General features: G+C 49.5%; 95 protein-coding genes (2 of these 95 running past the window's edge). 70 read left to right on the top strand and 25 right to left on the bottom strand.

Features of this window, described 5'->3' with window-relative positions; all coding sequences use genetic code 11:
* Window positions 1–54 carry the final stretch of a cysteine desulfurase family protein gene (locus ACTJJS_RS21360; protein ID WP_168871961.1) on the top strand. Its footprint begins 1074 nt before the window's first position, so 54 of the gene's 1128 nt are visible here — the last part of the coding sequence; its start codon lies off the left edge, out of view; its stop codon occupies window positions 52–54.
* Between the two features lie 80 nt (window positions 55–134).
* Here the strand turns inward: ACTJJS_RS21360 and glmM are convergent, their stop codons facing one another.
* The gene (gene glmM, locus ACTJJS_RS21355) at window positions 135–1514 is read right to left on the bottom strand and encodes a phosphoglucosamine mutase (RefSeq protein ID WP_168871962.1); all 1380 of its coding nucleotides are present in this window, start codon (window positions 1512–1514) and stop codon (window positions 135–137) included.
* Window positions 1515–1671: 157 nt separating this feature from the next.
* Here glmM and ACTJJS_RS21350 point away from each other — a divergent pair, with 157 nt between their 5' ends.
* The 30 genes from ACTJJS_RS21350 to ACTJJS_RS21205 all read left to right on the top strand — a co-directional run bounded on the left by ACTJJS_RS21350 (window position 1672) and on the right by ACTJJS_RS21205 (window position 33092).
* On the top strand, window positions 1672–3690 hold the full coding sequence (locus tag ACTJJS_RS21350) for an LTA synthase family protein (RefSeq protein WP_440665173.1): 2019 nt from the start codon (window positions 1672–1674) through the stop codon (window positions 3688–3690).
* 30 nt (window positions 3691–3720) lie between these two features.
* The gene (locus ACTJJS_RS21345; protein ID WP_247654962.1) at window positions 3721–4470 is read left to right on the top strand and encodes a class I SAM-dependent methyltransferase; all 750 of its coding nucleotides are present in this window, start codon (window positions 3721–3723) and stop codon (window positions 4468–4470) included.
* A 2-nt stretch (window positions 4471–4472) separates the two neighbouring features.
* Window positions 4473–5051 carry a phosphatase PAP2 family protein gene (locus ACTJJS_RS21340; RefSeq protein WP_440665171.1) on the top strand — a complete coding sequence of 193 codons (579 nt, stop codon included), beginning with the start codon at window positions 4473–4475 and terminating at the stop codon, window positions 5049–5051.
* Window positions 5048–5779 carry a ZIP family metal transporter gene (locus ACTJJS_RS21335; protein ID WP_168871965.1) on the top strand — a complete coding sequence of 244 codons (732 nt, stop codon included), beginning with the start codon at window positions 5048–5050 and terminating at the stop codon, window positions 5777–5779. Before ACTJJS_RS21340 ends, ACTJJS_RS21335 begins: the two co-directional genes overlap by 4 nt.
* Before the next feature lie 24 nt (window positions 5780–5803).
* Window positions 5804–7096 (top strand): hemolysin family protein, encoded by a 1293-nt coding sequence (locus ACTJJS_RS21330; RefSeq protein ID WP_440665169.1) that lies wholly within the window; start codon window positions 5804–5806, stop codon window positions 7094–7096.
* 146 nt (window positions 7097–7242) lie between these two features.
* Complete coding sequence (locus ACTJJS_RS21325; protein ID WP_440665167.1) at window positions 7243–8781, top strand: HAL/PAL/TAL family ammonia-lyase; 1539 nt, start codon at window positions 7243–7245, stop codon at window positions 8779–8781.
* A 67-nt stretch (window positions 8782–8848) separates the two neighbouring features.
* On the top strand, window positions 8849–9580 hold the full coding sequence (gene fabG / locus ACTJJS_RS21320) for a 3-oxoacyl-ACP reductase FabG (RefSeq protein ID WP_440665166.1): 732 nt from the start codon (window positions 8849–8851) through the stop codon (window positions 9578–9580).
* A gap of 13 nt (window positions 9581–9593) precedes the next feature.
* Window positions 9594–10820 carry a beta-ketoacyl-[acyl-carrier-protein] synthase family protein gene (locus tag ACTJJS_RS21315; RefSeq protein WP_440665165.1) on the top strand — a complete coding sequence of 409 codons (1227 nt, stop codon included), beginning with the start codon at window positions 9594–9596 and terminating at the stop codon, window positions 10818–10820.
* A 93-nt stretch (window positions 10821–10913) separates the two neighbouring features.
* Window positions 10914–11171: an acyl carrier protein gene (locus tag ACTJJS_RS21310; RefSeq protein WP_078667209.1), complete on the top strand. Its 258-nt coding sequence runs from the start codon at window positions 10914–10916 to the stop codon at window positions 11169–11171.
* Between the two features lie 98 nt (window positions 11172–11269).
* The gene (locus tag ACTJJS_RS21305) at window positions 11270–12046 is read left to right on the top strand and encodes an LpxL/LpxP family acyltransferase (protein WP_247654963.1); all 777 of its coding nucleotides are present in this window, start codon (window positions 11270–11272) and stop codon (window positions 12044–12046) included.
* A 76-nt stretch (window positions 12047–12122) separates the two neighbouring features.
* On the top strand, window positions 12123–12551 hold the full coding sequence (locus tag ACTJJS_RS21300) for a 3-hydroxyacyl-ACP dehydratase (RefSeq protein WP_343743667.1): 429 nt from the start codon (window positions 12123–12125) through the stop codon (window positions 12549–12551).
* Between the two features lie 3 nt (window positions 12552–12554).
* Window positions 12555–13280: a hypothetical protein gene (locus tag ACTJJS_RS21295; protein WP_440665164.1), complete on the top strand. Its 726-nt coding sequence runs from the start codon at window positions 12555–12557 to the stop codon at window positions 13278–13280.
* Between the two features lie 135 nt (window positions 13281–13415).
* Complete coding sequence (locus ACTJJS_RS21290; RefSeq protein WP_440665163.1) at window positions 13416–13844, top strand: acyl-CoA thioesterase; 429 nt, start codon at window positions 13416–13418, stop codon at window positions 13842–13844.
* 7 nt (window positions 13845–13851) lie between these two features.
* Complete coding sequence (locus ACTJJS_RS21285; RefSeq protein ID WP_440665162.1) at window positions 13852–15036, top strand: beta-ketoacyl-[acyl-carrier-protein] synthase family protein; 1185 nt, start codon at window positions 13852–13854, stop codon at window positions 15034–15036.
* A gap of 52 nt (window positions 15037–15088) precedes the next feature.
* The gene (locus ACTJJS_RS21280) at window positions 15089–16150 is read left to right on the top strand and encodes a class I SAM-dependent methyltransferase (protein ID WP_168871975.1); all 1062 of its coding nucleotides are present in this window, start codon (window positions 15089–15091) and stop codon (window positions 16148–16150) included.
* Window positions 16151–16244: 94 nt separating this feature from the next.
* Entirely contained in the window at window positions 16245–17501 is a 1257-nt protein-coding gene (locus ACTJJS_RS21275; RefSeq protein ID WP_440665161.1) for an NAD(P)/FAD-dependent oxidoreductase, read from the top strand.
* Entirely contained in the window at window positions 17494–18120 is a 627-nt protein-coding gene (locus ACTJJS_RS21270; protein WP_168871977.1) for a hypothetical protein, read from the top strand. The genes ACTJJS_RS21275 and ACTJJS_RS21270 overlap by 8 nt, the downstream gene beginning before the upstream one ends.
* An 18-nt stretch (window positions 18121–18138) precedes the next feature.
* Entirely contained in the window at window positions 18139–18402 is a 264-nt protein-coding gene (locus ACTJJS_RS21265) for a phosphopantetheine-binding protein (RefSeq protein ID WP_078667218.1), read from the top strand.
* Window positions 18399–19592 (top strand): beta-ketoacyl-[acyl-carrier-protein] synthase family protein, encoded by a 1194-nt coding sequence (locus ACTJJS_RS21260; protein WP_440665160.1) that lies wholly within the window; start codon window positions 18399–18401, stop codon window positions 19590–19592. The genes ACTJJS_RS21265 and ACTJJS_RS21260 overlap by 4 nt, the downstream gene beginning before the upstream one ends.
* 15 nt (window positions 19593–19607) lie before the next feature.
* Window positions 19608–20678, top strand: coding sequence for a beta-ketoacyl synthase N-terminal-like domain-containing protein (locus ACTJJS_RS21255; protein ID WP_440665159.1), 1071 nt, complete (start codon window positions 19608–19610; stop codon window positions 20676–20678).
* Window positions 20668–21447 (top strand): polysaccharide deacetylase family protein, encoded by a 780-nt coding sequence (locus ACTJJS_RS21250; protein ID WP_168871979.1) that lies wholly within the window; start codon window positions 20668–20670, stop codon window positions 21445–21447. Before ACTJJS_RS21255 ends, ACTJJS_RS21250 begins: the two co-directional genes overlap by 11 nt.
* Window positions 21440–22072: an outer membrane lipoprotein carrier protein LolA gene (locus ACTJJS_RS21245; RefSeq protein ID WP_440665158.1), complete on the top strand. Its 633-nt coding sequence runs from the start codon at window positions 21440–21442 to the stop codon at window positions 22070–22072. Before ACTJJS_RS21250 ends, ACTJJS_RS21245 begins: the two co-directional genes overlap by 8 nt.
* Window positions 22035–22670, top strand: a complete 636-nt coding sequence (locus ACTJJS_RS21240) for a hypothetical protein (RefSeq protein WP_440665157.1) — start codon at window positions 22035–22037, stop codon at window positions 22668–22670. Before ACTJJS_RS21245 ends, ACTJJS_RS21240 begins: the two co-directional genes overlap by 38 nt.
* Window positions 22671–22722: 52 nt before the next feature.
* The gene (locus tag ACTJJS_RS21235; RefSeq protein ID WP_440665155.1) at window positions 22723–23085 is read left to right on the top strand and encodes a 3-hydroxyacyl-ACP dehydratase; all 363 of its coding nucleotides are present in this window, start codon (window positions 22723–22725) and stop codon (window positions 23083–23085) included.
* A complete protein-coding gene (locus ACTJJS_RS21230) occupies window positions 23086–24270 on the top strand; it encodes a DUF2062 domain-containing protein (RefSeq protein ID WP_440665154.1) in 1185 nt (394 codons plus the stop codon).
* A gap of 75 nt (window positions 24271–24345) precedes the next feature.
* Window positions 24346–28221: a 1-acyl-sn-glycerol-3-phosphate acyltransferase gene (locus ACTJJS_RS21225; protein ID WP_440665153.1), complete on the top strand. Its 3876-nt coding sequence runs from the start codon at window positions 24346–24348 to the stop codon at window positions 28219–28221.
* Window positions 28208–29725 (top strand): phytoene desaturase family protein, encoded by a 1518-nt coding sequence (locus tag ACTJJS_RS21220; RefSeq protein WP_440665152.1) that lies wholly within the window; start codon window positions 28208–28210, stop codon window positions 29723–29725. Before ACTJJS_RS21225 ends, ACTJJS_RS21220 begins: the two co-directional genes overlap by 14 nt.
* A gap of 2 nt (window positions 29726–29727) precedes the next feature.
* Entirely contained in the window at window positions 29728–31416 is a 1689-nt protein-coding gene (locus ACTJJS_RS21215) for a C45 family autoproteolytic acyltransferase/hydolase (RefSeq protein WP_440665151.1), read from the top strand.
* Window positions 31413–31787 carry a holo-ACP synthase gene (gene acpS / locus ACTJJS_RS21210; protein ID WP_440665150.1) on the top strand — a complete coding sequence of 125 codons (375 nt, stop codon included), beginning with the start codon at window positions 31413–31415 and terminating at the stop codon, window positions 31785–31787. The genes ACTJJS_RS21215 and acpS overlap by 4 nt, the downstream gene beginning before the upstream one ends.
* Window positions 31788–31799: 12 nt before the next feature.
* Window positions 31800–33092: a phenylacetate--CoA ligase family protein gene (locus ACTJJS_RS21205; protein ID WP_440665149.1), complete on the top strand. Its 1293-nt coding sequence runs from the start codon at window positions 31800–31802 to the stop codon at window positions 33090–33092.
* On the opposite strand, the gene ACTJJS_RS21200 is transcribed toward ACTJJS_RS21205, so the two are convergent.
* The 4 genes from ACTJJS_RS21200 to ACTJJS_RS21185 form a co-directional block, all read right to left on the bottom strand.
* Window positions 33089–33850: an alpha/beta fold hydrolase gene (locus ACTJJS_RS21200; protein ID WP_440665148.1), complete on the bottom strand. Its 762-nt coding sequence runs from the start codon at window positions 33848–33850 to the stop codon at window positions 33089–33091. The two genes, ACTJJS_RS21205 and ACTJJS_RS21200, sit on opposite strands and share 4 nt — an antisense overlap.
* Window positions 33851–33970: 120 nt before the next feature.
* Entirely contained in the window at window positions 33971–34150 is a 180-nt protein-coding gene (locus ACTJJS_RS21195; protein WP_440665147.1) for a hypothetical protein, read from the bottom strand.
* On the bottom strand, window positions 34140–34727 hold the full coding sequence (locus ACTJJS_RS21190; protein ID WP_440665146.1) for a zeta toxin family protein: 588 nt from the start codon (window positions 34725–34727) through the stop codon (window positions 34140–34142). Before ACTJJS_RS21190 ends, ACTJJS_RS21195 begins: the two co-directional genes overlap by 11 nt.
* 10 nt (window positions 34728–34737) lie before the next feature.
* A complete protein-coding gene (locus ACTJJS_RS21185) occupies window positions 34738–35226 on the bottom strand; it encodes a DUF6702 family protein (RefSeq protein WP_440665145.1) in 489 nt (162 codons plus the stop codon).
* Window positions 35227–35294: 68 nt separating this feature from the next.
* On the opposite strand from ACTJJS_RS21185, the gene ACTJJS_RS21180 reads away from it, so the two are divergent.
* From ACTJJS_RS21180 to ACTJJS_RS21170, 3 genes are read left to right on the top strand one after another with little or no spacing between them, the layout of a single operon-like run.
* The gene (locus tag ACTJJS_RS21180) at window positions 35295–35876 is read left to right on the top strand and encodes a HupE/UreJ family protein (protein WP_440665144.1); all 582 of its coding nucleotides are present in this window, start codon (window positions 35295–35297) and stop codon (window positions 35874–35876) included.
* Between the two features lie 33 nt (window positions 35877–35909).
* Window positions 35910–38231 carry a M1 family metallopeptidase gene (locus tag ACTJJS_RS21175; RefSeq protein ID WP_440665143.1) on the top strand — a complete coding sequence of 774 codons (2322 nt, stop codon included), beginning with the start codon at window positions 35910–35912 and terminating at the stop codon, window positions 38229–38231.
* Window positions 38232–38236: 5 nt separating this feature from the next.
* Entirely contained in the window at window positions 38237–39046 is an 810-nt protein-coding gene (locus tag ACTJJS_RS21170) for an alpha/beta hydrolase (protein WP_440665142.1), read from the top strand.
* Between the two features lie 663 nt (window positions 39047–39709).
* On the opposite strand, the gene ACTJJS_RS21165 is transcribed toward ACTJJS_RS21170, so the two are convergent.
* The 7 genes from ACTJJS_RS21165 to ACTJJS_RS21135 all read right to left on the bottom strand — a co-directional run bounded on the left by ACTJJS_RS21165 (window position 39710) and on the right by ACTJJS_RS21135 (window position 52857).
* Window positions 39710–41341 carry a RagB/SusD family nutrient uptake outer membrane protein gene (locus tag ACTJJS_RS21165; protein WP_440665141.1) on the bottom strand — a complete coding sequence of 544 codons (1632 nt, stop codon included), beginning with the start codon at window positions 41339–41341 and terminating at the stop codon, window positions 39710–39712.
* A gap of 26 nt (window positions 41342–41367) precedes the next feature.
* Window positions 41368–44484 (bottom strand): SusC/RagA family TonB-linked outer membrane protein, encoded by a 3117-nt coding sequence (locus ACTJJS_RS21160; protein WP_168871996.1) that lies wholly within the window; start codon window positions 44482–44484, stop codon window positions 41368–41370.
* A gap of 541 nt (window positions 44485–45025) precedes the next feature.
* Window positions 45026–46603 (bottom strand): SusD/RagB family nutrient-binding outer membrane lipoprotein, encoded by a 1578-nt coding sequence (locus ACTJJS_RS21155; protein ID WP_440665140.1) that lies wholly within the window; start codon window positions 46601–46603, stop codon window positions 45026–45028.
* 11 nt (window positions 46604–46614) lie between these two features.
* Entirely contained in the window at window positions 46615–50076 is a 3462-nt protein-coding gene (locus ACTJJS_RS21150; RefSeq protein ID WP_440665139.1) for a SusC/RagA family TonB-linked outer membrane protein, read from the bottom strand.
* A 26-nt stretch (window positions 50077–50102) separates the two neighbouring features.
* Window positions 50103–51122, bottom strand: a complete 1020-nt coding sequence (locus ACTJJS_RS21145; RefSeq protein WP_440665138.1) for a FecR family protein — start codon at window positions 51120–51122, stop codon at window positions 50103–50105.
* Between the two features lie 80 nt (window positions 51123–51202).
* On the bottom strand, window positions 51203–51793 hold the full coding sequence (locus ACTJJS_RS21140; RefSeq protein WP_440665137.1) for an RNA polymerase sigma factor: 591 nt from the start codon (window positions 51791–51793) through the stop codon (window positions 51203–51205).
* A gap of 188 nt (window positions 51794–51981) precedes the next feature.
* Window positions 51982–52857, bottom strand: a complete 876-nt coding sequence (locus tag ACTJJS_RS21135) for an AraC family transcriptional regulator (protein ID WP_168872001.1) — start codon at window positions 52855–52857, stop codon at window positions 51982–51984.
* Between the two features lie 261 nt (window positions 52858–53118).
* Here ACTJJS_RS21135 and ACTJJS_RS21130 point away from each other — a divergent pair, with 261 nt between their 5' ends.
* The 6 genes from ACTJJS_RS21130 (at window position 53119) to ACTJJS_RS21105 (ending at window position 65253) form a co-directional block, all read left to right on the top strand.
* Window positions 53119–54144, top strand: a complete 1026-nt coding sequence (locus tag ACTJJS_RS21130) for a LacI family DNA-binding transcriptional regulator (RefSeq protein ID WP_168872002.1) — start codon at window positions 53119–53121, stop codon at window positions 54142–54144.
* Between the two features lie 178 nt (window positions 54145–54322).
* Window positions 54323–57433, top strand: coding sequence for a SusC/RagA family TonB-linked outer membrane protein (locus ACTJJS_RS21125; protein WP_440665136.1), 3111 nt, complete (start codon window positions 54323–54325; stop codon window positions 57431–57433).
* A 12-nt stretch (window positions 57434–57445) separates the two neighbouring features.
* Entirely contained in the window at window positions 57446–59017 is a 1572-nt protein-coding gene (locus tag ACTJJS_RS21120; protein ID WP_440665135.1) for a SusD/RagB family nutrient-binding outer membrane lipoprotein, read from the top strand.
* 33 nt (window positions 59018–59050) lie between these two features.
* Entirely contained in the window at window positions 59051–59773 is a 723-nt protein-coding gene (locus tag ACTJJS_RS21115) for a hypothetical protein (RefSeq protein WP_440665134.1), read from the top strand.
* Window positions 59774–60277: 504 nt separating this feature from the next.
* Window positions 60278–63529, top strand: coding sequence for a SusC/RagA family TonB-linked outer membrane protein (locus ACTJJS_RS21110; RefSeq protein ID WP_440665133.1), 3252 nt, complete (start codon window positions 60278–60280; stop codon window positions 63527–63529).
* Window positions 63530–63552: 23 nt separating this feature from the next.
* Window positions 63553–65253, top strand: coding sequence for a SusD/RagB family nutrient-binding outer membrane lipoprotein (locus ACTJJS_RS21105; protein WP_168872007.1), 1701 nt, complete (start codon window positions 63553–63555; stop codon window positions 65251–65253).
* Between the two features lie 515 nt (window positions 65254–65768).
* Here ACTJJS_RS21105 and mutS read toward each other — a convergent pair.
* On the bottom strand, window positions 65769–68378 hold the full coding sequence (gene mutS, locus ACTJJS_RS21100; RefSeq protein ID WP_440665132.1) for a DNA mismatch repair protein MutS: 2610 nt from the start codon (window positions 68376–68378) through the stop codon (window positions 65769–65771).
* Window positions 68379–68424: 46 nt separating this feature from the next.
* Between mutS and ACTJJS_RS21095 the strand changes: the two genes are divergently transcribed.
* The 9 genes from ACTJJS_RS21095 (at window position 68425) to ACTJJS_RS21055 (ending at window position 75393) form a co-directional block, all read left to right on the top strand.
* Complete coding sequence (locus ACTJJS_RS21095) at window positions 68425–68967, top strand: RNA methyltransferase (RefSeq protein WP_168872009.1); 543 nt, start codon at window positions 68425–68427, stop codon at window positions 68965–68967.
* 51 nt (window positions 68968–69018) lie between these two features.
* Window positions 69019–69882 (top strand): UbiA-like polyprenyltransferase, encoded by an 864-nt coding sequence (locus ACTJJS_RS21090; RefSeq protein WP_440665131.1) that lies wholly within the window; start codon window positions 69019–69021, stop codon window positions 69880–69882.
* 133 nt (window positions 69883–70015) lie between these two features.
* Window positions 70016–70429: a Holliday junction resolvase RuvX gene (ruvX, locus tag ACTJJS_RS21085; protein WP_078667251.1), complete on the top strand. Its 414-nt coding sequence runs from the start codon at window positions 70016–70018 to the stop codon at window positions 70427–70429.
* Between the two features lie 138 nt (window positions 70430–70567).
* Entirely contained in the window at window positions 70568–71146 is a 579-nt protein-coding gene (gene def / locus ACTJJS_RS21080; RefSeq protein WP_168872011.1) for a peptide deformylase, read from the top strand.
* Window positions 71147–71214: 68 nt separating this feature from the next.
* A complete protein-coding gene (locus ACTJJS_RS21075; protein ID WP_168872012.1) occupies window positions 71215–71766 on the top strand; it encodes an RNA polymerase sigma factor in 552 nt (183 codons plus the stop codon).
* 6 nt (window positions 71767–71772) lie between these two features.
* A complete protein-coding gene (locus tag ACTJJS_RS21070) occupies window positions 71773–72651 on the top strand; it encodes an anti-sigma factor (RefSeq protein WP_440665130.1) in 879 nt (292 codons plus the stop codon).
* A 207-nt stretch (window positions 72652–72858) separates the two neighbouring features.
* A complete protein-coding gene (locus ACTJJS_RS21065; RefSeq protein ID WP_440665129.1) occupies window positions 72859–73407 on the top strand; it encodes an RNA polymerase sigma factor in 549 nt (182 codons plus the stop codon).
* A 9-nt stretch (window positions 73408–73416) separates the two neighbouring features.
* A complete protein-coding gene (locus tag ACTJJS_RS21060; protein ID WP_440665128.1) occupies window positions 73417–74289 on the top strand; it encodes an anti-sigma factor in 873 nt (290 codons plus the stop codon).
* 153 nt (window positions 74290–74442) lie between these two features.
* Window positions 74443–75393, top strand: a complete 951-nt coding sequence (locus tag ACTJJS_RS21055; RefSeq protein WP_440665127.1) for a hypothetical protein — start codon at window positions 74443–74445, stop codon at window positions 75391–75393.
* Here ACTJJS_RS21055 and ACTJJS_RS21050 read toward each other — a convergent pair whose 3' ends face one another.
* A complete protein-coding gene (locus ACTJJS_RS21050) occupies window positions 75394–77058 on the bottom strand; it encodes a gliding motility-associated C-terminal domain-containing protein (RefSeq protein WP_440665126.1) in 1665 nt (554 codons plus the stop codon). It abuts the gene before it with no gap.
* A gap of 114 nt (window positions 77059–77172) precedes the next feature.
* Entirely contained in the window at window positions 77173–78267 is a 1095-nt protein-coding gene (locus tag ACTJJS_RS21045; protein ID WP_168872018.1) for an RluA family pseudouridine synthase, read from the bottom strand.
* 389 nt (window positions 78268–78656) lie between these two features.
* On the opposite strand from ACTJJS_RS21045, the gene lipB reads away from it, so the two are divergent.
* On the top strand, window positions 78657–79355 hold the full coding sequence (gene lipB / locus ACTJJS_RS21040) for a lipoyl(octanoyl) transferase LipB (RefSeq protein ID WP_168872019.1): 699 nt from the start codon (window positions 78657–78659) through the stop codon (window positions 79353–79355).
* Window positions 79356–79464: 109 nt separating this feature from the next.
* Here lipB and ACTJJS_RS21035 read toward each other — a convergent pair whose 3' ends face one another.
* From ACTJJS_RS21035 to ACTJJS_RS21025, 3 genes are all read right to left on the bottom strand, one after another.
* Entirely contained in the window at window positions 79465–80184 is a 720-nt protein-coding gene (locus ACTJJS_RS21035; RefSeq protein ID WP_440665125.1) for a hypothetical protein, read from the bottom strand.
* 67 nt (window positions 80185–80251) lie between these two features.
* Complete coding sequence (locus tag ACTJJS_RS21030; RefSeq protein WP_440665124.1) at window positions 80252–81130, bottom strand: 1-aminocyclopropane-1-carboxylate deaminase/D-cysteine desulfhydrase; 879 nt, start codon at window positions 81128–81130, stop codon at window positions 80252–80254.
* A gap of 310 nt (window positions 81131–81440) precedes the next feature.
* Window positions 81441–82781 (bottom strand): alpha-L-fucosidase, encoded by a 1341-nt coding sequence (locus ACTJJS_RS21025; protein ID WP_440665123.1) that lies wholly within the window; start codon window positions 82779–82781, stop codon window positions 81441–81443.
* Window positions 82782–82912: 131 nt separating this feature from the next.
* On the opposite strand from ACTJJS_RS21025, the gene ACTJJS_RS21020 reads away from it, so the two are divergent.
* From ACTJJS_RS21020 to ilvA, 8 genes are all read left to right on the top strand, one after another.
* Window positions 82913–83815: a nucleotidyltransferase family protein gene (locus tag ACTJJS_RS21020; RefSeq protein WP_168872023.1), complete on the top strand. Its 903-nt coding sequence runs from the start codon at window positions 82913–82915 to the stop codon at window positions 83813–83815.
* Window positions 83806–84897, top strand: coding sequence for a phosphotransferase enzyme family protein (locus tag ACTJJS_RS21015; RefSeq protein ID WP_440665122.1), 1092 nt, complete (start codon window positions 83806–83808; stop codon window positions 84895–84897). Before ACTJJS_RS21020 ends, ACTJJS_RS21015 begins: the two co-directional genes overlap by 10 nt.
* 501 nt (window positions 84898–85398) lie before the next feature.
* Complete coding sequence (locus tag ACTJJS_RS21010) at window positions 85399–86301, top strand: branched-chain amino acid transaminase (protein WP_440665121.1); 903 nt, start codon at window positions 85399–85401, stop codon at window positions 86299–86301.
* 254 nt (window positions 86302–86555) lie between these two features.
* Complete coding sequence (ilvD, locus tag ACTJJS_RS21005; RefSeq protein ID WP_440665120.1) at window positions 86556–88235, top strand: dihydroxy-acid dehydratase; 1680 nt, start codon at window positions 86556–86558, stop codon at window positions 88233–88235.
* Window positions 88201–89949 (top strand): biosynthetic-type acetolactate synthase large subunit, encoded by a 1749-nt coding sequence (ilvB, locus tag ACTJJS_RS21000; protein WP_440665119.1) that lies wholly within the window; start codon window positions 88201–88203, stop codon window positions 89947–89949. Before ilvD ends, ilvB begins: the two co-directional genes overlap by 35 nt.
* Before the next feature lie 107 nt (window positions 89950–90056).
* Window positions 90057–90587 (top strand): acetolactate synthase small subunit, encoded by a 531-nt coding sequence (gene ilvN / locus ACTJJS_RS20995; RefSeq protein ID WP_440665118.1) that lies wholly within the window; start codon window positions 90057–90059, stop codon window positions 90585–90587.
* Window positions 90588–90685: 98 nt separating this feature from the next.
* Complete coding sequence (ilvC, locus tag ACTJJS_RS20990; protein WP_078667268.1) at window positions 90686–91729, top strand: ketol-acid reductoisomerase; 1044 nt, start codon at window positions 90686–90688, stop codon at window positions 91727–91729.
* Window positions 91730–91806: 77 nt separating this feature from the next.
* Complete coding sequence (ilvA, locus tag ACTJJS_RS20985) at window positions 91807–93066, top strand: threonine ammonia-lyase IlvA (protein ID WP_440665117.1); 1260 nt, start codon at window positions 91807–91809, stop codon at window positions 93064–93066.
* A 62-nt stretch (window positions 93067–93128) separates the two neighbouring features.
* Here ilvA and ACTJJS_RS20980 read toward each other — a convergent pair whose 3' ends face one another.
* The 5 genes from ACTJJS_RS20980 to ACTJJS_RS20960 form a co-directional block, all read right to left on the bottom strand.
* Window positions 93129–93731 (bottom strand): hypothetical protein, encoded by a 603-nt coding sequence (locus ACTJJS_RS20980; protein ID WP_440665116.1) that lies wholly within the window; start codon window positions 93729–93731, stop codon window positions 93129–93131.
* A gap of 27 nt (window positions 93732–93758) precedes the next feature.
* Window positions 93759–94013 carry a hypothetical protein gene (locus ACTJJS_RS20975; protein ID WP_440665115.1) on the bottom strand — a complete coding sequence of 85 codons (255 nt, stop codon included), beginning with the start codon at window positions 94011–94013 and terminating at the stop codon, window positions 93759–93761.
* Window positions 94014–94027: 14 nt separating this feature from the next.
* Window positions 94028–94960, bottom strand: coding sequence for a hypothetical protein (locus ACTJJS_RS20970; protein ID WP_168872031.1), 933 nt, complete (start codon window positions 94958–94960; stop codon window positions 94028–94030).
* A gap of 6 nt (window positions 94961–94966) precedes the next feature.
* Window positions 94967–99055 (bottom strand): RHS repeat-associated core domain-containing protein, encoded by a 4089-nt coding sequence (locus ACTJJS_RS20965; RefSeq protein ID WP_440665114.1) that lies wholly within the window; start codon window positions 99053–99055, stop codon window positions 94967–94969.
* A gap of 197 nt (window positions 99056–99252) precedes the next feature.
* Window positions 99253–100302 (bottom strand): NAD(P)-dependent alcohol dehydrogenase, encoded by a 1050-nt coding sequence (locus tag ACTJJS_RS20960; protein WP_343743693.1) that lies wholly within the window; start codon window positions 100300–100302, stop codon window positions 99253–99255.
* 90 nt (window positions 100303–100392) lie between these two features.
* Here ACTJJS_RS20960 and ACTJJS_RS20955 point away from each other — a divergent pair, with 90 nt between their 5' ends.
* From ACTJJS_RS20955 to ACTJJS_RS20930, 6 genes are all read left to right on the top strand, one after another.
* On the top strand, window positions 100393–101535 hold the full coding sequence (locus ACTJJS_RS20955; RefSeq protein WP_440665113.1) for an NAD(P)/FAD-dependent oxidoreductase: 1143 nt from the start codon (window positions 100393–100395) through the stop codon (window positions 101533–101535).
* Between the two features lie 194 nt (window positions 101536–101729).
* Entirely contained in the window at window positions 101730–103406 is a 1677-nt protein-coding gene (locus tag ACTJJS_RS20950; RefSeq protein WP_440665112.1) for a sodium/sugar symporter, read from the top strand.
* Window positions 103407–103424: 18 nt separating this feature from the next.
* Window positions 103425–104915 (top strand): xylulokinase, encoded by a 1491-nt coding sequence (locus tag ACTJJS_RS20945; protein ID WP_440665111.1) that lies wholly within the window; start codon window positions 103425–103427, stop codon window positions 104913–104915.
* Between the two features lie 23 nt (window positions 104916–104938).
* On the top strand, window positions 104939–106267 hold the full coding sequence (gene xylA / locus ACTJJS_RS20940; RefSeq protein WP_440665110.1) for a xylose isomerase: 1329 nt from the start codon (window positions 104939–104941) through the stop codon (window positions 106265–106267).
* Between the two features lie 82 nt (window positions 106268–106349).
* A complete protein-coding gene (locus ACTJJS_RS20935) occupies window positions 106350–107294 on the top strand; it encodes an aldose 1-epimerase (protein ID WP_440665109.1) in 945 nt (314 codons plus the stop codon).
* 176 nt (window positions 107295–107470) lie between these two features.
* On the top strand, window positions 107471–108187 hold the full coding sequence (locus ACTJJS_RS20930; protein WP_440665108.1) for a carboxypeptidase-like regulatory domain-containing protein: 717 nt from the start codon (window positions 107471–107473) through the stop codon (window positions 108185–108187).
* Window positions 108188–108259: 72 nt separating this feature from the next.
* Here ACTJJS_RS20930 and ACTJJS_RS20925 read toward each other — a convergent pair whose 3' ends face one another.
* The gene (locus tag ACTJJS_RS20925; protein WP_168872038.1) at window positions 108260–109342 is read right to left on the bottom strand and encodes a S1C family serine protease; all 1083 of its coding nucleotides are present in this window, start codon (window positions 109340–109342) and stop codon (window positions 108260–108262) included.
* A 24-nt stretch (window positions 109343–109366) separates the two neighbouring features.
* A complete protein-coding gene (locus ACTJJS_RS20920) occupies window positions 109367–109942 on the bottom strand; it encodes an RNA polymerase sigma factor (RefSeq protein ID WP_440665107.1) in 576 nt (191 codons plus the stop codon).
* Between the two features lie 133 nt (window positions 109943–110075).
* On the opposite strand from ACTJJS_RS20920, the gene ACTJJS_RS20915 reads away from it, so the two are divergent.
* The 6 genes from ACTJJS_RS20915 to aroB all read left to right on the top strand — a co-directional run.
* Complete coding sequence (locus tag ACTJJS_RS20915; RefSeq protein WP_168872040.1) at window positions 110076–110315, top strand: hypothetical protein; 240 nt, start codon at window positions 110076–110078, stop codon at window positions 110313–110315.
* A 617-nt stretch (window positions 110316–110932) separates the two neighbouring features.
* A complete protein-coding gene (locus ACTJJS_RS20910; protein WP_168872041.1) occupies window positions 110933–111757 on the top strand; it encodes a prephenate dehydratase in 825 nt (274 codons plus the stop codon).
* A 21-nt stretch (window positions 111758–111778) separates the two neighbouring features.
* Window positions 111779–112942 (top strand): pyridoxal phosphate-dependent aminotransferase, encoded by a 1164-nt coding sequence (locus ACTJJS_RS20905; RefSeq protein ID WP_440665106.1) that lies wholly within the window; start codon window positions 111779–111781, stop codon window positions 112940–112942.
* Entirely contained in the window at window positions 112939–113781 is an 843-nt protein-coding gene (locus tag ACTJJS_RS20900) for a prephenate dehydrogenase (RefSeq protein WP_440665105.1), read from the top strand. Before ACTJJS_RS20905 ends, ACTJJS_RS20900 begins: the two co-directional genes overlap by 4 nt.
* Before the next feature lie 36 nt (window positions 113782–113817).
* On the top strand, window positions 113818–114921 hold the full coding sequence (locus ACTJJS_RS20895) for a chorismate mutase (protein ID WP_240976009.1): 1104 nt from the start codon (window positions 113818–113820) through the stop codon (window positions 114919–114921).
* 32 nt (window positions 114922–114953) lie between these two features.
* Window positions 114954–115343 carry the 5' portion of a 3-dehydroquinate synthase gene (aroB, locus tag ACTJJS_RS20890; RefSeq protein ID WP_168872044.1) on the top strand. Its footprint extends 636 nt past the window's final position, so only the first 390 of its 1026 coding nucleotides appear in the window; its start codon is at window positions 114954–114956; its stop codon lies off the right edge, out of view.

Here is a 115343-nt window from a genome sequence, read left to right as displayed (position 1 = left end):
AATACAAGAACAGAAATAGATAAGGTGATCGCTAAACTGAAAGAGCTGATCTAACCGCTATCTGTAGGAAATAAAAAAAGACCGAAGCCGGACTATCCGCTTCGGTCTTCTTTTTATAATCTATATCAAAAATTCTACATGAATTCTTTGATGTCCTGCATGATCCTTTTGGCGATGTTATCAGCCGTGGTCTCATTCTGGCTCTCCGCATAGATACGGATAATCGGTTCTGTATTGGAGGTGCGCAGGTGTACCCAGTCTTTATCGAACTCGATTTTCAGGCCATCTTCCGTGTTTAACGGTTGATTTTTGTATTTGCCTTTGATTTTTTCGAAGATGGTTTTTACATCTACTCCTTTGTCCAGCTCGATTTTATTTTTGGAGATGAAATAATCAGGGTAGCTGTTGCGCAGCGCTTTGATGCTTTTTTTGTTGTTGGCCAGATGGGTGAGGAAAAGACCGATACCGATGAGCGCATCGCGGCCATAGTGCAGGTCCGGCACAATAATGCCGCCGTTGCCTTCACCACCGATGACAGCGTTGGTTTCTTTCATTTTCCTTACCACGTTCACTTCGCCTACGGCAGAAGGAGTGTACTGTCCGCCGTTTTTCAGCGTCACATCTTTTAACGCCTGTGTGGAGGACATGTTGGAAACGGTATTGCCTGGACGTTTGCTGAGCACATAGTCAGCCACGGCCACCAGTGTATATTCTTCACCGAACATGCTGCCGTCTTCACAAACGAAGCAGAGGCGGTCTACGTCCGGGTCTACGGCGATGCCCAGGTCAGCGTTGGATTTATTCACTTCGTTGGACAGCGCGGTCAGGTTTTCTGCCAGCGGTTCCGGATTGTGGGCGAATTTGCCGGTCACTTCCGGGAACAACACTTCCACTTCGTTTACGCCCAGTGCCTTCAGCAATGGCGGTACGAACAGGGCGCCGGTAGAGTTAACGGCGTCTACCACTATTTTGAAATTACGCTCCCTGATAGCAGCCACATCCACCAGAGGATAGTTTACTACGAGGTCTACATGTTTCTGCAGGTAAGAATCGTCCTGTGTGTAGGAACCCAGTTTGTTCACGTCTACAAAGGTGAAGTCTTCACGTTCCGCAATGTCGAGGAGTGTTGCGCCGTCTTCGCCGGAAATGAACTCGCCTTCCGCGTTCAGCAGTTTCAGGGCGTTCCATTCTTTCGGATTATGGCTGGCGGTAAGGATGATACCACCGGCAGCATTTTCCATTTTTACAGCAATTTCTACTGTTGGCGTAGTAGACAGGCCGAGATCAACTACATCGATTCCCAGGCCGTTGAGCGTGGATACTACCAGGTTTTTCACCATTTCGCCGGAAATACGGCCATCACGGCCTATTACCACTTTGCGGTTGTCGGTCTGGCGGGAAAGCCAGGTACCGTAAGCTGCGGTGAATTTTACCACATCCAGAGGAGAGAGTCCTTCACCGGGCTTGCCGCCTATGGTTCCGCGAATACCGGATATTGATTTGATCAGTGCCACGAGATTCAATTTTTTAAGGAAGGCAAATATAAAAAAAACCGTTCCAGATTTCCTAATTATGAAAAGATGAGCAGCCTTGCCGACAGATCGACCATTTTCCCCGTTCAGTTTTCATTATATTTGCAGCTACGCTTTTAAAAAAACAGCTATACGTTGCATGCAATACTTCTGGAAGAATATACCCCGGTATATTCGTTATGTGCTTGTTCAAACACTCTATCTCTTTCTGTTGATGGTGTTGTTCAGGCTCATCTTTTACCTGTTTTTCTTTAAAACCACCATTACCAGCAGCAGTGCTGTCGCCAAAGCATGGTCCCTGGGCACCAGGTTCGACCTCCGGCTGGCGCTTATCCTGGTAATCCCGGTGGCTTTAACGGCTGTCATCGCCCGTAACGGCTTCTTTACGTCGAAAGGGATACGTAAAGCAGTGTCCATTTACTTCTTCATCGTTATTACCGTCCTTACCTTATTATATATCCTCGATCTGGGACATTACGATTACCTCGGCATGCGGCTGGACCCTTCCATTATGCGCTTCCTCGCCAAAGGAGAGCGGGCCGACAACGCCCGGATGGTATGGCAGAGCTACCCCGTACTGCGTGGCTCCCTGGGGATCTTTGTTTTCCTGTTCCTCGTTTTCCGCCTGCAACGGCGCAGCTGGAACCGTTTTGCGGCGCAACCGCCGGTATACCTGCGCAACTGGCCTTTCACCGGTTATGTAACGGCGCTTACCCTGCTCATAGCCGCCGGCATCTATGGTAATTTCGCCTATTTCCCGCTACGCTGGAGCCAGGCCATGTTCACCCGCGACAACGGCATCACCAGCCTGGGGCTCAATCCCATCCTGTATTTCGCCTCCAATTTCTCTGTGGAGGGAGATACCTACGATATCAACGCCACCAAAAAATATTATCCGTATATCGCCAACTACCTCAAAGTAGACAAGGCCGATGCGGAGAAACTGGAATATGTCCGCACTGTTCCCGGCGACTCCACCAAACCCAGGCTCAATGTAGTGCTGGTGATGCTGGAATCCACCGGCGCCGCGCCTACAAGCATGTACGGCAACCCCATGCAGGCCACGCCCAATATGAAACGGCTGGCCGACAGCGGCATCCTCTTTAAAAATTTCTATGTGCCGGCCATCAGCACGGCTAAAACCGTTTTCGGCGTCACCACCGGCCTGCCGGACATCACCGCCGTGAAAACAGCCAGCCGCCATCCTAAAATGCTGGACCAGCGTATTATCATGGACCAGTTCAAAGGCTACGAAAAACTGTACCTCCTCGGCGGTAATACCAACTGGGCCAATATCCGCGCAGTGTTCACCAACAACGTGGAAGGTATCAGCATCCATGAAGAAGGCATGTACAAGTCCGCCAAAGCCGATGTATGGGGCATCTCCGACTATGACCTGATCACAGAGGCCAGTGAGATCTTCAAAGCCAGCAACGACCAGAAAAAACCGTTCGTGGCTTTCCTGCAGCTGGCAGACAACCACCCGCCATACACCACTACCAGCGGGGCAGGGGATTTTAAAAAACTGACGGAGAAAGATATCGATATGGAGAAATTCAAAAAATCCGGCTTCGTGTCACTCGATCAGTTCAATGCCCTGCGGTATGAAGATTATAATGTAGGCCACCTCATCGATGTAGCCCGGAAAGACGGTTACCTCGACAATACCGTCTTCATGTTCTTTGGTGACCATAACTGCATCCTCAATCCATATTCCTTTATGCCAATGCCGGAATATGAACTGAGCACCGGCGGCGTGCATGTAACAGCGTTCATGTACAGTCCTGCCCATGTGGCGCCCCAGGTAGTCAGTACGCCCGGCAGCCTGCTGGACGTATACCCCACCATGGCCAGCCTGGTGGGCCTGCCGTATAAAAACTATACGCTGGGCACCAACCTGTTCGACAGCACCCGGGCAAACAACAAGTACGCCTTCATCACCTACCTGCGCAATCAGCAGCCCTACTACAGCGTAATAGGGGACCAGTACCTGTACGAAATCAATATGGCCACCCATGCCACGGCTTTGTACGACCTGAAAGGCGATCCGCTGAAGAACATACAGGCCCAACAGCCGGACACAGCAAAAAATCTGGATAATTTAACACGGGGCTTCTACGAAAGCACGCGATATTTGATGTTTAATAACAAAAAGTAATATATGCCCGCTGGCATTGATTGCATGATTATGGATATAGATATAGACAAAAGCTGGTTTAAAGATTGGTTTAATTCCCCCTACTACCACCTGCTCTACAACAACCGTGACGAGCAGGAGGCTGCTGCATTTATCGATAAACTGCTGGCATACCTGCAGCCACCTGCGCACGCGTCAATGCTGGACGTGGCCTGTGGAAAGGGACGCCATGCCAAATACCTGGCAGACAAGGGATATGACGTAACCGGTATCGATCTCTCCATAGAAAGCATCAACATCGCCAAAAAACTGGAAAATGAACACCTGAGTTTTTTCCAGCATGATATGCGCCTGCCATTCCGCATCAACTACTTTGATGTGGTGTTTAATTTCTTTACCAGCTTCGGCTATTTTGAATCACAGCGCGACAACGACAACGCGCTGCGTACACTGGCCAACGCGCTCAGGCCCGGCGGCAAACTGGTGCTCGACTATCTCAACAGCCCCTATGTGGAACAACACCTGGTGTACGATGAAGTGAAGGAAAAAGAGAACGTGGTGTTTGATATCCAACGGGAGGTGAAAAACCATAAATTCCTCAAAAAAATCAATATTCTCGATAAAAACCTCATGAGAAGGGCCACTTTCGCAGAGAGCGTGAACGCTTTCTCCCGTGCGGATTTTGAACGTATGTTCGCCAAACAGGGCCTTGTGATCAGTGAAATATTCGGGGACTATCATTTCAACAGCTATGACGAACAGCGTTCGCCACGTATGGTCCTCATTGCTCAAAAACCTTAGCCATGCTTGAAAGTATCCTGAAACAGGACCTGCGCTTATTTTTACATATTAATGCGCAATGGCATAATGCTGTACTGGATGTGGTCCTGCCTTTTGTGCGGGAGCCATATGTATGGGCGCCGCTGTACCTGTTCCTGGCATTGTTCGTCACCATTAACTACGGCTGGAGGGGCTTTTTCTGGATCGTTTTTTTTCTGCTGGTCTTTGCGCTGGCAGACCAGAGCAGTCTGTACATTAAAGAGGCGTTTGGCCGCCTCAGGCCCTGCCGCGATCCTATTGTGTCGCACTATGTGCGGGTATTGGTCGTGTATTGCCCTATGAGCGGCAGTTTCACCTCCAACCACGCTGCGAACCATTTTGCATTGGCGACGTTTTGTTTCTTAACTTTAAAATCAGCTTTGGGCCGGTATGCCCTGTTGTTTTTCCTGTGGGCGGCTGTTATAGGCTATGCGCAGGTATACGTGGGAGTGCACTATCCGCTGGACGTGCTGGGTGGTGCGGTGCTGGGCGGCCTTATCGGGCTGCTGAGCGGCAGTTTTTTCCAGCGCCGCATAAGACTGGAGCCTGAACAAACATCATGAACTGGACATATCTGATACTTATACTGTTGGCTACGCTCGCCGGTGGGGTTATCCCCATGACGATCAGGCGTATCAATGCTAATTTTACCATTTACCTGCTGGCTTTCACCGGCGCTTTCCTGTTTGGGGTGACGATCATGCACCTGCTGCCGGAAGTGTATCATGAACTGGGCCACAGCGCAGGTATTTACATTGTGCTGGGTTTTTTCCTGCAGGTATTTTTGCAGCAGCTGTCACACGGCATGGAACATGGCCATACCCATTTACCGGGTGAAAACCATCACCACATCGCTGTCACGCCGCTGCTGCTGGGTTTGTCCATTCATGCATTCATGGAAGGTATCCCGCTGGGCTTCAAATATGAAGACCAGTCAGCCTTGCCTTCACTGATGATGGGCGTGGCCGCGCATAAGGTGCCGGAAGCGCTGACACTGATCACGGTGATGATCCACGCCCACAAAACCAAGGCACAGCTCTGGCAGATCCTGATGGCTTTCGCCGTGGTAACGCCGGTAGCGGCCATACTCGCCTGGTGGATGGGCAACCGCTTCGATATTGTATCACATTATTTATTATACGTGGTGGCGTTGGTGATAGGTGCATTCCTGCACATTTCCACGACCATTTTTTATGAAAGTGGTACCAAACATCATGAATTAAGCAGTAAAAAAGTGCTGGCCATCGCAACGGGGCTGGTGCTCGCATTTCTTACGTTGATATTTGAATAATTTTTTATTTTTAGACTTTAAATCATGGAAGTCGTCGTCATTATCCTCATCCTTATTTTAGTTAACGGCATTTTCGCAATGTCGGAGACGGCGTTGGTCTCGGCCCGCAAGAGCCGGTTGGAACAACAAGCCAATAAAGGGGATGAAAAAGCAAAGGCCGCACTGAAGCTGGCCAACAATCCGGACACATTTCTTTCTACCGTTCAAATCGGTCTTACACTCATTGGTATCCTCATCGGCATGTATTCCGGAGGTACCATCAGAGACCAGGTCATCGGCTGGCTCAACCAGTATCCTGCGGTAGCTGCCTACAGCAGCGTCCTTTCCACCGTTATCGTCGTTATCGTCATCACTTATTTTTTACTGGTACTGGGAGAACTGCTGCCCAAAAGACTGGGCGCCGCCCGTCCCGAAGGTATTGCCAAGAGAATGGCCAGCCCTATGTATGTTGTTTCCTGGCTTACCTTTCCTTTTATCTGGTTGTTAACTTCCACCACCAATGTGCTGGTAAAAATATTTAACCTGCATCCCGAAGGGGCGCAGGTGACAGAAGAAGAAATCAAAGCGATCATCAGCGAAGGCACTACTTCCGGGGCTATCGAAGAAACAGAGCAGGAAATCATTGAAAGGGTATTTCACCTGGGCGACCGTAACATCACGTCGCTGATGACTTACCGTAACGATATCACCTGGCTTGATATCAATGAAACACCGGCCGCCTACCAGCAAAAGATCCATGAGAGCCTGCACAGCGTTTATCCCGTATGTGAAGGGCAGATAGACAGCATCAAAGGCATTGTGTCCATCAAGGACCTGTACGCCGTAACGGGCAAGTCCATGCCGCTGGCACAGATTATCCGCAAGCCGCTGTTTGTGCCGGAAAACAATACCGCCTACCAGGTACTGGAAAAGTTTAAGGAAACACATGTCCATGCCGCTTTTATCGTGGATGAATATGGCACGTTTCTGGGTATGATCACGCTCAACGATATTCTCGAAGCCATCGTGGGTGATATGCCGGAAACAGAAGAGGTGGACGATTATGAAATGGTGCGCCGCGACGACGGCTCCTGGCTGGTAGACGCGCAGATACCTTTTTACGATTTCCTGGCCGAATTTGATAAGGAAGAATGGATGACCGAATTTGAGCAGGACTTTGACACACTAGCCGGATTTATCCTGCATCACCTGGAACATATTCCCAAAACAGGGGAAAAATTCCTGTGGCGAGGGTTTGAATTTGAAATTGTGGACATGGACGCTCACCGTATAGACAAGGTACTGGTGACACCACCTGTGCAAACTGACGAAGAGTAAAACCTACCATCCCCCAAAGCAAGTATTTGCCGCATGCGTACTTACCCGTAATTCGTGAATGTCCGGGTGGATTTATTTGATTAAATCCATCTTTGTACTATTTTTGAGCACTTTTTCACATAAATAAATAAATAATATAATATAAAATGGTTGTATTAGGAAGTAAGTCGCTGACCCTCGATGAGGTGTACAGAGTGCTTTACGCCGGCGAAGAGCTGAGCCTGGAAGCAGCGGCATTACAGCAGGTGGAAGCCAGTTTTTTGTTTCTGCAGAAATTTTCTGCCAAAAAGCTGATCTATGGTATCAACACCGGTTTTGGACCTATGGCCCAGTACCGTATCAGCGACAGTGATACCTTTCAGCTGCAATATAACCTGATCCGCAGCCACAGCACCGGCGCGGGCAAACCGCTTTCCCCGGTGATCACCAAAGCCCTGATGATAGCGCGTTTGAGCAGCTTTATGCAGGCGCACTCCGGTATCCATCCGGAAGTGGCCATCCTGCTGAAAGACCTGATCAATAAAAACGTATACCCCTGTGTGTTTGAACACGGCGGCGTGGGCGCCAGCGGCGACCTCGTACAGCTGGCCCATCTGGCGCTGGTGCTGATCGGTGAAGGGGAAGTATGGTATGAAGATAAAATGCAACCTACGGCAGAAGTGTTTGCCCGCCTGGGATTAAAGCCCATCGGCATTCACGTGCGCGAAGGACTGGCCATCATCAACGGTACGTCCGCAATGACAGGCGCCGGCCTCGTTAACCTGATACAGGCCAGGCAGCTGCTGGGGTGGGCCGTGACCCTCTCCGCCATGATCAACGAAATCGTGGAAGCATTCGACGACCACCTGTCAGCCGAGCTGAACGCCGTGAAAATGCACGTAGGCCAGAACACCGTGGCCGCTAAAATGCGTGAAGTCCTCCAGGGCAGCCGCATGGTACGTCATCGTCCGGATCACCTCTACAAAGAACTGGAAGAAGAGATATTCAAAGATAAAGTACAGGAATACTATTCCCTGCGTTGCGTGCCCCAGATCCTGGGCCCCGTATATGACACCCTCATACAGGCAGAGAAAGTAGTGATACAGGAGCTCAATTCCGTGAGCGACAACCCGGTAGTGGACCACGAACTGGAAAACGTGTTTCATGGCGGCAATTTCCACGGCGATTATATCTCACTGGAGATGGACAAGCTGAAGATCGCCACCACCCGCTTGTCGATGCTGGCAGAACGGCAGCTCAATTACCTGCTGAACGAAAAGCTGAACCACAAGTTCCCGCCGTTTATGAACCTTGGCAAACTGGGCTTCAACTTCGGCATGCAGGGCGCACAGTTTACCGCCACTTCTACCGTAGCGGAAAACCAGACGCTGTCTTTCCCGATGTACGTACACAGCATACCGAATAACAACGATAACCAGGACATCGTGAGCATGGGCTGTAACTCCGCACTGATGGCCAATAAAGTGATCGCCAACACATTTGAGGTGCTGGCCATTCACACGCTGACCATCATGCAGGCGGTAGATTACCTGCAATGCCAGGACAGGCTGGCTGGTTTCTCCCATAAAGTGTACCAGGAAGTGAGGGCAATTTATCCTAAATTTATTGAGGACAGCCCGATGTACAAAGACCTGGGTAAGATCAAGGAGTACCTGTTATGTAATGAGCCGGTAAAAATGTTCTGATTTCCTGCCGGCACAGGCAACATAAATACGGCAAGCCCGTAATTCGTAATCCGTAATTCGTAAATTCATGAAGTGTGCCTTAGTTACAGGAGGCTCTCGCGGTATTGGCAGGGCAGTATGTATTAAAATGGCCGAATTGGGATACCATGTCCTGATCAATTATAAAGGCAATGAAGCCGCTGCACAGGAAACCCTGGAAGCGGTAAAGGCAAAAGGCAGCAGCGGGGAGCTGTTGCAGTTCAACGTAGGTGATGCCGCCGAAGTACAGAACGTACTGGGCGCATGGATGGAACAAAATAAAGATCAGCATACCATTGAAGTGCTCGTGAACAACGCCGGCGTCCGGGAAGATTCCCTGATGTTCTGGATGAACGAAGCACAATGGAGCAATGTCCTGAATATCAGCCTGAATGGTTTCTACCATGTGACCAAACAGGTGCTGAATGCGATGCTGCTGAAGCGTTATGGCCGTATCATCAACATGGTTTCATTATCCGGCATTAAAGGGCTTCCCGGGCAGACCAACTACTCCGCCGCCAAGGCAGGTGTGATCGGCGCTACCAAAGCACTGGCGCAGGAAGTGGCCAAGAGGGGTGTTACCGTGAATGCCATCGCTCCGGGTTTCATCAAAACAGATATGACCGCAGAACTGAATGAGAAAGAACTGGCGGCGCAGGTGCCCATGAACCGCTTCGGTACGCCCGAAGAAGTGGCCGAAGCCGTGGCGTTCCTCGCATCCAAAGCAGCCGGCTATATCACTGGAGAAGTGTTGAATATCAACGGAGGTCTCCATACTTAAAAGCAGTTTGTACATGAACCGAGTAGTGATCACTGGAATGGGAATCTACTCCTGCATCGGTAAAGATATGCAGGAGGTAAGGTATTCATTGTATAAGGGCAAATCCGGTATTGTACTGGACCAGGAGCGTAAAGCCTTTGGCTACCGTTCCGGCCTGACCGGCCATATCGTGCGCCCCGAACTGAAAGGGCTGCTGGACCGCCGGTCAAGGCTGATGATGCCCGAACAGGCAGAATTCGCGTATATGGCCACCCGTGAGGCACTTGCTCAGGCGGGAATGGACCAGGACTATATTGACAAAACCCCGGTAGGCCTGTTGTACGGCAACGACAGCTCGGCCAAACCGGTAGTGGAGGCTACAGACATCATGCGGGAGAAAAAGGACACCATGCTCGTTGGCTCCGGCTCCGTGTTCCAGACCATGAACTCCACCGTGAACATGAACCTGGCCACTATTTTCAAACTGCGGGGCGTCAATTTCACCGTGAGCGCGGCTTGTGCCAGCGGTTCCCATGCTATCGGCCTCGGGTATATGTTTATCCGCAACGGTATGCAGGACGCGGTGATCTGTGGCGGCGCACAGGAGGTGAACGTGTATGCCATGGGTAATTTCGATGCCATCGCCGCGTTCTCTGTCCGCGAAAGTGACCCGGCCCGGGCTTCCCGGCCGTTTGACCGCGACCGCGACGGCCTGGTGCCCAGCGGCGGCGCAGCCACCGTGATCCTCGAAAGCCTGGAATCCGCCCAACGCAGAGGCGCTACCATCCTCGGTGAAGTACTGGGCTACGGATTCTCTTCCAATGGCAGCCACATCTCCAATCCCACTGTGGACGGACCGGTACGTTCCCTGCAAATCGCTTTGCAGGATGCCGGCCTCAAAGCAGCAGACATCGAATATATCAACGCGCACGCTACTTCTACGCCCGCCGGCGACGCCAGCGAGGCAAGCGCTATCTACGAAGTGTTTGGAGACTCCAATCCGTTCGTCAGCTCTACCAAGTCCATGACCGGCCACGAATGCTGGATGGCCGGCGCCAGCGAAATCGTTTATTCCATGCTCATGATGCAAAACGATTTTATCGCCCCCAATATCAATCTGGAAAATCCGGACGGAGATGCCGCTAAACTGAATATTGCCACAAAGACAATTGATAAAAAATTTAATATATTTTTGTCCAACTCTTTCGGCTTTGGAGGGACCAATTCGTCTCTCATTGTCAGAAAATGGGAGGGAATGTAAATGTTTTTTAACTTTGGAGGATAAAATCAGGATTGGGTAAGATTAACCGCTATAAATTATTTTAAAACGACCTATATCTGATTCGCACATTTTATGGATATCAAGGAAATAATAACTGTTACGAACAAGTTTCTGGTGGAGGAGTTTGAAGCGAACCCCACTGACATTAAACCTGAAGCGAACCTCAAATCCACGCTGGACCTGGACAGCCTGGATTATATTGACATGGTGGTGGTGATAGAAGATAATTTCGGTTTTAAAGTTAAACCGGAAGACTTCCAGTCTATCGTTACCTTCCAGGATTTCTACGATTATGTAACGGCTCGTGTTCAACAAAAAGAACTGGTATAATGCCTTCCTGGCAGGGAAAGTCGAAAGGAAATAAGCTGGGTTACAGTATTTTTATTTTCATATTACGATATGGAGGTGTTTACCCTGCTTATTTTCTGTTGAGATTTGTCGCTTTTTATTATTTTTTATTTTCCTGGAGCTCTTCCAAACCCATCTATCAATACTTTCATACCAAAATAGGTTACGGCACGTGGAAGTCCTTACGCAGCCTGTATCGTAACTATTATATATTTGGCCAGACGCTGATCGATAAGATCGTGGTCATGGCTGATATGGCCAACAAGTTTTCGTTCGATTTTGACGGGGAACATCATCTGCGCGGGATGGTGGCCGGAGGGCGCGGCGGAATTCTGCTGAGCGCCCACCTGGGCAACTGGGAAGTGGCCGGGCACCTGTTTAAACGGTTGCAGACCCGTATCAATATTGTCATGTTCGATGGGGAGCACCAGCGTATCAAGGAATATCTTTCTTCCGTGACCGGCGACAGAAATGTGAATATCATCGTGATCAGGGATGATTTGTCACATATCTATGCCATTAACGAAGCCCTGAGCAACCAGGAGCTGGTGTGTATGCATGCCGACCGTTTTTTGCCGGGCAATAAAACCGTGACCGCCCCGCTGCTGGGCCATGACGCCCGTTTCCCTATGGGCCCTTTCCTGCTGGCCGCCACCTTCCGGGTACCCGTATGCGTGGTGTTCGCCTTCAAGGAAACGGCCACCCATTATCATTTTTACGCCACCGAGCCCCGTTCCTACCATGGGCGCCGTCAGCAGGGCGTGGAAACAGCTGTGGCCGATTTTACCGCCCTGCTGGAAGAAAAGATCCGCCGTTACCCGGAACAGTGGTTCAATTATTATGATTTTTGGGAATAATCCGTGTTTTTACGCGCCGTAATGTCGAATAATTCGATTTATTTCGTGTTTTGTCTATAAATAATAACTTGTGCAGATGTTTATTCATTCAGACGATATTACCGCTTACATTCCCCAGCGCACACCGATTGTCATGATCAGTGGCATTGTGGAAGTGGACGGCCCGAAAACCCGTACCGCCCTGCATATTGCTCCCGATAACGTATTCGTGGAAAACGGAGTGCTCATGCCTCCCGGCCTCATGGAAAATATAGCCCAAACCGCCGCCGCCCGTATTGGTTACATCGCCAAACAGGAGAACAGTCCCGTACCACTGGGATTTATCGGCGCCGTTAATAACCTCGAGATATTGGAACTGCCCCCCGCCGGGCAAACCATCGAAACCACCACCGAAATTCAGGGAGAAGTGTTCAACGCCACTATGGTGGCTGGACAAGTATGCTACAATGGCAGAGTTATTGCACAGTGCGAAATGAAAATTTTCATCAATCCACTTAATAAATAAGTTATGATTATCCGTAGAGTTTTTACCCTGACCATCCTTATCTGTAGCTGTTTCATCAGCGTTACGCACGCCCAGAAACTGAAAAACTTTCTGGAAAACACGGACACTCCCTTTACCTGGCTGGGCGTTGATTTCACCCAGGCACGCCTGCTTGGTGACGCCGCCGCCACGGACATCAACCGCCATTTCATCGGTATCAATGACGTTATCAGAAATGAGCCTAAAAAATACGATGTGAAAGGCGCTTTCCATCGTTCCTCTGTAGACTTCGATCTCAGCGAAACCAACGCCAGAAACGCAGAAGTCAATGTTGACAAAATGAAGTCTGAAAATCCCGGTGATTACAACCGCCTGAAGCCGGAAGATGTCACCAAACTGGTGAAAGGCTACAAATTCGGCGATAAAAAAGGTATCGGTGTGCTGTTTGTGATGGAAGCCATGAGCAAAACAGAAAAAGAGGCTGCCATGTATGTAACGGTAGTGGACATGGGAACCCACAACGTGCTCATGACAGAACGTATGACCGGCAAAGCACAGGGCTTCGGCTTCCGCAACTACTGGGCCTACACTGTACACAAAGTACTGGAACATATCGACTACAAAAAGCTGAAAGAAAAATATGCCGACGCAACAGATCCTGTAGAAGAAGCGCCGGCGCCTAAGAAAGAAACTAAAACGGTGGTGGCTAAAGAAGAAAAAGCCAAAAAAGCACCGAAGAAGAAAGGATAAACCATTTAGGTATTTTTTGATTTACGATTTTTTGATTTCAGGGTTATAAGAGCGGGTAAAAATCGCTTTGCTTTTCGCTTTTATCAATCCAGATATCAAAAAATCGTAAATCAAAAAATCCGAAAATAGCTAGATATGGACTCAATAACCGAATGCACCGAATTCCCGGTGAAGTTTAACGAAGTGGATTCACTGAGCATAGTCTGGCATGGCCACTATGTAAGGTATTTTGAAGACGGAAGAGAGGCTTTCGGTGAAAAGTACGCTTTACGTTACCTGGATATTTTTAATGCCGGATTTACTGCGCCGGTAGTGAATATACAGTGCGACTATAAACGTCCGCTGCGTTATGGCGATCGCGTAAAGGTGGAAACCACCTTCGTGGACGACCTCGCGGCGAAGATCAGATTTAACTATGTGCTTTCCAATCCCGTTACCGGTGAAGTCATCGCAAAAGGATCTACTGTGCAGGTGTTCCTGGACAAAGACACCGAACTGCTGCAGTTGACCACACCGGCTTTTTTTAACGAATGGAAAAAAAGACACTTGAATAACCACCTATAGAAAAGGGATGATGGTCTTTGTAGTTGCAGATAATATTGTTGGGCCGCTGGGCGTGAATACGGATGAAAATTTTGAACAGGTCATCCGGGGCAACAGCGGCATCCGTTTACAGGACCGTGAAGATTATGGCCCTGCGCCCTTCCATGGTGCTATGATGCCCCATGATATGCTGGAGAGAGCTATCCGCGGGCTTAACCTTGAAGACTATACGAAATTTGAACAGCTGGTGATCGCTTCCGTTACGGAAGCGTTGTCACATACAGCCATAAGCCTGTCAGATCCCCGCACAGGGCTGATTATTTCCACCACAAAAGGAAACATTGAATTGCTGGAGCAGCAGGAGGAAGGTGTGGTATCTCCGCCTGAACAGCTGCAGCCTGCCGCTACGGCACGTAAAATAGCCGCACGCCTTGATGCCGTGAATACCCCAATGGTGATCAGCAGCGCCTGCATATCCGGACTGGTGGCTATTTTAACCGGTCAACGCCTGATTGTTTCCGGCAAATACGATCACGTAGTGGTAGCGGGCGCCGATGTGCTCACCCGCTTTGTATTGTCCGGTTTTCAATCCTTCCAGGCGGTGAGCGCAGTGCCCTGCCGGCCTTTCGATGCTGACCGTACGGGCGTATCGTTGGGAGAAGCAGCGGCCACCATGGTACTCAGCAAAGACCCCCGCCACGCCACAATAGTACTGGGCGCCGGCGCTATCAGCAACGACGCCAATCATATTTCCGGCCCTTCCCGCACCGGCCTGGAGCTGGCTGCTGCCATGCAACTGGCCCTCAAAGGCAGCGGCCTTCAACCGGAAGATATCGGGTTTGTATCAGCACATGGCACCGCCACGCTCTACAACGATGAGATGGAGGCCAAAGCCCTGCATCACGCAGGACTGGCAGCAGTGCCGGTCAACAGCCTCAAAGGCTACTATGGCCACACCCTCGGCGCCGCTGGGCTGGTAGAAGCCATTATCAGTGTAAAAGCCATGAAAAACGGCGTTATACTGCCTACCAAAGGATACGAGACACCCGGTGTCAGTATGCCCGTCAACGTTAGCAACACCCTGCGCCAACAACCGTCCGGCCACTTCCTCAAGACAGTGTCCGGCTTCGGTGGTTGCAATGCAGCCATGATATTCAGCAATTACGAATTACGAATGACGAATGACGAATTGGGAGCTAACGCTCATTCATAAGTCAATCCTAATTCGTCATTCGTAATTCGTCATTCGTAATTTTTCAAGATTTATGTTTAACAAGGAAACGAAAACAGCATTACAGGCAAAAGAAGCAGCATTGTGGCTGGCCTTCGCTCCGATAGCTTTCCAGGCTACAAGAGCGCTGCGCGACATGGGCATTCTGAAAGCAGTGAGTGACAGCGGATCTGCGGGCATCACCATTGAGGAGATAATGGAAAAAACCAATATGAACCGCTACGCAGTGAGGGTATTGCTGGAAGCCGGTTTGGGCATGGAACTGGTGATCGTGAACGATAAAAAATATACGCTGACCAAAACCGGGTACTTTATCCTGCATGATCAGCTGACCCGTATCAACATGGACTTTACGCAGGACATCTGCTATAAAGGCATGTACCACCTGGAAGACAGTCTCCGTAACGGTAAACCGGAAGGCCTGAAAGAACTGGGCCCCTGGGACACCATTTACCCCGGCCTGTCCCTGCTGCCTCCGGCGGTAGGCAAAAGCTGGTTCGACTTTGACCACTACTACTCCGACCTCGCCACACCCGGCGCACTGGACATCGTTTTTGAAAACAAACCCAAACGCCTGCTAGATATCGGCGGTAATACCGGTAAATGGGCGCTGGCATGTACCGCCAAAGACCCCGAAGTGGAAGTGACCATCTTCGATATCCCCGGTCAGGCCAATATTGCGCAGCAGAAAATGAAAGATGCCGGCGTGGCAGACCGCGTGCATTTCCATATCGCTAATATCCTGCACGAGGAAATCCCTTTCCCTAAAGGATTTGACGCCATCTGGATGAGCCAGTTCCTCGACTGCTTCTCTGAAGCTGAAATCGTGTCCATCCTTTCCCGTTGCCGCGAAGCGCTCAATGACAACGGCACCATCTATATCTTGGAGCCCTTCTGGAACCGCCAGCAGTTTAAATCAGCCGCTTTCTGCCTTCAGCAGACGTCCCTGTATTTTACCGCTATGGCGAATGGTAACAGCCAGATGTACCACACAGACGATTTCTTTAAGTGCATCACTGATGCCGGGCTGGTGGTAGCGGAAGAGAATGACAAGATGGGGCTGAATTACACGCTGTTAAAAGTTAGAAAACCATAAAAACAATTTTCGATTTTTTGATTTTGGAATTTTTGATTTCAGAATCCCCAAAATCGGAAATCCCCAAATTCCTAAATCGTAAATGTTTTACCGTATGAAAACTGAACAAGTTGATGTTTTAGTGATAGGTGCGGGACCTGCCGGAACAGTAGCGGCGTCTATTATCCACCAGGCAGGTTACAAAGTGAAAATCGTTGAAAAGATGAAATTTCCCCGCTTCGTGATCGGGGAGAGCCTGCTGCCCCGCAGTATGGACGCTTTGAATGAAGCCGGTTTCATCGATGCCATTAAAGCCAAAGGTTTTCAGGAAAAATTCGGCGCCAAGTTCGTTAAAGGCGACGCACTCTGTGATTTTACTTTCAAAGAGCAATACACCCCCGGATGGACCTGGACCTGGCAGGTGACCAGGGCCGATTTCGATAAAACACTGGCGGATACCGTGGAAAGTATGGGCGTACCGGTTTCCTACGAAACTACGGTAACGGACATACGTTTTAACGGATCTGATTCCGTGACCACCATAGAAGACAAAGACGGGAACAAATCCACCATTGAAGCCCGCTTCATCGTGGATGGCAGCGGCTATGGCCGGGTAATTCCCCGCTTGTTCAACCTGGAAAAAAACTCCAACCTTCAGCCGCGTAAAGCGCTCTTCGCTCATACAAAAGACGTACGTCGTTCTATGGCCGATGAACCTAACCGTATCACGGCGGTGGTGCATAAAAAAGGCGTCTGGATCTGGATCATCCCGTTCTCTACCGGCGTTACTTCCGTCGGTTTCGTGGGCGATCCGGAGTTTTTTGCGCAATATCCCGGTACCGACGAGGAAGTATACCGTGCCCTGCTGGAAGCGGAACCCTATACCCGCGAACGTTTCCGTGACGTGGAACTGGTATTCGAGCCCAGAGTGCTCCAGTCCTGGTCTGCCACCACCGATAAGTTTTATGGAGATGGTTTTGTGCTGACAGGCAACGTGACAGAATTTTTGGACCCGATTTTCTCTTCTGGCGTAACTTTGGCCTGCGTTTCCAGCCAAACCGCCGCTAAACTGGTGATCAGAAAGCTGCGGGGAGAAGAAGTGGACTGGGAAAAAGAATACATGGAGCCCACCCTGCAGGGAGTAAATACCTTCCGTTCCTATGTCATGGCATGGTACGAAGGCACGCTGGACACCATTTTCTTTAAAAAAGACGCCGACCCGGTGATCAAAGGACAGATCTGTTCCGTATTGGCAGGATATGTCTGGGATATGAGCAACCCGTTTGTGAAAAACCACGACACGGCACTGAAACGCCTGGCCCGGACCATAGAATTAACAGAAAAATTAAAAAGCAGTTCAGAGATTGAATAGCGCGGAAGCATATATTACAGGAAGTTGTATCATACGGCATCACGGTATCTGGTTAAACGGAGCGTTGCTGTGGGAAGCCGACCGGAGCATGGACTTACAGGAATGGCTGCGGGCAGGATATGACCGGTTTTCCGGGCAGTATCCTAAATTCCATAAGATGGACGCTCTCAGCAAACTGGGATGGCTGGCGGCGGAAGTGCTGCTCAAACATGCCCCTGTACAGGCACTGCCGCCTGAAGCAGTAGGCATGGTGTTGTCTAACCGCAGCGGCAGCCTGGATACAGACATCCGCTACTATGCCACCGTGAAGGATATCGCCAGCCCGGCCCTTTTCGTATATACCCTCCCCAACATTGTGATGGGGGAAATCTGCATCCGGCATGGTTTTAAAGGAGAGAATATCTTCTTCGTGTCTGAAAATTTTGATGCAGAACTGATGAGCAGTTACCCTGCGCAACTGCTCGCCACCACGCCGTTGCAGGCCTGCCTCTGCGGTTGGGTGGAAGTGATGGGCGACGATTACGAAGTGGCCCTGTTCCTGCTGGAGAAAACGCCGAAGGGACAAGCCAGTCCGGCAACAGCCGAGGCACTGAACGAACGCTATAAAATATCTACATAACAAAATATCAACATCGTAATGGAACAGCTGATGGCAGATCTGAAAAAACAGATCATCGAACAATTGAATTTGCAGGAAGTAACACCGGAAAGCATCGGCAACGATGAACCGTTGTTTAAAGAAGGGCTGGGTCTCGATTCTATCGATGCGCTGGAACTGATCGTATTGCTGCAACAGCACTATAACATCCGTATCGCCAATCCTGAACAGGGGCCGGAGATTTTTTACTCTATCCGTTCCATGGCGGAATTTATTGTAGCTCAACAAACAGCCAAAGCATGAGTGAAAAGGTGTGGATAGCGGGTGGCGGCGTCATCAGCGGCATAGGCCTGAACTTGCGTGAATGCCTGCGGGCTTTCCGTGAGATGGAACCGGGCATGGGTGCCATGAAATACCTGTCATCTGTGCACCGCCATACTTTCCCGGTAGCGGAGGTAAAAGCAGATAATGAGACGCTGGCGGATATGGCCGGGTTACCGGAAAATATCAGCCGTACCGCGCTGCTCAGCCTGATCGCCGCTAAGGAAGCGTGGCAATCGTCCGGACTGGACGATATCTCCCGCTACCGCGTCGGATTTGTGTCCGGCAACACGGTTGGCGGTATGGACAAAACGGAAGACTTTTTCGCGGAATATCTGGCAGACAACCGTAAAGGCCGTCTGCATCAGGTGATGCACCATGAATGTGGCAGCATCACCGAAATAGTGGCCGATGCCATGGGCATCCGGCATCATGTGTCTACCATCAGCACGGCATGCTCTTCCGGCGCCAACGCGCTGATGTACGGCTACCGTCTGATACGCAACAATATCGTGGACGTAGTGATTGCCGGCGGTACAGACGCGTTGACCCGTTTTACGCTCAACGGTTTTAATACCCTCATGATCCTCGACCAGCAGCCTTGCCGCCCTTTCGATGAAACCCGCACCGGGCTTAATCTGGGCGAAGGCGCCGGTTACGTGGTGCTGGTGTCCGACAGCCTGGCTGCGCAGCTGCAGCCCTGGTGCCGCCTCAGCGGTTTCGCCAATGCCAATGACGCCTACCACCAGACTGCCTCGTCGCCCGACGGCACCGGCAATTACCTGGCGATGAAAGGCGCGCTGGACATGAGCGGCCTGCAACCACAGCAGATAGGGTATATCAACCTACACGGTACAGGTACCGGCAACAACGATGTGTCTGAAGGCATTGCCATCAATCGCATCTTTGCACCGCATTTCCCGGCCATGAGCTCCACCAAATCATTCACAGGGCATACCCTGGGCGCCAGTGGCGGTATTGAAGCGGTATTATCGGCTGTTTCCGTGAAAGAAGGCATTATCTATCCTAACGCACGTTTTGAGCACCAGATGAAGGAACTGCCGTTTACACCGGCCACCACCTGGTCTGAAGGCAACGACCTTCGCCATGTGATGTCCAACTCCTTCGGTTTTGGTGGTAACTGTTCCAGCCTGGTTTTTTCCAGCTTTTAGTGATTAAATGAGAGTATGTTGACGATCTATATAAACGGCACCGGTTGTATTTCTCCGCAGGAAACGGCGGCGGGAGGACCTTTGCTGGCCGGTCTGCGCGAATACGAACAGGTAAGGCTGGCAACAGTAGACCCGGACTATAAACAGTGGATCGATGTAAAACAGATCCGCCGCATGAGCCGTGTGGTGAAAATGGGCGTGGGCGCGGCCAATCTCAGCCTGCAGACTGCCGGCATAACCCAGCCTGATGCCATCGTGACCGGTACTGCTTACGGTTGTCTCGACGACACCGGCGTGTTCCTGGCCAAAATGGTGAATCAACAGGAGGAAATGCTGACGCCGACTGCCTTTATCCAAAGCACACACAATACCGTAGGCGGACAGATAGCGCTGCTGCTGGGCTGCCACGGATATAACAACACCTTCGTGCACCGCGGCTTCTCTTTCGAAAATGCCCTGCTGGACACGGTGATGATGCTGCGCGAAGGCGGCGCGCAAAATATACTCGTCGGCGGACTGGATGAGCTCACCCAGCACAGCTATCAGATACTGTCCCGCTTCGGGCTGTATAAAAAAGAACCGGTGAAAACCATGGAACTGCTGAAAAGCCCTACCCGTGGCACTATCGCGGGAGAAGGCGCCGCTTTCTTCTCCCTCGGCACCAAGCCGGGAGAACGTACGGCGGCTGAACTGACCGGCATCAGCACGCTTTACAAACCCATGTGGGAAGGAGAGGTGATTGGCCATATCATGAAGTTCCTCGAAGACAACGGCTGCACACCCAACGATATTGACCTGCTGATTACCGGCAGAAACGGCGACATTGACCAGGACGACATCTATGAAGAAGTAGTGGAAGCATTGTTCCCCGAACATCCGGAAGCCAGCTTCAAACACCTCTGCGGTGAATACCCGACTGCAGCTGGTTTCGGCATGTGGCTGGCCAATGGCATCCTGGCAGACCAGGCAGTGCCGGAGGCAGCGATGTTCTATGGTAAAGCACCCGGCAGCATTAAAAAAATATTATTGTATAACCATCATCAGGGCACCCATCACTCCCTGATTTTGCTCTCTCATGTTGAATAACAGGACCGCAAATATCATCCTTCTCACAGGCGTGGCCGTAGTGCTGGGCATCAGATTGTCCGGCCTGTACCCCCTATCGCTCTGGTGGCTGGTATTGCCGCTGCTGTTGTTACTGCCTTTTTATATCAGGGGCGCAATGAACATCCGCTCGGATTTCTTCATCAAAACCATCTGTGCCGCGCCCACTACTGAAAATGTGGTGGCGCTCTCCTTCGACGACGGACCGGAAGAGACGCATACGCCGCAGATCCTCGATATCCTCGATGAACACCAGGTGAAAGCCGCTTTTTTCTGCATCGGGAAAAATATCGAAGGCAATGCCCACTTACTGCAACGTATACACGCAGAAGGTCATGTAATCGGTAACCATACCTATTCGCATGATTTCTGGTTTGATATGTATACCAGCAGTACCATGGGAAAAGACATGGAAAAGATGGACACCGTGACCATCAACGCCACAGGATTGCAACCGCGCCTGTTCCGCCCGCCATATGGGGTCACCAATCCCAACCTGGCAAGGGCCATCAGAAAAAACAATTATCTGCCCGTGGGCTGGAGCATCCGCTCTATGGACACCATGGCCACAGATGAAAATAAATTGTTGCAGAAAATCATGTCGGAACTGCATCCCGGTGCGGTCATCCTGTTGCATGACACTTGCAGCATCACTGCCAGTATCCTGCCCCGGCTGATCAGCGCCATCAAAGCGGAAGGGTACCGGTTGGAAAGAATGGATAAAATGTTAAAAGTGCCAGCTTATGTGTAAATGGATAATGATATGCATGATTTCACTGCTGTCGTTGCAACTGCAGGCGCAGTCAGGTTTTAAACCGGTCGCCGACCTGTCGGCCGTAAAAAAGGAGTTCGCCAGGGCCGCCCAGCAGACGCAGAGCATTCAGTGCGATTTTGTGCAGGAGAAAAACCTGAGCATGCTCTCCGATAAAATCATTTCGAAAGGGAAATTCTGGTTCAAGCGGGAGAATAAAGTCCGCATGGAATACCAGCAGCCTTCTTACTACCTGCTGGTCATGAATGGAAAAGACATCCGTATCAAAGACGCCCAGAAAGAAAGTAAAGTATCCGGCAAAAACAACAAACTGTTTGAACAGATCAATAAAATAACGGTGGACTGTGTACGCGGCACCGTGCTGGACAATACAGATTTTACCACCAAAGCATACGAAAACGCACAGAGCTACCGCCTGGAGATGGTGCCTGTGAACAAGGCCATGGCCGGTTATTTCAAGATGATCACCCTGGTGGTGGACAAAAAAGATTTTACAGTGTCGGGCATCACCATGGCAGAACCATCCGGTGATGATACGAACATCAGCTTTTTACATAAACAAGTGAATGCGAATATTCCGGATGCGGTATTTGTGGTTAAATAGCGTACTGTCAGTCGCCTTGCTGACTGGATGCACCTCCGTGTATAAAGGATTGCAACGTACCGAAGGCAATGTGGACTGCATACGACAGTTCAGCCCTGCTTTCGATGCCACGCTGTACAGTACACAGGTCAATATCCTGAAACATCACCTGAGCGGACTGTTGTTTTTTAAGCAGATGCCCGATAGCAGCCTCCGGGTGGTATTTGCCAACGAAATGGGATTTAAGTTTTTTGATTTCGAATTTGATAAGCAGGGAAAATTTACGAAACATTACCTGTTGCCCAAGATGGACAAGAAGGCAGTCGTGACCACGCTGCGCCGGGATTTTGAACTGGTGCTCCTGCGGCCGGACCTTCGTCAGGCGCATGTGGCAACGGATAACCGGTACCGTTATACCGTAGTGCCCACCGCCAAAGGCAATAACTACTATATCACGGATAGCGCCTGCACGCAACTGGTGCGTATCGAAAAATCTTCCGAACGCAAACCTGTTGTGAAAGTATGGATGGAGCATTATACACAGGGTACGCCGGACACCATCCGTATTGTGCATCAGAACTTCCGGTTCAATATTTCGCTACAAAAAACACATAGATAATTACGGATTGGTCAAAGCGAAGACAGAAATATTTAAATATCAAAATATCAAAATGCTGAAAGGAAACTTTTACAATATAAGGAACGTCACAAATGAAGAAGGCCAGGTAACGCTCACACTGGAACTGAATGCGGCGCATCCTATTTTCGGTGGCCATTTTCCGGAGCAACCGGTCGTGCCCGGCGTATGTATGATGCAGATCGTTACCGAAACGCTGGAAGACGCCGTACAGCAAAAAGTACTGCTACAGAAAGCCGGTCTGATGAAGTTCCTGAACATGATAGACCCGGTACAGCAGCCATTGGTGGATGTAAGCCTGACTTACAAGGCAGAAGAGAACGGAGGATGGAAAGTGAATGCCACCCTGAAAAGGGATGCCACCACATTTATGAAATTTCAGGGAGTATTTAAATAAGTGACAGCCAGTAACACACATAACGAACATTTTGAGCGTCATCGTGCGGCGGTGCTCATTCCAACCTACAACAACGCTACAACGCTGGAAGAGGTGGTGAAAGGAGCGTTGTCCTACACCTCGCACGTGATTGTCGTGAATGACGGTGCTACCGACCATACCAGCACCATTCTTGAGAAATACCCCGCCATACATAAAGTGTCGTATAGCCCTAACCGTGGGAAAGGCATTGCCCTTCGCCGTGGTTTCGAATATGCGCTGGCACAGGGTTATGATTACGTGATCACCATGGATGCAGACGGACAGCATTTTGCCTCCGATCTGCCCGGCATGCTGGAAAAGATCAACACACATCCGGACACCCTGGTGATAGGCGCCCGTAACCTGAATGAAGAAAACATGCCTGGCAAAAACACTTTTGCCAACAAGTTCTCCAACTTCTGGTTTTATGTGGAAACAGGCCTGAAAGGGCCGGACACACAATCGGGATACCGGTTGTACCCGCTGCGCCGTATGGGCCGTACCCGCTGGTGGTGCTCCAAATATGAATTTGAAATAGAAGTACTGGTGCGCAGCGCATGGAAAGGCGTAAAGATAGACTGGACGCCGGTGAAGGTGTATTATCCGCCGGCAGACGAAAGGATATCCCACTTCCGCCCGTTCCTGGATTTTTCGCGCATCAGCGTATTAAATACCGTACTCGTACTGATTACTTTCCTGTATATCAAACCAAGGGACTTTTTTCTGTGGATGCTGAAAAAGGAGAACTGGAAAAAGATGTGGAAAGAAGAAATACTGAATGCCGAAGAGTCCAATGCGCGCAAAGCTGCGGCCATTGGCTTTGGCGTGTTCATGGGTATTGTGCCGATATGGGGTTTCCAGCTGCTGGTGGCTTTCCTGGTATCCGTTAAACTGAAGCTCAACAAAGCGCTGGTGTTCCTTGCCGCCCATGTGAGCACGCCGCCGTTAACCCCCTTTGTGATCTTTTTCAGCTTCCTGGCAGGAAAGGTATGGATGGGGAGATCAGCCAAAGATCTGTTGTTTGATAAACATTTTTCCATAGCCGCAGTAGGGGATAACCTGCTCCAGTACGTTTTCGGCGCCATTACACTGGCTATCGCCGCAGGACTGGCAGCATGGGCTATCAGTTATGCCTTACTGGCCATATTCAGAAAAAACAAATAAATACTTACGAATTATCTGTTACGTGTGGCTCCCCAATTCGTAATCAATAATTCGTAATTCGTAATTGATTTACATATGAGCAGTCTTTTCGTAGCGATCTATAATTTTTTTGACCGGCATAAGCTGGCGCTGTGGTGTTGTACCATCGTGAGCTTTGTGCTGGTTGGCTTTTTCGCGTCACGTATCAGGCTGGAAGAAGACATTACCAAAATACTGCCGCAGGACAGGAAGCTGGACAAGCTGCAACAGGTGTTCCAGGATTCCAAATTTGCGGACAAGCTGGTGGTGACACTGTCACAGAAAGACACTGCCAAAGTGCCGGCGCCGGACAGCCTTACCGCCTGCGCCGCCTCGCTGGTGGCCTCCGCAGGAAACCAGTTATCGCCTTATATCCGGCAGATACAAGGCCAGACGGAAGATGCGCAGGTAATGGGCATGATGGACCTCATCCAGAAAAACCTGCCTGTTTTCCTGGAACCTAACGACTATACGAAAATTGACAGCCTGCTGGCACCGGAGCAACTGCAACGTTCCCTGCAATATGATTACAATACGCTGATCTCTCCTGCCGGGCTGGTGCTGAAACGGGTGATACAGGCAGATCCGGTCGGTATTTCCTGGATAGGCATCAAAAAATTGCAGCACCTTCAGTACGATGATCATTTTGAGTTGTACGATAATTATGTGATGACGAAAGACCACCGTCATCTGATGATATTTATTACGCCGGCTAACCCTCCCGGTGCTACGAAAATCAACGCCAGGTTCCTGGCTGGGCTGGATAATATTAAAGACAGTCTGTCCCGCCAATATCCGGATGTGAGCATCAGCTATTTTGGCGGCACGGCCGTTTCCGCCGGCAACGCCACGCAGCTGCGGCAGGACACGCTGCTTACGCAGGGTATCACCATCGTGTTGCTGGTAGCGCTGATAGCGCTGTTTTTCCGGAAGAAACGTGCGCCGGTAGTGATCATGTTGCCGGTGATCTTCGGAGGACTGTTTTCCCTTGCCTGTATTTACCTGATCAAAGGACATATTGCCGTGATGGCGTTAGGCGCCGGCGCAGTGGTACTGGGCATTGCGGTCAACTATTCCCTGCATGTGTTCAACCATTATCGTCATACTGATGATATCCGCGAAGTGATTGCCGATCTGGCCACGCCCATGACGCTGGGCAGTTTCACCACTATCGGCGGTTTTCTCTGTTTACAGTTTTTAGGTTCGCCGATGCTGCGCGATGTGGGGCTGTTTGCCGCACTCAGCCTGGTAGGCGCCGCATTGTTCTCCCTGATATTTTTACCGCATTGGATTGTGCTGGGCAAAAAGAGCAGCAAACCGGCGGAGCATCACGATAACTGGCTGGACCGCTTTTCCGCGTTGAAACCGGAACGCAATAAATACCTGGTGGGCGCTATTTTCCTGCTGACGATCGTGTTTTTCTTTACGGCCCGTAATGTGTCTTTTGAAAGTGACATGATGAAGATGAATTTCATGTCGCCGGAACTGAAAGCAGCGGAAGCGCAGCTGAATAACATCAACGCCTATACGGCACAATCTGTGTACGTGGTGTCTGATGGTGATAACCTGGAATCTGCGCTGGAAAATACCGAGCAGTTGACACCCGCCATCAATAAACTACTGACGGATGGTACAGTGAAAAAATACGCCGGCGTGCAAACGCTGCTGTTGTCTGAGAAAGAACAACAGGCCCGTATTGAACGCTGGAAACACTACTGGACCCCGGAAAAACAGGCACAGCTGCTGTCCTGGCTCCGCAGTCATGGTGCTGAAGCTGGTTTTAGCGCCACGGCGTTCGATAAGTTTGCCGCGTTGCTGAATACGCCTTATCAGCCAATGGCAAAAGAAGACCTGGAGACTTTCCGTAAAGGCACCCTGGGTGATTTTATCATCGAAAAGAATGGCCGTACGTCTATTGTGACTCTGCTGAAAGTAGACCCGGCGCGTAAAAAAGAAGTGTACGCCGCCCTCGATCAGCACGCACATACGACCGTACTGGACAAACAATATGCAGCCAACCGCCTGGTGGAAGTAATCAGGGATGAATTCAACAGCATCGCCTGGATGACTTCCATGTTGGTGTTCCTGGCTTTGTTGCTCTCCTACGGCCGCATAGAACTGGCGTTGATCACCTTTATCCCCATGGCGCTCAGCTGGGTGTGGATATTGGGCATTATGGGCCTGTTCGGTATCAAGTTTAATATTGTCAACATCATCCTTTCCACATTTATTTTTGGTTTGGGAGATGACTACAGCATATTTATGATGGACGGACTGCTACAGGAATACAAAACCGGCAGGAAAACACTGTCCTCTTTCAAGTCTTCTATTTTCCTGTCGGCCATCACCACTATCCTGGGACTGGGCGTACTGATCTTCGCCAAGCATCCGTCGCTGAAATCTATTGCGCTGATCTCTATTATTGGTATCAGCACAGTGGTGTTGATTTCGCAGGTGATGATACCGGTACTGTTCAACTGGTTGATCACCAACCGTGTGAAGAAAGGATATGCTCCCTGGACTTTAAAGGGATGGGTGCTGTCCGTATTTTCATTCACTTACTTTACTACCGGCTGCCTGATCATGACGCTGCTGGGCAACATCCTGATCCGTCTGAACCCTGTCAACAAGGAAAAGGGTAAACTGCTGTACCACCGTATCCTGTCTGCCTATACGCATAGTGTGCTGTACATCATGACCAACGTGAAGAAACGCATTATCAATCCGGATAATGAGCAGTTGCAGAAACCGGCCGTGATCATCAGTAACCATCAGTCTTTCCTCGATATCCTGGTGTCTACCATGCTGCATCCCAAAGTAATTCTGCTCACGAATCAATGGGTATGGCGTTCGCCGGTATTTGGCGCCGTGGTGCGGCTGGCCGATTACTACCCGGTAGCCGATGGTGCGGAAGGGGCCATTGAAAAACTGAAAGCGCGTGTGGCCGAAGGGTATTCCATCGTAGTATATCCCGAAGGTACCCGCTCTCCTGACCCGGTGATCAAACGTTTCCACAAAGGCGCTTTTTACATCGCCGAACAGCTGGGGCTGGACATCCTGCCGATCGTTATCCACGGTACCGCCTATACGATGAGTAAAGGCGACTTCCTGCTGAAAGACGGTCATGTGACCGTGAAGTACCTGCCGCGTATTACCCCGGAGGACCAACGTTGGGGCGATAACTACAGCGCCCGTACGAAATCTATCAGCCGGTACTTTAAACACGAATACGAAAACCTGCGCCAGGAGATGGAAGTGCCTTCCTATTTCCGTGAACAGCTGAAATACAACTTTATCTATAAAGGGCCGGTGCTGGAATGGTACATGAAGGTAAAAACCAGCCTGGAACGTAACTATGAGCTGTTTCACCAGCTGCTGCCGAAAGAAGGCCGTATCCTGGACCTCGGCTGCGGATACGGTTTTATGAGTTATATGCTGGCGTATGCGGCACCTGGCCGTGAGATCACCGGTATCGACTATGATGAGGAAAAAATCATCACCGCCGCACATGGTTATGCCAAACCACAGAACCTGCAATTCATTCACGGTGATATTTCGGCCACACCGTTCGAGAAATATGATGCTTTCATTTTAAGTGATGTATTGCATTACCTGCAGCCTGATGAGCAGGAGCAGCTGTTGCAACAATGCATCGACCGGTTGTCGCCCGACGGCGTGATCGTGGTGAGGGATGGCGACGCCGACAAAGCCAAGCGGCACGAAGGCACAAGATTTACTGAATTTTTATCAACCCGGGTAATAGGATTTAATAAGACGAAGAACAAGGAACTATCCTTCTTTTCAGCTGCGCATGTACGCAGCCTGGTAGGCAAATATGGCGCAGTAGCAGAGGAAATTGACAATACCCGTTATACATCCAACGTAATATTTGTTATTAAAAAATCCCCCCAAAAAAATTATGCACAACTATGATGTGATCGTTATCGGCAGTGGTCTTGGCGGACTGGTATGTGGAGCCATCCTCAGCCGGAATGGTTATAAAGTACGCATATACGAAAAAAACCGCCAGCCAGGCGGTTGCCTGCAAACCTTTTCCCGCGATAAAGTCATCTTCGATTCAGGTGTCCATTACATCGGCGGATTGGGAGAAGGAGAGAACCTGTACAAAATTTTCTCGTATCTGGGCATTATGGACAAGCTGAAGCTGAAACGGATGGATGCAGATGGCTTCGATCATATCAACTTTGGCCCGGAAGATAAAGTATACCGGATCGCCCAGGGACGGGAGCATTTTATCCGTACCCTGGCTGCTGATTTTCCGGAAGAAACAGATGCGCTGCATGCCTATTGTGATAAGATCAGCGAAGTGTGCAGCAAGTTCCCGCTGTATAACCTGCGGCTCGGCGACTATGAAGAAAAACGCAGTGTGCTGCAGCTGAATGCCGCCAGCGTGATCGAAAGCATCACCGGGAACTACAGGTTGCAGCAGGTGTTGGCGGGCAATAACCTGTTATACGCAGGCGTGAAGAGCAAAACACCTTTTTACGTACATGCGTTGGTGTTAAACAGCTATATGCAGAGTTCCTGGAAATGTGTGGATGGCGGTTCGCAGATTGCCCGGCTGTTATGCAAATGCATCACGGAAAACGGTGGAGAGATCATCCGTAACACGGAGGTGCTGAAGATTGTTGGCCAGGGCGACAGGGTAGATCACCTGGTATTGGAGAACGGGAAAAAAGTGAACGGCGATTATTTTATTTCCAACCTGCATCCTGCGCAGACTACAGCCATCACCGAAAGCGACGCCATGCGGGGAGCCTACCGCAGCCGCATGCAGAACCTGGAGAATTCCACCGGTGCTTTTGTGCTGAATGTAGTACTGAAACCCGGCACCTTTCCTTACCTTAACCATAACTACTATCATCATGCCACGGACGATGCCTGGGCGGGAATAGACTGTACGCCGGACCAGTGGCCGCAGACCTATGCCATATACGTGTCTGCCAGCTCCCGGCATGAAACCTATGCTGACAGCCTTTCTGTAATGACGTATATGCATTACGATGAACTGACGCCGTGGCAGCATACTTTTAATACCGAACGGCGGGAAGCCAGCAGAGGCGCCGACTATGAAGCTTTTAAGGTACAAAAGGCAGAACAGCTCATCGCGGCGGTGGCGCAGAAATTTCCGGGTTTCCGTGACTGTGTGCAGTCGTATTATGTAGCCACACCGCTTTCTTACCGGGATTATATCGGTACCGGCGACGGTAGCATGTACGGCGTGTTGAAAGATAGTGAAGATCCGCTACGGACAATGGTTTCGGCCCGTACCCGGTTGTCTAATTTGTATCTTACCGGGCAAAACCTGAACTTGCATGGTATTTTAGGGGTGACCATGAGCAGTGTGATCACTTCAGCCGAACTACTGGGAATGGAATTTTTGGTAGAAGAAATTAATCAGTCAATACTTAAATAAAAGTGGAAAAGAAAAAAAGAAGCGGATGGCGGATACTGGCACGGGTGCTGTTATTTACTTTCGGCGCCATCTTGTTGTTATTTGCCGTGCTGGCCGTATACCTGGTGTCTGTCAGTCGCATGACACCGCCGCAGATCACCGATAAATCGGCTTTACAGCTGCAACGCAAGGCGCTGGACAGTACCGCCTGGACCATCGGCAACAACTGGTTCCGCAAAAGCAACAGCGGCCTGTATGAAATGTATGTAGAGGGGGCACCTTTCGAAAGAGGGGTGATCAACGGCAAATTATCCGGGGAGCTGATCCGTCACCAGGAAGATGTTTTTGTGGAACAGATCCGCAAAATGATCCCTTCTACGTCTTATCTCCATTTTCTGAAATACTTCATCGGCTGGTTCAACAGAAACCTGAGCGATCACGTAGCGGAAGAGTTCAAGGAGGAGATTTATGGGGAGTCTTTCTCCGCTGCTGAAGGTTATGACTTTATCGGCAGCAACTATGAAAGACTGATGAACTACCACGGCGCACACGATATCGGTCATGCCCTGCAAGGCATGATGCTGGTGGGCTGTACTTCCTTCGGTACGTGGAACAGCAACTCCGCTGACAGTAACCTGATCATCGGCCGCAACTTCGATTTCTACATGGGCGATAAGTTCGCCGAAGATAAAATGGTGGTATTTTATCACCCCGATAAAGGGCATAACTTCATGTTCGTTACCTGGGGCGGATTTACCGGCGTGGTGTCCGGCATGAACGACAAAGGGCTCACCGTTACCATCAATGCCGCCAAAACCAGCGTGCCTACCGGCGCTGCCACGCCTGTATCGCTGGTGGCAAGGGAAATACTGCAATACGCCCGTAACATACAGGAAGCCTGGGCCATTGCGCAAAAGCGGAAGATGTTCGTGTCTGAGTCTTTCCTCATTGGCTCCGCAGAAGACAATAAAGCCGTGTTGATACAAAAGACACCCGAAGGCATGGACCTCTACGATCCTAAAAAGAACTTCATCACCTGTACCAACCATTTTCAGGGTGATTCACTCGGCAGCCTGGAGTCCAACAAATTGCAGATCAAAGAAAGCGCTTCCGAATACCGCTATGAGCGTTTAAACGAACTGCTGAAAGCAAACGGTCCCAATACGGTACAAAAAACCATCAGCATCTTGCGTGACCGCAAAGGGTTGCATGGCGCCAATATTGGCCTGGGCAACGAAAAGGCGATCAACCAGTTCATTGCGCACCATGCCATCGTATTTGAGCCGAAGAAAAAAATGGTATGGGTGTCTGCCGCACCGTGGCAGCTGGGGCAGTTTGTGGCATATGACCTGAACAAAATCTTCAGCATGCATGGCCTCGACAGTGATCACGAAGTATATGACAGCGTGCAGAACGTGCCTGCCGATAGTTTCCTGCTGACCAACGAATACACGTCATTCCAGGTATACCGTCAGCTGAAGGCGCAGCTGCAGGATGGTAAAGATATAGATACCAAAGCACTGATAGCCTCCAATCCGGAGTTTTATCATACCTATGTGCTGGCAGGCGATTACCATTTCAAAAAGGGTAACTTCGCGGAAGCCAAACAATACTATGAAACAGCCCTCACCAAAGTAATAGCTACCAAAGGAGAGGAGATGCATATCCGTAAGCAACTGGAGAAATGCAATGCTAAACTGTCAAAACGATGATTGTTGGTATAGGCACAGATATCACTGATGTAACGCGTATCGCGGAGAAACTGGCCAAAGGGAGCGGTTTCCGCGACCTCGTGTTTACACCGCAGGAAATCGCCTATTGCGAGCAGCAGGCATCGCCGCAGGAGAGTTATGCCGCCCGCTTCGCCGCCAAAGAGGCGTTCCTGAAAGCGCTGGGCACCGGTTGGGGCAATGGAGGGGTGAACTTTTGTGAAATAGAAATACGCAACGATGCCGCCGGAAAACCGGAACTGTTCTTGCTGACGGACAATCCCCGCTATACATCGCTGGGCGTTAAAAAAATATGGGTGTCCTTGTCACACGAAAAAAATGCAGCCGTGGCAATGGTAATTCTTGAAAGCTGAATATCCTAACATATGTACATTCCCGATATAGAACTACAGTCAAAGGCCGCCATCAGGGCATTCCAGGAGAAGGAAGTCATGAGGCTGCTCGGTTATCTGCGTGAGTTCTCTCCCTTCTACAGGTCCTGGTTCAAACAACACGACATACATCCTGAGAAAGTGCGTTCACTGGAGGACTTCAGCCTGATACCCCCCGTAACAAAACAGGAACTGCAGGAGCGCAACTGGGAATTTCTCTGCGTGGACAAAAGCCATATCGCGGAATATACCACTACCTCCGGCACGTTAGGTCGCCCGGTGATTATCGCGCTTACCGAAAAAGACCTGCAACGCCTCAGCTATAATGAGTACATCTCTTTCTGTTGCGCCGATGGTACCGACAGCGATATTTTCCAGCTGATGCTCACGCTGGACCGCCAGTTTATGGCCGGCATGGCGTATTACAACGGTATCCGCAAACTGGGCGCGGGTGTGCTGCGTGTAGGCCCAGGCGTGCCCAGCATGCAGTGGGAGAATATTCAGCGAATCAAACCTACGACGATCGTCGGCGTGCCCTCATTCATCGTGAAACTGATCGCCTACGCCAAAGAACATCATATCAACATCAACGAAACGTCCGTCCGCAAGGCAGTTTGTATCGGTGAAAATATCCGCAATACCGATTTCTCACTGAACGTACTGGGCAAGAAAATCACAGAGCAGTGGAATATCAGGCTGTATTCCACCTATGCCTCCACTGAAATGCAGACGGCCTTCACCGAATGCAAAGCCGGTAAAGGTGGGCATCATCATCCTGAATTGCTCTACGTGGAACTGCTGGATGAAAACAACCAGCCTGTTGCCCCGGGCCAGGAAGGAGAAGTGACCATCACCACGCTGGGCGTGGAAGGCATGCCGCTGCTGCGTTATAAAACCGGCGATATCTGCCAGTACCACGAGGAAACGTGCTCCTGTGGAAGACATACGCTGCGACTGTCTCCCGTCATCGGCAGAAAAAAACAGATGATCAAATACAAAGGCACCACGTTGTATCCGCCCGCTCTGTTCGACCTGCTCAACGATATGGAAGAAGTAAAAGAGTTTGTGGTAGAAGTGTATTCCAACGAACTGGGCACCGATGAGATATTGATGCATGTTTGGCCTACAGAGGAATCAGAAGAAATGGACCGTAAGATCAAATCTTACCTGCAGGCGAAATTGCGGGTGATACCGCAGGTGAGGTATTGCAGCCAGCAGGATATTATGCGGATGCAGTTCCCGGAGAATAGCAGAAAACCGGTGAAGTTTGTGGATAACAGGAGTTAGGCCTCCAGCTTTTCAATAAAATGTTTAGCAGCCCCGAGCGTCAACGCAGGGGCTTCTTTATGCGGTGTATGTCCGATATCCGGTATAATATACTGCACCGCTTTACCGGTCACCTGGCTGACAGTCCTTTCTACCTGTGCCAGCGTTCCATATTCATCCGCTTCACCCTGAATAAACAACAGCGGGCAGGTTATAGCCGGCAAAAAGTGTTCAATATTCCAGTCCCTGAAATCCTCGCGGGTCCATGTTTCTGTCCATGCCCGGAAAAGGGTATCTGTTTTATCGCCGTGGTATTTTTGCAGGCGGTGGGGCAGGGTAGTGGTTTGGTAGGCATGCATCGCATCACGTATACCCTTTAGCGTTATTTCTTCTACGAAAATATGCGCCGCTTCACAGATAACGGCCTTAATCCTTTCCGGGTATTTACCGGCGGTGATCAAGGCGATAGAGCCGCCATCGCTGTGGCCGAACAGGACTACCTGGTCCATTTCCAGATGAGTGAGCAGAGCATACAGCGCATCTGCTTCTGTTTCCATGTAGCTGACGGGCCTTTCTCCGGTAGGCATTGGTGTTGACAGGCCGTAACCAAGACGGTCGTAGATGAGCGCGTTGCATTGGGTGGCATCTGCTAATTGTTGTGGGAAATCGCGCCATAAGGCTGTGCAGCCCAATGAATCATGTAGGAAAACAATAACCGGTCTGCCGGGATATTTTTTATAGTGATGAACTGATAGTCCGTTGAATGAAAAAGTATGCATATCCATTATCTTCTAAGATACGGATTGATAAGATGCTTTGGCGCTGGTATATCTGTGGCCCTGATCAGGCATGGTGAGTATAATGAGGGGAAGGTATTCATTGGATGTGTCGGAGAAGCTCTACTTCGTTGAAGACAATAACTCCTTAGCAGGAACGCTTTTTACATTTCCGTCCTTGTCTCCAATGACAAGATCTTCATTGTTGGCAGCACTTTTTTCTACCAGTCTCCGTAAGGCGATTTTCATGCCCCGCATCACTTTGCTTGATAGTTCCTGAAGCTCCTTTTCTTTAGCTGTCATGGTGGTTACTTTGTTTAAGAATGACACTCCAAATATCGTTCATTTTTATCACTTTTTCCTCATTCCCATTACCACCACTGCCAATTTCCTCCGGTTGAGCATCTTCGTTTTTGACAACTATCCAATTATCACATATGGGAATATATAAATGAATAAGATTATGTATTCCTCTATAATATCTTCGCTCTATTATCTGATCAGGGATATGATGTCCTCCCTTCTTTACCCTGCTGGCAACGCGTCGTTTTGCCAGTTCCGGGGAGCTCAGCCAGAAATACAACAATGTCACCTGATACCCTTCGCTTTTCGCTTTTTTTATCAAGGACTGATAACTCCGGGTAGCCAATGTTGTCTCGAACGCAAAGTCAGCCTTTTCCTCCAGCAGGAAGTGTATTCTTTTCAGCATCAGTCTTCCGGCTTCCACGGCCACGCTTTCAGGATTAAACGGTGATAGCCCCGCCGCAATATTGTCTGCGTTGACAAACTCCCGGCAATGCAATATTTCAGGGAGAATGGTATAACTGGCGGTCGTTTTACCGGCGCCGTTGCAACCTGATATGATATAAAGATTCGGCATAACTCAAATTTTAAAACTCCATCACCGCGCTGGCCCTGGGGTTGTCCAACTTAGTACTTTGTCTTTTCCCGCCCACGATCACGTGTATCATATTGATCTGCGAAGGGTGCTGTTGATATAACAGATCATTCATCACGGCCACTTTTTTGGGCGCGGGGATATTATCGGCGGAGAGGAAGCTCCAGACGGCGTCTTCTTCTATCTTATAGCCCAGAAAATGCAGCGGTACTTTTTTCCCGTCGAGGGTTACCTGCAGGTGTTGGGAGAGATATTCAGCGATCATTTTGTCCACCTGTTGCCTGCTGGCGGGTTTGATGATATCGAAAGATGTTTTGTATTGTGCTTTGAGGGTATTTTCCAGGTCGTCAGCGAAAATACGGCAGCTGACTTCCAGCTCCTTTTTGGCAGCGTTGTGCGTAATCTCTGTAACACTCACATAGAACGGGTGCAGAATGGCCATCCAGGCCACTGTCCACCATTTACATAATAATAACCCCACTAGACTAATTTTTTTGGGAAAATTAATTTTTACTTTCTATAATTACCAAATTTAGACAAAAGAAGGGCATGGATCTGATGTATTTTGAGCTGGGGTGGCAACATATTCTCAACTGGGAAGGTTATGATCATATACTTTTTGTGATTGCCCTGAGCGCTATTTATGTGGTGAACGAATGGAAAAAGTTGCTGGTCCTGGTGACCGCCTTTACTATCGGGCATTCTATTACGCTGGCTTTGAGTGTGTTGCACGTTATCCGGGTGTCCAGTGCGCTGGTAGAGTTTCTGATTCCGGTCACTATCTGTATTACAGCGCTGTCCAATATTTTAAGAAAGGATGAAGCGCCGCAGCACCTGCAGCTCAACTACTTCTATGCTTTATTTTTCGGGCTGATACACGGACTGGGGTTTTCCAACTACCTGAAAAGCCTGCTGGGTGGCCAGGCCAATATCGTTAAACCACTGCTGGGATTCAATATAGGGCTGGAATTCGGCCAGATCCTGATTGTTGCCGTGGTGATGCTGGCCGCCGGCATCATTGTCAATATCGGACGGGTAGGCCGTCGCGACTGGAACATGTTTTTATCTTCCGCCACTTTTGGTGTCGCCTTTCTGATGGTGGTCCAGGGTGTGCGGGAGCTGTTGAAATAACTAAAATCTAAATCTGAAACCGTAAAATCCTCTATGAGAAAAAATCTTTACCTCCTGGGCATCTTATGCAGCACTGCAATGACGCTGCATGCACAGAATCCGGGATCTAACCACGGTAACCGCTTTGAGCAGCTGGGCACCATGCTTCAGACGCCCAATATGTACCGCTCCGCTTCCGGCGCACCGGGACCAAAATACTGGCAACAGCGGGCAGATTATGAAATCAACGCAGAACTGGATGACAACAAACAGCGGCTCACCGGCGCTGAAACAGTCACCTATTTCAATAATTCACCGGACCCGCTGACTTACATCTGGCTGCAGCTGGATGAAAACGAGCATGATCCGAAAAGTGACAACCGCAGCTTCGACGGCAGCAAAATAACTGATAAGATGTCCCTGCGCGACATCCGCGGTATCCTGCCGCCGACCGGCGATCTGGGCGTGAAAATCGTAAAGGTGACAGATGCGGACGGTAAGGCGCTGCCTTATACCATCAACCAGACCATGATGCGTATCGACCTGCCTAAAACGCTGATGCCGGGCGAGAAATACCGCTTCAAAGTGGAATGGTGGTACAACCTCTCCGATCGTATGACCACCGGCGGCCGCGGTGGTTATGAATATTTCCCGGAAGATAAAAACTACCTGTATACCATCACCCAATGGTATCCCCGGCTGGCGGTGTATTCCGACTTCCAGGGATGGCAGAACAAACAATTCACCGGCAGAGGTGAGTTTGCCCTCACCTTCGGTAATTTCCGTGTACGCCTGACCGTGCCTTCCGATCATATCGTAGGCGCTACCGGCGAATGCCAGAACTATAAAGAAGTGCTTTCCCCTGCGCAATACCAGCGCTGGCAACAGGCACAGAGCAGCAAAGAGCCCGTCGAAGTGGTAACGCTCGATGAAGCGAGGAAAGCCATGCAGAACAAAGCAGGCAGCCGCAAAACATGGGTGTATGAAGCACAGAACGTGCGTGACTTCGCGCTGGTTTCTTCCCGCCGCCTCGTATGGGACGCGCTGGCCACCAATGTGGAAGGCAATAAGGTGATGGCCATGTCCTACTATGGCCCTGAAGCCTATCCGCTGTATCGCCGTTATTCCACCAAAGTGGTGGCGCATACGCTCAAATCCTACTCCAGCCACACCATCCCGTATCCTTACCCGGTGGCCATCTCCGTAGAGGCAGCCAATGGCATGGAATACCCGATGATCTGCTTTAACTATGGCCGTGCCGATAAAGACGGCACCTACTCTGAATCCACCAAAAATGGTATGATCGGGGTGATCATCCATGAAGTAGGGCACAACTTCTTCCCCATGATCGTCAACTCCGATGAACGGCAGTGGTCCTGGATGGATGAAGGCCTTAATACTTTCTGCCAGTTTATGGCGGAACAGGAATGGGACAGCAATTTCCCTTCTTCCCGTGGCCCCGCTCATAAGATCGTGGACTATATGAAGATGCCGAAAGACCAGCTGGAGCCTATTATGACCAATTCCGAAAATATAATTCAGTTTGGCCCGAATGCTTATGCTAAACCCGCCACAGCACTGAATATCCTGCGCGAAACCGTAATGGGCCGTGAACTGTTCGACTTCGCTTTCCGGGAATATGCCCGTCGCTGGGCCTTTAAACATCCGACACCGCCTGATTTCTTCCGTACCATGGAAGATGCTTCGGCAGTTGACCTGGACTGGTTCTGGCGCGGATGGTTCTTCACCATCGAACCGGTGGACATCTCCATCGACAACGTGAAATGGTATAACCTCGCCAGCAAAAATCCGGCTGCAAGCAGCCAGCAGTCTAAAGAAGCCTATGAGCGCAATATCGACCATGTGGCTCGCCAGCGTAATAAAGCCGCCGGTATTAAATTTGCAGTGGACCAGGATACCAGCCTGCAGGATTTCTACAGCAAATGGAACCGCTTTGAAGTAGCACCGGAAGATAAAGCCGCTTATGATCAGTTCTATAACAACCTGACACCAGCGGAGAAAGAAATGTATGACAGCAAAAAGAACTTCTATGAAGTGACGTTTTCCAACATAGGTGGACTGGTGATGCCGCTCATCCTGGAATGGACATTTGCTGACGGCACCAAAGAAACGGAACGTATTTCAGCTTACATCTGGCGTAAGAATGAAAATCAGGTAACAAAGGTATTTGCGAAAGATAAAAAGGTAGTATCGCTGAAGCTGGACCCGCTCCGCGAAACAGCTGATATCGATGAAAGCAATAACAGCTGGCCAAGGGAAGCTGCTCCGTCGCGGTTTGAGATGTTTAAGGATGGTGCGGGCGTGAGAGGCGCTTCTACCGGCGATAACCCGATGAAAAAAGCCCTTAATAAATAACGTTGATGAAATACACGCTCACCCTCTTACTATTGGTTTTCGGCCTGCAAACGCTCCGAGCGGGCAATGTGGACACGGTCAGTATTCCCAGTGCGGCAATGCACCGCAGCTACAAATGCGTGGTGGTAACGCCCGCGTCCTACAAGGAAGGCACACGGCGCTACCCGGTAGTGTATTTACTGCACGGCTATAGCGGCAATTATGCCAACTGGGTCACTAAAGTGCCCGCCATCAGGGAACTGGCAGATACTTACCAATGCATGATCGTATGCCCCGACGGCGCTTTCATGAGCTGGTACCTTGACAGTCCCCGCGATAGCTCCATGCGCTTTGAGACTTATGTAGGAAAGGAAATACCGGCGTACATTGACCAGCACTACCAGACGCTGCCCGATCAGCGCCACCGCGCTATCACCGGGCTCAGTATGGGAGGACACGGCGCTTTGTACCTGGCCATCCGGCATCCGGAGACGTTTGGCGCTGCCGGCAGTATTAGCGGAGGCGTGGATTTCAGGCCATTTCCCAAAAGCTGGGAAATTGTAAAGCTGCTGGGAGAACCGGGAAAGGACGGTGCTAACTGGACAGCCTATACGGTAATGGGACAGCTCAATAAACTGCAGCCGGGTACGCTGCCCATGATCATTGACTGTGGCGTAAAGGATTTTTTCATCGATGTGAACAGGGCTTTACATCAGAAACTGCTGGAAAAAGGAATCGATCACGATTATATAGAACGGCCGGGACAGCATGACTGGGACTACTGGGCCAACTCCATCCACTACCAGATGCTCTTCTTCCACCGCTTCTTTCAATAATCGGTATCAAGGCATAAAAATATGAAGCCGTCCCGGGAACGGGGCGGCTTTTTAACTTGCTAATATGTCCTGTTGATCTATGAAAAATGTGATTGTCGTTTTTGTTGAAAAAAAGCGGCCGTAAGCAGGACTGCAAGCGGCCGGATTATTTTCATGTGACCTAAGTTGAATGCTAAGCGAAATCAGTTGCTTTGTACAGTCCCAGACTGGCACGGGCGACAATGACTTTTGGCATAGGTTTGTCTGTTTGTTGATGACGTAGTACGCCCCCTGTACACCAGAATTGCAATTGAACCGCAAATACTTTCAGTTATAGGTACTTCATGTTTTTCATCACGTGTTATCAGAACTATTTTCGTTATCAGCCTAGAAGTCGGGCCAATATCAGGATGGTACCATCGGAAATTAATTTTTTTTAATGTGTACACAGTACACATTAAAAAAGCTGCCTAACGCTTCATTCCCTTATATCATTGTAATCAGCTAAGCTATATCACCTTAAATCATTAAAGCCATATCATCACTTCATTCCGGCATCTGCTGAATAGTCATCAACACATCGTAGCCCAGGGCTTCAGCCCTGGGACAAAATAAAAAGCCGGTCCTCGATAGGACCGGCATTTTTTTTTATGCACGCGATTCAAAATAAGTATATCAACATAATCAGTGCGGTAAATCCCACCAAAGTCTTACGCCGCCGTTATCCTGAGCGCCGGGGCCCAGCAGCTGTATGGCTTTTTCCACTTCGGCTTTGTTGGAGGTGTACTCCGTGTTAGGGAATGGTATCCTTCTGATCTGTATGTCTGAGTTGATGGTCCCATTGCTGTAGTTGTTCACTACAGGGAAGAGTTTGGGGTAGCCGGTCCTGCGGAATTCAGTCCAGGCTTCCTGGCCTTCCGGATACATGGCGATCCATTTCTGGGTGATGATACGTTCCAGTTTTTGAGCCTGGGAAGCAGCTTCGTCCCATTTGATGGTGATATCGGACATTGCCGCATGGTTGTTTGTAGCATTGCGGGGGTCCACGTAGTCGATTGGTTTGCTGGAGGCATCAGCCACGTAAGCATTTACAGCTACCGGATCTGCGTCCCATTGTGTGAAAGAGGTACGGATACCTTTTTCATACAGTTCACCTGGTGTGCCGCCTGCATTGGCCCAGCCGTTGAGGGCTGCTTCTGCGCGCAGGAACCATATTTCGGCGGAGGTCATCAGCTGAAGGGGAGTGGTGGCTTTGAAGGTTTTGTTTTCTGCCACGGCAGGAATGGAATAACCGGTGTAATCCGGTTTGGCTGTCACCAGGCTGCCAATGCGGATACCTTTGTAGGTTCCGGGATAAGCGGTGGCATGGTCAAAATATTTCGGAAGACGCGGGTCTTTGTACCCTACCAGGATAGATTCCATGGATGCGTTCATGGCGTTGTCTGTCCAGGCTGTAACGATGGTGTACAATGGGTTTTTCAAGCCAAAACCGGAAACGGTGGCGTTGTCTTTGTTGATTTCCATCACGCCGCCATTGGCAGGGTTCAGGGCTTTTTCACCTTCTTCCTTTGCTTTGTCTTTGGCTACACCGGCAATACGGACAGCGAGGCGCAGGCGGAGGGAGTTGGCGAACTTGATCCACTGTTTGTAGTCACCGCCATACAGCATATCAAACTTGGCAAAGAGGGATACGCCGGGATGTGCTGCTACATAGGTGTTCAGCGTAGTCACTGCGGTGTCCAGCTCTTTAAAGAAGCGAGTGTACACGTCCTGTTGTTTATCGTAAGAGGAGGAGGTGCCGCCGCTGCCATAGCTGCTGTAAGGAATAGGGCCGTAGATGTCGGTCACCCGGTGCATGGCCTCTACTTTCAGGATGAGCGCAATGGCCCAGAATTCAGGTGCTGTTTGTGCGGCGCCTCTTCTCTTTACTTCATAGATAGGGGCCATCACGTTGTTGTATGCCAGGTTGAAGGCGGAGGCGTTCCAGCCGTCTACCAGGGAGTACGTCATGTTATTGATGTTACCGCGGAAGTTATTTGGCGGCATCAGATAACCGGAGTATACGTCGCCCATCAGGTTTTGTTGCAGCTGAAAGTCGCCGTTGGTATTATTGAAGTTAAAATAGATGGAAGACTGTATCTGTGGAAAGAAACCACCGATATAGTTGAAGTCGGGCTTCAGCGCGTCTTCGGTCAAACCGGTATTATCCGTGTTGTACTCCTCGAAGTTTTTGGTACAGGCGTTGAGGCCAAGGAGACCTGCCGCCAGCGCGATGACTGCCACCGGCTTGTATAGTTTGAAGCTGAATTTTTTCATCTGTGTTGAATTAAAGGTGAACATCATTAGAAACCAACATTCAGGTTAAAGCCAAAGCTGCGGGTTGCGGGCATACCGAACATATCCACGCCGGAGAGGCCGTTGCCGGTAGACAGGGCGATTTCCGGATCATAAGGCGCTTTTTTGGAGATATACCAGAGATTTCTGCCTACCAGGGAGAAGCGGAGGCTTTTTACAAAGCCGTGGCCCAACGCTCTGGAAGGAACACCATAACCGAGAGACAGCTCTCTTAATCTTACTACGGTAGCGTCGTACATGTATTCGCCGCTCACACCGTCACGACCGCCGATAGTACCGTACCATTTTTCGGCATCTACTTTGGTAACGGGCTGTTTGGTGCTTTCATTGATACCGTCGATAGTAACGCCACCGGCTTTACGGGCGGCGCCTGTTCTTTCAGATACACCGTATTTGTCCAGTACCGCTTCGGTCATAGACATTACTTTACCGCCGAATTTGCCATCGATCAGGAAGCTCAGCGTGAAATCATTGTAAGTGAAACGGTTGTTCCAGCCACCTTGCCATTTTGGATTGGAGTTGCCTACAAACACGAGGTCAGACGTTACCAGCGGAGTGCCATCAGAACCGATGATCACACGGCCACTTTCATCTCTTTTCAGTGTTTTACCATAGATATCACCATAAGATCCGCCTTTGGCCATGATGGAAGCAAAGGTGTTGGAACCCGCCGGTGTCAGGATAAACTGATCAATGTTGTCTGCCAGTTCAATGACTTCGTTCTTATTTTTGGAATAGTTCAGGGTAGTGTTCCAGGTGAACTTGCCTGACTGGATAACGTTGTAACCTAATACCACTTCAATACCGCTGTTCTGGATGTTACCGGCGTTGATGAAGCGGAAAGAGTACCCTGTTCCCGGCGGTACGGCGATCTGGAAGTACTGGTTAGTGGTATTGGTTTTATAATAGGTGAAGTCGAAGTTCAGCCTGTTGTTCAGGAAACGCCATTCTGTACCGATTTCCAGGGATTTGGTTTTTTCCGGTTTCAGTTCTTTGAAAGGCGCCTGGTTGTTGAACAGGAAGGTGCCACCCACCTGGCCAAGCCTGTTGAGCGGGTTGGTCACATACCAGGGAACGGTGTTACCTACGACGGCATAGGAACCACGCAGTTTAGCGTAACTAACCGGTTCCGGCATGTTGAAAAGCTGATGGAGCATGAAAGAAAGGCCGGCAGAGGGATAAAAGTAGGAGCCGTTTCCAGTGAATGCCAGATTGGAAGACCAGTCGTTACGTCCGCTGAGGTCCAGGAATACCAGGTCTTTATAAGAAAGGTTCACGTTGCCAAAGGCTGCCTGCAGCTGGCTGTGGTTCTCCGGTACGGTCTGGATAAGGCTGCCTGTGGTCATGTTCTGGAGGGTAAAGAAGTTAGCCACATAGAGATCGCCCAGGTAGCTGTCAGCGTTCATGCCTTTGGTACGGGTATCGTTGATGCTGGTACCTAACAGGGCATTCAGTTTGAAGTTGCCGATGTTGCGGTTCAGGTTCAGGATCAAATCACCATAGAACTGTGTGGTGGTGAGATTGCTCATGATATAACGGCCGTTGGCGCCGGAGAGTACGCCGTTGGTACCGGCATAAAACTGGCCATCGTAGGTATCGTTGGTACGGTCCATATTACCGCGGGCCTGAAGGTACAGCCAGTCATTGAAGTCGTATTTGGCGCTGGCGTTGAAGAGCGTTCTGTTACGTACGGCCTGGCTGGTGTTTTTGTTAACTATCCAGTAAGGGTTTTGTTGAACGTCTTCATTGAAAGGCCAGTTCTGCAGGTTAATCTGACGGGTCTCGTCAAATTTCATGTAGCTGTTTTTGAAAGGCGCCATATCGCGGCCTCTTGGGAACAGGTACAGACCGGTGAGCGGGTTGAAATACAAGCCGTTTACCGGGCCGTTGTCGAGCTTCTGGCTGATAATATTCACGTTACCGTCCAGCGTCAGCCTGTCATTCAGGAATTTAGCTGTCTCTCTGAAAGAGAAGTTATGACGGTTGAGGTCATTGCCCGGAATAACGCCTTTGGCATTGGTATTGGCGTAGGAGAAATATGTCTGTGCTTTCTCATTGCCGGCGGTAAAGTTGATGGAGTTGATCCAGGTGTTACCATTACGGAAGAAGTCAGATACGTTGTCATGGGCGTTGGATATCTCCGGGCCCCAGCTTTGGGTGGAACCGTCTTTGGTGGCGCCATAGGAATTCTGCAGCGCTGGTTTGTAGGCTACTTTGTCCAGTGTGAAACCGCTGGAGAATTCTACTTTGGCATTACCGGCTTTACCTTTTTTGGTAGTGATGAGGATAACACCGTTGGCTGCCTGGCTGCCGTACAGCGCGGATGCGGACGCGCCTTTCAATACAGACACGCTTTCGATGTCGTCGGGGTTCATGTTGGAAATACCATCACCGCCATCACGGCCAGGGGTAAAGGTGGTGGTCCCGTCACCGCCCCAGGTGCTGTTAGGCTGTTGGGTGGAGTAGTTGGTCATCGGAATACCATCAATTACATACAGTGGCTGGTTGGTGCTTTGAGCTGATTTTGCACCGCGGAGGGTGACTTTAACGGAGCCTCCTACACCGGAACTGCTCCTGCTCACCGTGATACCGGCGGCTTTACCGGAGATAGAGTTCATGACGTTCGCGTCTTTGGCGGTAGTCAGCTCTTCATTGCCCAAACGCTGTGTGGAATAGGTGAGTGATTTAGCGGCTTTTTTCACACCGAGAGCGGTTACTACCAGCTCATTCAGTCCTTTTACGTTGTCATCCAGTCTTACATCAAGCGTAGCGCTGCTGCCAACGATTGCTTCATGTGAACCGAAGCCGATAGAGGAAAATACCAATACGTCACCGGCCTTGGCATTGAGATGATATTGGCCGTTGGCATTGGTTTGTGCGCCTTTGGTAGTACCTTTTACCTGAACGGAAACACCCGGTAGTGGCGCGCCTTTCGAATCACGCACCGTACCACTGATTTCCTTTTCCTGTAAAATGCTACGGAATGAAGCTGTGGGCGTATAAGTATAGCCGGCAGCCTTCGCATATGCATTGTCTGCTAATATGGAAGTGAGCGCCATTCCCGTTACAGCACACACTTTCATAAGGCGTAGGTTTTTTTTCATACTTGCCTTTTTTTTGGTTAATAATTGGTATTTAAATGTTGTGGATAAGATCTGCCTGTATCGCGTGCCTGCTGATACATTACGCTGTCACGTGCTTTTGGAAAATACACTCCCCGTTAGCATGGCGAAAGCCATCCTTTACCACTTGTTTTTTATAAGTTGACGTGGTTTGTTAGCACAGGTATCCCCTTCGGAAACGCCTTGCGCTTTTGCGGCGCTGCTTCCGTTATAGTTTGTCGTGCCTGTTTTTCTTACATGAAACTTTTATTTTGAATGATATTACCTCGCTAATGTTTTCATTTGGATGAGCGCATCATAAGCGCTACAGGAAGGAAGTCGTATGTTAATTGAAATGGTACTACAGTAAATAAAAAAAAATTACGAATTACAAATTACGAATTACGAATTACGAATTACGAATTACGAATTACGAATTACGAATTACGAATTACGAATTACGAGCTTCCTTATAGAAAGTATACTTTCTAACCTCTCCATAAAAAAGCCCTTAATTCGTAATTCGTAATTTGTAATTCGTAATTTATTTGGTGTCCCACCATAGTTGCGTGCCGCCATTGTCGTCACCATTCAGCATTTTTTTTGCGCGTAGCAATGCTTTGGGATTGGTGACCTGCTCAATCTGCGGAAACGGCAGGCGGCGAATGAACTTCTCGGTATTGATGGTATTATTGCTGTTGTTGATCACGACAGGAAATAATTTCGGATAACCGGTCCTGCGGAATTCGCTCCATGCTTCAGTCCCTTCGGGGAACATGGCGATCCACTTCTGTGTGATAATACGCTCCAGCTTCTCTTCGTCCGATGCTCCCTCGTTCCATTTAATGGTAATGGTACTGAGATGTTTGTTGCCGGCGGCCACATTGTTGTCCCTGTTGACCGGATCTACATAAGGCGCTGGTTTGCTGGTATCGTTTTGCAGATAGTCGTTGACTGTCGTTAAACCGTATTGGCTGAATGACGTGCTAACGCCCTTCTCATAGTTGTAGGCGGCGCTGCCGGCGCCGTCCCAACCGTTCAGCGATGCTTCTGCTTTAAGGAACCACGCTTCTGCTGCGGCCATGTACTGGATTTTGTTGTCCAGCATGGTGATCTTGGAATAACCGGTATATTGTTCTTTCAGCGAGATACGTATGCCGTTGCGGATGCCACGGTATACGCCTGCGCCTTCATCGGTATGCACAAAGTAACGAGGCAGCCGCGGATCGTTATACCCGGTGAGGATAGATTCCATCGGTGCGCTCATGCGCAGATCTGCCCAGGTATAACACATGATGTTGAGCGGGTGGGTGACGGGAGAAATATCTACGGCGAAATTTTCTTTGGCATCCTGCAACAAACCCAACGGATGTTTCAACGCTGCTTCGCCTTCTTTCCGGGCCTTGTCTTTATCTGCGCCGTTGATGCGGATGGCCAGCCGCAGCCGAAGCGTGTTGGCGAACTTTATCCATTTGGTATAATCGCCTTTGTATACCAGGTCGAACGCCTGGAAGCGTTGTGGATTACCGGCATTGACGTAGTTTGTCAACAGGTTGATCGCGGTGTCCAGGTCATGAAAAAAACGATAGTACACATCCCGCTGGGAATCGTATTCAAACGTGTTCTCCTTGTTGGTATCTCCGAAATGGCTGTAGATAATAGGGCCGTAGGTGTCGCTGATACGGTGCATGGCCTCCACTTTCATGATGGTGGCCCAGGCATAAAAATCAGGATACTTGTCACCGGACTTCTCCTGTGCAAACACACAGGGCTTCATCACCCAGTGGTACACTTCGTTCCAGGGATAGTTGTTCCAGATATAGAGCAGCCCGTAATTCATATTGTTGATATTGCCTTCAAATGGCGTGGGCGACATCATATACCCTGAAAAAATATCCGCGTTGAGGTTCTGCTGAAGCTGCGCTGTCGGCGGATCATTGTAATGTATCAGGTATAGCTGGGCTTGTGTGATGGGAGCGCCCATCAGCTGAAAATCGCCTTTCAGGTCTGCCTCCGTAAAATCATAAGGGTTTTTGTTGATATCGGTGAATTTGCCGGTACAACCACTGCCCAATGCCAGGAGGGCGATAACCAGTAAGAAGTTACAGAACCGTTTGTGCATGGTAGTTAGTTTTACAATCCGAATTTCAAGTTAATGCCCATACTGCGTAAGGGCGGCAGTCCAAATACGTCTACACCCTGCAGGCCGTTGCCGGAGCCCATCGACACGTCCGGGTCAAACGGTGCGTTGAGCTTAAAGAAAAAGAGGTTCCTTCCGATAACGCCTACCCGCATAGTGCGCAGCCATTTCCATTTGAGTGGCACCAGGTAGCTGAGGCTCAGCTCCCGGAGCCGGATATTGGTGGCATCGTACATATACATTTCCCCGATGCCGGAACGGCCGCCAATGATGGTGTAATAGTTAACAGGATCTATCTTGCCGGTGTAGGGCGTGCCGTCCGCCAGTGCGGCGTTGAGTGTCACGCCGCCGTTATCGCGGGCTTTGGCGGTTGCCTCGCTCACGCCGTAGTAGTCCAGTACGGCCTGTGTAACGCTCATCACTTTACCCCCGAAACGGGCGTCTATCAGAAAACCGACAGTGAAATTGCGGTAGTAGATGTTGTTGTTCCATCCCAGCATGAAATCAGGGTTCGGATTACCGACTTTCTTAAACGCGGGAACGGTGGACAGCTTCCCGTTTTCATCCACGATGATCTGACCCTGGCTGTTCCGTTTCAGTTCCTTGTTGGAATAAATATCACCCCAGGAACCGCCTTCCTGTATGAAGGAACCGAACATGTTCACACCGAAGTCGGTAAGGGTGAACATGTTACTGGTATCGGCGCCGGCGATGTTGTTGTTGCTCAGCTGCAATACCTTGTTGCGGTTGGTGGAAAAGTTGATGGTGCTGGTCCAGCTGAAACCCTTTTCCTGTACGGGTGTTACGCTGATAGACGCTTCCAGTCCCTTGTTCTGGATATTGCCCATATTGAGGTAATAGGTCATAAATCCGGAACCGGGAGGGGCGGGCACTTCCATGTATTGTTTATAGTTGTTGTTTTTGTAGACGGTGATGTCTGCATTGAGCCGGTTGTTGAACAGGTGTACTTCCAGGCCTGCCTCAAAGGAATGGTTGTCTTCCGGCTCCAGGTGTATACCGGGATAGGGTGTACGTAAATTGAGCAGCACCCTGCTGACGCCGGCGGTGGTCTGCATGGTGAAGGGTGCGGGGTTGGAGGCATAGCTGGCAATGTCATTGCCTACTTTAGCGTAGGAGAGACGGGTGCGCAGCAGGTTGACGACCTTCGGCATTTTAAACATATCGGTCCATATGGCCGACAGGCCGGCTGAATAATAGAAGTATCCTTTGTTGAGGGTGGGAGTGAAGGCAAAAGTGCTGGACCAGTCATTACGTCCGGTAAGATCGAGGAACAGGAAGTTTTTGATGCCCAGCTGGGCGTTGCCGAAGATGGCCTGCAGCTGTTTCTGTTCCACGGAATGCCGTGCGTCGAGTGATTTTTCAGCGATATTGGACAGCGAGAATTTATTGGGGTAATTAAGGCCTGGTTCTGCATTGGGATTGGCGCCGTTGAAAGAGCGTTCATGCGCTTTGAGGTCGGTGATGCTGGCGCCCACATTACCGGCGAGGTGTAGCCAGGAATTTACTTTTCCGCTGGCATTGGCCATGATGTCGGCATATAACTGCGTATTGAATTCTTTTTCAAGTATGTAACGGCCATTGGAGTCTGAAAGCACGCGCTGCGTGCCGGCATAGGCTTCCAGTTCGTACTGGTCCAGCGATTTGTCGAAGCTGGCGCGTCCCTTGAAGGAGAGCCAGTTGTTGAGCTGATAGTTGAGCGACAGGGAAGCCATGCCCCGGTAACGGGCGTCCAGACGGCGGTTGCGCAGCAGGGCCCACATAGGGTTCTGCTGGTCGTCCTGTCCTATCCAGCCTTTGTCGCTGCGGATGTTCCACCAGTTCTGCAGGTATAGGCTCCGTTTGGCATCATAGTATTCAAACTGGTTTTTATAGGCGTCGAAATCGAGGCCGCGCGGGAACACGTACAGGCCGGAAATAGGGCTGTAGTATAGTCCGGACGACAGGCGGTTGATCGATGACTGCGCCAGGAAAGAGGCATTGGCGTCCATCACCAGCTTGTTGTTGAGCAGCCGGAGGGTTTCACGGAAATTGATGGTATGCCGGTTGAACTTATTGGTGGGGAGGATGCCTTTATTGGTGGTGTTGGCGTAGGAGAAATAGGTTTGGGCCGTTTCAGTGCCGCCGCTGAAGGAGATGGTGTTGATCCAGGTGGCACCGGTATTGTAGAAGTCTTTTACATGATCGGGCGATTGTACCGGAGCGCCCCAGCTGCCAAGGGAACCTGGCTTGGGCTGGTTGACGGAATCATAGGGCGGCTGTGTTTGTCCGTAACGGTATTGTAGCTTCGGCAGCAATGACGGTGTTTCGATGGTGAAATCGGATGACACGTCGATGCGGCTTCTGCCGGCTTTGCCTTTTTTGGTGATGATGAGAATAACGCCGTTGGCGGCCTGGCTGCCGTACAGGGCGGCGGCGGAGGCGCCTTTGAGGATGCTGATGCTTTCGATATCGTCCGGGTTGATATTGGAGATGCCGTCGCCGCCATCGCGGCCGCCGCCGCCGATGGTATTGTTGGCCTGGCCCCATACGTCCTGTGGCTGTGAGGGGGTGTAGTTGGCATAAGGTACGCCGTCAACGATGTACAGGGGTTGGTTTTCGCGGGTGGATTTATTCCCGCGCAGTACTACCCTGACGGTACCGCCGATACCGGAGGCATTGCGGGTAATGCATACACCGGCTGCTTTACCGGCGATGCTGTTCATGAAATTAGCGTCTTTAACGAGTGATACGTCGTCGCCATCCAGCTGCTGGGCGGAATAAGGCAGTTCCCTCGATTTTTTTGGTATGCCCAGGGCGGTAACGATCAGTTCCCCCAGTGCTTTAATGTTTTCGTGAAGCGTGATGTTAAGTTGACTGTTGGTGCCTACAGTTACTTCGCGTGTCAGATATCCTACGTAGCTGAATAACAAAACATCGCCCGGGCTGGCGTCAATGCTAAACCCGGCGTCGGTGTCTGTTTGTGTTCCTTTGTTGCTGTTCCTGATTTGAACGGTTACTCCCTGAAGCGGCGTGCCTTTACTATCGCGTACGGTACCGGTGATTGTTCTTTCCAGTGAAACGTGCTTTAACAGGTCAACGGTTTGTGTGCCACCTGTGTCAATGTCGGCTCCTACTATTATTTTGTTGTTGATACGGGTAAACTTCAATCCGGTTTGTGCTGATAACAACGCCAGAACGTCTTCTATGGGTGTTTTGGTGCAGTTGAGCGTAACCTTTTTTTTCAGGTTAAGATCAGTTTTATCGTAGTGGAAGTTTAGTCCGGTTTTGACCGATATTTCGGTCATCACGTCTTCCAGGTTTTTGTTTTTTGCCTGGATACTGACAACAATCGTGGATGGCGGCTGCTGTGTTTGGGCAAACGCGCTACTCAGGGTGTTCAAGCTACCGGCCAGCAGCAATGTCAGCATTAACCCCATGCATATCAACCATGTCATGGGGTAAGGCTTTACCCTCATAGAGTCTATTTTTTATTTACAAGATAAACGGTGTCTTTTTTAATGGTATATGATAAGGATTTGGCGATACAGATAATGTCCATTACTTCGGATAGGCTTTCATTTCTGAAATTGCCGGTATAATTCCATGCTGTTTTATTGCTTTCATTGACAACGGTCACCCCATAGCGGTTTTCTATGCCGGTCACTATTTCGGTATAGGGTGCATCTTTAAATACGAGGTAGCCTTGTTTCCAGCTGGTCACTTCTTCCGGTTTGGTGAAGGATGATTTGATCATGCTCAGCAATTGCCGGTCGAAACTTATTTGTTCGCTGGGGAGCAGCACAATGGAGCCGTTGGATTGGCTGCTCTTTAGTTGGTCTATTTTTACCTTGCCGGTAAGCAGGGCAACGGTGACTTTGTTTTCGGCGCTGTAGGCGCGGATATTGAAGCTGGTGCCCAATGCGGTGGTGGCCAGTTCGGGAGTACGTACCACGAAATGGCGGCTGGCGTCGGGTGCGGCGCTGAAGAAGGCTTCGCCTTCGTCGAGGTATACGCTCCTTTCGCCGGTACTGAAATGTTCCGGATAACGCAGTTTACTGTTGGCATTCAATGCCACGGTGCTGCCGTCTTCCAGTTTGATATTTTCCTGATGACCTTTGAGCGTAGTGATTTCCACAAAGCCGTCTCTGACCATGCGGTTACTGCCGGTGGCCGGGTGATGGGCCAGCGGTGCGTCAGTGGGAGTGGCAGTGTGCCGGTTGCTGTTAAACCAGAACAGGCCTGCCGCCAGTATAACGGCAGCAGCAGCGGCGCCGGATATCAGCCATGGCCGCATGCGGCGCACACGGGGCGCCGGCGTGATCTGTTCCTGGATACGCAGCTTCACCTCTTCCAGTTCCAGATCAAGCGTATGCTCGTCTGCAATGGAAGACTGGTGGGCATTGATCTGTTCAAACCACTGTTCTATGATTTTCGCTTCCTCCGGTGAGCAGTCCCCCTGTTGATATCGCTCCAGCAATATTTTTATCTGTTCTGTGTCCACCTGATAGCGTTTTTGGATGATAATAAGTCGTGGTAACGTGGAATTAGTACCATGGCAATACAGCAGTATTTTTATGAAAATTAACGGTTGGCGGTAAAAATCAAGGAAATAACGAGTAAAATAACGTCTGTCTGCGCATAGCTGGCCCGTAATATTTTGAGGGCTTTGGTGATCTGGTTTTTTACCGTCTGCTGGGACAGGCCCAGGTGGGTAGAGATCTGTTCTATAGAGAGATTTTCAAATCTGCTTAACATGAAAATTTCCTTCATCTTCTCCGGCAGGTGATTGATCGCCTCAAACAATTCCTGTGATCTGGCTTTGTAATCCACGGTGTCCTCCACGGAGTGCGGCTGTGCGTCAAAATGTTCAATCAGCTGCTGCAGGTACTTCCGATAGGTGGCGTTCTTCCGGTAAATATCGATGATCTTGTGCCGGGCCGCCTGATAGAGATACGATTTCAGCGATTCCTTCAGTACAAGGGAATGACGTTTCTCCCAAAGGGAAACAAACAGGTCCTGCAGTACATCTTTACTGATCTCTCCCGCTTCCAGTTTGCTGTAAATAAAAAGATACAACATTTTACTGTAGCGGTCATAGATGGCATTAAAGGCAGCACTGTCATCGCTTTTGAGCAGCGACACTAACTGGTTATCTGAATAACTGCTGAACATTGAATTACAGTAGCAATTAGATGTTTTGGTTGAATTACTATCGATGAAAGTAAGAAGAAATTTTGTTATTTAGCTATTTTGTTATGTAGATATTATCTGATGCTCTCTGGCAGTAACGACAACAGGCATAACAAAGGGTTGCTAAACAATCCAATAACCCAATAAAAGAAAATCAGATAACCAAGTTATCAGGCCTCCTTCAGCCTCAATTCATTCTTATATTCCTTTGGCGTTTTTCCTACGATCTCTTTAAAAAACCGGTTAAAATTAGACAGGTTCTTAAAGCCACAGGAATAAGCGATTTCTGCAATAGACCAGTCCTCTTCTGTCAGGCGCTTACAGGCATGGCCAATACGTACTTCGTTGAGGAACTGTACAAAAGATTTTTTGGTGCGGTTCTTAAAGAAACGGCAGAATGACTGCGGTGAGAGGTTGGTGATACTGGCTACGTCCTGCAATGAGATTTCCTTGGAGAAATTGTTCATCACGTATTTGAATACCTCGTCTATTTTATGGTTGTCCTTCACATTGTACGCATGGGAATACCCGGTGCTGGCCAGGTAATAACAATCGCGCGTTTCTGACAGCGTCTTCAGGATGTTGAGCAGGGATATGATCCGGTCCAGCCCCTCTTTTTTAGGCAGGGACAGGATCTCCGGCTTCAGTTTGTCGTAGGTAGGCCCTATGATTTTCATTCCGCGCTGCGCGCGATGGAAAAGCTCGCTCAGGGCCTTGGTTTCCGGTAAACCGTAGAACTTCTCTCCAAAAATGTCTTTTGGAAAATAGATCACGACAGAACGGGCTTTCAGATTTTCGTCACCCTTATAGTACTCCTCTTCATTATACCATACGTGGGGGATATGCGGCCCCAGAAACACCATGTCGCCCTCTTCAAAGCTCTCGATGCTGTCCCCGACAATCCTCTTCCCGTGGCTCTCCGTAACAAACACCAGCTCACATTCCGGGTGGAAGTGAAAAGGCGTGTTAAAATACGGATCACATCGCTCTATGATGGTGATCTGATTATCGGCAAAAGCCCCAACTTTAATAAGAATGGGTTTCATTCAAGTATTAATTTTTAAACTGGTGTTACCTGACAATACCCTATTTAATACTGCCATTGTCCTATGAATGTTGCCAAATTATTAAAAATTGGTTAAAAAAATATCATTATCGGGAAAATGACCCTTAAATGTCATATTCCCGCCGCTTATCCCTGTTTATAAGATTTAGCAACTTTTTTGGAATAATTGGCACAAGAATGTAAATTTCAGCTTTCATTTTGTAAATTACGGTGGGCTAAATCGATATAGCATTTGTTGTCTATGAAAGGAATCTCTATTAAAGATATCGCAAAACAGGCAGGGGTTTCTCCCACAACTGTCTCATTTGTGCTCAACGGCAAAGCGAAAGAAAAACGGATCAGCGAGCAGGTAAGCAAAAAAATCCAAAAGATAGCTTCCCGGCTGAAGTACAAACCAAATCAGCTGGCCCGTGGCCTCCGTACCGGAAAAACCAAAACCATTGGCCTTATTGTGGAGGATATCGCCAACAATTTCTTCGCCAGCCTGGCCAAAGTAATGGAGGATGAAGCCGATAAACACGGCTATAAAGTGCTCTATGGCAGTACGGAAGACAATACCGAAAAAGCAAAAGGGCTCCTGGAGGTACTCAAGTACCGCCAGGTAGACGCCTATATCGTTACCCCCACCAAAAACCTGGACAAGGAAATAGAACAGCTGAAAGCCACTTCCAAACCGGTAGTGCTCATGGACCGCTATTTTCCACATGTAAGCTCCCACTATGTAGTGGTAGATAACTATCAGGGCGCCTACAACGTGACCAGCCACCTCGCTAAGCAAGGCTATAAAAAAATCGCGATCGTCACCATCACCTCTGATCAGATACAGATGAAAGACCGCCTCGATGGATTTACTGCCGCACTGAAAGATCATCATCTCCCTTTTAATAAAAGCCAGGTAAAAAAAATACCGTTTGATCTGGAACGCGAAGCCTTCAACACAGAAATCAAAAAATTCCTGACATCCATCAAAGGACTGGACGCAGTGTTCTTCGCCACCAACTATCTCGGTATCTACGGCATCGAAAGCATCCGCTCCCTCGGATGGGACATAGGGCCGCAAATAGGCGTGGCCAGCTTCGACGACCATGACCTCTTCCGCCTCCACAGCCCGTCTATTACCTGCGTGGCCCAACCTATCACCGAGATTGGAAAAAACATCGTGGAAGTACTTATGCAGGAACTCAACCATCCTTCTGCAAACCCACGCCAGATTGTGCTGGAACCTTCGCTGATCGTCAGGGCTTCTTCCGATCCCGGAAAAAAATAAAACCCCGTTCCTGATCATATACGCCTGTTCCTGCGATACTTGCGGGAACAAAAAGTGATGTCCTGTTGTTAAATAATTCGGCTCACGGTTTTGCGGCCTCTCACCCCGTCAATCCCAGGCACGACTTATTCAACCAAAACCATCTCCGGTTTATTTCTTCACTTTTATCGCATTAAACATGATCAGGAACTTTACTCATGTGCTGTTGTTCGTGTTATTGTTGTTGACTACCCCCGTGGTATGGGCACAACAGGCCATTACCGGCAAGGTAACGGACAATACCGGCCAACCCCTTTCCGGTGTTAATATCCTCGTGAAAGGCACCTCCAAAGGCACCGTTACCAACGCGGACGGAAACTTCTCCCTCTCTGTTCCGCCAGGCAGCACCCTCGTCTTCCGCTATCTCGGTTATCTGCCGAAAGAAGTACCCGTCGGCAACGAGTCCCAGCTGACCATCAGCCTCCAGACAGATGAGAAAAGCCTCGGGGAGGTAGTAGTGACTGCACTTGGCATCAAAAAGGAAAAAAAGGCGCTGGGCTACTCGGTGTCGGAAGTAAAGGGAGAGGAGCTTACACAGGCGCGCAGCACCAATATCGCTAACTCTCTCTCCGGCAAAGTGGCCGGCCTCAACGTCACTTCCACGGCCACCGGCCCCGCAGGTTCCAGCCGTATCATCCTCCGCGGAAATACCTCCATCGACAAAAACAGGAACAACCAGCCGCTCATCGTGGTAGATGGGATTCCTATCAATAATGACAACCTGGGTGCTGCCACGGAATACGGCGGCACAGATGCCGGCGATGGCATCTCCAGTATCAACCCCGATGACATTGCGACCATCTCGGTGCTGAAAGGCGGTACAGCAGCGGCGTTGTACGGCTCCCGCGCTTCCAACGGCGTTATCCTCATTACTACCAAAGGCGGCGCCAGCCGTAAGGGCGTGGGGGTGGAATTCAGCAGTAATATTGTTATTGACCGCCCCATTGTGGAAAGTCTCGACTGGCAGTATGATTACGGCATGGGCCTCAATGGTCTGAAACCACAGACTGTCGCCGAAGCCCGCGCCGCCGGTCTGTTCAGCTGGGGCGCCCCGCTCGACGGCTCCTCGGTTATCCAGTACGATGGTGTCAGCAGACCCTATAGCGCGGTGAAGAACAATTTCAAAAAATTCTATCGCAGCGGTTACACGTTCACCAACTCCGTAGCTGCCAGCGGCGGAAACGACAAGGTGACCTGGCGCTTCGGAGCTACGGACATGAAAAACGAAGCCACACTCCCCAATTCGGGCATCCGGCGTGATAACCTCTCGCTGAACATTTCCGCCTGGCTTGGTAAAAAGCTCCACCTCAACGTGTATGCTAAATATATCCGCGAGCGGACAACCAACAGGCCACGCGTGTCTGACTCCCCCGGCAACGCCAACTACTCGCTTTACCTGCTGCCCACGTCCCTGGCCGTGCAAACACTGAAGGACAGTAAGCTCTCCCCCGATGGCAATGAATACCGGTGGAACGATAACGTATTTGTCACTAATCCCTGGTTCGCGGCATACGATTTTGAACAGGCGGATAAAAAAGACCGCTTTATCAATGCCGCCGAGCTCCGCTACGATATCCTGGACTGGCTTTATGTCAAAGGCCGTATCGGCGCCGATATGTTCTACCGCGACAATAAGGCGGTGACACCTAACGGTACCGCCTATATTCCCGGTGGCCAGATCAATGACCAGGCCCGCCAGAACTTCTACGAGCTGAATGCGGACGTAATGGTGGGCGTGGAGAAAGGATTCGCTGAAAAATGGCGCATATCCGGCTTTATAGGCGCTAACGTGATGCACAATAAAAATGATAAATTGTTCCTCACCGGTAACACCTTTAATATCCCCTACTTCTACGATCAAAGCAACCTGCAAACAAAAACCGTTACCAACGATATCTTCGAGAAAAAGATCAACTCTGTGTACGGGTCCGCTGAATTGTCGTACAAGAGTTATCTGTACCTCACGCTCACCGGCCGCAACGACTGGTTTTCCACACTGCCGCTTAACAGCAATAGCATCTTCTATCCGTCAGCAGGTCTCAGCTTTGTGTTGTCTGATGCTTTTACCATGCCCAAATGGATCAATTACGCCAAACTGCGTACTTCCTGGGCGCAGGTGGGCGGCGATACCGACCCTTACCGCCTGAGGCTCGCCTACCAGGTGCAAAACCCGCTGGTGCTGGGCACTAGCAGTCTCCCCGTGGCAGACATCAAAAAAGCGCAGGACGGCAGCTATTCGGTCCCCAACGCTAACCTGAAACCTTACGTCAATACCAGCTTTGAAGCCGGCTTCGAAGCCCGCTTCTTCGATAACCGGTTGTCAGTGGATTTCTCCTGGTATACCCGCAAAACCAAAGACGATATCGTACAGACCACTATATCTAATGCTTCCGGGTATAATACCGCCTTTATCAATGTGGGTAAAGTAAGTAACAAAGGCGTGGAGCTGATGATAACAGGAACGCCTGTACGTAGTAAGAATTTCACCTGGGATATCACCCCCAATTTTGCATACAACAAAAGCGAAGTGATTCAGCTGGACGGTAAACTGAATGCCCTGAAAGTAGCTGACGTACGCACCTTCAATGTCACCATTCAGCAGGTGCCGGGCCAGCCGTTTGGCGTGATACAGGGATTCAGCTTCCAGCGTGACGCACAGGGAAATATCCTGTTCAACGCTGCCGGCAAGCCGCTGCAAGGCCCGCTTACCCTCTTCGGTACAGGCGTGGCGCCCTATACGCTTGGCGTTACCAACACCTTTACCTATAAGGCGTTTTCGCTGGGTGTCCTGATAGATTCCCGTTGGGGCAATAAACTATACTCCGGCACCAACGACTACGCGTATTATTATGGTTTACAGAAAGCTACGCTCAGCGGGCGTTCCGGAGGTGTTACCATCAAAGCGCAGGACCCGAACGATCCCTCAAAATATGTGGACAAGGTCGTAGATGCGCAGGATTATTACCAGAACATTGCATTCAACATCGCAGAGCCATTTATTTACAGTGGCGCTTTCGTGAAGCTGCGCCAGGTGATACTGACTTACAGCCTGCCTTCCGCTATCCTGAACAAAACACCGTTCACTGGCGCTTCACTGTCATTTGTGGCCAGAAACCTCTGGATCATCTATAAGGACGTACCCAATGTGGACCCGGAATCCACCTACGGCAACGGTGCCGGACAGGGCGCTGAACTGCTGGGTTATCCACAGTCCAGAAGCTACGGGTTGAACCTGAATGTAAAATTCTAAATCGCTTCGATCATGGTTAAGTCAATATACACACGTGGAACAGTAGTACTGCTGTTATGGCTGTCGCTGATATCCTGCACTAAAAATTTTGAAAAGATCAATACCGACCCCACTGCCGCTCCGGTAGTGGCGCCGGGCATTCTGCTGACAAGGGGACTGTTGTTCGTTTCCGGTGGAGAGTTTGAAGCATGGCGTGCCAATCTGATTTATTGCGGCCCCATGATTCAGCACCTGTCTTCCACCAGTCTCACCTACGTGGGGGATAAGTACCTGTACAACGACGGCTACAGTGGGGCGGCGTTTAACTCCTTTTATCCGAACGGCGTAAAAATACTGACCACGCTGATAGAGCAAACGAAGACCGATCCTTCGCAGGCCAATTTTACTGCCATGGCCAGGATTGCCCGGGTGATCATGCTGCAGCGGCTTACGGACCTATATGGTAACGTGCCCTATACCGCTGCCGGCAAAGGCTTTATAGATCAGAACTTCACCCCCGCCTATGATGCGCAGGACGCTATATATGCCGGCTTTGCCGCCGAGTTGCAGGATGCGGCCACCCAGCTGGATGCCACCAAGACCACGCCCGGCAGTTCGGATATTTCAGGATACGCCGGCTCTCCCGCGCAGTGGAAAAAGCTGGCCTATTCCCTGCTGTTGCGCGTGGGATTGCGGCTTTCCAAAAAGGCAGACCCCTCGCTCGGTAAGGCCTGGGTACAGAAAGCATTGGCTGGTGGCGTGTTTACTGCCAATACGGATGCTTTTTATATCCAGCATGCGTCCGGAGACTATGATAATCCCAACAGTCACGTTATCGGGGTATATCCAGGCAGCAGGGCGGAAACAGGGAAAGACAACCAGAGCATCAAACTGTCGAAGTTTTTTGTGGACCTGCTGAAAACAAAGGCAGACCCGCGTTTACGGATTATTTCCGAACTGCCAAAGGCTGATTCCACTCCCGGCGGGTCTGATGATCCTGCCTTGCAGAAGGGGCTTCCCAGCGGATTTGATAACACCTCGGACCCAGTGTTTGGCATCGGGTCTACCGGAGATGCCAACCTGGCGCATTATTCACAGCCCAAGCAGATCATAGCGCAGCCCAATTCCCCCGATATTTTCATTACTTATTCGGAAGTGCAGCTGATGCTGGCGGAAGCTGCCGCCCGTGGCTGGATTGCCGGCGATCCGATGACATTCTTTACCACAGGGGTAAAGTCGGGCATATGGCAGTGGACCCTGTATTCTTCTTCCATTGTGTATGACGACGCCGCTGCATCCACATATGCCACCGCTCAGGCATCGGCACTGGCAGGGCCTTTGGCGGCTCAACTGGAAGCGATCAATACACAATATTACATTACTACTTTCCTGAATGAGTATGAAGCGTATGCCAATTGGCGCCGCAGCGGTTTCCCGGTGCTGAAGCCGGTGAATTATAAAAACAACGAGACCAATGGCCAGATACCCCGCCGGCTGCGTTATCCAAGGAATGATTATGATGTGAACAGGGCCAATGTGGAAGCGGCCAACGCAGCCCAGGGCCCGGACGTGTTTATGACGCCTGTATGGTGGGACAAGCCCTGACCGCGTATTATTTTCACCGTAATAAAAAACGCCATGACTAAGAACATTTTGCTTTCAGCCATTCTTGTATTAGCCTGCCTGTCGCTACAGGCGCAGGATTCCCTGGGACTTTCCCAGACCGTTAGTTTCCGGAATGCCGTGTCCAATAATATGGGCGTTAAATTTAGTTCCGTGTTTAGTTTCAGCCCGAAAGAGAATACGGTTGGCAGTCCTTATTTGTATCCCGACTGGGGCCGGTTGTGGATTGATTCGATGGACAACAGGCCGGTGGCCCGTTCGGTGGTATATGATGCCAATATTGACCTGGAGAAAAACATGGTGATCGTGAAAGGTGGCGATGGCAAGGCCTATGTGCCGGACGTCAACAATGTGCAGGCATTTCATTTTAAAAAGGGAACGGAGGCAAATGCGTTCGTCGCTATGCAGGTGGAAGGCGTGAATAAGTTCGTAGAACAGCTGGCAGCTGGCAAATACAGGCTGGTAAAAGAAGCCAAGGTAACGTTTCATCCGGCGGACTTTGTGGACAAAGGGATGGTGCAAACGGGTAAAAACTACGATGAATACAAAAAGTCGTACACCTATTACCTGGTGAAAGACCGGGTGCCGGTGAAAGTGAATATGCGAAAAAAGCAGTTCCTGGAGGCTTTGAGCGGTGATCCTGTCGCAGAGGAGACCGCACGGAAATTTCTGGCCGGTTACCGGGAGCCTTTCGATGAAACCGCCGCCAGGCTCACTATAGAAGCTGTCAATAAATAATGGCGGTGAAAAATTAAAAGCCCGTCTGACTCGTCGGACGGGCTTTGTGTTATCAAACATTTTCCACTGTCATCTTTGTTCCGGGCTGATATGGTAGCGGACTGATATTATTTTCCTTGTTAGCTATATTATTTTAATACTTTTAACGAGTTGTTAACCAAACATCAAAAAATTGTTAAATCTTTTTTGCACTTCTCATAATTATCCCTAAGTTTGAAACCAATATCTATGCTGATAAAAACTTGTTGTGAAATGAAAAATGAGATGTACGGGAGAACGGGTTTTTTTTTAAGATACATTGCTAAAACGTTTTACTACTGTAAGCAATACGGGAACAGTGAACAATGAAATAGCCAATGGAGTAATTCCATTTTAACGACGGAAACGGAAACTATGTCTTACCTGCCTACTGTACTGCCTTCTGCAGTCATTTGCTGGTGAAGAGGTTTGCCATGCATTATCATGTGACTGATCACTTGTTATAATTTAAACCAAAAGGAAGCTATGCGAAGATCATTTCTTCTCACCACGTTGCTTTTCTTATGCTGTTGCTTTGCTGCATGGGCGCAGGATAAAAAAGCTGTTACGGGAACCGTAAAAGATGAAAAAGGAACGCCTTTGCCGGGAGTTACGGTAAAGGAGAAAGGTACTGCCAATGGTGCCATGTCTGGCGCTGACGGTACCTTTAAAGTACAGGTAGGCCCTGACGCCACGCTGATACTCTCCTACATCGGTTTTATCAACCAGGAAGTGCCGGTAAACGGACAAACCTCCCTGACCGTTGTTCTGAAAGAAGACAACAAAAACCTGAACGAAGTTGTGGTTACCGCAATGGGTATGAAACGTGAACAACGTAAACTCGGTTATGCGGTAACAGAATTGAAAGGTGCAGATGTTGCCAAAACCAACTCTATCAACCCGGTATCTGCATTACAGGGTAAAGTGGCCGGCCTGGATATCTCCGCTGCTGCCGGCGGCCCTGCTGCTGCTCCGCGTATCGTGCTGCGCGGCGCTAAATCGCTGAACGGTAAAGACCAGCCTATCTTCATTGTGGACGGTGTGATCTTCGAAAACGATGAAAGTGCTGCTGACGTAAACTTCGGTAACGTACTGAAAAACCTCAACCCGGACGATTATGAGTCTGTGACCGTACTGAAAGGCGCTGCTGCAACAGCCCTCTACGGTTCCCGTGCCATCAACGGCGCCATCCTCATTACCACCAAAAAAGGTAATGCAAGAAAAGGCATAGGCGTTACTGTTAGCCAGACCGCTCAGATCGAAAAGGTATACCGCGGCGCTATTGACCTGCAAAACGGCTATGGTCAGGGTATTGACGGTTCTTACGATAACACTGCCGGCGGTTATAGCTTCGGTCCTAAAATGGACGGCAGAATGGTACAACTGGCCAACGGCATGAGCGTACCGTTCACTCCTAAACCCAACAACGCTAAAGATCTTTACCAGACCGGTAAATACTTTAATACCAACGTGGCCATGGAAGGTGGTAACGACAAAGGAACTTTCCGCCTGTCTTACTCCCACCTGGACAACAACAGTGTTTCTCCGAACAACAGCTTCGGCAGAAATACCTTCGCATTCCGTGGCTCCTCCCAGATATCCAAAGTGCTGAGCGCAGATGCAGGCGTAACTTACGCTACCTCCAAAACACTGAACCCCGACCGTCAGGGTGGTGACTACACCAGCTACAACATCGGCCGTAAATGGGTGTATGTGTTCCCGCGTAACTACGATCCTTCTATCTGGAGCAAACCGGAAAACTACCTCGGACCTAACGGCGGCCGTGCTAATCTGAGTACCAACCCGGGCGCAGACTATTTCTATCAGCAGGCTTATAACAGCTGGACCCGTAAAGAATCCCTGGTGACTGGTAACTTCTCCCTCACCACGGTAGCTACCGACTGGCTGAAATTCGTTGGTAAAGCCAACTTCAGCAGTGAGCAGTCTACTGACGAACGTAAAGAAGTAGGTACCGCCGCATTCTTCAAAGGTTCTGACGGTTTCTATTCTATCGCAGGTGTGAACAAATCCCAGTACACCTTCACCGGTATGGCGATCATCACCCCTAAACTGGGCAAAAAATTCGATGGTAACCTGAACCTGGGCGCTGAAACATGGAACAGTGGTATCGGTAAACAATACAACAACTACTCCGACGGTGGTCTGCGTATTCCTTTCCTGTATGATATCACCAACAGCGTAAACGCGCCGGTCGTGAAAAATGATCCGCTGCTCCGCAAACGTATCAACTCACTGTTCTTCGCAGCCAGCCTGGCTTACAATAATGAACTGTTCCTGGACGTGACCGGCCGTAACGACTGGTCTTCTGCACTGACTTATCCTGCAGGCAGCAAAGGAAGTACTACCAACTCTTACTTCTATCCTTCCGTAAGTGCTGCATGGGAATTCACCCAGACACTGAAAGAAGAAATGCCTTCCTGGATCAGCTATGGTAAACTGCGTGCCTCTTACGCGATGGTGGGCGGTGACCTCGATCCTTATCAGATCAACACAGGCTACTATACCACCGGCCTGTTCCAGGGTGCTTCCTCCGGTAAAAACCTGCCGCTGGTAAACATCTTCAACTCAGACATCCTGCCGAATATGGCCCTGAAACCTTCCATCTCCAAAAGCTGGGAACTCGGTGCCAATGTTCGCTTCTTCAACAACCGTCTGGGCTTTGACTTCGCCTGGTACCGCACCAACATCACCAACCAGATCATCAATCTGCCTACGCCGATTGAATCCGGTGTTACCTCCCGTTATATCAACGCCGGTAGCATGGTCAACAGAGGTATTGAGCTGTCCATCAACGGTACGCCTATCCAGAACAAGAACTTTACCTGGGACGTAACCCTGAATGGTAGCCGCAACAAAAACAAAATCGTCAGCCTTACTCCGGGTGTAGATCAACTGCAGCTGAACGAAGACCAGGGCGTGAAAGCCATCGCTTCTGTAGGCGGTAGCTACGGTAACCTGGTAACAGACTACGGTTATACCCGCGATGCCAACGGTAAACCCATCATCACGCTGGGTGGCAGCGATTTCCCTTACAAATTTGTACGTGGTAACGCAGTCGTAGGTAACATTATGCCTGACTTCAACCTGGGCTTGCAGAACAACTTCACTTACAAAAACTGGAGCCTCGGTGTATTGATCCAGGCACGTATCGGTGGTGACTTCTTCTCTGCTTCCCACCAGTATGGTACCGGCCGCGGTACTACTGCCAACACTATGCAGGGTCGTGACACCGAACATGGTGGTATCACCTTCACAGATGCTTCAGGCGTAAAACGCAACGACGGTATGATCCCGGACGCGGTGTTCCAGAAAGGGACCACTATCTCCAAAGATGGACAGAATGTTGTGCTCGATGGTATGACTTACCAACAGGCATATGAAAAAGGTTATGTAACGCCGCTGACACCATTCCAATACTATGGCATGATCGGTGACTGGGGCATCGGTATCCGCGAAGCTTCCGTATTCGACGCTTCTTATGTAGCGCTGCGTGAAGTATCCCTCGGTTACTCCCTGCCTACCGAAATGGTACAACGCTGGAGACTGAACAGTCTGCGCGTATCCCTGGTGGGCCGTAACCTCGGTTACCTGTTCAACAACCTGCCGGACCACATCAACCCGGAAGCAGTACGTAACAACAAAACTTCTGCCTTCTCCGAGTACGGCGCTGTTCCATTTGTTCGTAACATGGGCCTGACTGTACAGGTAGGATTCTAATAACCGTTTAACAATTGACAAACATGAAAAATGTAAATAAATGGGGATTAGGCGTAGCAGTAGCTGGTATGATGCTGAGCGCCTGTACCAAAAACTTTGAAGATCTCAACACCAATCCGCAGGTAAGCCAGGACGTACCACCGGAAATGTTGATCACCCAGTCTGAAAAAGGTATTGTAGACCGTGACTTTGACTGGTTCTATGATGCATACACCTATCAGATGAAGTGGATGCAGTTTGGTGTGGCAGCTCCCGGGTCTTCTCCCACCGGCCTTTTCAGTCCAACCAACACCAACGACTTCTACAATGCCTTCTATAAAGGCATTGGTCGTAACCTGGTGGAAATGGAAGCAGTAGTGGCTAAAAAATCGGAGGCGGAACGCGCACAGTATGGCAACGTACTGGCCATCGCCAAAATCCTGAAGGTGTACAGCGCCTGGAGAGCTTCCGATGCTAACGGTAGCATACCTTATACCAATGCATTCCAGTCCCGCTCTGATGCAAACTATACACCTACCTACGATACGCAGGAGAAACTGTTCCCTATTTGGGATGCTGAACTGAAAGCGGCGGTTGCTACCCTGCAGAGCGGCCTTTCCGGCCAGGCTTCTCCAGGTAACGCTGAAATCTTTTATTCAGGCGACATCACCAAATGGGCCAAAGCAGGTAACGTACTTCGTATCAAACTGGCCATGCGCCAGCTGAAAAGGACACCGGATAAAGCGACAGCTATCATTACAGACGCAATGGCCGTTAAAAATGGTCTCTTCGAAAGCAATGCAGATGAATGGAAATTCATCTCCGCTGATCAAAGCTTTGCCCGTGCCGGTAACTGGGCAATGGACAACAACCCATTGTCTGCCAGCAAAAACATGCTGGACTACATGTACAATAACAACGATCCCCGCCTGGGCATCTTCTATGAGAAAAACAGCTATACCAAAGAACTGGTGGACAGTCTCGTAAAAGGTGGCGTTTTCCCTTCCATGCAATATAACGAACGCCGTTATTTCGGTCTGCCTGCCAGCCCGGACAGAAGAAGCGTAAAAGCGGATTCTGTGATCTTTAACGTAAAACGTTATACGATGACCTTCAACGGCAAGGAAGTCACCCGCACCGTGGATACCGTGTCTGCTGTACAACGCCGTCTGTTTGACCTGGACGCCGAAAATGGCAACAATAACGGCGCCCGCTATACGCAGCCAATTTTGAGCTATGCAGAGCAATGTTTCATGCTGGCTGAACTGGCAGTAAGAGGCATTATCTCCGGTACTGCCGCCACTTACTATGCCAACGGTGTAGAGGCTTCCATCAAAGCATACGATGACATGGCCCGCGAAGCTAAAATCCGCGACTATGCACCGCTGGACGCTGCTGCGATAACAAAATACATAGCGAACGATGCGATCGCCTTCACCGGTACCAACGATGTCCTCCTGGAAAAAATCAATATCCAGAACTTCCTGAACCTGTTCAAATCCCCCTGGGAAGCATGGGGCGCATGGAAAAGGACAGGTATCCCGAAAGAGGGCGGTATCCTGCCGTTTGAACCAATGCAGGTGGCCGGCCAGACTGTCGTGATTCCTCGCCGCTGGGCCCTGCCACAGCCAACCATTGCTAACCAGACTAACTGGAGAAATGCTATCACCGAAATGCAGCAAACCGGTGAATACGGCAACGCCGACAACGATTTCACCGGCCGCGTTTGGTGGGATAAAAAATAGGATTATAACAAGTACGTATATACGGCAACTTTGCCTGTAAATGAAAGGCGGCTGTCCCATATGGGGTAGCCGCCTTTTTCATTTTTTGTAGTAATACTTCTACAGCCTGGCAATATTATGACTACGACTTTGAAGAACTACTACAAATACGGCTCTTATTAAACCGTAAATTTGGTAATTGGGAAGTTTTTAACCACTCCCTTAAGAGTCAGTGAATTATATCTTTATTAAGTTGTTGGGCTATTAATTGTTCGTGATCAATGTTGAATCCTTTTTCCGGAAGGCATCCGGGCAATAATGTTCATTACTGCAAATCACCATTTATTATATCATATTAAAATAACGAAACTCGCTATATGGTTACCGTCCGGTGAAAGACCGGCATGGTAACGTTAACCCTAATTTGGCAAGCATAGGACCAGATATAGCAGCACCGGGGTGGTAGCCGGCTGCTGCTACTATCACTTATCAGATTATAAATGTGGCTGGCTGTGTCCACAGTCCAGCATCTGTTTTTAATTGATCATCTCTTTAATCTCGCTCAGCTTCAGCAGTGCTTCCACCGGTGTAAGCCTGTTGATGTCCACCGTTCCCAGTTTCTCCCTGATCTGCTGGAATGTATCGCTGTGCGCATCAAAAATATTGAGTTGCAGCTTTTGGGTAGGCGTCGCAATGTTTTTGATGTTTTTCTGTAAGGAAGTGTCGATATGTTTTTCTTCCAGGTTGGCCAGTACTTCATTGGCCCGGTTAATCAGTTCGGGTGGCATGCCGGCCATACGGGCCACATGTATACCGAAGCTATGCCGGCTGCCTCCCGGCGCAAGTTTGCGCAGGAAGATGATTTTATTGCCGGACTCCATATTGGTGATATGAAAGTTTTTTACCCGCGCATGTTTGTTTTCCAGCTCGTTCAATTCGTGATAGTGCGTGGCAAACAATGTTTTGGGTCGATGTTCTGTCATGTCATGCAGGTACTCCACAATGCTCCAGGCGATGGAGATACCGTCATAGGTGCTGGTGCCACGGCCAATTTCATCGAGTATCACCAGGCTGCGGGGCGTGATGGTGTTGATGATACTGGCGGTTTCGTTCATTTCTACCATGAAGGTGGATTCACCGCCGCTCAGGTTATCGGAAGCACCTACACGCGTGAATATTTTGTCTGTGAGCCCGATCTCGGCGCTGGTAGCGGGCACGAAGCTGCCCATGTGCGCCATCAGTGTGATCAGGGCGGTTTGCCGCAGCAGGGCGGATTTACCGCTCATGTTGGGACCGGTCAGGATAATGATCTGCTGATCGTCTTTGTTGAGCTGGATGTCATTGGCCACATAACTTTCACCTGCGGGCAATCCTTTTTCTATCACCGGATGGCGGCCTTCCCGGATATCGAGCTGATAACCGTCAGTGATTACCGGCCGGCGGTACTTGTATTGCAGGGCGTTATGGGCAAAACAAAGCAGGCAGTCGAGCTGTGCAAACACCTGTGCGTCCTGCTGCACCGGCTCAATAAAGGGCTGCAGGGCGGCGAGCAGTTCGTCGAACAGCCGCGTTTCCAGTGCCAGTATCTTGTCTTCGGCGCCTACGATCTTATCTTCGTATTCTTTCAGTTCCGGGGTAATGTAACGCTCAGCGTTGGCCAGCGTTTGTTTACGTATCCAGGTATCAGGGACTTTGTTCTTATGAGTGTTGGTCACTTCCAGGTAATAGCCGAAAACATTGTTAAAGGCTATCTTCAGGGACGGGATGCCGGTGGCTTCCGACTCTTTCTGTTGAATCTGCAGGAGATAGTCCTTGCCTTTGGTGGCGATGGCACGCAGCTCGTCCAGTTCCGCGTTGACGCCATCGCGGATTACACCGCCCTTGTTGACCAACACCGGCGGGTTTTCCATTACTTCGTTCAGTATTTTGTTGAGAATGGGAGCACAGATGTCCAGTTTTTCGTTGAGGCGTAACAGGTAGTCGTTTTCGCTTTTGAACAGCAGGTTTTGTACGGCCTGCACCTGTTCGAGGGAATGGGCCAGCTGCATCACTTCCCGCGGGTTGATTTTACGCAGCGGGATTTTAGACACCAGTCTCTCCAGGTCGCCGGTCAGTTTCAGGTGATGTATCAGTTTCTGGGCCAGTTCTGTTTCTTTAATGAAAAAGGTAACGGTGTCCAGGCGCTCGTTGATCCGGGCGATGTCGCGCAGTGGGAATACCAGCCAGCGTTTAAGCAGGCGGGCGCCCATCGGCGTGGAAGTATTGTCCAGTACTTTGAGCAGGGTATGACCGTTTTCCACGCTGCTGTTCAGCAGCTCCAGGTTACGGACGGTGAAGCGGTCCATCCAGAGAAAGTCTTCCTGGCTGATACGCTGCATGCGGGTGATATGTTGCAGATGCGGGTGTTCAGTGTCTTTCAGGTAGTGCATGGTGGCGCCGGCCGCTATGATGGCGGCATTCATACCTTCCACGCCAAACCCTTTGAGGGAGTGGGTCCCAAAGTGTTTCAGCAGGATGTCTTCTGCATATTGGGTGGTAAAGATCCACTCGTCGAGGTTATAAGTATAAAAACGGCCGCCAAAGGTGGCTTTGAAATGTTTCTGTTGCTGGCGGGCAAACACTACTTCTGCCGGACGGAAGCTCTGCAGGAGCTTGTCCACATATTCAATGCTGCCTTCGGCGATGATGAATTCGCCGGTAGATATATCAAGGAAGGAAACGCCGGTCACGTTTTTATCGAAATGAACGGCTGCCAGGAAGTTGTTGCTGGCATTTTCCAGGAGTTTGTCATTAACGGCCACGCCGGGCGTCACCATTTCGGTCACCCCGCGCTTTACAATGCCTTTAACGGTTTTAGGGTCTTCCAGCTGATCGCAGACGGCCACACGGTGCCCGGCTTTTACCAGCTTGTGCAGGTAGGTGTCCAGCGAGTGATGGGGAAAACCTGCCAGGTCAACGTAAGAAGCAGATCCATTGGCTCTTTTGGTTAACACAATGCCCAGTACCCGGGAAGCGATCACGGCGTCTTCATTGAAGGTCTCGTAAAAGTCGCCCACGCGGAATAAAAGTACTGCATCCGGGTATTTGTCTTTGATAGCCTTATGCTGTAGCATCAGTGGCGTTTCTTCTGATTTACTTTTTGCCATGGCGCAAATATATAAAACTCATCCGATCCGGTTATCTTTGCAGATCATGAGAAAACTTAGCATGGATGAACTGGGCCGTAAAACGGTGGACGAGTTCAAGGCGGCAGATAAAACACCCGTGGTACTGGTATTGGACAATGTACGGAGTATGCATAACGTGGGGTCAGTGTTCCGTACCGCTGATGCTTTCCTGTTACAGGGCATCGTGCTGTGCGGCTATACGCCCGTGCCTCCCCACCGGGATATCAACAAAACGGCGCTTGGCGCCACCGAGACCGTGGACTGGCAATATTTCCCAACTACAATGGAAGCGGTGCAGGCATTAAAAAATGCCGGCTACCTTGTTTTTACCATTGAACAGGCCGCCGGCAGCGTGATGCTCGATGCTTTTACCCCTCCCGCAGATCAGCCGGTGGCACTTGTGTTCGGCAATGAGGTGAGCGGGGTAGATGGTGAGGTGATGAAAGTGGCGGACGGCTGCATCGAAATACCCCAGTCAGGCATGAAACACTCCCTGAATATTTCTGTCAGCACCGGTATTGTAGTTTGGGATATCTTTGTAAAACTGAAGGCCGCCGCCGGCCATTGATACAGTATCAATAAGATTATATTTAAGAGCTGTTAGCTCAACTGCTTACATATGATTACTACTATTAACAAGTATCTGTCGCTGGTAAAGTTCAGTCATACCATCTTTGCGATGCCGTTTGCACTGACAGGTTATTTTATGGCCACTACAAAAGGAGGGGGCAGTTTCAGCTGGGCCACCTTCGGGCTGGTGGTGTTGTGCATGGTATTTGCCCGCAGCGCCGCCATGGCGTTTAACCGCTGGCTGGACATGGACATTGACAAACTGAACCCGCGGACGGCCAAAAGGGAGATCCCGGCAGGTGTTATTTCTCCGCAAAATGCCATGTTCTTCATCCTGATCAACGTGATGTTGTTCGTGCTGACGACCTGGTTTATCAACCGCATTTGTTTTTTCCTGTCGCCCATTGCGCTGATGGTAGTACTGGGATATAGCTATACCAAACGTTTTACGGCCCTGTGCCACATGGTATTGGGCGTGGGCCTGTCGCTGGCGCCTATAGGAGCGTACCTGGCCGTGACCGGCGAGTTTGCCCTGCTGCCGGTGTTGGTGTCTGTACTGGTGCTGTGCTGGGTATCGGGCTTCGATATTATTTATTCCTTACAGGATGAGGATTTTGACAAATCCCAACAGCTGAATTCTATCCCCGCCTGGCTGGGCCTTTCCGGTGCCCTGCGTTTCTCCGAGCTGCTGCATGTGATAGCTGCCGCACTGGTGATCACCATCGGTATATATGGCCACTATCACTGGCTGTTCTGGATAGGCGCGGCCGTGTTCATTGTCATGCTGATATCCCAGCACCTGCTGGTAAAGCCCAATGACCTGAGCCGGGTGAACGTGATGTTTATGACCACCAACGGTATCGCCAGCGTGGTGTTTGCCGTTTTTGTCATCGCAGACATGCTGCTCATGTAGGTATTTTTTGATTGACGAATTTTGTGATTGGGGGAGATAAACCAATCACAAATCCGGGCGGATCAACAAATTTCAACACAACAAACTCAAATCAAGAAATCCCTAAATCAAAAAATCCGTAAATGATAATGATATGGCGCGTGTAATGGCTATTGATTATGGGAAAAAAAGGACCGGACTGGCCGTGACCGACCCGTTGCAGCTGATTGCCAGTGGACTTACCACCATTCCCACCCATGAACTGATTCCTTATCTGAAAAAATATTTCGCGGCGGAAGAAGTGGAGGCGATCATCATCGGTGAGCCTAAGAACCTGGATGGGAATGCCACGCATGCCACGCCGCTGGTGGAAGAGTGTGTCCGTATCCTACGGAAGAACTTCCCGCAGGTGCCGGTAAAGAAGGTAGACGAACGTTTTACTTCTAAAATCGCCTTCCAGAGCATGATTGACAGCGGCCTGAAGAAAAAGGACCGTCAGAATAAAGGCCTGGTGGACGAAATCAGTGCCACCATCATTTTACAGGAATACCTGCAAAATAAAATTTAAGCACTTAGATATTTATTTATTTTTTATTTTAATATTTAGATATTTAATAGCGGAAACCCTTTAAAATAGCCAAATATCAAAATACCAAAATAACCAAATGTCGTACCTTTGCAGATCAATTAAAAACAGCACAAGATCATGATATTGCCAATTGTTGCATACGGGCATCCGGTACTGAGAAAAGTAGCAGAAGATATTACGCCCGATTATCCCCAGTTGAAGGAACTTATTGCCAATATGTGGGAAACAATGTACGGCTCCAACGGAGTAGGCATTGCGGCCCCTCAGGTAAACAAATCCATCCGTCTGTTTGTGGTAGACAGCAAACAGATCATCGATAACCTGGAAGACGATGAAAAAAACGATTATCCGGGAGATGAAGGTGTGAAGGAAGTATTTATCAATGCGCACATCGTGGAAACCGGTGGCAAGGAGTGGGCTTACAACGAAGGTTGCCTGAGCATTCCTAAAGTACGGGAAGACGTATACCGCGACGAGACCGTGACCCTTTCCTATGTGAATGAAAATTTTGAACCTCAGCAAAAAACCTTCAGCGGTGTTACGGCGCGCGTCATTCTGCATGAATATGACCACATCGACGGCAAGCTGTTCATCGATCATCTCAAGCCGCTGAAACGCAGGATGTTGAAAAGCAAACTGGATGATATCACCAAAGGAAAGATAAGGGTAGACTACAAAATGACCTTTCCTAAATAGGAAATAATTTTGTAATGTAAAGAAAACCCGTTATTTTGGTATTATAAAGACAACCATCCGTATCCATTTTGGGAACTACCTTATCATATACTGAAATAGAGCTCATTCAGGGACTGCAAGCCAGGGATGAAAAGTTATTCAGTTATTTATATGACCATTATTCCCCCGCGTTGTATGGGGTGGCACTCAAAATAGTTACGGATGATGCTTCCGCAGGAGATGTGCTCCAGGAAGTGTTCATTAAGATCTGGAAGAACATAGACCGATACGATCCCTCCAAAGGCCGCCTGTTTACCTGGATGCTCAACATTGCCAGGAATACCGCAATCGACAGTTTAAGGTCAAAAGCTCACAAACTTGATCAAAAAGTACAGGACGTAACCAGCGCTAATCTGATGTACGAGCCACAACTGGCCGTACACCTGTCTGTTGATCATCTTGGATTAACAAAGGTGATAGAAGGCCTTCCCAAAGATCAGCGTATTATTATTGATCTGGCTTATTTTAAAGGCTGCACACAGGAAGAAATTGCCAAAACCCTGGATATACCGCTGGGGACCGTGAAGACCAGAATGCGCAATGCGATTATGCAGTTGAGAATCCTATTAAAACAATTATAGTACAAAGTGGATGTACAACGTTACATATCGTCCGGTATCCTGGAGAGTTATGTGTTTGGGCTGCTACCCGATGCAGAACAAAACGAGGTGGAAACGATCGTCGCACAATACCCTCAGGTAAAAGCCGCTGTCCAGGAATTGCAACTGGACAGGGAACGGTTTGTACAGCTATATGCCATGGCACCGCCGGCAGGCATCAAAGACCGTTTGCTGGATATCATCCGGGACGAGGAAACGCCGGAAGGCAATGCCCGCCTGCCGGAAGACCTGCGTGCGCCGGCCCCTGCCGCTACTTCCCGCGAAACACCGGTCAAACGTATCAACGGACATAAATCTTCTGCTGAAAAAGTCTGGAAATACATAGCAGCGGCTATTATCCTCCTGTTCCTGGGAAGCGTTGTGCTCAACTTCTTTTTCTTCAGTCGCTCTACAGATTATAAAAGCCGCTATCAGTCGCTGGTAGCAGCCAAAGAAAAGCTGGACGCCCAAAAGGAAAGCCAGTCGCTTACTGCTCATCAGGAATTGCAGAAAGAGCTGGACATGCTCAAAGACCCGGCTTTCAAATGGATCAAGCTGGAAGGCTTTGGCCCTACTGCCGGACAGGTTGTGACGGTTTGCTGGAACCCCGTTTCCAGGGCCGTTTTCCTGATTGCACAGGCGTTGCCCATGCCGCCGGCGGGCAAACAATATCAATTGTGGGCCATCCGTAATAAAAAACTCGTGGATGCCGGCGTATTCCAGGGCGGCGCACAGGAGGCACAAAAAATCCAGCAAATGAAACCGGCGGAAGCCGCAGAAGGCTTTGCCATCACACTCGAGAATGAGGGCGGCAGCACGCAGCCAACCATGGAACAGCTACAGCTGTCTGCCAAAATCCGGAAATAGTCAGCAATAACTACGGGTTGTAATTGATTAATCCGTAAATTGCTGATAATAAATACCTCGGAAAACCATTAGTTTACACGCTCGGCACAGTTTACACGGATTAGCAAGGTAGTCTATATTGATTTTTAAGTCGCAGATGGCGCTACCTATGATGTCATGGAATGAATTCAACCAAATACACCGATCAACCAAACCTGGCGGTCTGTCTTGGATTATCACGTAACATACACAGAAGCAGAACTGGTACAGGGCCTTCATGCCCGTGACCAGAAAATATTCAGTTTCCTCTATGATCACTATTCGCCTGCTCTCTATGGCGTGGTCGTAAAGGTACTGAATGACCATACCCAGGCTATAGACGTACTGCAGGACGTATTCCTGAAGATATGGCGGTATGGGGACCAGTACAATGAAGACAAAGGGCGCCTGTTTACCTGGATGCTGAATATCGCCCGCAACACGGCCATTGATGTGCTTCGCTCCAAAGCATATAAACTGGAACAGAAAATCCAAAACATCACGGATGACGTACATCTAAACGGTGGCCCGTTAACCGTGTACCAGTCCATCGACCATCTCGGTTTCTCCAAAGTCCTGGACAAACTGACCAAAGAACAACGTACCCTTATCGATCTGGCTTACTACAAAGGCTGTACCCAGGAGGAAATTTCCAGGGCACTCGATATTCCTTTAGGTACGGTGAAAACCAGACTACGTAATGCCATCATCCAGCTAAGGAACATTTTGAACAAATAAACATTTTGCGTGGACGCCCAATTCATCATATCGTCCGGACTGATAGAATTGTATACTGCCGGCCTGACTTCCGAAAAGGAAAGCCGGGAGCTGGAGGCTGCCATGCATCAATACCCCGAAGTGGCCGCTGCGGCAGCTACCTGCCAGCGGAACATGGAAGAATATGTGAAGCTCCAGTCCGTATCCCCGCCTGAAAGCATCAAAACACGCCTCTTAAACCTCATTCATACAGATTCCCTTACACCGGATACAGCAACAACCAATGCTGCTATACCACAACTCACTAAAACCTCGCCCATGGAACAAACCAACGTCCTGTCCGTTCCGGAAACCAAAGGTGTTTCCTGGAAATGGATCGCTGCCGCAGCCGCCGTACTGCTTATTGGCAGCGTCATCCTCAACTTTTTTTATTTCAACCGATGGAAGGAATTCCGGGAGTACAAAGACAAATACCAGTCGCTGCTCCTGTCGCAAAACTCCATCATCTCCAAAACCAATGAGTACAAGACCAGACTGGAAAAACTCACTGAATCCATGGAAATCATGGAAAACCCGAAAGTCATGAAAGTGGCCATGCCTGGTACGCCTGCCTTCCCGACAGCCGTAGCGACGGTGTTCTGGAACCAGGATAACAAACAGGTATACCTGAAAGTCAACAACCTGCCAGAACCGGCCGCAGACAAACAATACCAGCTGTGGGCCATCGTGGATGGCAAACCGGTGGATATGGGCGTGTTTGAAATGGGCGATACCGCAAGCCTCCTGCAGAAAATGAAGATCACCGGCAAAGCACAAATGTTTGCCGTAACCCTGGAAAAGAAAGGTGGCGCCGTTTCTCCAACCATGGAGCAAATGTACGTGGCCGGAAAAATCCCGGGCTGATAACATAAACCGCCGGCAGCAGCGGCTGCCGGCCCGTTTACACCACTGACTACAGCGGAGATAGCAGGGCCATCGGCATCCCTGTTGTCTCCGCTGCTTTTTTAACGAATTCCTAACACCAGAAAGCTTACAGCTTTTTCCTAAATTGCAGGCATGTCTCATTTTTGGAAAAGTATAGCCGCAACCGTTGTTGCGTGCTGCCTGCAACTGACACACCTGGCCGCCCAGGACACCGCCCGCTACAAGGGAATGACCGTTAACCTTGACGAAGTGATCGTGGAAGCTAAACGTATAGGCTTCGACGTTAATAGTTTCATTAAAAGGGTGGAAGAAGACACCACCTTCTACCGCGCCTTCAAAAACCTGCATATCGTAGGCTTTCGTGCAGATAATGATATCCGCATCCTCGATAAAAAAGGACAGGTGCAGGCTTCTCTCAAAAGCAAAACCGCCCAGCACGTAAAAGGCCGCTGCCGTAACATGGAGGTGCTCGACCAGCAGGTCACCGGCGACTTCTACACCCGCAAAGGCAATTACAACTACTATACAGCTGAACTCTATGGTAACCTCTTCTTTACTCAGGGTACCGTATGCGTGGACGGCAACGGCGAAACGCCCGAAAACGCAGGCGGCGCCATGGCCCGGCATAAAGCACAGCTTAAACAGCTTATCTTCAATCCCGGCAAACCCGTAAAGGGCGTGCCTATCGTAGGCCCCAAAGTGGCCATCTTCGACCGTGATGTAATGCGGTTCTACGACTTCTCCATCAGCGCGGAAAACTATGTGGACGGAACACCCTGTTACGTGTTTACCGCCAAAGCGAAGCCGGACCTCAGCCGGATAGACCGTGGCGATGTGGTGATAGATGAGCTCATCACCTGGTTCAATAAGGAAAACTTTGAAATAGTAGGCCGTAAATACGCCCTGTCCTATAAAACCATGCTGTTCGACTTCAACGTGAAGATGAACGTACAGATGACCAAACAGTTTGGCCTGCTGATACCCGCGCTGGTGACCTACAACGGCACCTGGGACGTGGCGTTCAAAAAGCGGGAAACAGCCGCTTTTGTGGCTAAATTCTATGATTTTAAAGCTGGGGAGTAATTAGTATAAAACCGTCACCGTACCGGTCTTATGCACCGGAATACGGGTATACACCTCGCGATAGTCCACAATCCATACATAGGTGCCCAGATCTGCCTGGAGGCCTTTCACGCGGCCGGTCCAGCCTATCTGCGGGTCATTGGTGTAAAACACCCGCTCACCCCACCGGTTGTAGATGCTCAGGGTATATTGTTCTATAGGGCACCGGTACCGTGGCCGAAAGTAGTCATTGCGCCCGTCACCATTGGGTGTGAACGCATTCGGGAAATGTACGGTGCACTCACAATCGTGATAATCCACTTTTACAGAATCCACGCTCTTGCCGCAGGCATTCCAGGCAAGCAGCGAATAAATGCCCGGCTGCCGCACAATGTATTGCGGTATGCTGGTGCTGTCCTGCCATTTGAAAGGCGCGCCGCCCGCGCCCACCACAGGGATCTGGTATACTTCGTCACGGCACAGCAGCGTGTCCGGCCCAAGGTTCACGCGCAATGTATCGTTAAAAGACACGTGTATGGTATCCGATGATTCACACCGCCCTATTTGTGCATGCACAAAGTAGTTGCCGGGTTTGGTGACATAATACGTGGCCTGATCGGAACCGTCCTGCCAACGGTATAAACCATTGCCAAAATCGGCTGTCAGTACCAGGAAATTACCGGTGCAAATGGTGGTATCGTTACCCAGGTTGAGTTTACGCAACCGGTTGAAGTTCACAAAAATGGTGTCTACCACATTACAGATATGATTGATCTCCACCAGCGCCCAGATATTTGCTTCATAGTTGACCGTGATAGACGGCGTAGTAGCGCCATTGCTCCATTTCCAGGCGGTAGCTTCCGGAACGGAAGGCGCCAGGGTAATGGATTCGCCCGGGCATAGCAACGTGTCCGGCCCAAGGCTGAATGGGTAGGGCGGACCGGTAAACGTAATGGTGATCTCATCATCTATCTCGGCACATCCTTTCGGGAATACACGCACTTTGTAGGTGCCGGAAGTCCGTACGTCCTGTACTGGTGTGGTATTACCAGTGCTCCAGAGGTAGGTGCAGTTCTGTGCAGTGGCGTCGAGCTGCAGCTGTTCGCCGGAACACAATACCAGGTCTGGGCCAAGGTCTACCTTGGGTATGGGGGTATAAAACACGTTGACAGAATCCGGTATCAGGCAGCCGTTGATCTTCACTTTATAGGTCGCCGATGTATCTACGAGGATGGTAGGGGCGGTGGAACTGTCCTGCCACAGGTAAGCAGCGCCGGGTATAGTGGGCGCGCTAAGGGTCATGGTGCCACCCTGACAAAGCGTGACGTCCTGGGGACCTAAGTCATAGATCACAGGGGTGACGATCGTAACAGGTTGTGTGGTGATGTCCTGTACGCCATTGCGCCAGGCAACCAGGGTAACGGTGTAGGTGCCTGTTTGCTGGTATACGTGAAAAGCGCCTTTTATCTTGTTCGATGTGTCTTTTTGGGCCGAAGGGGGATCGCCGAAATACCATTTCACGGAGTCGATGCCCGCCGGTTGTTTGATCACGAAAAAGACACTGTCCTGCACACAGGTGGACGATGCCGTGAAAGGATTGACGGCTCTGGCTTTTAGGGCAACCGGCAGCAGGGCCAGCAGCAGAAACAGAATGCGAAAGGGACGACGTATTTGGCGGCTTCTCATGTTGTTGACATGGTAATGGCCGCTAAGATAATCGAAATATATAAATTAATAATAATAATTTGCCGTGAAATAACAAGCCTCCGGAGATCATTGTCTGCGGAGGCTTTTATTATTTTAATCTTCCCATTTTTGTTGTTTGCCTTCTTCTTCCTGTAATGGCCTGGCGGTAGTATACCGGCGCCATTTCTCCAGCACCTGTGTAAAGTCCTCTGGCAGCGGGCTTTCAAAGTACATCTGTTTGCGGGTGCGGGGATGGATAAAGCCCAGTTGCTGTGCGTGGAGCGCATGCCGGGGGATGATCTCAAAGCAGTTTTCCACAAACTGTTTGTATTTGGCGAAAATAGTCCCTTTCAGGATGCGGTTTCCGCCGTAGGTGTCATCATTAAAAAGGGAGTGCCCGATATGTTGCATATGCACGCGTATCTGGTGGGTACGGCCTGTTTCAAGGCGGCACTCTACCATGGTGACATAGTTATAACGTTCCAGTACACGGTAGTGCGTAATGGCTTCTTTGCCGTATTCCCCGTCGGGATAGGCGTCCATGATCTTGCGCAGGCGCTGGTGACGGCCAACGTGGGCCACTACAGTGCCTTCGTCTTCTTCAAAATCACCCCATACCAGGGCTATATAACGACGGTGAACGGTGTGGTCAAAAAACTGTTTGGCCAGGTCGGTCATGGCTTTTTCAGACTTGGCCACTACCAGCAGGCCGGAAGTGTTTTTATCGATGCGGTGCACCAGCCCGAAACGTGGGATTTCAGGAGTGGTGGCCTGTGTTTTATCGCCAAGGTACCAGGAAAGGCCGTTGACCAGCGTGCCGGTATAATTGCCGCAACCGGGGTGTACCACCATGCCGGCGGGTTTGTCGATGATCAACACATCATCGTCTTCATAAACGATATTGAGCGGTAATTCTTCCGGCAGCACTTCCGTGCTTTCGGGGTTTTTGTTGGAGAATACAATGATCCTGTCCAGCGGCCTGATCTTGTAGTTGGCTTTAACGGGCTTGTCGTTTACCAACACCATCTCCGTGTCGAGTGCGTTCTGGACCTTGTTGCGGGTAATGCCTTCAATACGGGCGGTCAGGAACTTGTCGATACGGACCGGCTCCTGGCCCTTGTCCACCACCATGTTGATCTTCTCATACAGTTCCTCACTGCCCTCCCCGTTTTCCAGCTCGTCTTCCAGTTCCAGCAATTCTTCAGCCATTACAGTAAATTTTGGCAAAGGTAAATAAAATGCGGGTAGTGCTCACTGAGGCACAGCGCTTGTGTATTTTATTAAGCACGCAAAAAGAGCGGATATATTACAGGTCCTCAACAGGGCTGGTGATAACAGCCTTCCGGCAAATAAGCCGGGGAGGCCTGTCCCCGGCCGGACATTACAGAAAAATGACATCTGCGGCAGGTCGGGGGGAGCCTGGGGCCTTCACCAGGCCTCCGGATGGCCAATGAAGAGCATCCTGTAATGCCTGGCATCATCTGCCGTATTGATACGCCTTAGCACTTTGTTTTATATCTTTGCAGGGTGAGATTTTTCTCTTTAAAACGTGGACCATTCAGTCCGGAAAAAGCATAGGAGTGTAAGCACTTTTCAGTATGGAAAAGCAGGAAATTATCGTCAGGGACCTTGGCAAAATAGATTATCAGGAAGCCTGGGACTACCAGGAGCAGCTATTGAAGGAAAATGTGCAACTGAAGGCCCAAACACCCGACCAGTGGCCGAAACCAACCACCAACTACCTTCTTTTCTGTGAACATCCCCCGGTATATACGCTGGGTAAAAGCGGGCACATGGAAAATCTGCTGCTGAGCCAGGAAGAGTTGCAGCAACAGGGGATAGGCTTCGTGCCGACCAACCGCGGTGGCGACATTACCTTCCACGGTCCCGGCCAGATAGTGGGGTATCCCATCATCGACCTCGAAAATTTTTTCACGGATATCGGCAAATACCTGCGTTACCTTGAAGAGGTAGTGATCCGCACGTTGGCGGAATATGGTGTCACCGGCGACCGGTCACCTGGAGAAACAGGTGTATGGCTCGATCCGCACGATAAAGCCAAAGCCCGTAAAATCTGTGCCATGGGCGTACGCTGCAGCCGCTGGGTCACCATGCACGGCTTTGCCCTCAATGTGAATACACATATGCATTACTTCGATAACATCATTGCATGCGGTATCGCAGATAAACAAGTGGCTTCACTGGACAAGGAATTGGGCCGCCAGGTGCCGGAAGAGGAAGTGAAGGCGAAGCTGAAAAAACATTTTGCTGAAGTATTTGGCGCCGCCATCATTTAGTCATTTGGCTATTTCGATATTTAACTGTTTTGTAATGAAAAAGCCTCGGAGATGTATCATCTCCGAGGCTTTTTCATTAACAAAATAATCAAATAGTTAAATAGTCAAATTACATGCGGTAGTTCAATGGAATAAAAAAGTTCCATTTCTCTTTCAGGCGGCCATCTTCAAACAGTTCAAAATTGAACCAGCCGGCATGCATGAAAATGGCTTTTTCCAGAATGAGGGAAGGCCCTTTCACCTGTTCTATCTCAAACAGGAAGGTGCCATTAGGCTCAAAGAATTTGACGGAATATCTTTTCTGCGGCGCGTCATTCAGTTTGATGTTGACGTTGCCATCAGCGGTGGTGTAAATATAGTTGGAGGGGTGCCATACCACTTTGGGCTCCTTGTTCTCATCTGGCTTGTTGGGATTGCGGGCAGCATCCTTGATGTCTGCGTACTGCAGTTTCATATCAGACCTGATGGTGCTGTCGGGCAGGGCCAGCAGGGTTTTACTATAGATGAACCGCCCGTTGTTGAACAGGATGAAAAGACGGTAATAGTTATTGCCGGGCAACGGTTTGTTGTCCAGGTACACATTCCGTGTTTGCGTAGGATAGCTGGCGTAGCCGATGGTATTAAAGTTCAGCACGCTGTCCAGTGAACGTTGAATGCCGATCTCTTTTACCTCCATGAACCCGGATATCCAGTCCAACTGAATTTTACCGGTTTTAATGGTGGCCGAAAAATCAGGTAATACCGGGGGCAGCATTTCCTGGCCCTTACCTGCGAGTGCTATCGATAAAAAAAATCCTATGGCGAATGTTAAACGCGCGACCTGCTTCATACAAAAAAATCCGTGAGCTCTTAAAGTTGGCAAAAATACACTACCATTCAAATATAATGAACAGTTTTTACAGGGAAAGAACGCCCGGAGGGAGGGAAAGATTGCCTTGCAGTCCGCCGGTATGTATTAATAATACTTTGCTATTATCAGCAAAGTAGCGCTGATGGATTAATTCACGGAAAGCCTTGACAAGTTTTCCGGTGTAAATGATATCTGTCGGAATACCGGTTTCTGCAAAAAAAGTATTGATAAAATCTATAAGTGCAGGTTTTACCTTCGCATAACCGCCTCCGTGAAAGTCGTGTAACAATTGCCAGTGGCTGGTTTGACCGGGGCGTAGCAGCGCTTTGACCTCAGCTTCAAGATATCTGGCGCCTTTCAATACTGAAATACCGGTAACGGTCTGTGTGGCTGCAGCGCTGTTGATAAGGCCGGCAAGCGTAGTGCCTGTCCCCACGGCACAAAGGATATGCGTGAAACGGGCTGTAGGAAAGAGCGAGAGTATCTCTTCACAGCCACGGGCGCCTGCGGCGTTGTGCCCGCCTTCCGGAATAATGTAGGTGTCCGGACGGTTTTCAAAAGACAGGCGACTGTCGCGGTAAGCTTCGCGACTGATAAACTCCAGCTGCATGCCCATGTCCTGCGCCGTTTGCAGCGTATGGCTCAATACCGGAGGTCGTTCGCCCCGGATGATACCGGTGCAGCGAAATCCTGCCTCCCGGCACGCTGCGGCCGTGGCGGCGATATGATTGGAATAAGCCCCGCCAAAAGTAAGGATGTGCTGCCTGCCCTCGCTACGCGCAGCTTCCAGGTTGTACTTCAGCTTAAACCATTTATTGCCGGAGATGTCCGGGTCCAGCTTGTCCAGCCGCAGTATGGACGCTTCCAGCTGCTCCGGCAGCCAGGAAGGGGCAAGCGTGTCTAACGTGATATTTCCGGTGTTCATCTGCCAAAATTCCCAGGGCTGAAGCCCTGGGCTACGTTGTGTTTTAGGTCTGTTTTACAGAGTATGTCTAAAATTAATGGCTTTAAGCCTTTCATGCTCATCAGTGGATGAATGCCATCGTTGATGACTTGATATTTCAGAAAGCAGAGCCCCTGCGCTTCAGCTGTTATAGCCCATGTCTGTCACTAACGACTTTAAGCCTTTCTATATTACATTAGAAAGTAAAACCCTAAGTTCTGGAACCTGTATTCCCGGAAAGCCTGAAACAAAACGTAGCCCAGGGCTTCAGCCCTGGGGACAAAAATAATGATTATTCATTCGTCAGAAATCCGCCTTTGCCGCGGTACAGCTTAACTGGTTTATCCAGTTTCACTTTCAGTACAGTGACATATTTATCCTGCACGTTTTCGGGCACATCGATGTAAACGAGGCCGGGCACGGGGCTCCAGGAGATTTTGCCGACTACTTTATGATCCAGTTTGGCGCCATTGCCTACTACGCTGATCTCTTCTATTTTGTTGCTCAGGCCTTTGATCATCACTTGTCCGCTGGTTTTGCCGGGCAGGAAGAGGTACAGGGTGCTGGAGTCTTTGGAGAGGGTGGTAGGGCCGTAGAAGTGGCCCAGTGGCAGTCCGGCGATGGTGTTAAAAACGGCTTCACCGTTCTTTTTGTTCCAGGCTCCCAGTTCTTTCAGGATGTTTACTTCTTCTGCCGGGATGGTGCCATCTGCTTTAGGTCCGATATCGAGGAGGAGGTTACCGCCGTTGGCCACTGCGTCCACGAAGATGGTGATGATTTCGAACGGTGTTTTCCAGTTGGTGTCTTGTGGCTGCCATCCCCAGTTGTTGTTGATGGTCATGCACAGTTCCCACCAGTGGTAGTGTGGGCGGGTAACGGGGAAGTTCTGTTCCGGTGTGTCATAATCGCCATAGCCTTGTAAACGCCCGTTGATGATGGTGTTGGGGTTATGGGTGGTGAGCATTTTACGCATTTTGCCGGCTTCCCATTCTTCTGCGGAGTGTTCCCAGTCGCCATCAAACCACCAGAGATCGGGGTTGAATTTGGTCATCACTTCTTCCATCTGGCCTTCGTAGTATTTCAGGAAACGCTGCCAGCGTGCGGGTTGTGTCTTGATATCATAGCGGTTGCTGTCTTTCAGGAATTGTGGATAATCGGCATAACTCCAATCGATCAACGAAAAATAGGCACCACATTTGATACTGTCGCGCCGCAAAGCGGTGTAGAGTGGAGTCAGTACGTCCCTTTTGGCAGGGGTGCTGTTGACAACATCGAGCTTACTGTATTTGCTGTCCCACAAAGCCACGCCATCATGGTGTTTGGTGGTGACGACCGCGTAGCGGGCGCCGGATTCCCTGATAAGGTCGGCCCATTCCTGCGGGTTGTAATTACTGGCAGTGAAGCCTTTGAGCTGCTGCATGTAATCGGGGTAGGAGATTTTTTTGTTGTGGAATGACCAGGATTCATCAATTCCTTTTACCGAATAAATGCCCCAGTGGATGAAGATGCCCAGTTTGGCGTCGGCAAACCACTGCATTTTGTCTTTGATGTCGTCCGGATTGGTTTTCTGTTGCGCATGAGCGGTCATAGAAAGCTGCATGGCACAGGCTCCCAGCACAAGTAGTCTTTTCATTGTTCCGTTTAGATTAATCATTAAAATATGTGTTGTCCACAAAAAGAAAGCGTGAAAATAGGTTTAATGATTATATTTAACGCCGATATTTTCAGGTAAACCATTGAAAATTATAAAATAATATCAAAAAAATGCAACCGACTTTATTGATTTTAGCGGCCGGTATGGCCAGTCGATATGGCAGTTTGAAGCAAATCCAGGCTTTCGGGCCCAGTGGAGAGACTATCATTGACTACTCTATTTACGATGCTATCCGTGCTGGCTTTGGCAAGATCGTATTTATTATCCGGGAAAATTTTGCCACTGAGTTTAAAGAGATCTTTGAACCTAAGCTCAAAGGCCGTGTGGCTACGGATTACGTGTTTCAGAACATGGACTCTTTCACCGGCGGTTACCCGATCCCGGCCGATCGTACCAAGCCCTGGGGCACTGCGCATGCTATTCTGTGCGCCAAAAACGCTATTAATGAACCTTTTGCAGTGATCAATGCAGATGATTTTTACGGTGCGGACGCTTTCGTAAAAATGGCTGCTTTCCTGAAGGGTGAAGCTAAAGCGGACATCTACAGCGTAGTAGGTTATGAGCTGGGCAAAACAGTGAGCGAGCACGGTTCCGTGTCCCGCGGTGTTTGCGCGGTAGACGGCGCCGGTTTCCTGTCAGCCATCAATGAAAGAACAAAAATTTATACTGACAATGGCCAGATCGTTTATGAAGAAGCAGATGGCAGCAAACACCCGCTGAGTGCTGAAACACCGGTTTCCATGAACTTCTGGGGTTTCCATCCCGGCGTATTTGACATCAGCCAGTCGCTGTTCAACGAGTTCCTGGAGAAAAACGGCACCAATCCTAAATCGGAGTTCTTTATTCCGATCGTGGCCGACGAATTTATCCGTCGTAACCTGGGCAAGGTGAAAGTGCTGCCTACCACAGCGAAATGGTTTGGGGTTACTTACAAGGAAGATGCACCCGGTGTTCAGGCCAGTCTGTCAGAATTGGTTAAAAACGGAGCATATCCCGACAATTTATGGAAATAACACCCAACAAATTAATCCTTCAGGCTTTTGGACTGGAGCCTGAAGGATTAAACGTCCGAAGATTCGGATCAGGACACATCAACAACACTTTTCTGCTCGAAAAGAAGGAGGACGGCAGTAAATATGTTCTACAGAAAATCAATGTGAACGTATTCAAGGAACCCGGGATAATAGCCGCTAATCAAAGAATGGCAGCTGATTATCTCGCCACACATCATCCGGCGTATCTGTTCATTACGCCCATACCCACGGTCAACGGGGAAGAGCTCTTTGTAATGGACAACGAATACTGGCGCATGATTCCGTTTATTGCCGGTTCTGTGACGGTAGACCAGGCAGATAACCCAAAGCAGGCATATGAAGCCGCCAAACAGTTTGGCCGCCTTGCCAGTTACCTTTCGGGCATCGACCTGAAGCCGTTTAAAGCTTCAATTCCGAACTTTCACAATCTCACCCTCCGTTATGCCGCTTTTCAGGAAGCCATCCGTAATGCCAGGGAAGACAGAAAGGCAGCAGCAGAAGAGCTGATTGACGAATTCCTCCGCTACTCTGACATCGCAGTCACGTACGAACAGCTGAAAACCAATCCCGAATTCAGGGACCATCTGATGCACCATGATACCAAAATCAATAATGTGCTGCTCAACAAAGACACATATGAAGGTATCTGCGTTTGTGACCTGGATACACTGATGCCGGGAAAAATCATCTCAGACCTCGGAGACATGGTACGCACCTATGTCTGCCCCGTTTCCGAAGAAGAGCCTGATGTAAGCCAGATCGTTATCCGCGATGAATACTTTGAAGCCCTCATGCAGGGATATCTCGAAGAAACAGGCGGCACTTTGACCAAAGTGGAAAAAGAACAACTCTTCTTTGCAGGAAAGTTCATGATCTACATGCAGGGTATCCGCTTCATCACTGATTATCTCAACGGTGATGTGTATTACCCGATCAAGTACGCCCGGCACAACTTTGATCGCGCACATAACCAGCTCGTACTGCTGAAGCGCCTCATCGAAAAAGAAGACACCCTGCAGGCTATTATCAACAAATGCCTCCATGTCGGTGAACAGGTTTAGACTAGTGAACAATCAAATGAAATCATTCAAAGTCCCGGTGCTTTTCCGCACCGGGATTTTTTTTACCGCCTTTACCGTTTCTTCCTGCTTTCCGGTATCAGTTGGTTGTTAGTATTTGATAACCGGTTTTAGTAATTTGTTAGAAATGAATTAATAATCGACTTCTTTTTTTGAATATTTTCAAAAACATATAAAGGGATTAATTTTTGACGAAATATTTTGCCCTTTGTTGTTTTTTATTTTTTTCACGAATACATTTGTACTGATACAAACAATCATCACCTCCTTATGTGGGTAAATAAAGACAATATAAAACTTAATCACATCGTACCTCAGCTCAACTGGGCTATCACGAAGGTCGTGATTATCGTCGTTGTCATTATTAGCCACCATTTCGGAGGATAGGTACACGTGCATAATCAAAATCGATATACGCCTTCCTCCGCAAAGAGGAAGGCTTTTTTTTTGACCACTACAGTTTGACGCTAATAATTCAATTTTATGTATAGCTATTACAACAACGACACCTTTCTTTATCTCGACGGTCAGTATCTGAAAGCAACAGCCGCCACCACAGACCTTTTCGGTCAATCGCTCCACTACGGTTACGCCGTATTTGAAGGTATCCGCGCTTATAAAACAGCCAACGGAGAAGTAAAGATCTTTAAAGCGAAGGAACACTTCGACCGCCTGAAGCGCTCCTGCGAACTGATCCACATCCCTTACAAATTCGACAATGAAGAACTGATCGCGGCCTGTTACAAAGTGCTGGAGATGAACAACATGGAGGAAGCCTACATCCGTCCGCTGGTGTTCTGTCCGCCGAACATGACCCTGAAAGCAGCGAGCGAATCCAATATACTCATCTGCGCATGGGAATGGGGCGCTTACCTCGGTGAAAAACTTCTCCGCATCATGACTTCCTCTTATGAAAGACCGAACCCGAAGGCGTTCCAGATAGAATCCAAATCGGCCGGCCTGTACGTAAACTCGATACTGGCCTCACAGGAAGCAAAACAAAAAGGATACGACGAAGCACTGTTGCTGGATATGAATGGTAATGTTGCGGAAGGCCCCGGTGCTAACATCTTCTTTGAAAAAGACGGAAAGATCTTCACTCCCCCTCCCGGTAACATTCTCCCCGGCATTACCCGCGCCACCGTTATCGAACTTTGCCACGAACTGCAAATCCCGATCGAAGAAAAACTGTTCACCATCGATGAATTAAAACAAGCTGACGCTGCCTTCTTCTGCGGTACCGCTGCGGAAGTAGTAGGCCTCGAATCTATCGATGGACAGGCTTTCGGCAAACCATGGGCTTCTTCCCTCGGAAAAGTATTACAACAGGCATATAAAGCGAAAGTGCTCGACAAAACCTTCCAGCGCGAAGCACAGTTCGCATAGCAGTAGCTGTTAGTATTTTAGCTGTCAGTTGCTAAATGCTGACAGCTAAAAACTAAAAGCTTCCCTTGAACTTTGTAAAACGAAAAACAGAGAATCCGCAACAGTAAAGGGTTTGAAAGAACCATAGGCAGATTTGAAGACCGGTTTACCGAAAATATTTGGTTTGAATTTGCCGGCCTCACCGGGTAATTTGTGATGGATTTTTAAAATAGGATTACTATAAACAGCTGGTAATCCGGGTAATAACAACAGCAATGGAATTAAACAAATACAGCAAAACGATTACACAGGACCCTACGCAGCCCGCTGCGCAGGCACAGCTCTACGGTATCGGCCTCACTGAAGAAGACCTGAAGAAAGCGCAGGTCGGCATCGCCTCCATGGGCTATGATGGCAATACCTGTAATATGCACCTCAATGACCTTGCACAGGATGTGAAAAAAAGCGTCTGGGCCAACGACCTCGTCGGCCTGACATTCCACACCATCGGCGTCAGCGACGGCATGAGCAACGGTACGCCCGGTATGCGCTACTCCCTGGTAAGCCGCGATCTGATCGCTGATTCCATTGAAACTGTTTGTGGGGCGCAGTACTACGATGCGCTCATCACCGTGCCCGGCTGTGACAAAAACATGCCCGGCTCCCTGATGGCCATGGGCCGCCTCAACCGCCCGTCCATCATGGTGTACGGCGGTACCATCGCACCCGGTAAATACAAAGGACAGGACCTGAACATTATCTCCGCTTTCGAAGCGCTGGGCCAGAAAATGGCCGGCAAGCTTGACGAAGGCGACTTTAAAGGCATCGTACAAAACTCCTGCCCCGGCGCCGGCGCCTGCGGCGGTATGTACACGGCCAATACCATGTCTTCCGCTATCGAAGCATTAGGTATGAGCCTGCCTTACAGCTCATCCAGCCCCGCATTGAGCAAGGAAAAGAAGGAAGAATGCGCCAACGCCGGCAAATACATCCGCCTGCTCCTGGAAAAAGATATTAAACCAAGGGACATCATGACCAAAGAGGCTTTTGAAAATGCCCTCACCGTGATCATGGCCCTGGGTGGCAGCACCAACGCCGTACTGCACTTTATCGCCATCGCGAAATCCGTGGGCGTGCCGCTGACACTGGAAGATTTCCAGCAGTCAAGCGACAAAACCCCGCTGATCGCTGACCTGAAGCCAAGCGGTAAATATCTCATGGAAGACCTCCACAATATCGGTGGCGTGCCTTTAGTGATGAAATACCTGCTGAAACAAGGTCTCCTGCATGGTCACTGCATGACTGTGACCGGCAAAACCATCGCTGAAAACCTGGAAAGCGTTCCGGATATTGATTTCGGCCAACAAGAAATTATCGTTCCTACGGAGAAGCCACTGAAAGCCAGCGGCCATATCCAGATATTATACGGCAACCTCGCCGAAAAAGGCTCCGTAGCCAAAATCACCGGTAAGGAAGGCGAACAGTTCACAGGACCTGCACGCGTGTTTGACGGTGAATTTGAGCTCATCGCCGGTATCCAGTCCGGAAGAGTGCAACAGGGAGATGTGGTGGTGATCCGACAGGTAGGCCCGAAAGGCGCACCCGGTATGCCAGAAATGCTGAAACCTACCAGCGCTATCATGGGCGTGGGACTGGGCAAAAGCGTGGCACTGATCACCGACGGCCGCTTCTCTGGTGGCACCCACGGTTTCGTGGTAGGCCACATTACACCGGAAGCATTCGAAGGCGGTAACATCGCGCTGGTAGAAGACGGTGACATCATCGAAATAGATGCAGTGAACAATACAATCAATATGAAAGTGAGCGACGAAGAACTGGCTGCCCGCAGGGCCCGGTGGACCGCTCCGGCATTGAAGGTATCCAATGGAATCTTATTTAAGTACGCAAAACTTGTTAAAAATGCAACAGAAGGATGTGTTACCGATGAAAGCTGAGAAAGCTGATAAGCGGTTGTCTGCAAAGCCTGTTATTACCGGCTCAGAAGCTGTGATCCGTTCCCTCATCGCCGAAGGGGTGGACACCATCTTCGGTTATCCCGGCGGGGCCATCATGCCTATCTATGATGCCCTGTATGATTTCCAGGACCAGGTATATCATATCCTGGTAAGGCATGAACAGGGTGCTACACATGCGGCCCAGGGTTATGCCCGCAGCTCCGGTAAAGTAGGAGTGGCCTTCGCCACCTCCGGCCCGGGCGCTACCAACCTGGTCACCGGCCTTGCAGACGCTTATATGGACAGTACTCCCATGGTATGCATCACCGGCCAGGTGGCTGCTTCCCTGCTGGGTACCGACGCCTTCCAGGAAACAGACGTGATCGGTATCACCATGCCTATCACTAAATGGAATATACAGGTGACCCGCCAGGAAGATATTCCCGGCGCTATCGCCAAAGCTTTTTATATCGCCCGCAGCGGCCGTCCGGGCCCCGTGCTGGTGGATATCACCAAAAATGCACAGGTTGGCAAATGTGAATATGAGTATGTACCGTGCACGCATATACGTAGCTATCAGCCGGTGCCGGAATTGAGACTGGACGCGGTGAAAGAAGCGGCTGCACTGATCAACTCGGCAAAGAAACCTTATCTGCTGGTAGGCCACGGCGTACTGTTGTCCGGTGCTGAGAAAGAACTGATAGCGCTGGCAGAGAAAGCACAGATACCCATGGCTTCTACACTGCTCGGTTTGTCTGCCGTTCCGGTAGATCACCCGCTGTACGTAGGTTTACTGGGAATGCACGGCAACTATGCACCGAACATCCTCACCGGTGAATGTGATACCGTTATCGCAGTAGGCATGCGTTTCGATGACCGTGTAACCGGTGACGTGAGCACTTATGTGGCCAACGCAAAAGTTATTCACATCGAAATAGACGCAGCCGAAATCAATAAAATCATCAAAGCGGACATAGCCCTGCATGCAGATGCTAAAACCGCACTGCAGGCTCTGCTGAAGGAAGTACAGCCCGCTAAACATGACGAATGGCTCGCAGAATTCAGGGCTGCCGACAAAAAGGAATACGATAAGGTTCAGCATAATGAACTGTATCCTGAAACCGGTGAACTGAAAATGGCGGAAGTAGTTCGCCTGATCTCTGAAAAAACAAAAGGAGAAGCGGTGCTGGTAACAGACGTAGGGCAGCACCAGATGATCGCTTCCCGTTATTACCGCTTCAAAAATCCAAATACCAACATCACTTCCGGTGGCATGGGCACCATGGGCTTCTCATTGCCAGCCGCCATGGGCGCTAAAATGGGCACACCGGAAAAAGAAGTCGTGGCGGTTATCGGTGATGGCTGCTTCCAGATGACCCTTCAGGAGCTGGGCACCATTTACCAATCCAAAATAGGCGTGAAGATCGTGATCCTGAACAACAACTTCCTCGGCATGGTACGCCAGTGGCAGCAGCTGTTCTTTGATAAACGTTATTCTTCCACTGAAATGGTCAACCCCGACTTCGTTCAGATCGCCAAAGGATTTTTTATCCCGGGCAAAAAAGTCACTGCCAGAGAAGATATCTCCGCTGCCATTGATGAAATGCTGGCCACTGACGGCGCTTACCTGCTGGAAGTAGTGGTGGAAAAAGAAGACAACGTGTTCCCGATGATTCCTGCCGGCACGCCTGTTACCACTATCAGACTGGAGTAGTACTACCAGATCATAACAGACAAGTAAATAAATTTTTTACAAGAATTGCCTCTCTTTTTGCCCGGCCAAAGGCCGAAAAAAGGAGGGAGGATGCCCAAGCTGTTTTTATGCAAAAAGAATATACAGTCACGGTTTATACGGAAGACCGTATAGGTATTACCAACCGTATCACCATTATATTTACCCGCAGAGGGATCAATATCACCAGCCTGACAACTGCTGAGACAGAGATTTCCGGCGTGTACAAGTTTATCATAACGGTGATGTCTACACGTGAAAAACTGGATAAGGTGGTCGGTCAGATCGAGAGACTGATTGAAATTCACCGTGCCTTTGTACACGAGGAAGATGAAGTGGTGTACCAGGAACTGGCATTGTATAAGATTTCCACCAAATCACTGGAATCCGGTGATATCGAACGGCTGATCCGTGACCATCAGGCGCGTATCCTGACGATAACGGCAGACTATTTCGTGATCGAGAAAACCGGTCACCAGCAGGAGCTGACAGACTTCATTAAAAAGCTGGAGCCCTATGGTCTGATAGAATATTCCAAAAGCGGAAGAGTGGCCATTGTGAAATGGAGCCGCCGCTTCCACGAACACCTGAAAGAACTGCAGGCCTCATCGGAAGCGTAAGCTGCCGGTAGCCGCAACATAAACAAGCCTTTATTCATTTACTTAAAATTTACAGCTAATAGCTAATGGCTAGTAGCTAAAAGCTAAAAACACAAAACATGGCAACCATCAATTTTGGAGGTGTACTCGAAGAAGTAGTAACCAGGGAAGAATTCCCAATGGAAAAAGCACGGGAAGTCCTGAAAAACGAAGTTATCGCTGTTATCGGTTATGGCGTACAAGGCCCCGGCCAGGCACTGAACCTGAAAGATAATGGCTTCAATGTTATCGTTGGTCAGCGTAAAAATTCCAAAACCTGGGATAAAGCAGTAGCTGATGGCTGGGTTCCGGGCGAAACTTTATTCGATATCGAAGAAGCTGCTGCCAAAGGTACTATCATCCAGTTCCTGTTGTCCGACGCCGGTCAGATCACCCTGTGGCCTACCCTGAAACAACACCTGACTCCTGGTAAAGCACTGTACTTCTCCCATGGATTTGGTATCACCTATAAAGAGCAGACCGGTATCATTCCGCCTGCTGATGTAGACGTAATCCTGGTTGCTCCCAAAGGTTCCGGTACTTCCCTGCGCCGCCTGTTCCTGGCTGGTCAGGGCCTGAACTCCAGCTACGCTATCTTCCAGGACGCTACCGGCCGCGCTAAAGAACGCGTAGTAGCACTGGGTATCGGCGTTGGTTCCGGTTACCTGTTTGAAACAGATTTCAAGAAAGAAGTATTCTCTGACCTCACCGGCGAACGTGGTTCACTGATGGGCTGTATCCAGGGGATCTTCGCTGCTCAATACGAAACACTGCGCAGAAACGGTCACTCTCCGTCTGAAGCATTCAACGAAACCGTAGAGGAACTGACTCAGTCCCTGATGCCGCTCGTTGCAGAAAACGGTATGGACTGGATGTACGCGAACTGCTCTACTACCGCTCAGCGTGGCGCGCTCGACTGGTGGAAGAAATTTAAAGACGCTACCCAGCCGGTATTTGACGAACTGTACGCCAGCGTAGCCGCCGGTAAAGAAGCTGCCCGTTCTATCGCTTCCAACAGCACTCCGGATTACCGCGAGAAACTGAACGAAGAGCTGAAAGAACTGCGCGAAAGCGAAATGTGGCAGGCGGGTGCAGCTGTTCGTAAGCTGAGACCAAACGCTTAATCAATTACGAATTACGAATTACGAATTACGTCTTGTAATTCGTAATTCGTAATTCGCAATTCGTAATTCAAAAAAATATGTCCTCTAACTTAATATCTGGCGTTAGCCCGCTCAATATCCTCGATGCATCGGTGAAATTGAAGCCTGTGGTGAACCGCACGCCGTTGACTTATAGCGCTACGCTCTCCCGTCGCTATAACTGTGATGTATATCTGAAAAGAGAGGATATGCAGATTGTACGCTCCTACAAACTTCGCGGGGCCTACAACCTGATTAGCAGCCTGCCCGCCGAGCTGCTGGCCAAAGGCGTTACCTGTGCCAGCGCAGGCAACCATGCACAGGGCTTTGCCTATGCCTGTAAAGCCATGAACATCAAAGGCGTGGTTTTCATGCCGATCATCACACCAAAGCAAAAAGTAAATCAGGTCAATATGTTCGGGGGCGATAACATCGAAATACGCCTCACCGGCGATACTTTCGATGACTGCTCCGCGGAAGCACAGGCCTTCACTGCTGTCCATGGGATGACTTTCATTCCCCCTTTTGATAACGCTAAAATTATTGAAGGGCAAGGCACTGTGGCAGTGGAAATTCTGGAAGACCAGACCAACATCGATTACCTGTTTGTCCCCGTAGGTGGTGGTGGCCTCGCTGCCGGTACAGGCACCTACTTCAGGACTTACAGCCCTAAAACCCGCATCATAGGCATTGAACCGGAAGGCGCCCCTTCCATGCTGCGCGCCTTTGAAAACGGCGGCCCGGTGACCCTCGATGAAATTGAACGTTTTGTAGACGGCGCTGCGGTAAAAAGAGTAGGAACGCTCAACTACCAAATATGCCGCGAAGTGCTGGATGAAATGCACCTCGTGCCGGAAGGCATGGTGTGCTCCACCATCCTCAAACTGTACAATGAAGACGCTATCGTGGTAGAACCTGCCGGCGCGCTCTCTATCACAGCCCTTCAGGACTATGCGGAAGAAATCAAGGGGAAAAAAGTAGTCTGCATTATCAGCGGCAGCAATAACGATATCGACCGCATGCAGGAAATAAAGGAACGCTCACTGCTGTACGAAGGGCTGAAGCATTACTTTATTGTACGCTTTGCACAGCGCCCGGGCGCACTCAGGGAATTCCTGAACCATATTCTGGGGCCTAACGACGATATCACCCGCTTTGAATTCATTCAGAAACATAATAAGGAAACAGGCCCCGCACTGGTAGGCATAGAACTGAAGTGCAGGGAGGATTATGATACCCTCATCGCCAACTTCCGGAAATATAATTTTCAGTTCACCGAACTGAATAAAGATGATAACCTGTTTGGTTATCTTGTTTAGAGTTTGACAAATAGTTGTTTTAAGAGTAATATAAGCCTGGTCATTTTTATGAACGGGCTTTTTTATTGCTCCACTATTGCGCTCAAAGTGGCCAGGTATTCGTCTTTTAAGTAAGGGTGCAAATCCTCTTCATTCAGCATGGCCTGGATCTTTCTGATGATAACCAGTTTCACTTCCAGTGTCATGGGATCATTTTTCTCCAGCTGCTGCTTTACGGTATCATAAAAAACCACGATGGCTTTTTTCCTGGGTGCAATGTCAGGGACAGACAACAGGTATTCCCATCTTTTCGCCCATGTCTGATACTGCGGAAAAACACGGATATGCAGTGCTACATAAAAGTTGACTTTCCTGTTGCCGGACGCGGCCACCAGATAATCAAACATGGCATCGGTAGGTGTCAGTCCATACCGCCATACCATGTTACCTAAAGCAGACACAACGTTGATTTGCAGTTTCACATTGTCGGGAAACTGTATGCCAATAGCCACCAGTATAGCTCCCAGCTCGTTGTCGGACAATACAGGCGTATAGAACGTTGACACTTCGGCCCGCGGTATTTTTTCAAATTCCCTTATATGTGTTTCCAGTTCCTGTTCAGAGAGTTGCTGCCAGTTGAGGAGCTTGTCTTTCAGGGAGTGTAAGGCGTCTGTTTTTAATTTCATGGTTGGAATAGTTAGCTGCTTTAAAAATCAGTCATCTGATAATATGTCGTCATATAAGTTCCCGGTGGATACCTGGTTCCAATGTGCGCCATATTGTTCGTGCACTACCACTAATGCTAATAAAGATAAGGGGTTAAAAGCAGAAATACGCATATCTTTTTTGGAGGCAGTCCAGTAAGTGATTTCTTCTTTCGCCTCATCCATTTCCAACCTTATGGCGTAGCCTTTTTCCTTGATGGTATACAAGGCGATATTGTAGGTGTTCATGGCTTCTGTTAACATGCGGTTGATTTAAATCAATAGAAAAATTCGCCATCTCCGTATTCTTCCCGAATGATTTTTTCTATGTCTGTATAGTTGTATTGCTTTTGGGTTTTAATTGTCTGAATGACTAATTGATATTTCACATCAAAACGTTCGTCATAGCCACTGGGAATTAGCGGTTCCACTGCCATGGGTGTTTCAAAAAGCGGATGGTGGATAACCGGCACATCCAGCCCCAATTTGCGTCTTACTTTAAACAGGTTGATGAATTCCATGGGAATTAGTCCCGGACCCAGAAACTCCTCATATTCTCGTTTTTCTGCCCGCTGAACGCCTACGCTGTTAAGGTGATGGTCACATAGTTCGTTCCAGTAGGAGGCAGGCAGCACGCTATAGTCATTCCAATGATCAATCAGTTGTTGATAGATACCATATCCCTCTTTCCCGAAGATAAACACTCTTTCTTTGACAGGATTGTGTCCCAGCCATTTTTCCACGAGAAAATGCAGCAGTTGTGTACTGGGATATACCTGTTGGTTTTTATGCTCTTTACTTGTTTTATACACGTCCATGTTGAGATAATCGATGGATTTTTCGATCAGTATTTTCAACAGGTCGTTTCTTTCCATATACAACGCATAATAAAAAGCATCGCGTATGTGATCGATATATTCGTCGGCAGCATGCGCCATGGTCCAGAAAAGAGCTGTCCGTTCAAAATATTTCCAACAGAGAGGGTTTCCCTGAAAGAGTAGATTTTTGGCGGCAATATGATGGGATTCATTAGATTGAACATCTGTCAGTACTCCATAAAACAAGCGGAAATCATATTTGTTTTTTTTGAAGTTTTTATAGGAGAAAACATAGCCTTCCATAAAATCCCTGTTGGCCTGTTCAAAGTCAATAGGCTGGCCATATCCGTAGTGGTCGATGATTTTTTGAATTACCTTGTTATAAGTCCGCATTAGCGATTATTTACATTTTATTCTGATCGAGCGTTGGTCTACATTAATCTGTACCAGTTTATTTTCTAATTGACCTGCCCGTTTGGCTTGATCAATCATTCGCATCAACCTATTTTGGTAAGCGGGTTTGCTACCCCAATGCCCATTGGTATTTCCCATAATTTTGTTGATGTTCCTGTTGGTCCAGGTGGACATGTTGCTTTTGCTCCTCCAGGAGCTTTGGCTGGCCTTTACTTCTATCACATTAATTTTTCCGTTAGGTGCTTTGGTTACCAGATCAAAGCCGTGTCCAGATGCATTCTGAACTGATCCAAGAATGGTATGGCCTTCTTTCTCAAGGTACTTACTGGCTACTTTTTCACCCCATGCGCCCAGAGTGCCGTTGAGTCCAAAAGGATCAATCCATAAGTTAGGGTCTCTAATATAAGAATAAAAATTCAGCTCTTCAGACGCAAGTCCTAATGGGTCCTGGCTGATATACATACCGGTCTCCGCATCATAATACCGAAAGCGGTTATAAGCAAGTCCTGTTTCTGCATCTTGATATTGACCAGCATAGCGGAAGGGGATAAAATATTTGTCTCCTTGCAGCGATTGCACCTGCCCATAGATGTCAAGATCTGTTGCCCATACTTTATTACCATTTTCGTCATAGGCTTCACAAGGAGTGCCAAGATGGTCTGTGATCACGGAATACCGCTGCTGTCCGGTTATTTTAGCTGACAGGCTGAACCCTCCATCTTCAAACACCCACGTGGTAAGCGTATCGGGAGGTATCGGTTCAGGGTGGCTTAAAACCATTTCCCCGTATTCGTTGACGGTTACATGCGGGCGCTCTGATTCTGGATAAGTCCATTCATGAAGCGGCACATCGGCATCCCAAACGAATCGGGTAATCTTGTTCTTCATCGTTTTCTCTGTTCTGCGTCCCAGTGCATCATAGCGGAAAGATATGACGACGCCATCAGGACGGGTAACAGTCTCCAGCGAACCATTGGCATACCAGCTATATTTCCATGTGGCAGGGATGTCGCCGGATGTTATTGTTTTACAGATAAGATTGCCTTCTTCATCATAGCTGTAATGGCCCTGATTAGTCTCTAACAGCTTACCACCGGCGCTATATTTTCTGTCTTGCCTTGTAGGAGTATCAAAGAGGTTACCTGTGCGGTCGGGATTGCGGTAGCCTGTTTGACCATTTTCATATTGCGCCCATGACAACCGGTTATCTGCGTCATAGCCATATTTTTTTAACCCGTGGTTAAGTATGTTCAGTATCTGTTTTAGCCGGTTGTGACCATCCCAAAGGTATTGGCGGTGGCGGGTGGTTCGGCCATTCACACTAACTTCATGTGAAGTTGCCATTCCCCGGTTGTCATACTGCCAATAGCTGTTTATATTCCCTGGCAGATAACGTGCGACTTCCTGACCAAGCAGATTTCTTTGGATCTGTGCGCTCCAATCGTCCTCTTGGTTGGAGGTACGGGCAAAAATACCTGAGAGATTATTGGTATTATTCCAGTTAAAGTGAATATCGGCGCCGAGGCTGCTGCTGACAGCAATGCGATTGCCAGCGGCATCGAAGCCACTGTTTACGAAATGACCGTCCTGCCATTCGGAAATTATGCGTCCGAGTTTGTCGCGTTGAAAACGAACGGTAGCGTGCTGATTGATGGCTTCAATAAGATCGCCACTGCGGTTGTAGCTGAATGTTTCCCAAGAGCCGTCCTGATGCTCCACACGGACTATTTTTCCATTGCTGTCATATTCAAGGTTGGTCCATTTGCTGCCGGAACGTTGAATACGAATGATCTTTCCGGAATGGTCTCGTTTGTAGTGCCGAATTAGCCCGTCAAAGCCAACATCACTGATGATGTTCCCATTGGCATCACGGATAACGCGGAAGGTTTCCCCTTTTTCGTTTACTATACCAGTTAGCTCTTCTTCCTGATTATATATAAAATGAACATTGACACCGTTTTCCTCCCGTTTTTTGATGTTGCCCAAAGGGGTATAGGAGAAGTGTATCTCATGTTCTTTGTCCTGTAACAACGTGATGTCGTCATAAGCATCATATTGAAGCTGTATGTGATTGCCTCCTGCCAGTCTGATATCTATAGCCCTGTCCAGAATATCATAGCGGAATTCCTGTTCATCCTGCAATGGGCCGGTAACTGTTATGCATCTCCCCCAGGTGTCATATGCCCATGAGGTCTGACTGCCATCAGGCATGCAGATACCGGTGAGGTTAAAATCGGCGTCATAGGTTAATATGTTAATGTGTTCATCCTCTGTTTCAATCTTAGACAAAAGGTTTTGTTCATTGTACCGATGTATGGTAATGCGGCCATTTGCCTCAGTGGTAGTATGTATCTGGCCATTTTGTTCATAGTAGATATAGGTGTTGTTGTTGCCTGTAGCATCTTCCTCCAATATAACCCTGCCGGCGCTATCATAGTGTGTGGTTTGTGTGTTGCCATCAGGCAGCGTTACACTTGTCCGGTTACCCCGCTCATCATACGTATACCCGGTAACGTTACCTTCCGGATCAATAACACGATACAACTCCATTTCTTCTGTATACTCAAAAAAAGTGGAATGTCCCAACGCGTCCTTTATCTGTGATACCACAAAATCCGGTGTGTAATAGTAGGTCGTGATGCCTTTTGTATTGCGTATCTGGTTGAAGCCTTTGTCAGGATGATATTCCAGCCAGCCTTCCAGTAACCCCTTGTCTCCGGTGGTGTGAATACAGCGCCTTAGCTTATCATATTCCCAATAGAAAGAATTACCGTTACGATCGGTTTTTTTGATCATCAGGTGATCATGATAATGTATATATGTCGTCTGGTCCAATGCGTCGGTCAGCTCAGTGAGATCTCCGGCCTCATTGTAGGCGTAACGTACCATCTCCCGGCTTTCTCCGCGATGACGGGCGGTCACGCGGATAATGCGGCCAGCGTCGTCATGTTCTGTCAGCAGATGTCTGCCAACACTGTCAATAATCCGCACCAGCTGCCCGGCACCATTGTAATGAAAGCTGATCATAAATCCTCTTTCATCAGCAATATTGATCAGCCGGTAGTTTTTGTCAGCAGGATGTAACTTGCGGAAAGTATAACTGTAACGGTTTTCATAGCTGAATAATGTATAGTCCTCCATGTTGTCGCGGGTAAGCAACAGCCGTTCATGGCGGTTGTAGTTACTGTCACCGGAATAGTGAAGGGCATCAAATACCGCGCTGCGGCCGTCGCCCAGTAACACCACCGTGGCGTCTTCATCGGCGAATTCGTATACCCGCATATCGTAGCACAAATGCGTACCATGTCCGAGCAGCCCTTCAAAAGAGCTGTCGCTGTTCCAGGAACGCTCCCATTTCAGCGGAATAGGACCAGGCAACTCAAAGTCGGTGCCGTCATATATCACAATGCCCTGCACCAGGTCCACCGGCTCAAATCCTTTCTTGCAAAGAGCTTTGCTCAGTTTATTACTGCCGATTTTCGCTTTCAGGGCGTGATTGAATTTCGTCAGCGCCTTTTTACCGGCTTTGCCGAGCCCTTTCATCAAGGCGCCAAAACCGAATGACATGATCAGGTTCAGTAACACACCCGCCCAGTCCGGAACATAAGGCCCGCCTACCATTACCGGTTTCCCAAATGATAATGGGATCGAGTAGGAGGTCGGAAGATAGAGGCTGGGAATCGGCTTAAACTTTTTCCCGGGCGTAATAGACAAGGGCAGACCAATATCATTACAGGTCATCAGCATATGCCCCGATGGACTCATGAGATTACCTTCAACTTTTACTTTCTTACTACCAAAGAAGTTAACGGAATCATGGCCGATCATAGGTGCCAGTAAAAACGGTCCACCCATGGGAATATGAAACAGAAAGATCAGCATCCCATTGGTGTCGCTTTTTCCCCGTGGTACATGGTTAATGCGGGTGGTGGCCCCAATGAAGGGAACATAATCCATCGGATCAATGACCAGTCCGATAAAAGGATGGGGTAACGGTACAGGAAATCCCAAAAGGATAACAATATGGATGTCCAGTCCAATCACCGGGGTAAAATGTTTGTTACTGACAAGCATCTGATATGGTTTGGAGCCAGGGGCAGGTACAACAATGAGAATAGTACTATAAATATAAGGAATATACGGAGCGGAAAAAAATACGGAAAGGTTGAGGGAAGGCAGTTTAAGGAAGAGCTGGATTAATGTTGGGGTAGGTTACTTTACTAAAATAAGAAGCAGGCAATATACCTGCTTCTTACAAGATAATTTAAACGCTATTTTTTCAAACTCGCAATATCAATCACAAAACGATATTTCACATCTCCTTTCATCATACGGTCATACGCGGTGTTGATATCTTTGATATCGATCACTTCCACATCACTTACAATATTATGTTCGGCGCAGTAGTCTAGCATTTCCTGTGTTTCGCGGATGCCGCCGATCAGTGAACCGGCAATACTGCGGCGTCCCATGATCAGGTGGAAAGCTGGTACGGCGGAAGGTTCCGGTGGTATCCCCAGACAGATCATCACACCATTGAGCGTCAGCAATTTCAGGAAGTCGTTGTATTCGTGCGGTGCGGACACTGTATTGATGATAAAATCAAAATGGTTGCGCAGTTTTTTCATCTGCTCCTTGTCTTTGATCAAAGCGAAATGATGTGCGCCTAGTTTTTTGGCATCCGCTTCTTTGGATGGCGAGGTGCTCAGCATGGTCACTTCGGCGCCCATGGAATTGGCCAGTTTCACTGCCATATGTCCCAGGCCGCCCAGGCCCAGCACGGCCACTTTATGCCCTTTGCCTACTTTCCAGTGGCGCAGCGGAGAGTACGTGGTGATGCCTGCGCACAACAGGGGCGCCACGCCTTCCAGCGGCAGTTTGTCAGACACTTTCAGGGTATATTGTTCGTCTACCACGATCTGCGTGGAATAACCGCCATAGGTGAGCGTTTTACGGTCCATCTCCGTACCGTTATATGTACTGGCATTGCCTTTCTCACAATACTGCTCTTCTCCTGATTTACAGGGATGGCATTCCCGGCAGGAATCCACAAAGCAGCCTACGCCGCCCAGATCGCCTACTTTGAATTTGGTCACATGGTCGCCCACTTTCACAATGCGGCCCACGATCTCATGGCCCGGCACCATCGGGTATACGGAACCGCCCCATTCGTCCCGCACCTGGTGTATATCGGAATGACATACGCCACAATAAAGGATTTCTATTTGTACATCATGAGGACCTACTTCCCGACGCTGGAAATTCCAGGGGCCAAGGGGAGTGGTAGCACTTTGTGCCGCGTAAGCTTTGGTTTCAATCATGCATGCTAGGTTTAGAATTCCGAAACTACTGATTTTTAAGGAGGTTTAAGTTGACCATCATTCTCTTACCCAATTGTTTAACTTAGTAGGATGTTAAGTTATTGGGAGAAGCAAAGTCTGCTTCAGTACGACTATATCATTGCCGGTAGCGGTATCGTTGGACTTTCCGCCGCCATCAGCCTGCGGGAGCGGGAGCCGGACGCCCGTGTGCTGGTACTGGAACGGGAGGTGCTGCCTACCGGCGCCAGCACTAAAAACGCCGGCTTCGCCTGTATCGGCAGCCTGACCGAAATACTGGCCGACCTACAGACGATGCCGTCCGAAACAGTGCTGGACCTGGTGTCCATGCGGCGGACAGGATTGCAGTTGCTTCGCCGCCGCCTCGGCGACGAACAGATCGGCTACCGCGAAAACGGCAGCTACGAATTGATCGGCGCCCGGGAAGAGTGGGCCCTGCACCAGCTGGACGAGATCAACCGCCTGCTGGCCGGCGTGCTGGACGATGCGCCTGCGTTTTCCCTCGTCAGTGATAAAATAGCGTCATTTGGTTTTGCGCCGGCCCATGTGAAAGCCATGGTGCGCAATCACTACGAAGGGGAGCTGCATACCGGGCAAATGATGCGGGCGCTCATCGACAAAGCCATTGCCTCAGGGGTGGAAATAAAAACGGGATGCCCTATCACCCGCATGGAAGACCTCCGCTCCGGGGCCAATGTGGTGGTCACCCATCAGCTGCTAAAGGAAGAAGTGGTCTTCCGGGCGCGGAAGCTCCTGGTTTGCACCAATGCCTTCACCCGCCAGTTGCTGCCGGAGCTGGAGGTAACCCCCGGGAGGGGACAGGTGCTCATCACTGAACCGTTGCCCGGACTGCCTTTTAAAGGGGTGTTCCACCTCGAAGAGGGATATTTTTATTTCCGGGAGCTGGATGGCCGCATACTGCTCGGCGGCGGCCGGCAGCTGGACTTCTCCGGAGAAACCTCCACAGAGTTTCGCTACAACGACCGTATCCAGCACGAACTGGAAGAAATGCTGCGCCACCTGATCATCCCGGGCCGGCCTTTCGCCATCGCCGACCGGTGGACAGGCATCATGGCTTTTGGGAGTACCAAACAACCTATCGTCCGGGCTTACTCGGAAAATATTATTCTGGGTGTGCGCATGGGCGGCATGGGCGTGGCCATCGGGTCGCTGATAGGAGATAAAATCGCGGCCATGGCGGCTGAAGCTATCTAACCCGCACGCCTCTCCGTTTTTTTGTTAAAGTGTTTTGATAGCAATTTTAAATGTATAGATTTGATCTCTTGGGGAAGCCGCAGTCGATCTGCGGTTTTTAGTTTAAGCTTTTTATGGTGCATAAGCGTATTTAATACATTTATTTCACTATATTGATCCGCCAAATTTATTATACAAACCACGTTTGAACATTTATGCAACCAAACTTACTTCACTACGTCGATTACCTGGTATTCCTGGTATATTTTGTAATAGTGGCCGGCTACGGGTATTATATCTATCAGAAGAAAAAGAAAGCGACGACAGACTCGAAAGACTTTTTCCTGGCAGAAGGCTCCCTGACATGGTGGGCTATCGGCGCCTCCCTGATTGCCTCCAATATTTCGGCGGAACAGTTTATCGGTATGTCCGGCTCCGGTTTTTCCATGGGCCTGGCCATCTCCACCTATGAATGGATGGCGGCAGCCACGCTGATTGTGGTGGCGGTCTTTTTCCTGCCCATCTACCTGAAAAACAAGATCTACACCATGCCCCAGTTCCTGGAGCGCCGGTACAACCAAACGGTGAGTACTATCATGGCGGTGTTCTGGCTGCTGTTGTATGTGGTGGTAAACCTCACGTCCATCCTCTATCTGGGCGCATTGGCCATCAACAAAATTTCCGGTATCGATTTTTATGTCTGTATGATAGCGCTGTCTTTCTTTGCAGTGCTGATCACACTGGGTGGCATGAAGGTGATCGGTTATACCGATGTGATACAGGTGTTTTTCCTGATCCTCGGCGGCCTGGCTACTACCTATCTGGCGCTGGACCTGGTGGCAAAACATTTCGGCGGCAGCGGCGTAATGCAGGGTTTCAGCCTGTTGCACCAGCATGCCGACGATCATTTCCACATGATCTTTAAAAAGACAGATGCCCACTATCTCGACCTGCCAGGATTAAGTATACTCATCGGCGGTATGTGGATTGTGAACCTCAACTACTGGGGATGTAACCAGTACATCACACAACGTGCGCTGGGCGCAGACCTGAAAACAGCCCGCAGCGGTCTGCTGTTTGCCGGTTTCCTGAAGTTGCTCATGCCTATCATTGTGGTGCTGCCGGGTATTGCGGCTTATGTGCTGTACCAGAAGGGCCAGTTTCACACAGAGATGATGCAGGGTGGTTCCCTGAACCCGGACAATGCTTATCCCGTATTGCTCAACCTCCTGCCCAGCGGCCTGAAAGGCCTCGCTTTTGCGGCCCTTACAGCTGCAGTGGTGGCTTCGCTGGCCGGTAAAGCCAACAGTATCTCCACCATTTTTACGTTAGATATTTATAAGAAGATATATCATAAAGATGCTGATGAACAGAAAGTGGTAAAGGTAGGCCGCACCACAGTGATCGTTGCTATGGTACTGGCCATTATCCTGTCTAACTTCCTGGGCATCGATAAAAAAGGCGGTTTCCAGTTTATCCAGGAATATACCGGCTTTGTATCGCCAGGTGTATTTGCCATGTTCATCATGGGCTTCTTCTGGAAACGCACCACCTCCAACGCCGCGCTGTTTGCGATGATCGTTGGTTTGCTGATGTCTTTTGTGCTGAAGTTCCTGCCAAACTGGGTAGACCTGCAACCGCTCTACCAGTTTGGATGGGCTGCTCCCAACGCTGCAGGTGTTTATGAAATGGCCTTCATTGATCGTATGGGCGTTGTGTTCGTGATTTGTATAATAGGCATGATCATCATTTCCCTGGCTGATCCTTCCAGCAAAAACAATCCGAAAGGACTGGAAATCGACAGCAGTATGTTTAAAACAGCGATGCCGTTTACCATCGGCGCTTTGTTTATCATCGGTATCCTCATTGCGCTGTATACCGTTTACTGGTAATCGTTATTCACAACGGGTATGTATTTTATCGGCTACGATATAGGTTCTTCTTCTATCAAAGCGGCGTTACTGGACGCAGATACCGGCCGTTGCCTGGCAACGGCCACCAGTCCGTCCCGCGAGATGCCTATCCTGGTCCCGCATCCCGACTGGGCAGAGCAGGACCCGGAAAGCTGGTGGCAGGAGGTGGTGAACGCCACCGCACTCCTGCGCCGGCAACATACTTTCGATGCGGCCCTGGTGAAGGGAATAGGCATTGCCTACCAGATGCACGGCCTCGTATGCGTGGATAAAAACATGCAGGTGCTGCGCCCCGCTATTATCTGGTGCGACAGCCGCGCGGTGGACATTGGCCGCAAAGCTTTCTCCGCATTGGGCGAATCCTGGTGCCTCTCGCACCTGCTCAATTCCCCCGGTAATTTCACCGCTTCCAAACTGCGATGGATATACGAAAATGAGCCGCATATCTACGAACAGATTCATAAGGTAATGCTGCCCGGCGACTTTATCGCCCTCAAACTCACCGGAGAAGCCACCACCACGGTGTCTGGCCTCTCAGAAGGCACCTGCTGGGATTTCCCGGGCAATACTGTCAGTACCACGCTGCTGGACCACTACCAGATCAGCCCGCAGCTGTTGGCTACGATCGTCCCCACTTTCGGCGTGCAAGGCCTGCTGACAGCCGCCGCTGCCGCCGCTTTACAGCTGCTGCCCGGCACACCGGTCACCTACCGCGCCGGTGACCAGCCGAACAACGCTTTTTCACTCAATGTGCTTGAACCTGGCGAAGCAGCCACCACGGCCGGTACTTCCGGCGTGATCTATGCAGTGCATGATCAACATACGTTTGACCGGGAGAGCCGTGTCAACACCTTTGTCCATGTGAATAATGATACACAGCACACCCGCGATGGCGTGCTGATGTGCCTCAACGGCACCGGTATCGCCAATTCCTGGCTGCGTAACATGATCGGCGACATCAGCTACGCTGACATGAACGAAGCGGCCGCACAGGCACCGCCGGGAGCCGACGGCCTGCTGGTATTCCCTTTCGGCAACGGAGCAGAAAGGATACTGGGCAACAAAAGTATCGGTGCTACTGTCAGCCACCTCGACTTCAACCGCCACCAAAGGGCACATATGTTGAGGGCCGTACAGGAAGGCATCGTCTTCGGACTGAACTATGGACTGGACATCATGACAAACATGGGCCTCGACATACACCGCGTACGGGCCGGCCATGCCAACATGTTCCTCAGTCCGCTCTTCCGCGAAGCCTTTGCCAATACAGCCAATGTGGTCATCGAACTATATAATACAGACGGCGCACAGGGAGCGGCCAGAGGGGCCGCAACAGGTGCAGGTTACCTGTCTGTCCATGAAGCCTTCAGGGGAATGGAATGTCTCGCTGTAATAGAACCGGACAGCCGGCAGCAGGAACGTTACGCCGCAGCTTACAGCCACTGGCTGACCAACCTGCGTTCGTTGCTGGCTAACGGTGAATCATAAACGATATTTTAAAATCCACTATTATGAGCATTACACTTGGAAACCACGAGTACTTCAAAGGCATCGGCCAGATCGCCTATGAAGGACCGGAATCAGACAACCCGCTCGCATACCGGTGGTATGACGAAAACCGTCTCATCGCCGGTAAAACCATGAAAGAACTGTTCCGCTTTGCCGTATGCTATTGGCATACCTTCTGCGGCACCGGCGGCGATCCTTTCGGTCCGGGTACCAAACATTTCCCTTGGCTGGTGTCCACTGATCCCATGCAAAGCGCGAAAGACAAAATGGACGCGGCTTTTGAATTCATCACCAAACTGGGGCTGCCCTATTACTGCTTTCATGATATAGACCTGGTGGACGAAGGCGCCACCCTCGCGGAATACGAGCGCAGAATGCAACAGATCGTGGATTATGCCAAACAAAAACAGGATGTCAGCGGTGTAAAACTGCTCTGGGGCACGGCCAACGTGTTCAGTCATCCCCGCTATATGAACGGCGCAGCCACCAATCCGGATTTTGCGGCACTGGCTTATGCCGGTACACAGGTGAAAAACGCGCTCGACGCCACCATCGCCCTCAAAGGAGAAAACTATGTTTTCTGGGGCGGCCGCGAAGGATACATGACCCTGCTCAATACCAATATGAAAAGAGAGCAGGAACACCTCGCCCGCTTCCTCTCCGTGGCCCGCGATTATGCCCGTCAACAGGGCTTTAAAGGCACTTTCTTCATTGAACCGAAGCCCTGTGAACCCACCAAACATCAGTACGACTATGACAGCGCGACTGTGATCGGCTTTCTGCGTTATTACGGACTGGACAAAGATTTTAAACTGAACATCGAGGTAAACCACGCCACTCTCGCCGGTCATACCTTCCAGCATGAGTTACAGGTGGCTGTAGACGCAGGCATGCTGGGCAGCATCGATGCCAACCGCGGCGACTATCAGAACGGTTGGGACACCGATCAGTTTCCCACCCAGCTGAACGAGCTCGTGGAAAGCATGCTGATCATCCTCGAAGCGGGCGGCTTTGCCGGCGGCGGCGTTAACTTCGACGCTAAAACCCGCCGTAATTCCACCGACCTGGAAGATATCTTCCACGCACACATCGGCGGTATCGATGCTTTCGCCAGAGCAGCCATCATCGCTGAAAAAGTACTCACTAAAACAGCCTATAAAAAATTCCGGACAGACCGCTACGCTTCCTTCGATACGGGCAACGGAAAAGCCTTCGAAGAAGGTAAGCTCACCCTGGAAGATCTGCGCAACATCGCCACGTCCAACCGAGAGCCGGCCCAGATCAGCGGAAAGCAGGAATGGCTGGAAAATATAATTAACGGATGTATTTAATTATAAGTCTTCACAACGAAAAACAAAGCCTGTTTCTTTGCTCTCTTTGTGGAACGCCCTTGTGCGAACAAAACAATGAACAATGACAATCAACACTTTTCATGAGGCAGGATTTGATATCATTGCCCTTACTGACGAACAAAGCGGCACACAGGTAGAGATCGTGCCAGCGCATGGCGCATTGCTGCATGCTTTCAAGGTGCGCCGCCAGGGTGAACTGATCAACCTGATTGACAGCTACAGCAGCCTCGAAGACCTTCGGGAAAACCTGCATGTCAGCTTTAAAAGCGTAAAACTGAGCCCTTTCGCCTGCCGTATGAAAGATGCGGCTTACGAATGGCAGGGCAGCAGCTATAGCATCGAAAAAACAATCGCGCCCGGAAACGCCATCCATGGCCTGTTGTATGATGCAAAGTTTACGGTGGCTGAACAGCAGGCATCCGCTCAGGAGGCGTCTGTTACCCTTACTTACAATTTCCGCGAAGAAGATACCGGTTATCCTTTCAGCTACGACTGTCAGGCGACTTACACCTTACTGCCAGGCAATGAGCTGCGTGTAACGACTAAAGTTATCAACCGCAGTCAAACGTCCATCCCGGTAATGGACGGCTGGCATCCTTATTTCTCCACCGGTACGCCGGTAGATGAACTGGTGCTCACCTTCGCCTCCAAAGAAATCGTGGAATTTGACGCTAAACTGATCCCGACAGGAAAAGTGCTGCCCTACACCGAATTTGTGAAAGGCAAAAAGCTGGCGGGAGTGGAGCTGGACAATTCTTTTGTGCTGGACTTCTCACAGGCGCAACCGCTGGCTTCCCTGCTCGATCCGGTGAAAAATATCCAAATAGATTTTTTCCCGGGAGATCATTATCCTGTTTTACAGGTGTACATACCGCCACACCGCAACAGTGTTGCGGTGGAAAACCTGAGCGGCGCGCCCAATGCCTTTAACAATGGTATCGGACTGGTAACCCTGGCAGCCGGCGAAGACCGGACTTTCGACACCAGAATAAAAATCACCGTGTGATAAACAGCTTCACATCAGGATAGGAACATCCTCCGGTCGCCAGGCCGGAGGATTGTTTTTTAACAACCGCCTCAATTTATTTAAATTGTGGGCTGGAATGGATATGAACAATACACACACAGTATTGGTTGTTCAGGGAGAGGAAGGATAGTCAGGATTAAAAACACAAACAATTTATGAAGGCTCACATGCGTATTCTGTTGCTGGGTTGCATCGCGGGGATGTTGCTCCCTTTTGCCGCAAAAGCACAGGTCATCGTAACCGGACAGATTTCAGACAGCAACAAACTGGTGCTGCCGTACGCCACTATTACCAACCTGACCACAGGCAGGCATTCCCTATCTGATCAGGGTGGTTTTTACAAGATAGACGCCACTCGGAACGACAAGATCGTTTTTACGTTCGTAGGTTATCTGCCTGATACCGTGAAGGTGACGCAGACGACCGGTACCCAGACAATTAATGTGAAACTGGTGGTGGCCAGCCGTTTCCTGAAAGGAGTGGAAGTGTCTTCTCAGTATACACCTTACCAGCTGGACTCTATGGAGCGCCGCCGGCAGTATGGTTATTTGCTGGATTTGCCCAATAAGCCGCTGGCTGGTGGCAGTACCCCGCAAGGCGCCGGTATCGTTTTCAGTCCGTTTACCCGATATTCCAAGAGCGAGAAACAAAAAAGACAGTTCAAGAAGAATTACGAGGAGATGGAAAAAGAGAAATATATTGACTCCCGCTTTACCCCGGTGCTGGTCAGCCAGGTTACCGGACTGAAAGGGGATTCATTGCAGCTCTTCATGCGGGATAACTATCCGGACTACGAAACCATGAGGACCATTGGCCACAACGACCTGCTGTACTGGATTACAGACAAATACAAAGCCTGGATCAAAAAATAAAGACATAGAAAAAGGGTGAAGAACAAGCCGAAGTCTTCACCCTTTTGATTTTATATGCTATAGTGTTCAAACTTAATTGTAGACCTTCACCATATATACAAACTCTTCCAGTTTTTTGATTTGGTCTAATCTGTTTAACCCTTCCAGATGGCTCTTACGGGTTATTTCTTTTTTCATGTTTTTATCTTTCGGCATTTCATCGAGCAACCGTTTCAGGTGGGCCGATTTCACAGCGAAGGCGATGCCGTCGGAAGTGGTTTGTTTGCCGGTAACGATACCTACCACATCGCCCTGGCCGTCTAACAGGGGAGCGCCGCTGTTGCCCGGATTAACCGGGATAGACACCTGATAGGCAGTGGTATCGCCGTTGAAACCGGTTTTAGCGCTGATATAACCTTTACCATAAACGATTTCATCGCGGGGGAAGCCCATGGTGAAAACTTCTTCGCCCAGTTTCGCGTTCTGTGGTTTCAGTGCATATGGCAGGGGCTGGCCTTTGAAGGAGGAGTCGGCAATTCTCAATACCGCCAGATCGCTGGAGATATCTTCAAAAACACTGACCGCTTTAAAAGCCTCACCTTTATTATTCTGCACATATACGGAATCCGCGCCGGCCACTACATGATAGTTAGTGACGATGTAACCATTGCCGGACACGGCAAAACCAGTGCCGCCGTAGGTGCCGGGATTAACCGGTGCCTTGCTTTTATTATTGATATCGTTGATGAGTGCATTTTGGGAGCGCTGGATGTTGTTCAGTACTCTTCTGACGTCCTCATACTGGGCTGTGGATTTATTTTTGGCAGCGTTCTGCAATACTGCGATGGTAGACAGGGATGTCACCAGTGCGATACAGGCAGCGGCTGCCAGGTTGGTAATGGTACGGCGGCGGACAGATACCTTTTTGGCTGCCAGGTTTTCTTCCCGGGCTTGTTTACGCAGGGTAGGCATGTCCAGTTGCCGGTGAATGTGGTCCATTTTAGCCTGGAGCGACTGGCGCTGGCCAAAATGTTGCAGCTGCTGCAGAAAAAACTCCTGCTCCTCCACCTGACGGTTGACTTGCGGATTGTTTTTACGCAGTTCCTCAAAAACGGCTTTTTCCTGTCCGCTCATTTCCCCTTCCAGGTAACGTTCAATTTCACGTAATAAATTCATGTCATCTTTCATGGCCGTTGCTGCTTATAAGGATGTATTATACTGATCAAAAAATAACTTCTTGAGGCGCATCAGACACTTATACTTCTGATTTTTGGCATTTTCGGCGTTGGTATAGCCGAATTTCTCTGCTATTTCCTGCATGGACTTTTTCTGTATATAATAATCTTCCAGAATAGTCTTGCAGGGTTCGCCAATGCTGCCCATTGCACTTTCCATAATACGGAACTGTTCGTCTTTGGTGCTGTGTTCATCTACCACCTCTGCGGCCGGAATAGTTTCCTCCATTTCCGGTGGAAGGGCATAAAGCCCGTAAGTGCTTTGTACCTTTTTCAGCCAAATGTGGCGGCAAACCGAATAAAGGAAAGTTTTTAGCCGGCTGGTCAGGTTGAAACTACCTTCGCAGGCTTTTTCATATAGAATGATGATGGCTTCCTGGAAAACATCTTTGGCGTCGTCTTCGCTGCCGTTATGCTGTAAAATCATACGCAGCACAACTGGAAAATTCTCTGAGTAGATGGTTTCCAATGACTTATCATCGCTCTTTGCCAATCCCAGCAATAATTCCCTGTCTCTTGTTATGTCTTGATGTTGCTTCACTCTTAATACTATTATTAGGCATTTGGTAACCCAAAGTACCGAAAAAAAAATTTTTTAAAAGTTTGGGTTACCTTTTGGGTTACTCCGGTATAAAGGGTAAATCATTCAAAAAACACCTTAAATTATTTGTACGATGAAGAACGTAATTAAACTTGGTTTCCTGGCTCTGTCTTTCGGTCTGTTCGCTGTAGCTTGCGGCGGTGGTGAAAAACCTGCTACTGACTCTACTGCAACTAACGCTGGCGCTGTAATCGATTCAGCTGCTGCTAAAGTTGATTCTGCTGCTGCTGGTGCTGCTGCTGTTGTTGACTCTGCTGCTGCTAAAGTTGACTCTGTTGCTGCTAAAGTTGACTCTGCTGCTGCTAAACACTAATTAGCAATCTCTGATTAAATTTTATATGACCGCTATGGCTATGGCCATAGCGGTCTTTTTTTGTGCCCCTGATATTTATTGATGAGCCTGCTAATTGTATTTTTAAAAAGACGACCTTCCCACCGTTTTTATATATGCTACTGTCCCTCTTTTTCTGCAATTTTAGATTTAATTCAATAATAACCACTTATTATTTAAAAAAATGTATTTTTTATATCAGACGCTTGGATAATTAAAATCGTGCCGTATTTTTGTAACACGTTCAAAAAGAGCATATGACTACACAAGCGACTTTCGGATTTTTTGGCTTCTATTATTTCTGGTACCAGGAATAGGGAGGTCGTTTGTAAGTAAAAACATAAAAGAAACTACAAAAAGGCCTCCCGCGAAAACGGGAGGCTTTTTAATTATCAAAATACTGTATATGTCAAACCGTCACTTTAACACTTATTATTTTTATTACTTCTTTTTTTCGAAGAAGCAGGGGACTCGTTTGCAATAAAATACTTTACATACAGGTAAAATAAAGCAAAGGGTCCCGGAGACGGGGCCCTTCTTATTTCAAATAGCTAGTTGCTACAGCAACTATAAAACAATAAAAAATCAACTCCATACACATGAAAATTGCCATACAAGGGTTTGAAGGTGCTTTCCACCAGATCGCTGCTCAGAGTTTCTTCGGAAAACAGACCGATATTGAAGCCTGTGCCACCTTTTCCGAACTGGTACGTAAGGTAAAGCAGGACCCCGGCGTGGACGCAGGTATCATGGCCATCGAGAACTCCATCGCAGGCAGCATTTTACCGAACTACAGCCTCCTCAAAAACTCCGGCCTGCATGTGACCGGCGAAGTTTACCTGCAGATCAACCAGCATCTGATGGTGCTGCCAGGGCAGCAACTGGAAGATATCCGCGAAGTACATTCGCACCCAATGGCCCTTTTGCAGTGTATCGATTTCCTCGAGAAACACCCTCATATCAAGCTGGTGGAAACAGAGGACACCGCGCTCAGCGCCAAACACGTACGGCAGAAAAAACTGAAAAGCGTGGCGGCGATCGCCGGTAAACTGGCGGCTGAAATCTACGAACTGGATATCATCGCGCCCAACATCCAGACCAACAAAAACAACTATACCCGTTTCCTGGCGCTGTCCCGTACCGCTGTACCCGTTGCGCCGGACGCTAATAAAGCCTCTGTTTACTTTCATACCAGCCACGATCGGGGCACACTCGCCAAGGTGCTGACCAAAATAGCGGATGCTGGTATCAACTTATCCAAGCTGCAGTCTTTTCCCATCCCGGCAAAAGAATGGAACTATTACTTCCACGCCGATATGGAGTTTGAAAATCCGGCACATTTCGAAAAGGGATTGGAAAAAATAGCACCGCTCACCGAAAATCTCAAAGTGCTGGGCATCTACAGAAAAGGCAAAACACATTAATCAGATTCAGAAATCAGGTATATGCAAATACAGGTTGCAAAAAGATTACAGGGAACAGAAGAATACTATTTCTCCAAAAAACTGAGGGAAATAGACGAAATGAACCAAAACGGTCCCAAAGTCATTAATCTGGGTATCGGAAGCCCGGACCTGCCCCCGCACCCGTCTGTGGTGGAGGCGCTCCATGAACAGGCTGCCCTGCCCAATACCCACGCATACCAGGGCTACAAAGGTATCCCTGCACTGCGTAAGGCCATGGCCGACTGGTACCAGCGTTTCTATGGAGTGGACCTCAATCCCGACACGGAAGTGCTGCCCCTCATCGGTTCCAAGGAAGGCATCATGCATATCTGCATGACCTACCTGCAGGCCGGCGATGAAGCCCTGGTCCCTAACCCGGGTTACCCTACCTATCGCTCTGCGGTAAACCTGAGCGGCGCCACCGTGGTGGACTACGACCTGGTGGCGGAAAACGGCTGGCTCCCCGATCTCGATGCACTGGCAAAAAAAGACCTGAGCCGGGTGAAAATCATGTGGGTCAACTACCCCCATATGCCCACCGGCGCTAAAGTAAACAGGGAGTTTGCAGCGAAACTGATCGCTTTCGCCAAACAGCACAACATCCTGATCTGCCATGATAACCCGTACAGCTTCATCCTCAATGAACAGCCGGAAAGCCTGTTACAGTTTGAAGGAGCACGTGACGTGGTATTGGAGCTCAACTCCCTCAGCAAATCTTCCAACATGGCCGGCTGGCGTGTAGGCATGCTGGTGGGCAAAGCGGCATGGATCGCTGATGTGCTCCGCTTTAAAAGCAATATGGACTCCGGTATGTTCCAGCCCCTGCAGATGGCCGCTGTAAAAGCACTGCAACTGGGCCGTGAATGGTACGATGAGCTCAACAAAATATACCGCGGCCGCCGCGAAAAAGTATTCCAGCTGCTGGACCTGCTACAATGCACCTACGATAAAAACCAGGTAGGCATGTTCGTATGGGCAAGCATTCCGGATACTTACGATAACGGCTACACGCTCAGCGATGAGGTGCTGCAGAAAGCACGGGTGTTTATTACGCCCGGCGGTATTTTCGGAAGTAACGGCAACGGCTATGTCCGGGTAAGCCTCTGTCAGGATGAAAAGGTTTTCCAGGACGCTATTGACCGTATAAAAACTGCGATAAAATGATTGTAACGATAATAGGCACAGGTTTGATCGGCGGCTCGCTGGCTATCACCCTCCGGGAAAAAGGAGTGGCAGATAAGATCATCGGGGTAGACCAGCACGCAGAGCACCTGCAACGGGCCAAAGAACTGAACATCATCGATGAAGGCATGCCGCTCAATGAAGCGCTGCAATGCTCCGACCTCGTGATACTGGCCATCCCGGTAGATGCGGTATTACAGGTGCTGCCTGAACTGATGGACAAAGTACGCCCTAACCAGGTCATCATGGACGTGGGTTCTACCAAACAAAAAATACTGCAACTCGTTGCCGGTCATCCCAATCGCGGCCGTTTTGTAGCGGCCCACCCGATGGCCGGCACCGAGTATTCCGGCCCCGATGCCGCTATACGCAACCTCTTCACCCACAAAACAATGGTGCTCTGTGATGTGAAAAACAGTGATGATGACGCCCTCGAAATGGTAGAGGACATGGTCGACAAACTGCAGATGCGCACCGTATATATGAACGGAGAAGAACACGACCTGCATACCGCCTACGTGTCACACATCTCCCACATTACCTCTTTTGCACTGGCACTGACCGTACTCAAAAAAGAGAAAGAGTCGGGCCGCATCTTTGAACTGGCCAGCGGCGGTTTTGAATCTACCGTACGGCTTGCGAAAAGTTCACCGGACATGTGGGTGCCCATCTTCAAACACAACAGGGGCAACGTCCTCGACGTACTGGATGAACACATCCACCAGCTGCAGCAGATGAAATCACTGCTTGAAAATGAAGACTACGAAACCTTCTACAAGCTGATCCAGAAATCAAACAAAATCAGGAAAATCCTGAAATAAACATAAATTCTAACAATCTACTTAACTTCAATACTTATGGTACAGACAATGGAAGAAATATTATCCAAAACCAAATTCTCAGATCCTTCATCTGATAAAAAGCCGTTGATCATCTCCGGCCCCTGCAGCGCTGAAACAGAAGAGCAGGTTTTAGCCACCGCGCTGGCATTACAAAAAACCGGTAAAGTGGACGTATTGCGCGCCGGTATCTGGAAACCCCGCACCCGTCCGGGCTCTTTCGAAGGCATCGGTACCAAAGGCCTCGCATGGCTGCAGAAAGCCCGCGAACTGACCGGCCTGCCGCTGGCTGTGGAAGTAGCAACCGCTAAACAGGTGGAAGATGCGCTGCACTTTGGTGTGGATATCCTGTGGGTAGGAGCCCGAACCACAGTGAACCCCTTCTCTGTACAGGAAGTGGCAGATGCACTGAAAGGTGTGGACACCACCGTGCTGATCAAAAACCCCATCAACCCGGACCTCGAACTGTGGATCGGCGCTGTGGAAAGAATCCAGAAAGCAGGCATCAACAAAGTAGGCCTCATCCACCGCGGTTTCTCCAGCTACGGCAATACCCAATACCGCAATGCTCCCATGTGGCACCTCGCTATCGAGCTGAAACGCCGCATGCCTGAACTGCCCATGATCTGCGATCCCAGCCACATCTCCGGCCGCCGCGATATCCTGCAGGAAGTTTCCCAGGAAGCGATCGACCTCGACTACGATGGCCTGATGCTCGAAACACACGTAGATCCGGACAACGCCTGGAGCGATGCCAAACAACAGGTGACACCTGAAAAACTGGCTGAACTGCTGGACGGTATCGTGTGGAGAAGAGAACACACCGATAAAAAAGATTTCAATACCGCCCTCGAAAAACTGCGCGCGCAGATCAACCAGGTGGACGATGAAATCATGCTGCTGCTCGGCAACCGTATGAAAATCGCTGAGAAAATCGGTATGTACAAGAAAGAAAATAACATCACCATCCTGCAAACCAACCGCTGGAACGAAATCCTGGAGCGCAACATCGCTAAAGGCGAAAAACTGGGCCTCACCAAAGAATTCATCCTGAAATACTTCGATGCGGTGCACCTGGAATCCATCAACCGCCAGAACAGGGTGATGAACGAAGAAAAATAACAGCATCATTTACTGATCGCTAAAATCAATGAATGAAAAAGCTAACCAATAATTTTCAGCAGCAGGCCACTACCTATCTGATGGGAGAAAGCCTGCTGCAGTTGGGAAACCATGTAGACCGTCACCGGTCTGTGATCGTGATCGATGAAAACGTGGAAAGACTGCACGGCCATCATCTGCATGACTGGAAAAAGATCGTGGTGCCTGCCGGCGAAGACGTGAAAAATATGGCCACGGTGGAAAAAGTCATCGACGGACTGATTGCATATGAGGCCGACCGCAAAACCACCCTTATAGGTATCGGTGGCGGTATGATCACCGACGTGGCAGGTTTCGCGGCCAGCATCTACATGAGAGGTATTCCCTTTGGGTTTGTGCCTACTACGCTGCTGGCACAGGTAGATGCCTCCATCGGTGGTAAA

The sequence above is a fragment of the Chitinophaga sp. 22308 genome (assembly GCF_052045305.1).
Lineage (GTDB): Bacteria > Bacteroidota > Bacteroidia > Chitinophagales > Chitinophagaceae > Chitinophaga > Chitinophaga varians_A.
This window is presented reverse-complemented; position numbering and strand designations above follow the sequence as displayed.

Coding starts and splice junctions, on each gene's coding strand:
- ACTJJS_RS21350 (WP_440665173.1), top strand. CDS start 1,672: ATGCAATACTTCTGGAAGAATATACCCCGGTATATTCGTTATGTGCTT.
- ACTJJS_RS21165 (WP_440665141.1), bottom strand. CDS start 41,341: ATGAAAAAATTCAGCTTCAAACTATACAAGCCGGTGGCAGTCATCGCG.
- ACTJJS_RS21205 (WP_440665149.1), top strand. CDS start 31,800: ATGTACATTCCCGATATAGAACTACAGTCAAAGGCCGCCATCAGGGCA.
- ACTJJS_RS20910 (WP_168872041.1), top strand. CDS start 110,933: ATGAAAATTGCCATACAAGGGTTTGAAGGTGCTTTCCACCAGATCGCT.
- ACTJJS_RS21235 (WP_440665155.1), top strand. CDS start 22,723: ATGCTGAAAGGAAACTTTTACAATATAAGGAACGTCACAAATGAAGAA.
- ACTJJS_RS21345 (WP_247654962.1), top strand. CDS start 3,721: ATGGATATAGATATAGACAAAAGCTGGTTTAAAGATTGGTTTAATTCC.
- ACTJJS_RS21150 (WP_440665139.1), bottom strand. CDS start 50,076: ATGACATGGTTGATATGCATGGGGTTAATGCTGACATTGCTGCTGGCC.
- ACTJJS_RS21155 (WP_440665140.1), bottom strand. CDS start 46,603: ATGCACAAACGGTTCTGTAACTTCTTACTGGTTATCGCCCTCCTGGCA.
- ACTJJS_RS21220 (WP_440665152.1), top strand. CDS start 28,208: ATGCACAACTATGATGTGATCGTTATCGGCAGTGGTCTTGGCGGACTG.
- ACTJJS_RS21090 (WP_440665131.1), top strand. CDS start 69,019: ATGATTACTACTATTAACAAGTATCTGTCGCTGGTAAAGTTCAGTCAT.
- ACTJJS_RS21140 (WP_440665137.1), bottom strand. CDS start 51,793: ATGTTCAGCAGTTATTCAGATAACCAGTTAGTGTCGCTGCTCAAAAGC.
- ACTJJS_RS21035 (WP_440665125.1), bottom strand. CDS start 80,184: ATGAAGCAGGTCGCGCGTTTAACATTCGCCATAGGATTTTTTTTATCG.
- mutS (WP_440665132.1), bottom strand. CDS start 68,378: ATGGCAAAAAGTAAATCAGAAGAAACGCCACTGATGCTACAGCATAAG.
- ACTJJS_RS21160 (WP_168871996.1), bottom strand. CDS start 44,484: ATGAAAAAAAACCTACGCCTTATGAAAGTGTGTGCTGTAACGGGAATG.
- ACTJJS_RS21275 (WP_440665161.1), top strand. CDS start 16,245: ATGAAAACTGAACAAGTTGATGTTTTAGTGATAGGTGCGGGACCTGCC.
- ACTJJS_RS21050 (WP_440665126.1), bottom strand. CDS start 77,058: ATGAGAAGCCGCCAAATACGTCGTCCCTTTCGCATTCTGTTTCTGCTG.
- ACTJJS_RS21280 (WP_168871975.1), top strand. CDS start 15,089: ATGTTTAACAAGGAAACGAAAACAGCATTACAGGCAAAAGAAGCAGCA.
- ACTJJS_RS20900 (WP_440665105.1), top strand. CDS start 112,939: ATGATTGTAACGATAATAGGCACAGGTTTGATCGGCGGCTCGCTGGCT.
- ACTJJS_RS21130 (WP_168872002.1), top strand. CDS start 53,119: ATGAAAGGAATCTCTATTAAAGATATCGCAAAACAGGCAGGGGTTTCT.
- ACTJJS_RS21105 (WP_168872007.1), top strand. CDS start 63,553: ATGAAAAATGTAAATAAATGGGGATTAGGCGTAGCAGTAGCTGGTATG.
- ACTJJS_RS21200 (WP_440665148.1), bottom strand. CDS start 33,850: ATGCATACTTTTTCATTCAACGGACTATCAGTTCATCACTATAAAAAA.
- ilvN (WP_440665118.1), top strand. CDS start 90,057: ATGCAAAAAGAATATACAGTCACGGTTTATACGGAAGACCGTATAGGT.
- acpS (WP_440665150.1), top strand. CDS start 31,413: ATGATTGTTGGTATAGGCACAGATATCACTGATGTAACGCGTATCGCG.
- ACTJJS_RS21190 (WP_440665146.1), bottom strand. CDS start 34,727: ATGCCGAATCTTTATATCATATCAGGTTGCAACGGCGCCGGTAAAACG.
- ACTJJS_RS20955 (WP_440665113.1), top strand. CDS start 100,393: ATGTTAAGTTATTGGGAGAAGCAAAGTCTGCTTCAGTACGACTATATC.
- ACTJJS_RS21245 (WP_440665158.1), top strand. CDS start 21,440: ATGTGTAAATGGATAATGATATGCATGATTTCACTGCTGTCGTTGCAA.
- ACTJJS_RS21335 (WP_168871965.1), top strand. CDS start 5,048: ATGAACTGGACATATCTGATACTTATACTGTTGGCTACGCTCGCCGGT.
- ilvB (WP_440665119.1), top strand. CDS start 88,201: ATGCAACAGAAGGATGTGTTACCGATGAAAGCTGAGAAAGCTGATAAG.
- ACTJJS_RS20950 (WP_440665112.1), top strand. CDS start 101,730: ATGCAACCAAACTTACTTCACTACGTCGATTACCTGGTATTCCTGGTA.
- ACTJJS_RS21340 (WP_440665171.1), top strand. CDS start 4,473: ATGCTTGAAAGTATCCTGAAACAGGACCTGCGCTTATTTTTACATATT.
- ACTJJS_RS21055 (WP_440665127.1), top strand. CDS start 74,443: ATGTCTCATTTTTGGAAAAGTATAGCCGCAACCGTTGTTGCGTGCTGC.
- ACTJJS_RS21240 (WP_440665157.1), top strand. CDS start 22,035: ATGCGAATATTCCGGATGCGGTATTTGTGGTTAAATAGCGTACTGTCA.
- lipB (WP_168872019.1), top strand. CDS start 78,657: ATGGAAAAGCAGGAAATTATCGTCAGGGACCTTGGCAAAATAGATTAT.
- xylA (WP_440665110.1), top strand. CDS start 104,939: ATGAGCATTACACTTGGAAACCACGAGTACTTCAAAGGCATCGGCCAG.
- ACTJJS_RS20980 (WP_440665116.1), bottom strand. CDS start 93,731: ATGAAATTAAAAACAGACGCCTTACACTCCCTGAAAGACAAGCTCCTC.
- ACTJJS_RS21020 (WP_168872023.1), top strand. CDS start 82,913: ATGCAACCGACTTTATTGATTTTAGCGGCCGGTATGGCCAGTCGATAT.
- ACTJJS_RS21115 (WP_440665134.1), top strand. CDS start 59,051: ATGACTAAGAACATTTTGCTTTCAGCCATTCTTGTATTAGCCTGCCTG.
- ilvC (WP_078667268.1), top strand. CDS start 90,686: ATGGCAACCATCAATTTTGGAGGTGTACTCGAAGAAGTAGTAACCAGG.
- ACTJJS_RS21025 (WP_440665123.1), bottom strand. CDS start 82,781: ATGAAAAGACTACTTGTGCTGGGAGCCTGTGCCATGCAGCTTTCTATG.
- ACTJJS_RS21300 (WP_343743667.1), top strand. CDS start 12,123: ATGTTTATTCATTCAGACGATATTACCGCTTACATTCCCCAGCGCACA.
- ilvD (WP_440665120.1), top strand. CDS start 86,556: ATGGAATTAAACAAATACAGCAAAACGATTACACAGGACCCTACGCAG.
- ACTJJS_RS21170 (WP_440665142.1), top strand. CDS start 38,237: ATGAAATACACGCTCACCCTCTTACTATTGGTTTTCGGCCTGCAAACG.
- ACTJJS_RS20975 (WP_440665115.1), bottom strand. CDS start 94,013: ATGTTAACAGAAGCCATGAACACCTACAATATCGCCTTGTATACCATC.
- ilvA (WP_440665117.1), top strand. CDS start 91,807: ATGTCCTCTAACTTAATATCTGGCGTTAGCCCGCTCAATATCCTCGAT.
- ACTJJS_RS20960 (WP_343743693.1), bottom strand. CDS start 100,302: ATGATTGAAACCAAAGCTTACGCGGCACAAAGTGCTACCACTCCCCTT.
- ACTJJS_RS21250 (WP_168871979.1), top strand. CDS start 20,668: ATGTTGAATAACAGGACCGCAAATATCATCCTTCTCACAGGCGTGGCC.
- ACTJJS_RS21045 (WP_168872018.1), bottom strand. CDS start 78,267: ATGGCTGAAGAATTGCTGGAACTGGAAGACGAGCTGGAAAACGGGGAG.
- ACTJJS_RS21095 (WP_168872009.1), top strand. CDS start 68,425: ATGAGAAAACTTAGCATGGATGAACTGGGCCGTAAAACGGTGGACGAG.
- ACTJJS_RS21330 (WP_440665169.1), top strand. CDS start 5,804: ATGGAAGTCGTCGTCATTATCCTCATCCTTATTTTAGTTAACGGCATT.
- def (WP_168872011.1), top strand. CDS start 70,568: ATGATATTGCCAATTGTTGCATACGGGCATCCGGTACTGAGAAAAGTA.
- ACTJJS_RS20965 (WP_440665114.1), bottom strand. CDS start 99,055: ATGCTTGTCAGTAACAAACATTTTACCCCGGTGATTGGACTGGACATC.
- ACTJJS_RS21290 (WP_440665163.1), top strand. CDS start 13,416: ATGGACTCAATAACCGAATGCACCGAATTCCCGGTGAAGTTTAACGAA.
- ACTJJS_RS20915 (WP_168872040.1), top strand. CDS start 110,076: ATGAAGAACGTAATTAAACTTGGTTTCCTGGCTCTGTCTTTCGGTCTG.
- ACTJJS_RS21255 (WP_440665159.1), top strand. CDS start 19,608: ATGTTGACGATCTATATAAACGGCACCGGTTGTATTTCTCCGCAGGAA.
- ACTJJS_RS21125 (WP_440665136.1), top strand. CDS start 54,323: ATGATCAGGAACTTTACTCATGTGCTGTTGTTCGTGTTATTGTTGTTG.
- ACTJJS_RS21015 (WP_440665122.1), top strand. CDS start 83,806: ATGGAAATAACACCCAACAAATTAATCCTTCAGGCTTTTGGACTGGAG.
- ACTJJS_RS21010 (WP_440665121.1), top strand. CDS start 85,399: ATGTATAGCTATTACAACAACGACACCTTTCTTTATCTCGACGGTCAG.
- ACTJJS_RS21120 (WP_440665135.1), top strand. CDS start 57,446: ATGGTTAAGTCAATATACACACGTGGAACAGTAGTACTGCTGTTATGG.
- ACTJJS_RS21325 (WP_440665167.1), top strand. CDS start 7,243: ATGGTTGTATTAGGAAGTAAGTCGCTGACCCTCGATGAGGTGTACAGA.
- ACTJJS_RS21175 (WP_440665143.1), top strand. CDS start 35,910: ATGAGAAAAAATCTTTACCTCCTGGGCATCTTATGCAGCACTGCAATG.
- ACTJJS_RS20895 (WP_240976009.1), top strand. CDS start 113,818: ATGGTACAGACAATGGAAGAAATATTATCCAAAACCAAATTCTCAGAT.
- ACTJJS_RS21265 (WP_078667218.1), top strand. CDS start 18,139: ATGGAACAGCTGATGGCAGATCTGAAAAAACAGATCATCGAACAATTG.
- ACTJJS_RS21225 (WP_440665153.1), top strand. CDS start 24,346: ATGAGCAGTCTTTTCGTAGCGATCTATAATTTTTTTGACCGGCATAAG.
- ACTJJS_RS21180 (WP_440665144.1), top strand. CDS start 35,295: ATGGATCTGATGTATTTTGAGCTGGGGTGGCAACATATTCTCAACTGG.
- ACTJJS_RS21135 (WP_168872001.1), bottom strand. CDS start 52,857: ATGAAACCCATTCTTATTAAAGTTGGGGCTTTTGCCGATAATCAGATC.
- ACTJJS_RS20945 (WP_440665111.1), top strand. CDS start 103,425: ATGTATTTTATCGGCTACGATATAGGTTCTTCTTCTATCAAAGCGGCG.
- ACTJJS_RS21285 (WP_440665162.1), top strand. CDS start 13,852: ATGATGGTCTTTGTAGTTGCAGATAATATTGTTGGGCCGCTGGGCGTG.
- ACTJJS_RS20935 (WP_440665109.1), top strand. CDS start 106,350: ATGACAATCAACACTTTTCATGAGGCAGGATTTGATATCATTGCCCTT.
- ACTJJS_RS21260 (WP_440665160.1), top strand. CDS start 18,399: ATGAGTGAAAAGGTGTGGATAGCGGGTGGCGGCGTCATCAGCGGCATA.
- ACTJJS_RS20970 (WP_168872031.1), bottom strand. CDS start 94,960: ATGCGGACTTATAACAAGGTAATTCAAAAAATCATCGACCACTACGGA.
- ACTJJS_RS21030 (WP_440665124.1), bottom strand. CDS start 81,130: ATGAACACCGGAAATATCACGTTAGACACGCTTGCCCCTTCCTGGCTG.
- ACTJJS_RS21315 (WP_440665165.1), top strand. CDS start 9,594: ATGAACCGAGTAGTGATCACTGGAATGGGAATCTACTCCTGCATCGGT.
- ACTJJS_RS20905 (WP_440665106.1), top strand. CDS start 111,779: ATGCAAATACAGGTTGCAAAAAGATTACAGGGAACAGAAGAATACTAT.
- ACTJJS_RS20930 (WP_440665108.1), top strand. CDS start 107,471: ATGAAGGCTCACATGCGTATTCTGTTGCTGGGTTGCATCGCGGGGATG.
- ACTJJS_RS21195 (WP_440665147.1), bottom strand. CDS start 34,150: ATGACAGCTAAAGAAAAGGAGCTTCAGGAACTATCAAGCAAAGTGATG.
- ACTJJS_RS21110 (WP_440665133.1), top strand. CDS start 60,278: ATGCGAAGATCATTTCTTCTCACCACGTTGCTTTTCTTATGCTGTTGC.
- ACTJJS_RS20925 (WP_168872038.1), bottom strand. CDS start 109,342: ATGAATTTATTACGTGAAATTGAACGTTACCTGGAAGGGGAAATGAGC.
- ACTJJS_RS21310 (WP_078667209.1), top strand. CDS start 10,914: ATGGATATCAAGGAAATAATAACTGTTACGAACAAGTTTCTGGTGGAG.
- ruvX (WP_078667251.1), top strand. CDS start 70,016: ATGGCGCGTGTAATGGCTATTGATTATGGGAAAAAAAGGACCGGACTG.
- fabG (WP_440665166.1), top strand. CDS start 8,849: ATGAAGTGTGCCTTAGTTACAGGAGGCTCTCGCGGTATTGGCAGGGCA.
- ACTJJS_RS21295 (WP_440665164.1), top strand. CDS start 12,555: ATGATTATCCGTAGAGTTTTTACCCTGACCATCCTTATCTGTAGCTGT.